The sequence below is a fragment of the Clostridium beijerinckii HUN142 genome (assembly GCF_000621745.1).
Classification (GTDB): Bacteria; Bacillota; Clostridia; order Clostridiales; family Clostridiaceae; genus Clostridium; species Clostridium beijerinckii_A.
This window is the reverse complement of sequence record NZ_JHXK01000011.1, coordinates 115,344-230,686: the sequence shown is the minus strand read 5'-3', so window position 1 is coordinate 230,686 and position 115,343 is coordinate 115,344. Positions and strand designations below refer to the sequence as shown.

The following is a 115,343-nucleotide window of genomic DNA, read 5'->3' as shown; positions in this document are numbered from 1 at the left end:
TAATTACAAATACATAGCTTTTATAAAATCTTTGTTTAAAAACAGTAAATAATGCCTATGAACACGCATATATATTAGGAATAACATTTTTATTATATAGCTTGTTATATTTATACATATACTTAATGCATTGACAGTTTTTGAATTAAACTATATAATAAGTTTCATAATGAAGTAAAAAATCATTGGGAATTTATTGTGTGGAATAGTTTTTCCAGAGTGCAATAAATCAGATTTTTTAATTAAAATTAAATAAATGTTGCAAAGGGGCAAGGAAAAATGAACAAAAGATCATTATTAAGTATTTTATTAGCATCAGTAATGTCTATAGGGCTAATGACTGGATGTGGTGCATCAAAGAATGATACAGGATCAGGTGAAGGAAATAAAAAGTATGCGATTGCATGCGATGCAAAATTTGCGCCATTCTCTTTCGAAGATAATGGGAAATATAAAGGAATAGATGTAGAACTTTTAGATGCAATCTCAAAAGAAGAAAATTTTGAATATGAATTAAAACCAATGGATTTTAATGGAATAATTCCAGGGCTTACAGCTAATCAATTGGATGGAGCTATAGCAGCTATTACTATAACTGATGAAAGAAAACAAACATTGGACTTTTCTGATGGGTACTTTGTGTCAGGGTTATCAATAGTTACAAATAAAGATAACACTTCAATTAATGGAGTTAATGATCTAAATGGAAAAAGTGTTTCGATAAAAAAAGGAACAGCAGGAGCAAAATTTGCTGAGGATAATGAAGCTAAATATGGATTAAATTTAAGCTATTTTGAAGATTCTCCATCAATGTTCCAAGCTGTTGAGAATGGAAATACTGATTTCCTTATGGAAGATTACCCAGTTATTGCATACAAGATTAAAGTAGATAATGGAGCAAAATTAAAGATTGTTGGAGATAAATTAGATGCTGTAAATTATGGATTTGCAGTTAAAAAAGGTGAAAATCAAGAGATATTAAAGAAATTTAATGAAGGATTAAAGAAATTAAAGGATAATGGAAAGTATGACCAAATTGTTGGTCAATATATAGGAAAATAGTAAGGAGAATTAGAAATGGAGATTTTTCAATTACTAAAAGATAGCCTACCTAGTTTATTAAGCGGGCTTTCGGTAACAATAGAAGTTGCAGTAATATCATTAATATTAGCAGTTATATTCGGGATAATTTTAGGAATATTTAGTATAAGTACTTCTAAAATTTTAAAAGGTATATCCACAATATATATCTATATTGTTCGTGGAACACCACTTATGGTTCAAGCTTTATTTTTATATTTTGGTGTAGGACAAGCATTTGGTATAAGATTTGACCCTATAGTTGCAGGTGTAATAACTCTTACTGTAAATGCATCAGCTTATATGGCTGAAATATTTAGAGGCGGAATACAGGCTGTAGATAATGGTCAAATGGAAGCTGCAAGAAGTTTGGGACTTAATTACTCAAAGGCTATGAGAAAGGTTATTTTACCTCAGGCTGTTAAGATTATGATTCCATCTATATTAAATCAATTTATCGTTACATTGAAGGATACATCAATATTGACGGTTATTAGTATAAGAGAACTTACATCGTCAGGACAAATTATTATTGCGAGAAACTTTAAGGCACTTCAGATGTATGCAATTGTAGCTTGTATGTATTTTATAGTAATAACAGTATTGACTTTAATATCAAGTTATATAGAAAGGAAAATCAGCTATGGTAATAAGCGCTAAGAATCTTAAAAAACGTTATGGACAATTAGAAGTTCTTAAAGATATATCAGTAGATGTCACAGAAGGTGAAGTTCTTTGTATTATAGGACCTTCAGGATCAGGAAAGAGTACTTTATTAAGATGTCTTAATGGTTTAGAAGAAATTCAAGCAGGAAGTATTACAATACTAGGTCAGGAGCTTGTAAATAATAAGAATATAAATAAGTTAAGAGAAGAAATAGGAATGGTATTCCAATCTTTTAATTTATTTCCGCATCTAACAGTTCTTCAAAATATGTTATTAGCACCTTTAGAATTGAAGAAGATGAGTAAGCAGGAAGCTACTGAAAAAGCTCTTTCATTATTGGATAAGGTTGGATTAAAAGATAAAAAGGATGTCTATCCAGATACCTTATCTGGTGGACAAAAACAAAGGGTTGCAATCGCCAGAGCACTTGAAATGAATCCTAAGATAATGTTATTTGATGAACCAACTTCTGCACTAGATCCTGAAATGGTTGGTGAAGTGCTTAAGGTTATGAAAGATCTAGCTCAAGAAGGAATGACAATGGTTGTAGTAACTCACGAAATGAATTTTGCTAGAGATGTATCTGATAGAGTTATATTTATGGATCAAGGATATATAGTTGAAGAAGGTCCTCCAGAAGAAATATTCACTGCACCTACTAGCGATAGATGTAAAGAGTTCTTAGATAAAGTAATTAACAATTAAAAATTATTACATGAGAAATAAAGAGCATTGTTTCAATTTCAATATTTAATGATATTGAGAAACAATGTTCTTTTTATATATTTTTCATGGTTTTTTACTTGATTTATTTATTAATATGCTATAATTTATATTTATTAGGTATTATAAGTAGAATGATAAATCTATACACTAACTCGTTAAAATATATAAAGAAATACATATATTTTTGATTTATTGTTTTAGAAAATATGGCACATAGAAATTGGGGAGGATAAAAATGATACAAATTAATCCGAAAAATTCTGAATTAAAAAATATAATAATTTTAGCTACTGGGGGTACTATAGCAGGTACAGGAGAAGAGGGGAAGACTACTAATTATACGGCGGGTAACATAGATATAGAAGTATTAGTTAGTAGTGTCAGAAACCTTGATAAAATAGCTAATATATATGGTGAGCAGATTGCTAATGTTGATAGTAATGATATAACTATGAATCATTGGTTAATTCTTGCTAATAGAATAAATGAACTTTCAAAGCAAGACGATGTCGATGGCTTTGTAATAACCCATGGTACTGATACATTAGAAGAGACAGCATACTTTCTAGATTTAACAGTTAAAACAGATAAACCAGTCGTATTAACAGGAGCAATGAGACCTTCAACTGCAACAAGTGCAGATGGACCTTTAAATTTATATCAGTCAGTAGCATTAGCTGCTAGCGATTTATCAAGAGGGCATGGAGCAATGGTTGTTTTTTCAGATGGAATTTATAGTGGAAGAAATGTCCAAAAAATTAACACCTTTAAAACAAATGCCTTTAACTCAATTGAATTTGGATGTCTTGGTTACATGAGGGATAATATACCATTCTTTTTTAATAAGTCAATAAAACCACATACAATTTATTCACAATTCGATGTTACAGGATTAACTGAGCTGCCTAAGGTTTCTATCGCATATTTCCATATTGATGCTGATCCTTCGATTATTGACTACTTTGCTCAAAGCTCAGAGGGACTTGTAATAGCGGGTGCAGGAAGTGGTACTTTCAGTTCTAATTGGTTGGAAGAAATCAGGAATCTTGAAACAAAGGGGATTCCAGTTGTGAGATCTTCAAGAATAGGAAACGGTATAATATTAACAGATTCAACTATAGATAAATACTCAAATTGCATTCCAAGTTATACATTATCACCTCCAAAATCTAGGATATTACTTACACTAGCACTTACTAAGACTAAAGACTATTCTGAAATAAAGAGAATATTTGCAGAGTATTAATATAAACATTGCATAAAATTTTATGCTAATTAAAAAGTTTACATTTAAGGTAAAGATAATTTATAAAAATATTATCTTTACCTTTTTCTTATACAATAAGATTTTGATTTAGATATTTAATTTTGATGTTAAGAAATATTTTAGTCATCAACTAAAAGCGCATATTCATATAATAAATGAAATCAATATAATGTTATAGGGTTTTTTATATGAAAGAACAATGCACAGAAAGTACTGATTTTTTTAAAAGAATATATAAAACTGGCAAATTAATTGAATTTGATGAAAACTCTAAAATAGTGTTTATAAGTGATGTTCATAGAGGTGACGGCGGATATGCTGATTCTTTAAGACAAAACAGAAACATTTATAAAGCTGCTCTTGGATTTTATTATGAAAATGGATATACTTTAATAGAATTAGGTGATGGTGACGAATTATGGAAAAATAAAGATTGTTTAGATATTGCCTATAATTATAAAGATGTTTTTTCAATGCTTAATGGCTTTTATGATGATAATAGGTTGTGTTTGGTATATGGAAATCATGATATAGTAAAAGCTAATCCAGAATTTATAAAAAGGCAGGAAAGACTTTTTGCAAATGCCGGGAATGGGTTTGGGCGTGAGTTGATAAACTTATATTCTAATATAACATTTTATGAAGGAGTTATACTTAGATATATGCCATTAAAAGAAGATATAATTGCATTTCATGGGCATCAAGTAGATTTTGTAAATTGTGAGATGTGGAAAACTAGCAGGTTTCTAGTAAGGCATGTATGGAGATTTATGGAGGGCGTTGCGGGTTTTAAACCCCCAACTAGTCCAGCAAGTAACTATGATAAAGGAACCAAAATAGATCATATACTTGGACATTTAGCTCGTAAGGAAAAAAAAGTTATAATTTGCGGACATACTCATAATGATATATTCCCTGAGGCAGATGAGGGAATTTATTTCAATGATGGCTGTTGTGTATTTCCATCAGCAGTAACTTGTATTGAATTGACAGGTGGTAATATATCATTAATTAAGTGGGCTATAGAAGTTGACAGTAAAGATGTTTTATATATTAATAAAACTACAATCGGAGGCCCTGAAAAGTTAGAAAAATATTTTTATTATGCAAAACAGTTTTAAAATAGAAGACCGTTTAGAAGGAGATTATGTATGAAGTTTATTGATTTACATTGTGATACGGCAAGTAGAATTTTTTATGAAAAGTTAGATCTTAATAATAAGAAGTGTAAAGTTAATATCGAAAACTTAAAAAGAGGCGAAAATTTAGGGCAAGTTTTTGCATTTTTTATAGAGAAAGAATCAATTGAAGATCCATATGATGAATTTATAAAATTATATAATAGCTTTATTCAAGAAATAAGTAGAAACACAAGAGAGATAGAAATTGTAAGAAATACAGTTGAACTAAAAAATGCTGAAAAATCAGGTAAGATTGGAGCTTTTTTGTCCATAGAAGAGGGAGAAGTTATTAAAGGCGATATAGAAAAACTAAGAACTGTGTATGATATGGGAATCAGAATCATAACAATTACTTGGAATTATAACAATTCATTAGGATATCCTAATGCAGGCTATACTTATAGAGATAAAGGACTAACTAGAAAAGGAATAGAAGTGATTGAAGAATGTGAAACCTTAGGTATAATTCCAGATGCATCTCATTTATCAGATGCTGGGTTCTATGATTTGATTAGAATATGCAAAAAACCTTTTATAGCTTCACATTCTAATGCACGAGCAATCACAGAGCATCCTAGAAATTTAGACGATAATATGATAAAATTATTAGCTGAAAAAGGTGGAGTAATGGGAATAAACTTTTGCTCTGATTTTTTAGGAAATGAAAGTGTATCTTCAATAGAAGAAATGATTTCTCATATAAAGCATATTAGGAACATTGGAGGAATTGATGTTATTGCCCTTGGAAGTGATTTTGATGGAATACACAATGAGGTGGAAATAGAAAACGCTTCAGAGTTTAATAAATTATATTTAGCACTTAAACAAAATCATTTTAAAGAATCAGAGATAGAGAAAATATTTTATAGAAATGTACTAAGAGTTTTTGAAGAAAATTTTAGATAATAAAAATTTATATATATTCTAAAAAGTTTAATTCATCAAAGTTTGTTCTAAGCTATCGGGAAAGGCTAAACAAATAATTTTATAAAGAACACATATATTATTTAGAACTTATATAGTAGAATACAATAAAAGTTTAAAAGGTGGTGAATTTAGCAGATATTTAATAACATAATATCTGACTAAAGTTTGGTATGAATAAATTAATGGGTAAAGTTGCATTAATTACAGGTGCATCAAGAGGCATAGGAAGAGCTATAGCAGTAGAGCTTGCAAAGGAAGGGGCAAGCGTTATAATAAATTACTCTACTGATGACGAAGGTGCAAAGGAAACTTTGGAAGAGATAAAGAGTATAAACGGGTATGGAGTTATAGTACAAGGAGATATATCAACTTTTGATAAATGCCAAATGATAGTTGAAGAAGTATTAAAAGTGATGGGAAAGATTGATATTCTCGTAAACAATGCAGGTATAAGTCATATAGGATTATTTATGGATTCAACAGAAGAAGAAATAAGCAGGATATTGAATACAAATCTTTTAGGAGCAATTTATTTAACAAAGCATGTCCTAAATAGCATGATTTCTAGAAAAAGTGGAGCTGTCATAAATATTTCTTCTATGTGGGGAGAAGTTGGAGCCTCTTGTGAAGTGTTGTATTCAGCTACCAAAGGTGGATTAAATTCATTTACAAAAGCACTTGCGAAAGAAGTAGCGCCTTCTAATGTAAGAGTAAATTGTATAGCTCCAGGAGTAATAGATACAAAAATGAACTCATTTTTGGAAGGAGATGAAAAAAAATCCCTAGAAGAAGAAATTCCTCTAGGAAGATTTGGGCTACCAAGCGAGATTGGTAAAATTGCTGTATTTTTATCTAGTGAAGATTCATCATATATAACAGGACAAATAATAAGAGCAGATGGTGGATATATCTAATGTATATCCACTTACTCGTCTTCACCTTCAGGTGATACTATTTTCTCTAAGTAAAAATAAAATTCTACACCATTATTAATGTTTTGCAAATTAAACTCACTGTTATGAAGGTGTAGTATATTTTTAACTATTGATAACCCAATGCCAGTACTGTTCTTTTGAGTCCGCTCTCTAGATTTATCTATTCTATAGAATTTATCAAAAAGTTTACTTATTTCAGCTTCAGGAATGATTACTCCCATATTTTGAACAGATATTTTAAATTTGTCTAAACCTTCTTTGATATTTATGTTTATGTCATTGCTAGGAGGAGTATACTTAATTGCATTTGTTATAAGGTTAGTTAATACCTGCTCCATTTGAAATGGATCTGCATAAACATAGCTATAAGGTATTGACGAATTAAAATTTACATTAAACTTATTTTCTTCAAAGTCTAGCTTATGTTTCTTTAATATTTTAGTAATCAATCTATTAATATTAAAAGATTCAAAATTTGGTTTTATAATCCCGGATTCAAGTTTTGAAAGTTCTAGCATGTTAGTGACTAATACAGTCATCTTTTTTGACTCATCAATTATAGTTTCCAAATATAAATTGGCATCTTCACCAGATACAATGCCATCTTTAATTCCTTCTGCATATCCCTCTATAATTCCTATTGGAGTTTTAAGTTCATGACTAACGTTTGATATGAAATCTTTTCTCATATCTTCTAATTGTCTTTCTTTTTCAATATCGTCTTTTAATTTTTTGTTTTTTTCCTGTAAATCTACTAGAGCAGCTTGAAGATTTTTAGATAAAAAATTTAGCGACTTGGCAAGGCTTCCTATTTCATCATCTCTATCAGTTTCATAAACTCTTGCAGAGAAATCCATATGAGATATTTTATTTGCTGTATTAGTTAAGTTTACAAGAGGCTTAGATATAAGGTTAGAGTAAATTGAAGAAAGTATTATTGATATAATAATCAATCCAAAAAACAAATATACAAAAAATTCACTCATAACTTCAGAGGCTTCCTTTATTGGCTGAATAGAAGCAACACAAAAAATGAGACTATCATTTTTTGTTGTTATAGACATAGGACTAATTACACCAATTTTATTTAAGCCGCTGCTCTCATTATTAAAAGTTCTATATTTAGTTTGAGAATGAGTAATAACATCGTTAATCAGATCGCTATCATTTATTAATTCTTTACCAAAAGAAGTTAATGTATCAAAACTCTCCTTATCACTATAGATATTGTTAGAAAAATATTTTATATCTCCATTTACTGATGTAATGATAATTTTAGCATTATTATCATTCTCAAATTTTTGCAACGCTTTATACAAGTCAGCATCATTGTCAATATGAAGTGAATATAAATCATGAAATTTATTAACTTCTTTAACTAATGAGATTGTTTTTTTGTAAGAATAAAAACTTTCAAAGAAAAAAGCTTGTGCAAAGTAAGTTATGAACATTAATGCAAGAACAAGGCCTAACGTTATACTAAATAATCTTTTAGATAAACTACGCCTCATTTATTTAACCTCAAATTTATAGCCGCTGCCACGAACTGTGATTATATAACTAGATTTATCTAGTAGTTTTTCACGAAGTCTTTTGACGTTAGTGTCAACTGTACGTATATCTCCATAGTAGTCGATACCCCAAACATTATCCAATATATTATCTCGGCTTAAAGCAATTCCTTCATTAGTAACTAAGTACATTAAAAGTTCGTACTCTTTTGGTGACAATATTATTTCTTTGCCATTAATTTTTACTTCATGTGAAAGTTTATTTATAGTTAAACCGTTAAAATCTTGAAAGCTCGAATCTAAGTCTTCTCTAGTTCTTTTTAGAAGTGCCTTAACTTTAGCAATTAAAACTTTAGGGCTAAAGGGTTTTGTTATATAATCATCAGCGCCATAATCATAACCTTGAAGTTTATCCTCTTCTTCACCTTTTGCGGTGAGTAAAACTACAGGAACGGTGGAGACTTCTCTTAATTTTTCCAGCATAGTTAATCCATCCATAACAGGCATCATAATATCTAAAAGTACCAAATCAATTTTTTGCGTACTAAATACAAATAATCCTTCTTCGCCATTTGAGGCTTCAAAAACATTAAAATCTTCTTTTATTAAATAATCTCTCAGTAAAAATCTAATTCTTAGTTCATCCTCAACAATTAAAATAGACTTTCTCATAACTTTTCATCTCCTTATATGTGAACTTGTGAATTCATACAATGCTTATAATAACATAATACCTTACAAATAAGGCAATTCTATTACAATTATATATCACATTGTACAATTTTTTGTATTCTAAGTGCAATATAAAAATTTTTTGAAACATATATAAGTCATATAAGCTTGAAAAAATTAATATGTATCTCTCAATAGTAAACTTGCATTTGGAATTCTAGTAAACCAGATGTTTAAATAAAACTAAAATGTACAAACTCAATTACAAGTTAGATATTAAATTCATTATAGTATAATAACATAAATATTCTCATATATTATTTTTGATAATAATTATTTATAGATAATTAATTTATACTAATTCTTTAAAATTTAAGAGGAAAAAAATATTTTAGGAGGATTTTAGCTATTTATTTTATGTGGATAATATTGCTAGTTTTGAATTAGAGTATGTATTTGTGTTATTATATAAATGTATAGATTATTTTTGATTATAGAAATTTACTTTTGTTTTGTGATATGATTATGAATGGCATATTTATACTTTAACGCGTTATTAGCACTAATAGTGTTATTTAAAATGAAAAGATCGCAAAGTATCAAGAGATTTGATATGTAAATTAGGAGAATAGTGAATGATAAAATTAAATTTTGATGTGAAGAGACATACACTTGAAAATGGCTTGGAAGTAATAACTATTAAGAAGGATACTCAAATTGCATCTATTAATATAGGGGTTAAGGTCGGTGCTCTATATGAGAATATGAAAGAAAAAGGTATAAGTCATTTTATTGAACATACTTTGTTTAAAGGAACCATTAATAGAACTGGTGAACAACTAAATGATGAATTAGAATCTTTAGGTGGAGAATATAATGCGTATACAGATTATGATGTTACTGTTTATACGATTAGTTGTTTAATGGAAGAATTTAAAAATGCAACAGGACTTTTAGCTGATATGATTGTAAATCCAACATTTGATACGAAGGAAATAGAAAAAGAACGAGGTGTAATTTTATCGGAAATAAAGATGAGCAAAGATGATATAGAGGATTTGAGTTTTAAAAATGTAAATAAACTTGCGTTCAATAAAAGTCCTCTAAAATATGAAGTTACTGGCCTTGAAGAGAATGTTTCTGGATTTACAAGAAAGAAACTACTTTCTTTTTATAAAAAGTATTATACACCGAAAAATGCTATTATAACTATGGTATCGCCTTTAGAACATGACGAAGCGATAAATTTAGTAAAAAACTATTTCAGTCAATGGGATGGACAAAAGCCTGAACCTATAAATATTATAATAGAAAAGAATAAAGAAATAACAGGAGTAAGCTATAAAAAAGACATAGAGCAAAGCACTATAGTTTACTTATATACTTTCAATGATTTAGAAAAATCCAATGAACTTCCGCTAAGAATTTTAAATCATAGGCTTGGAGAAAGTTCCAATTCGCTTCTTTTTAGAGAAGTTAGAGAGAATAGGGGATTGGCTTATGATATTTATACTCATTTAGAAATAACTAATAATATAAAAACCTTATATATATATACAGCAGTCAGTGAGGAAAATATTGATGAAGCTAAAGATGCCATTGATGAAACAATAAAAAGCGTAGTTAATGGAAAAGTTCAAATAGGTGATAGAGATTTAAATATAATGAAGAAGGTCCATAAGACAGCCGTAATATCAACTTTAGAAGATTCATCTGAACTATGCAATTATATGCTTCATCAAGCGTTGGAGGATGAGGATATATTTGAATTTGTCAAAGATATGGATAAACTAAATATGTTAGATATACTAAAGATCAATGAAGTAGGAAAAAAAGTTTTAAAAAATCCAACAATCCACATATTAAAGTCTAACTAGTAAATTAAATAATAAAAAAAGGTGAAAGTTTTAACTATGGCAAAAATAACGAAAATAGAACTTCAAAAGAGAAACAAAGAAAGAGTTAACTTATTTTTAGACGGTGAATATGCTTTTTCTATTTCAGCAGAATTAGTTTATAAAGAAAGTCTTAAAGTAAATAGTGAAATAGATTCTGAGAAATTAAAAATACTAGCAGAAAGTGAAAACTTTATGAGGTGTAAGGAATCTGCCTTGAGAATAATAGAAAGGACATATAAAACTGAAAAAGAGGTTAGAGATAAGTTAAGGCTTAAAGAATATGATGAAATATCTATTAATAAAGCTATTGAATTTCTTGAAGAATATAATTTTATAAATGACAGTAATTATGCAAAGATTTTTATAAGAGACAAATTACGCACAATGGGAAGTCAGAAAATAAAATACACATTACTTCGTAAAGGGGTTTGCAAAGAAATTATTAATGAGGAATTATTAAGTCTAGATACAGACAATGAAAAAAATATTGCATTTGATATAGCACAAAAAAAATATAATCTAATAAAGAAGAAAGAAACAGATACTTATAAGATTTCAGGAAAATTATATAGGCATCTAATGTCAAAGGGATATAATACAGATGTTACTAGTGAAGTAATTAAAAAAGTTATGGCTGTGGACGTGGAGGATTTTTAGCAGAGTAGTTATATTCCGCTTGTAGAAATTCAAAGTATATATTTTAGATGTATTTTTAATATCCTTATGTTCTCATTTTTGATATAATTAGAATATACATTATAATAAGATGAAAATATCATTGGTGGAGGAAAATTTATGAATGAAAACAAAGCTATGTTGGTAGTTAATGGAATCATCTCTGGATGTATTCAAGTAAGTATCATAATTGCACTATTAGTCTTTCCTAGTATAATATTTAATTCCACGTCCATTCATTCATTTACAGAAAATATTCTTAAGCAAGAATATTCACCAAGTGAAAATAGCAAAATTGTTAACAGTGGATTATTTAAGAAGATACAGTCAATTAAAAATACATCGTCAAAAGAAATTATTATTTATAATGGAGTTACTATAGAAGAAGGAATAAAATCAAATGAAGAAATTGATAATAAAGCAACAAAATTAACTCAGGGTGCTAAAAGTGATAGGGAAAAGGCAAAAATATTATATAGTTGGATTGGAAGCAATATAAAATATGATAATGAAAAAGCGCAGGAAGTTTTAAGCGGTGGGGACGCTCAAAAGATGCCGGAAAGCGGTGCAATACCAGCTTTCGGTAGTAAAACAGGTATTTGCTTTGATAAGGCATGCCTTTATGTAGCAATGTCGAGAGCTGTTAATCTTAAAGTAAGACTTTTAGGAGGCCAAGCTTATGATGGGGAACAATATGTTGGCCATGCATGGAATCAAGTTTATTTAGAAGATGAAAATAAATGGATCAATGTGGATACAACCTTCTATGATGGAGGAAATTATTTTGATTCCAATTTATTTAATAAGCATAATGTAGAAGAAATTGCTGGTGAATGGTAACTTAGTTTGCCTTTTTTAATTTTGAAATAATAAGATCTATGGCTTTTTCACAATCTTTGTCATTAGGATCTATTGACCATGCTAAATTAAAGAGACGTAAAGCCGTATTAAAATTTTCTTTCATGACATAGCAATATCCAAGGTTAAAATAGTATTTACTTTCATGTTTAATAGAAATTGCTTTGTTAAGCATAATTATTGCATCATCAAATTTTTTGAGTTTAATTAAACAAACTCCACAATTATAGTATGAACAAGCCGTGTTTAAATTTTCTGATGCAGACTTTTTATAATAATCCATGGCTTTTTCGTAATCCTTCATATTATAAAATTTGTTTCCTTCAGTAAAATAATTCATTTGTGACCTCCAATAGAAAATTGTAAATATTACCTTAAATTCTTTATAATTATAGACAATACTTTATATTAGTATACATATGGAATTATTTATTAAGTTTTAAAATTATATAACCACATATGTACATTGAAAAAACAGAGTAGGTGAAATAAATATGATAAATTATAAAATTGGTTTAGATATAGGATCAACAACAGTAAAATTAGTGGTTCTTAATAATGAGAACATTTTAATATATAGTAAATATAAAAGACACTTTTCAGATATAAGAAGTACAATAATTGACTTAATAAAGGAATGTTATGAGGAATTAGGGAATATTAACTGTAAAATTAATATAACAGGGTCAGGAGGATTGTCAGTATCGAAATGGCTTAATCTTGGTTTTGTACAGGAAGTAATCGCATGTTCAAAAACCGTTGAAACGATTATTCCTGAGACTGATGTTGTAATAGAATTAGGCGGAGAAGATGCCAAAATTACATATTTTAGAGGTGGAATAGAGCAACGAATGAATGGAAGTTGTGCAGGAGGTACTGGAGCTTTCATTGACCAAATGGCTATATTATTGAATACTGATGCAATGGGATTAAACGAATATGCTAAAGAATATAAAGTAATATATCCTATAGCATCAAGATGTGGAGTTTTTGCGAAAACAGATGTGCAGCCATTGATAAATGAAGGTGCTAAAAAAAGCGATATAGCCGCATCAATATTTCAAGCCGTAGTTAACCAGACTATAGGGGGGCTTGCATGTGGTAAGCCTATAAGAGGAAATGTGGCATTTTTAGGAGGTCCTTTATTTTTCCTTTCAGAATTAAGAAACAGATTTATTGAAACATTGAATTTAAAGGATGAAGAGGTGATTGCCCCAGAAAACTCGCAACTTTTTGTTGCAATGGGAGCAGCTCTACTGTCAGTAAAGGAAAAATCAACATCTTTAAAAAACATAGTAGATAAAATTTCTGATATTTCTAATATAAAGGATGACACAGAACCAAGACTTGATCCATTATTTAAAGATAATGAAGATTATAATAAGTTTAAAGAGAGACATGATAAAAGTGTTGTAAAAAAAGGAGAGTTAGGAGAATATAAAGGACAGGCGTTTTTGGGAATAGATGCTGGCTCGACTACTACTAAAGCAGCACTCATAGGTAAAAATTCTGAGCTTTTATATTCATACTATGGAAGTAATGAAGGAAATCCGCTAAACAAAGTTGTAGAAATCATGAAAGATCTGTATGAAAAACTCCCAGAAACAATAGAAATTGTTAACTCTTCTGTTACAGGATATGGAGAAGCTCTTATTAAGGCAGCTCTTCATATAGATATTGGAGAAATCGAAACAATTGCGCATTATAAGGCTGCAGATCATTTCTTGCCGGGTGTAGATTTTATTTTGGATATAGGCGGACAAGATATGAAGTGCATAAAGATAAAAAATGATGCAATTGATGGAATACTTTTAAATGAAGCTTGTTCATCAGGATGCGGATCTTTTATTGAGAGCTTTGCTAAGTCTCTTGATATGAAGGTAGAGGATTTCGCAAAAGAAGCTTTAAAATCTAAAGCTCCAGTGGATTTAGGTTCTAGGTGCACAGTATTTATGAATTCAAGAGTTAAACAGTCCCAAAAAGAAGGGGCTGAGATTTCAGATATATCGGCTGGCCTTTCATATTCGGTTATAAAGAATGCTTTGTTTAAAGTAATAAAGTTAAGAGATGAAAAAGATATAGGTGAAAAAGTTATAGTACAAGGCGGAACATTTTACAATGAAGCTGTACTTAGGAGTTTTGAACTTATATCAGGAAGAGAAGCGGTAAGACCAGACATTTCGGGACTAATGGGGGCATTTGGTTGCGCTCTTATTGCAAAGGAAAGATATATTGAAGGGGAAAAGTCAACTTTATTGCCTAGAGACAGAATAGATGAATTTGAAATGACATCATCATTTAGACGATGTGGAAAGTGCGGAAATAATTGTTTACTTACTGTAAATAAATTCTCTACAGATGAGGAGTTTATTTCTGGAAATAGGTGCGAAAGAGGGCTTGGAATAGAAAAATCTAAAGAAAACAAACTACCAAATTTATTCGATTATAAATATAAGAGAACCTTTGGGTATAAGCCTTTAAAAGAAGAAGAAGCTAAACGTGGGGTTATCGGAATTCCAAGAGTTCTTAATATGTATGAAAATTATCCATTTTGGTTTACACTTTTAACTAACTTGGGCTTTAGTGTTAAATTATCAGCACCTTCAAGTAAGAAGATATATGAACTTGGAATTGAAACAATTCCATCAGAGTCAGCTTGTTATCCAGCAAAATTGGCTCATGGTCATATAATGAATTTAATAAATAGAGGAATTAAAAATATATTTTATCCTTGTATATCTTATGAGAAAAAAGAGTTCATGGATGCTCAAAATCATTATAATTGTCCTATGGTAACTTCTTATCCAGAAGCTATTAAAAACAATATGGATGAATTAAAGGAAAATGATATTAATTTTATGGAACCATTTTTATCTTTGGATAATGAAAAGGAACTTGCAAAGAGAATAGTGGATGAATTCCAGGTATTTAACGTAAGTATGCAAGAAGCTAAAGTAGCAGTAGAAGAAGCAAGTAAAGAGAGGGAGAGTTTTAAAAAGGACATTCAAAGAAAAGGTGAGGAAGTTATTTCATATTTAAGGCAGAATAATAAAAAAGGAATAGTATTAGGTGGAAGACCTTATCATATAGATCCAGAAATAAATCATGGGATTCCTGATATAATAAATTCTTTCGATATGGCAGTATTAACAGAAGATAGTGTATCACATTTAGGTGTATTAAAAGATAAACTTAGAGTTGTAGATCAGTGGATGTACCACTCAAGGCTATACAGAGCTGCTGCTTTTGTTGCTGATGAGCCTTGTATAGATATGATTCAGCTAAATTCTTTCGGCTGTGGACTAGATGCAGTTACTACAGATCAAGTTTCTGAAATTATATCTTCAAAAGGAAAAATATATACAGTTTTAAAAATAGATGAAGGAAATAATTTAGGAGCTGCTAAGATTAGAATTAGATCATTAAAAGCTGCCATGGGTGAAAGAGAACGAAAAAATTATAAACCAGTTGAAGAACAAATTGTATACAAAAACCCAGTATTTACACCTGAAATGAGAAAAAAACATACAATTTTATGCCCTCAAATGTCTCCTATTCATTTTGATTTGATAGAGACAGCAGTAAATGCATCGGGATATAATTTGGAGGTTTTACCATCGATGGATATGAAAGCTGTTGACGAAGGATTAAAATATGTTAACAATGATGCTTGCTATCCATCAATTATAGTAATTGGACAAATAATTGAAGCACTAAAATCGGGAAAATATGATTTAAATAATACTTCAGTTATAATATCTCAAACTGGTGGTGGTTGCAGAGCAACAAATTATATTGGATTTTTAAAGATGGCTTTAAAACATGCTGGCTTTGATCAAGTACCAGTTATATCATTAAATGCAGTAGGACTTGAAAAACAACCAGGTTTTAAGATTACTCCAAAGCTGCTTCATAAAGCAATTATGGCATTAGTATATGGAGACTTATTTATGAGGATATTATATAAAACAAGACCTTATGAAAAAGTTAAAGGATCTGCAAATGATCTTTATAAGAGCTGGAGTGAAAGAGTAAAATCAAATTTAATTAATGGAAGCAAAAGAGAATTTAACAAAAATATAAAAGAGATTATTCAAGATTTTGATACTTTACCATTACTAAGTGTAAAAAAACCAAAGGTTGGTGTTGTTGGAGAAATACTAGTGAAATTTCACCCAACAGCTAACAATGATATCGTAGGGATTTTAGAAAATGAAGGGGCAGAAGCAGTAGTGCCAGATCTTTTAGATTTCTTTTTCTACTCAGCATTTGATGCGGATTTTAAAGCGAAATACTTGGCGGGAAGTAAACTTTCTAAAAATTTATGTAATATGGCGATTTCTTATATTGAAACATATAGAAAAACTATGAAAAAGCAACTAGAAAAAAGTACTAGATTTTCTAAGCCCAAGCATATAAAAGAATTAGCTGGTATGGCATCACCTATACTTTCTCTTGGAAATCAAACAGGAGAAGGATGGTTTTTGACAGCGGAAATGATAGAACTTATTGAATCTGGTACAAGCAATATAGTTTGTCTTCAACCTTTTGCATGTTTACCTAATCATGTTACTGGAAAAGGTATGATAAAAGCACTAAAGGAAAGATACCCAAAATCAAATATAGTGGCTATAGATTATGATCCGGGTGCCTCAAATGTAAACCAGTTGAACAGAATTAAGCTAATGTTATCAGTTGCCTTTAAAAATTTAGGGGATGAAGTTAAATATCATAAAAAACAAAATGAGAGCATTGCAGAGCAACAATTTCATAATGAGGCAGGTTTAACGCTTGAAGACAATATTTAATTAAATTGTGTTAAAATTAATATTTTAGTTATCATAATCATGTATTTATAATGCATAATGTACATAATTTATAATTAACGTACATTGTGCATTAAAGTTTTTGACGCAAATTACATGTAATTGTTTTAATTACAAATATTGTTTTGTATGAGTTTTATTTTATACAATGGTTGTTGTACAATTTTATACAATATTAAGGTAATGTACAGTTTATTAGGAGGTAATCGATGGATACGCAAAGTAATCATCAGGAAAAAGAAGAGATTAAAAATAAAAAATTTAGGCCATTAGTATTTTTTATGGGAATAATATACATAATTATTTTTCTATGCATAAGTACGCCATTAGTATTATTTTTTGGACCATATGAAAATACAAGAAAAGTATTTGTTTCGACATTACTTGGAACAAGACATGCATATATTCTAACCGATTTTATGTCCCAAGAAAAAATAAATGAAATTTTAGGAATTAATAAAAGTACACAAGAAACGAAAGAGGATGATACTCAAAACACAGAAACAGATTTAAATAAAGTAAAGGTTAAATATACTAGTGGAAATGAAATAACTAGATATGATATACATACAGATAGATATAATGGGTATATACTTGAAATAAAAAATCCTTTAGGAGTTAAAGTTGCAATGACAAAGTATTTGGGAAAAATGGGACAGAAAACCAGCGAAATGGCAGAAGAGAATAATGCTGTTGCAGCTATTAATGGTGGGTCCTTTGTAGATAAATCTTCTGATGGAACACTTTATGCTGGAACTGGTGCAGAACCTGGTGGATTTGTTATATCAGGCGGAAAAGTTGTATATCCCAAGACCAACATAAGTAGGAACAACGTTGAAAATGTCATAGCATTTACTAAAGGTGGTCAGCTTATTGTGGGAGATCATACTCTTGATGAGCTTCAAAAATTAGGAGTACAAGAAGCAATGTGTTTTCGAAGACCTAATATTATTATAAATGGTAAACCTCAAGTTAAAGATAAAACATCTGATGGGCTTAATCCTAGAACTGCAGTCGGCCAGAAGGAAGATGGTACAGTTATATTTTTAGTTATTGATGGGCGGAAAATTACAGCGCCTGGAGCAAGTTTGTATGATGTTCAAGAAATAATGTTAGATAGAGGTGCTATTAACGCGGGTGCTCTTGACGGCGGTTATTCTTCTACAATGTACTATAAAGGAGAGGTAATAAATTCTCCAAATGCTTGGGATGGTGAAAGATCTGTTGCAACAGCTTTTTATGTTGAATAAAATAAATTTTATGAAAAATTATTATAATAACATATTACATATAATACAAAAGTAGAAGTAATTTTGAAGTATCTTTGTAGGAGAGGGTAGTTAATGAAAAACCTTATAAGAATAGTAGTGTGGACACTTGTAGCAATAGTAATTCAACAAAGTATATTTTTATACGTAGAAAATATATATTTAGCTTCAGATGTAAAAATACAAGCTGAAAAAGTTGAAGAAAAGGAAACTCCAAAAGATAATAAGCAGAATGAAATTAACATTAAAGATGGGGTTTCTAAAGCGTCAGTATCCTCGGATGGTAGATTTGTTGCGTATATAGAAAATAGTAAACTTAAAGTATTAGATAGCAATGATAATAGTGAAAAAGAATTTCAATGTGAAGATGGCGGAGATGTAGTATTCTATAAATGGTTGACTAATGAAAATAATATAATTGTTATACAAAAAGTGCAAAAAAGAGGAGGAGCTTATTTTGAGCCAGTATCTTTTGATGCAAAGAAAGGAGAAACGCGACAACTTGCAGATTTTAATTTAAATGAGTTGAAAATAGATACAAGGAATGCAAATGATAAAGTAGACAATGTAGTATTTTCTACTGCAACGCATAGTCTTTACATAAAAATTAATAAAGCGAATGGAAAAAATGATCTATATTATGCTAATGTAATGAATCAATTAGAGAAAGTCAGATCAAATAAAGAAATTGGAAATATAGTAGTTCCGACTACAAGTACAAATGCGGTGATGGAAATGGGGAATGGCGCAACCATATTAAATAGTCCAAATAACATAGAAATACCAAATGCAAAAGTTATAAAAATACTAGGTAATGATATTAATGATAATGTATATTTTGGTGAAGAGGTTAGCGGTAATATTACTAAAATATATTATTCAGTATTAAACGAAGGAAAAATAAAATGGAATACGTTGATTTTACCGAAGCCAGTAACTAAAGAAGATATAATTGTGGATTATTCAGGAAAGGTTTATATTAATGATAAATCTGCAGGAAGTGTTTTAGAGCTCATGACCAAGAAGACAATTAAGTATGAAGGCGATCTTTTGCAATCTTATTCTAAAGGTGTTATTTCTATAAATGGAAATAAGTTAACAAAGTATGAGATTGGAGAAAATAGAATTTCAATTAAGCAATAACATGCTTAATAAAAATTACTTTGCTAAATAATTATGATTTTGATAATACAAAAATATAAGAAATTTTGTATTTAATCATTTATCATAATAAGATATAATAGGTGATATAAGTTTTAATCAATAAAATTCATAGCTTAGGAAACTATAATATTTAAATAAGATATTTATAGATAAAAGTATTTGGATTTTATAAAGAATAAAATATAAAAAAAGTCATATAATTAAATTTATGTAAATATATATGTTGCAATAATAAAATTACATTTAAGAAGCCTATAAATCTTAAGTGAATGATTATATATTAATTGTATAAAGCTAATTGAAATATATATAAAATACAATGGTAAAAGGGGTGGAATTTATGGATAAAAGTAAAAAAAATAAGTTAATTGGAACAGGAGTCATTGTTGGATCCATGGCAGCATTAAGTGGTGTTATAGCAATGGGTAAGAGATTTAGAAATAAAAAAATAAAGAAAATTATCGATATTAAGACATATTCTACAGGTATAATTAGAAGTTTTGGTACTTTATATCTAAATGATGAAAAACAAAAAGTACCAGGTGATTTTTTACAGTTCAAAGACATTAATTCATTTGCAGGTCAAAAAATAGAAATTAAGGATACTGATAAAGATGATGATTATAGATTATCTTGGATAGAGATAAACGATGCTGGAAAGAAACTCTTAATTTGTGATAGAAATATTTTAAAAAATATTTCATGGAATGAATTAAATGATCAAAATTTAGTTTTCGGTAAAGTAGTAATAATAGAAGGAGAAAAGTATATTTTAAGGCTTTTAACTGGGTATAGTGAAAAGAAGAATTATAAGAATAATGAATGGGATAGATATATAGTAAATTCTAATAAAATCGATGGTCTTCCATTAAGTGCAGATTATGATATAGATAATAATATAAAGAAATTTGATGATGAGAAGCTTAATGGAAATAATAATGTTTTATGGCATTGGTATAACTTTTCATCATTCACTCAAAGTGAAGGCTCAAGAAGCGAAAAGTTCTGTATAATAAGAGGATACTATTCAACAACATATTCTAAGCAGTCAGTTAAGGATTTAAAATATGACACTGTAGGATATAGGCCGGTTTTAGAATTGATTGAATAAAATATAAGCGTATGAGCACTTATTTATAGTTGCTTATGCGCTTTTATATTAATAACTAAATAATAATAAGGAGGAAAAATGAAATTAACAAATTTAAGTAATAGAAAAAAAGGAATAATATTTATAACTGCCTCTGCTTTTGGATTTGCAATGATGTCAGCATTTGTTAAGATTTCTGGTGATTTACCATCATTTCAAAAAACTTTTTTTAGGAATATAGTATCGCTTATAGTAGCTTTTACACTAATATCAAAACATAGAGGAAATTTTTTGGGGCAAAAAAATAATCAGAAGACATTACTACTTAGATCAATATTCGGAACTTTAGGAATTTTATTAAATTTCTACTCTATAGATAAACTAGTACTATCAGATGCTAATATGTTAAATAAATTAAGCCCTTTCTTTGTAATTATCTTTTCAGGAATATTTTTAAAGGAGAAAGTGAATACAAGGCAAATTATAGCAATCATTATAGCGTTTGTAGGAACTTTATTCATAATAAAGCCATCCTTAAACTTAGAAATAATACCTGCAATAGCTGGAATTTTAGGAGGGGTAACAGCAGCAGTAGCTTATACATGTGTTAGAGCTTTAAGTGGGAAAGAACATCCAGAAACTATTGTATTCTATTTTTCTTTTATCTCTAGCATAATTACATTTCCATTGATGATAGCGTATTATGAAAATATGAATATAATGCAGCTTGTTTACTTACTTTTAGCTGGCATTTTTGCAAGTATTGGACAGTTTGGAATAACTTTAGCATATAAGTATGCACCAGCAAAGGAAATATCAATATTTGATTATACAAATATAATCTTTTCAGCAATAATAAGTTTATGTTTATTTGGAATACTTCCAGATTACTTAAGTTGGATAGGGTATAGTATTATCTTCTGTGCATCTTTATATATGTTTGTATACAATAAAGATTGATTATAAGTAATATAAAAAATATTAGTTAAGGAAAAAAATATAAAATTTATTAATAAAACTTGACAAAAGTGGATAGATATAATATTATCCAATTGAGAATGATTTTCAAAATTATTAAATAAATAGGGAGTGGTACAAGTAATGAAAATAGTATATTGGTCAGGAACTGGAAACACAGAAAAAATGGCAGAATTAATTGCAAAAGGAATCATAGAAAGTGGGAAAGATGTTAATACTATAAATGTCTCAGATGTAAATATAGACGAATTATTAAATGAGGATATACTTATTCTAGGTTGTTCAGCAATGGGAGATGAAGTATTAGAAGAGTCAGAGTTTGAGCCATTTATAGAGGAAATTTCAACTAAGGTATCAGGTAAGAAAGTTGCACTTTTCGGTTCTTATGGTTGGGGCGATGGAAAATGGATGAGAGACTTTGAGGAAAGAATGAATGGATATGGTTGTATTGTAGTAGAAACACCATTAATAGTTCAAAATGAGCCGGATGAAGCTGAACAAGATTGTATAGACTTTGGTAAGAAGATTGCTAATATATAATTAAATTTGGTGGTGATATGATATGAGATATCTAGATTTTTACAAAAGATTAGATTTGATGGACGAGAAGGAATATATAGAAAATTTCTTGGTATATAATTCATCATTAGTAATCGCAGGGGTTAAGCCAGCTGTAACTATAAATTTGAAAAAAAGTAATGAAAAGATGTATATTGGCTGGAATGACTTTGGAAAAAAATTTATAAAGAATATAAATCTAAAATTCATAGAATTAAGAGAAAATAATGATTGTATGATAATAATGATTTATGATGAAAATATATTAGAAAAAGAGTTAAATAAAAAATCACATATAGATTTTTTAGTAAACATAGGGTATCCTTCCCAAATAAAGATAGATAAATATATTGATACATTGAAATTTAGATATAATAAATATCACTGCCCTCATGAGCTTGGATTATTCCTAGGAATACCATTTGAAGATGTTAAAGATTTTATGGAATGTACTACTAAAAAATGTTTATTATGTGGATACTGGAAGGTATATAACGATAGTAAAAAAGCAAAGATGACTTTTAACACATATGACACAGTTAAAGAATATACAATAAACAATATGCTTGAGGGAAGTTTATCGCGTGACCTCGCTTTAAGTATAAAAAACTCCTTTTATAAAAAAGCTTTATACGTTTGATTATAAAAATTTTATAAAGCAAATAGATGATTTAGATTATTAAATTGACTAATATAATTAAAAAGTTTTATCAAAATTTTGAATACAAAATAAAATATTCATGATAATGCACACTATCATGAATGTGAGTAATTAACCACCAAAACTATAGTATTTAGTGACCACACACCACTAAGTATTATGATTACAAGATATTTGTTAATGTCCACACACCATTATAAATATCTTCACAAATAGTACAAACGAATAATTCCTATTTAATATAACAAGTAGATACATTTCATAAAATTCATATATGGCCCACAAGGTTTATAAAGACCTTGTGGGCCTAAAATTTTAGTGATTATTAAGTATGATTAATCATTAAAAGTGATTTGAATATCAGGATTAAAATTATGTTAATAAATTTTTACAATAATGGATAATTAAAGTATAATTTGTTTAAGGATATTTTTCTGTAAAAAAGTAAAAAATATAAAAAACATCGCTAAGAGCTAACTAAATGAACTGTTATCTTAATAATATCTACGCAGAATTAAAAATTATTAGTTAAATTTATGGTATAAGGAATTTTAAAGAATAAGGATGTGAGAAAATGGATATTATATTCAATAAACTTTTTGAAATAGATAAAGTAAGTGATTCAATTGAAAAGATCAATTTTAGGGAAGCAGTAAGAGGAATAATAATAAAGGATAAAAAGATTCTAATGGTACATTCCAAGAATAAGGATTATAAGTTTCCAGGAGGAGGAATGAAAAAGGATGAAGGACATATAGAGGCTCTGACAAGAGAAGTGGAAGAAGAAACAGGATATGTTTGCAACAAAATTGGTGATCAACTTGGAATTATAACAGAAAGAAGCAAAGATAAATATGTTAATAATAGAGTTTTTAAGATGATTTCTTATTATTACTTAGCTGAAGTGTCCAATGTAAGGAAACCTCAAAAATTAGATCCATATGAGGCTAAATTAAAATTTAAACCAGAGTGGATACAGATAGAAGATGCTATTAATAATAATGAAAAAATAATATCATCAGGAGCAGAACCTATTGCGAACTGGATTTTTAGAGAAACTTATGTGCTAAAAGAGCTACGAGATTATTTAAATGGAGTTAATAAGATAATATAATAATTAATGTAAATGTATTGAGGTAATACATTTACATTTAGGTTTTAGTAAGTTTAGTACTTGGATGTGGCTAAAATATAGAGATTTAATTACAACATATATTTAAAAAAGGATAAATAGAAATGTAAGAAATTTTATGAATTAATTTATATTATATAGTATATTGATAAAAACAAGTGTTAGTTAAAAGAATATTAATCTAAATATCTTATTTTAGTAATAAAGTATCCGGATTAAGGTGGTGATTTTTACAAATAAGTGATAAGATTAAATAGCTATAAAAATTTTACATAAAGAAAGAATGATATATAGTTATGAAATACTAATTATATGTCATTCTATTTGTGTGTGTGTTTATAAAAAAGTGTTCTAATTATTGATCTAGGTTCAGTATGAAGTTTGGTATATTATAGAAAACTGGATTTATTTTTAAAGATATAAGTATTAAAATTATTGAATTAATAAGGAGGAGGGAATAAATATAAATATGGAGATATATAGTGTCTATTGAAAATGGACAAGAATAATGGCTATAATTAAATAGCTTTAATTTTTGTTTAACGTTAACAGAAAAAACTAGTAGCGTAATTGTTTTACTAGAATAGGAAGAAGGATATTTTGTGTTCATAAGAAAAGACGTTTTAAAGTTAGCAATACCTATAATGATAGAGCAAACATTTGTTATGTTATTAGGTACGTGTAATACGATGATGGCAGGACATATTGGCGAACAAGCTGTATCAGCAATAGGAATGGTTGATTCCATAAATAATATGTTTATATCATTCTTTGCGGCTTTATCAGTTGGTGCGACAGTGGTAGTTGCTCAACAGATAGGAAGAAATAAACCCAAAAAAGCAAATGAAACAGCTAAACAAGCTATAGTATCAGGTATTTTAGTATCATTAATTATAACATTACTTTTATGGATTTTCAGGATTAAATTAATTAATGTACTTTATGGTTCAGCAGAAGAATTAGTTAAAATTGATGCAAAATTATATTTGGAGTTTACCTTGCTTACATACCCGTTTATAGCAATAGAACAAATTGCTAATGGAATACTTAGAGGATGTGGGGATACAAAAACTCCTATGCAAATAACAATATTTATGAATCTTATAAATATAGCTTTAGGATATACATTGATATTTGGAATTAATGCACTGAGCATACCGTCATTTGGAATAGCTGGTGCAGCAGTAGCAATTGCAATTGCTAGACTTATTGGTACTTTAATTATAATGTTAGTTTTATTTCGAGGAAGTAAAATTATAAAATTGAAAAATATATTTCCATTTAAATTTGATATGGAAATACAGAAAAATATATTTAATATAGGAATTCCAGCAGGTATGGAACAAGTGATATTTAATGCAGGAAAATTAATAGTACAGATGTTTATAGTAACAATGGGAACAGCATCTATTGCTGCCAATGCAATTTCATCATCTATTGCTATAATGATAAATGTTCCAGGAAATTCACTTTGTTTAGCAGCAACAACTTTTGTTGGTCAGTATGTAGGGAGAAATGATATTAAAGGGGCAAAGAGTACTTTAATATACTTGACTAAGTTTGGTACTATTTGTTTGGTATCCTTGGGATTGATTTTTATACCTATATCAAAATGGTTAGCATCTCTTTATACAAATGTTCCGGAGGTAATAAACATATCAGCAACATTAACTAGAAGTAACAGTATAGCATTAATCGCCTGGGGGATATCTTTTATACTTTCATCAGGTCTTAAAGGAGCGGGGGATACTAGATATACTATGTTAACTGCATTTATAGGTATGTGGATATTTAGAATATTTGCAGGTTACATTTTGGGTATTGTTCTAGGAATTGGTGTTTTAGGGATTTGGATTGCTATGTATATTGACTGGGTTGTGCGTGGAATTATGTATTGCTTTAGGCTTAGGGGAAACAACTGGCTAAAGCATAGAATTTCTGATTAAAATAGTTAAAAGAAGTTATCTAAGAATAGGAAAATAATAAGGGATGATTAACATTAATTTTTATTATTTTTAGATAACTTCTTTTTGTATAGTTATAAGAAATTTGCAAAGATATTAAAAAAATAGTTATAATTTAAAAGAAAATGTTTACAATAATAACTGATGAGATTATAATAAGTAATAGAGTGTTTAAAAGTTTAAATTATTAAATATTAATCTAACTTTTAATACAACCTCTAATACTCATTAATCTCTTTACATATAATTGGACTCCACTTTGGAGTTCTTTTATTATGTTCAAGAAATATTAAGTACATAGGAGAAGAATTATGAGAATAAGGTTTGGCTATGTAGCAATTTCAATGAGGTTGGGTAAAAAGATTTCTAGTTCTAGCACAGTTACATTTACAAATTATAATAAAATTATCTCTGAAAGGAACAAATTAGATAAGCTAAAGAGTATAACACTATCTAACTTAAATGATTTAGAGAAAATACTTAATTATAATGTGGAGAATCAAATACACTTTTATAGAATAACATCTGCTTTAATTCCTCTAGTTACTCATCCTGATGTTGGTTATTGGGGGCATAGAGAGATTTTTAAAAAGGATTTTGAATTTATTGGAAGAATAATTAGGCAAAATAATATGAGAGTGGATACACATCCAGATCAGTTTAATGTTTTAAATAGTGCAAGTAATGAGATTGTTAAAAATTCTATCAGCAATTTAATGCGTCAAGTAGAATGGTTTGAAGATCTTGGGTATTTACATGGAAAAATGGTTTTGCATATTGGAGGAGCAACTGGTGGAAAAGAATCAGGAATAAATCGATTCATTAATAATTTTTCTATAATTCCAGAAGAAATAGCATCCAAATTAATTCTTGAAAATGATGATAAAATATATACTGCAAAGGAAGTTCTAGGTATATGCAGAACTTTAAATCTTCCAATGGTATTAGATGTTCATCATCACAATTGTAATAATAATGGTGAAAATATAGAGGACTTACTTGAGGATATTTTTAATACATGGGATAATGAATTTTTCCCACCTAAAATACATTTTTCAACGCCTAAAGACCACGATAAAGATAGAAAGCATGCTGATTATATAAATGCAGAGGATCTTGTTGCATTTTTAGAAAAAGCTAAGGTTCTAGATAGGGATTTTGATATAATGCTAGAATGTAAGCAGAAAGATGAGGCGCTGTATAAATTAGTAAAAGATATAAAAGTCATAAGACCGCAATATAAATGGGTTGATAACAGCACTTTTGAATTATAAAATAGTTTTAACAACTACCTAGAAAATTTAATATTTTAGGTAGTTATTTTTATGAATATATATTTGAATTTGGCATCATTAATAATATTCTGATATAATAGATATATATGTTTTTGGAGGTAAATAATAATCTGGGAAGGAGGAAAGTGTTAAATTGTGCTACTTTATAACATAATATTAACAAAAATTATTCCAATGGGATTCATATGAAGAAAGAAGGGATTTATTGATGAGAAACGTTATTAGAAATCTATTACTTGGATTAATAATAATATCAGCAATAATAGGACAACCTGTTTTTGCAGCAGATAATGATTTAAACTCATATGTATATAACCATTTAGAAAATTGGGACACGGAGTTTCAAATTGATTATTATAAATCTGATGTATTAGAAGTGGTACAAAATATTGCAAAAGATGATGATTACTTGATGAGATCACTAGAGAAAATGGTCTATGAAAGAGTTGGAGATAAAGCAACATTAAAGGTTACTTATAGAACAACTAAAGATCAAGAGTTATATATTAATCAGGAACTAACTAAAATAGTTAATTCTATAACTACCAATGGAATGAGTGATTTTGACAAGGTTAAGGCAATAAATGAATATTTAATAAATAGATTTGAATATGATGATAGTCTTGTATCTAATAATGCCTATTCTGCATTGACAACTGGAAAAACTACATGTCAAGGTTATGCTATGACTGCTTATAAAATGCTTAAATTAGCAGGTGTAGAGAATAAAATTATTATTGGAAATTTAGATGGTGTCCCTCATGGATGGAACTTAGTTAAATTAAATAATAAGTGGTATCATTTAGATGTCACAAATAACGATGCATTAGGAAATAATAAATATTTTCTAAGACAAGATAAGGTTCTAAAAAATGATGGATTTACATGGAAAGAAAGTGATTATCCAGAATGCTCTGAGGATTATAACTATGAGAATAATAAGGCAAGCAGTTATACTGGATCATTATCTGAGCTTAGGTCAAATAAAGATGGTAAGTGGAATTTAGTTGATTCAGCGTGGAGATTCTTAGAAAATACAGGACGTTATGCAACTGGATGGAATATAATAGATAATAATTGGTATTATTTAGGCAATGATGGCGTAATGAAAACAGGATGGATATACTCTAATGGAAAATGGTATTATTGCTATCCTGGAAGTGGGGCTATGGCTCTTAATTCTGTTATTGATGGAAAATATAGAGTTGATTCAAATGGAGCATGGATATCATAGCTGTAGCAATTAAACAATAAAATTTATATTGACAAAAGCTTAAGTTTTTTGTACAATTTAAACAATTTAATATATCGCATAATAAGGAAAGTAATTTATTATATTTCTTTATTCTAGATTTTCAATAAAAGCAATGAAAAGAATAAGTAGAAATTAGTGATGCCATACAGAAAGTTACCGGTTGATGAGAGGTGCATGGAAGCTGGTTTTGAATACATCTTAGAGCTTCAAGCTGAAAAAAGTTTCTTTTGAGTAGGTGATGACGGAACCCTGCACCCGTTATAGTGCTAAAGTATAACCAAAATTTTGGCGTACTTGAAGAGGTTAATCGTGTGAGCGATTAATGAATTAAGGTGGTAACACGGGAGTTATACTCTTGTCCTTTATATTTTAAAGGACAAGAGTTTTTTTGTTGCAAATATTGAATCTTGTAACGCTTACTTATATTAAAAATAAGAAATATTTAGGAGTTAAGAAGATGAAAAAGAATGCTGAAGAACAAATTAAAATTATAAGGAAAGGAGTTGCAGACATAATTAGTATTAAGGATTTGGAAGAAAAAATTATTAAATCGGTAAAAGAAGATAAACCTTTAATAATTAAGTTAGGATTAGATCCGACTGCACCAGATATTCATTTAGGTCATGCGGTTGTATTAAGAAAGATTAAGCAAATGCAAGATTTAGGGCATCGAGCAGTTATAATAATTGGAGATTTTACAGGTAAAATAGGAGATCCAACCGGAAAATCTAAAACTAGGAAAGCTCTAACTAAAGAACAAGTAGTAGAGAATGCATTAACATATCAAACGCAAATTTTCAAAATTCTAGATAAAGATAAAACAGAAATTAAATTTAATAGTGAATGGCTAGCTGGATTGACATTTGAAGAAGTTTTAAAGCTAGCTGCGACTACAACTGTTGCAAGGATGCTGGAAAGAGAAGACTTTAAAAAGAGATATAATTCTAATATTCCTATTGGAATTCATGAATTTTTTTATCCTCTAATGCAAGGTTATGATTCTATCGCATTAAAGGCTGATATAGAATTGGGTGGAACTGATCAGACATTTAATATTCTTATGGGGAGAACATTACAAAAAAATGCTGGAATGGAGCAGCAAATAGCGATATTTATGCCTATATTAGAAGGTCTGGATGGGAAGGAAAAGATGAGTAAGAGCTTAGGAAATTATATCGGGATACAGGAAACAGCAGAAATAATGTTTAAAAAAGTAATGGAGATTCCTGATAATTTAATTATAAAATATTACGAACTTGCTACAGATGAGCATCCAGATAAAATTAGAGAAATTAAAGAAGAGTTGGATAATGGGAAAAATCCAAGAGATGTCAAATTTGAGCTTGCAAAAATTATAACAAGATTATATCATACAGAAGAAGAAAGTAAATTCGCACTTGAGTATTTTGAAAATGTATTTAAAAATAAAAGTATACCTGATGAGGTGCCTGAAATAAATATACCTCCTGAATGTAGCTTATTAGACGATGTTGGAAAAGTTCTTGTTAAAAATAAGTTAATAAAATCGTATAATGAATTTAAAAGGCTTTTAAGTCAAGGTGGAGTATATATAAATATGCAAAAAGTAGCTGATTTTAATAATATAACAATTAAAAATGGAGACATAATAAAGTTAGGTAAGAAGAAGTTTGTTAGAATAGTAAAATAGATAAAAGTGTATTAGAAAGAATTAAGTGAAAGAATATATACTATATTAAAAGAGGCAGTCAATTGAACTGCCTCTTTTAACAAATTAATTCATAAAGAATTATAACTGCTTTTGTTTTTCTATGTAATTTTCGTACCAATTATTAAATAGAACTTTACATGAAGCAGCAACTGGTACAGCAAGGAGCATGCCCAATAACCCGCCTACATTGCCACCAATTAGTATAGCCATCATTGTGAATACTGCATGCAAACCTACGCTGTTTCCAACAATTTTAGGAGCTAGAAGATTATTATCAATTTGTTGTACAACTAGCATAGCAACTATGGCATAAACTATTTTTATAGGGGTACCACTTAAAAGTCCCATAATAGCAGCAAGAATGGTGCCAATAATTGGACCTACATATGGAATCATATTGCTTATTCCTGCAATTATACCAATTACAAAAGCGTAATCTATCCCAACAATTGAAAGTGCTATCGCTGATAAAACTCCAACGAAAAAAGCTTCTAGCAATTGACCGCGTAGGTATTTAGCAAAGACTTCATGAACAACGCTAAAAACGTAAATAATTTTATTGCCTAAAATACTTTTACCAAATACTAAATAATAAAGCTTATTCCATAGTCCTATAAAATATTCAGAATCCTTTAGAAGGTATATACTGATTACAAGTGCAATAAAAAATGTTGCAACGCCACTTCCAATTGACATTATATATGAGGTCATATTTCCTAAGTTGCTTTCAACATATCTTTGTAAATATATAATTCCGCTAATAATATAAGGTTTTATACTATCTATAAAAGAATTATCCAGCCTATCTAAGGTCCCTTTTATGGATTCAGTTGAAAAGGAATTGCTCTTTAAGTATAGGGAAATATGTTGAGTCATATTTATAATAGTAGTATTATTTGATATCTGACCGCCTATCATAAAATAGATTCCTAAGATTAAGCCTGAAAATATACCAATAATTAAGAGATATGTAATCATAATTGCTATAATTCTTCGAGTAGATGCCTTCTCTAATTTATATAGTTTGTTATGCTTTAGAAAAGTTTCAAGCCATCTAGTTATAGGATATAAAAGATATGCTATTATGATCCCGAAAAGCAGTGGCTTAATTAAATTAGTTAAATATCCTAGAAAGTCAAATGCAGATCTAAATAATAATCCCATATTTAAAATAATTAAAAATGCTATATATAGTATAACGGCTGTGATAGCTATATATATTGAATACTTAAGTAGTTTTTTATCAAATTCAATTTTCATATAACGGTATTATCTCCTTGTTTTGGTTTAATTTAAGTTACTATGGTATAAATTATATCATACTTTAAAGTAAATATATTATATAAATAACTAAGCAAAACTTATAATGGGATAATAGATAACTTTTTATTAAAGCATTTTCTAAAACTCTCATCCATTTCTACAGGCAAACTATCTTGCATATATTTAACACTAGTTTTAGGAAGCCTTAACTTAAAAGTATCTTTTTGATTTATAATTGTGACTTCAGACAAACTATTATAAAAGTACTTATCAATTCTATGAGCAAGACACAGTATTGTTGAAATTTTTTTGCATAGTAAAATGTCATCTTTTTTTAGGATATTTTTATATTCATCTGATAATTTATAATCAAATTTACCGCTTAGTGCTATAGAATAGCCAAGCATTAATATTTGTTTATGTGTAAGACCTGAAATTAATGAGTTAATTATAATATATAAACTATGCTTATAGGCATGTTTTATGGAAATACTTACACCCAAATCATGTAACTTAGCTGCAGCTCCAAGCAATTTATATTCTAATTCTAAAAATTGATAATTTGGATTTTCAAGGTATTTTAAAAATACAAGAGATAAATCACGTATTTTCTCAGCATGTGAAATATTTAAATCATTATTTGTTAAAATATTGTTCAATGAATAATCTAAAATATCAATATCACCAAGATCTTTACTCAATATTTTTTCGTATAAAACGCCTTCACGGATTCCATATTGACTAATTTTTAAAGCAGGGCAATTGCAATAGTTCATAAGCATTACAAGTGCTGAAAAAGGTGCAGTAAATATATCAGACCTTTCTCTAGGTAGTCCTTTTAACTTTGATTTGTGGTTGATATTAAGATTGAGAATATATTCATGAATTATTTTAACTTCATCAAAAAGCATAGTATAATTATGAAGCAAATCCAGTGGATATTTAATGAATTTTTTGTGAATTTTCCCAATTGAACGAGCTGTTCCGCCAATTCCTATTAAAGGCAAATTTTGAGCAAGATTTAGCCAAGGTAATTTATCAAATTCGTTAAATATAAATTTCTTAAATGATGATATAGTATTTTTATCGGCTGGTACATCAAAAGGAAATAGCTTAGTTAAAGGTATGGAACCGAGAGGTAAGCTTACTCCGTTAATTATTTTTTTATCTTTTATTAAAGTGATCTCCATGCTTGAACCGCCAATGTCAATAAGTAAAGCATCTTTTATGTCCATTGTGGCTTTGATTGTCGTATACCCATAGGCTGATTCCTCAGCTCCGCTTAAAACTCGGATGTCTAAGTTAATTTTATCTTTTATTAAAGATAAAATATAGTCTTTGTTTTTTGCACGCCTGACTGCTTCAGTGGCTACTACAATTGTTTCAACGACATCATTCTTTTCGCATAAAATCTTGAAGAATTCCAAAGTAATTAATAGTTTATCTATTCCTTCATTTGACAAGTTGTCGTTTTCGTCAATAAATTGACCAAGCCTTGTCATTCTTTTTTCTTCATCAATTATTTTAAATGAATTATTCTCATATATCTCATACACCAAAACTCTCATTGAATTAGAACCTATATCAATAACTGCGATATTTTTCATTGTGCACTTCTCCTTTATAGAAAAATATGATAAAAAGTTAACTTGCATATAATAACATTTTAACTTAAAGTTAACAAAAATATTAGATTATATTAGTATACATTTAAATATATTACATTATTCAATGAGTATTTAAAATACTATAATTACAAATAATTAAATTAAGTTGAAAATGATTAGCTTATAGGATGAGGAGAATAATTATGGATCAAAGTTATACATATGATAATTACGAAAATTTCTTTAATCGTGAACTTAGTTGGCTGGAATTTAATCAAAGAGTTTTAGATGAGGCTAAGGATAATACAAATCCTTTATTAGAACGATTAAAATTCTTATCCATATCAAGCTCCAATTTAGATGAGTTTTTTATGGTGAGAATTGGATCGTTATATAGTCAAATTCAAGCAGGATTTGAGGAAAGGGAGGTTTCGGGCTTAACACCTGGCGAGCAGATTGAAAAGATATTATGTAGAGTTAGAAAAATGGTTAAAGATCAGTATAATACATATGATCACTTATATGATCATTTAGGTTCTAGGAATATAAGAATTTTCACATATGATATGTTAAACAAGGAACAATTAGAATTTGTAGATGATTATTATAAAAATATATTATATCCAGTTTTAACACCTATGGTAATTGATTCAGGACGACCCTTTCCGTTATTGCTGAATAAAACATTAAATATAGGAATTATACTAGGGGTTAATAAGGGCGAACAAGAACTATTTGCTACAATTCAAGTACCATCGGTTTTAGACAGATTAGTTTCTATACCAGGGGGAACGGGTAAAAATTTTGTATTATTGGAAGATGTCATAAAAAATCATTTAAGTGAATTATTTGGTTTCGAGGTATTAACAACTGCTTGTTATAGAATAACTAAGAATGCTGATTTAAGTTTAAATGAAGAAGGCGCAGAGGACTTACTTGAAACGATAGAAGAATCTCTTAAACAGAGAAGGTGGGGGCTTGCTGTAAGATTAGAAATTGAAGAGACTAGCGACAATAGAATCATAAATAAATTAGAGCAAGAATTTGAAATTTCAGATGATCAAATATTTTCTATAAAAGGACCGATTGATTTAACATTTATAAATAAATTATATAGCATTAAGGGATATACTGAACTTAAGTTTGAGCAACCAAAGAGTTTGCAAGTTAAGGAATTAAAAGAAGGCGATATATTTCAAGCAATAAGCAAGAAGGATGTTTTTCTACACCACCCCTATGAAAGTTTTTCATTAGTCGTAAAATTAGTAGAAACTGCTGCTCAGGATGAAAAAGTACTAGCTATAAAGCAAACTCTATATAGGGTAAGTGGAAATTCACCTATAATAGCCGCGCTTTCGAAAGCGGCAGAAAATGGGAAACAGGTGACAGTATTAGTTGAACTTAAAGCTAGATTCGACGAGGAAAATAATATTCATTGGGCAAGGCAGCTTGAAAAAGCAGGATGTCATGTTATATATGGAGTAATTGGATTAAAAACTCATAGCAAAATATTATTAATTGTTAGACAAGAAAAAAAGGGGATAAAAAGATATGTTCACTTAGGAACTGGAAATTATAATGATGTGACAGCTAAATTCTATACAGATATCGGGATAATAACATCAAAGTCTGAATATGGAGAAGACGCATCAGTTATTTTTAATATGCTTTCAGGATATTTTAAACCTGAAAATATGAGTAAAATAACTATTGCACCGTACGGATTACGAAAGAAATTAGAACACTTAGTTGAGAGAGAAACTGAGCATGCTAAAAATGGAAAGAAAGCTAAAATAATTGCAAAAATGAATTCATTAGTTGATAAGAAACTTATGATAGCTTTATATAAGGCTTCACAAGCTGGGGTTAAAGTTGAACTTATAGTTAGAGGTATTTGTTCGTTGAGGCCTGGGGTTAAAGGCTTAAGTGATAATATAACAGTAAGAAGCATTGTAGGAAGATATTTGGAACACAGCAGAATATATTATTTCTATAATGATGGAAGAGAAGACATATATATATCAAGTGCTGACTGGATGTATAGAAACTTAGATAAAAGAGTTGAAACTATGACAGTAATTGAAGATAATCTAATAAAAAAGGAACTTAAAGAAATGCTTGAATTATATATAAAAGATAATGTCAAGAGTAGGATATTACTAGAAGATGGCTCCTATAAGAAAATTAAAAGTGAAGGTAAAATTGTTAATGCACAGAAGGATATGATAGCGATATGTAAAAAGTTTAATCAAAAAAGTTAGCTAAAAATATGAGGTGAATAAATGATTTCTAAATCTAACATGAACAATATATATGAAGTTAAACTTGAGCGAAATTTGCTTTTTAGACACCGCTTGGATAAAAACGGAAGTGATTTTAAGCATTGCTAAATAAAGATAAAAAAGACTAAAGTGTTAATAGGCTTAATCGATAAATAATTATAAGAATATAATTGAGACATAAATATTATATTACATTAAATATTCTAGGAGATGAGCAAAATGAAGAATAATAAATTAAGAATTTTATCTTTAGCCTTATTAGCATTCTTAGCTCAAGGATCTTGTACTTATGCAGCAAGTTCGGATAAGAGTGATTATACTAAAGATGAATTAAACAATTTAACTCCGGGATGGGATGCAAAAGACATAGACAAAAGTAATTATAAAGTTGATTCCTATAAAAACTCATTTTCAAGCACGCAGACCCCAGATACAAAGGATAAGGACACTAGCGATACAAAAAGTAAAGATAATACTTCAAGTACAACAACTGCTTTGGACACAAGTGTAGGAAATGCTATCGTAAGCAGTTCACCGAGCACAGGAAATAGAGGAGATTTTTGGGGAAAGACTTCAGATGGAAAATGGATATTGATTGAGCAAGGTGTTCCAGTAAGTGGTTGGAAAATGGTAAGAGGGCAATGGTATTATATGGATTCCAATGGAGTGATGCAAACTGGATGGATAAATGATGGGAACAATTGGTACTATTTAAATTCAGATGGATCTATGGCATATAATACATATGTAGGCGGTTATTATCTTGATTGGAGCGGTGCTATGCAGTAATCCATTGAAAAATAAATTGCTAAGAGAATAAATAGAGTTTTGAATTTAATAAATTGAATTCTATAAAAAAATTGTTATAAGTAGCTCATAGGCAAAACTTATATTTGATTTACTTAATCAAGTTATGAGTTTTGTCTTTTTTATTTTGAATAGAAAGAAGTTGGATTTTCGCATTTAACAAGCAAAAGTATAATAATTTGTTTTAAATGGAAAAATTAAAGATGATAAAAGATAATAACATTTAAAATTTTAAACATAATAACTATATAAGCTTGACATAAAGTTAACTCTAAGGTGTAAAATTTATATGAAAGATTCGTATTCATGGATTTATTACCACATATTCTTATGTTATGAAATAATAAGAATAATATAGATTGAGGTATGAGGAACAAAATTCACGAATTACTGTTTTTAATAATTATAGATTAAATTATATATTATAAGGAGAGAGTGTTTATGGAAAATTTTAATTATTCAATACCTACTAAAGTTTATTTTGGAAAAGGGCAAATTAAAAATCTTGCTGCCATAATTAAAGAATATGGTAATAAGATGCTTATAGCATATGGCGGAGGAAGTATTAAGAAAATTGGGTTATACGATGAAATGATTAAAATATTAAATGACAATTCAATATCATATGTTGAATTGTCAGGAATAGAGCCAAATCCAAGAATTGAAACCGTAAGAAAAGGGATTAAAATTTGTAGAGAAAACAATGTTGAAGTAGTTCTTGCAGTGGGAGGCGGAAGTACAATAGATTGTGCGAAAGTTATTGCGGCAGGAGTAAAGTATGAAGGAGATCCGTGGGATTTAGTAACTAGTCCACAAAAAATTAATAAAGTATTGCCTATAGTCACAATATTAACATTATCAGCGACTGGTTCTGAGATGGATCCACATGCTGTGATTTCTGATATGACAACTAATCAAAAATTAGGCACAGGTCATGAAAATATGAAACCAAAAGCTTCAATTTTAGATCCTGAGTACACTTATTCAGTTCCTAAAAATCAAACTGCAGCTGGAACTGCTGATATTATGAGTCATATATTTGAAACGTATTTTAATCATACAAAGGGTGTGGATATCCAAGATAGTACAGCCGAAGGATTGCTTAGAGCTTGTATAAAATATGGTAAGATTGCAATAGATAATCCAAAGGATTATGATGCAAGAGCAAATTTAATGTGGGCTTCAAGCTGGGCTATAAATGGCTTGATTTCATATGGAACAAATTCACCTTGGGTAGTGCATCCAATGGAGCATGAATTAAGTGCTTTTTATGATATAACACATGGGGTTGGCTTGGCTATATTAACACCTCATTGGATGAAATATTCTTTAGACGAGACTACTGTTTTTAAATTTGCTCAATATGGAATAAATGTTTGGGGAATAGACAAAAATTTAGATAAATTTGAAATAGCAAATAAAGCAATAGAAAAGACATCAGAATTCTTTAAGGAATTGGGTATACCAAGTACTTTAAGGGAAGTTGGTATTGAAGAAGATAAGTTGGAATTAATGGCGAAAAAGGCTATGAATCCATATTTTAAGTATGCTTTTAAGCCATTAGATGAAAATGATATATTAAATATTTTTAAAGCGGCACTTTAGCAAATTACACAGTGTACATTTATGTAACAAAAGCCTAAATACATTTAGGTGAACAGAGTACAAATTTTATGAAAATTATATATTAAAATATCGACGGCAGTATATTTACTGCCGTTAATACTATAAAAATTTAGGGAGATAATATTTATGAAGTTATTTAATAAAGGTGATAAAGTTGGAATCGTTGCTTGTTCCAATGGCTTAGATAAAAGCAGTGTATTAAAGATGAACGAGTTAAGAGAAACATTAAAAGAATTAGGACTTATATCTGTATTTAGTGATAAACTATATAAAAGCTATTCTGTATTTAATGGTAGTAATAAAGAAAAAGCAGAAACATTAATGGATTTTTTTATGGATAATGATATTAAAGGTATTTTTGATGTATCTGGTGGAGACTTGGCTAATGGGATCTTAGATCATTTGAATTATGAAACAATAAAAAACAATATTAAACCATTTTTTGGGTATAGTGATTTGTCCGTAGTTATTAATGCTATATATTCTCAAACGAATATGCAGACTTATTTATATCAAATAAGGAATTTAATTGATATTGGAAGAGACGTTCAAGTGGAGGAATTTAAAAATACATTTATGGATAATGGAAGTAAACTTTTAACATTTAATTATGAATGGGTGCAAGGATGTGCTATGGAAGGAATTGTGGTAGGAGGAAATCTTCGATGTTTATTAAAACTTGCAGGTACAAAATATATGCCACATTTTAAAGATAAAATTATTTTCTTAGAAAGTTTAGGTGGTGACGTTCCAAAGATGTTCACGTATTTGACACAATATAAACAACTGGGAGTATTTGAACAAGTTAAAGGAATAATTCTTGGTGAATTTACTGAAATGGAAAGAGAAAAACACTTTCCAAATATTTTGGAAATTACTAAAGATATAGTAGGAAATTCTAATATTCCAATTATAAAAACTAGTGAAATTGGTCATAACAAAAATTCAAAATGCATAATAATTGGAGGGAAAATAAAATTATAATATATATGTCGCAATAATAAATTCACATTTAAAATTCTAGTGAGGCAAGTGCTTAGTTAAGGCCAGAGTGTAGAAATTAAATTGCAACATATATATTTTAATTAACAAAAAATAATATAAATATTTCTCTGTTAACCTATTGTTAAGGTTCATATAATATCATTGATTTATAGGAAAAAGCATGATTATTTACTAAATTGATTTTTAAGTGATTTATCTCAAAATATAGCATCAATGACTGAACAGCTTCATGCATCAACAGAGGAAATTTCTGCAGTCATAGAGAATATTGCAGATAATATGCAAAATACCAAAAACAATTCTGAAGAAATTCTAATTAGTATAAGTGAAACTAACAAAGCTGTAGAGCAGGTTGCTATTGTAGCTCAGCATCAGGCAGTGACCGCTGAGAAGCTAACTCAATTAGTTTTAAGTTTCAAAATATAAGGAATTAGATTATAAAATAAAAGGTTATATGAAAAACCATGTGAGAGTTGAAGTGATTCTACTTATATGCATGGCTTTTTATATTATTTTATGGAATTTATATGAATTTTAACCTATAATTATATAGTACATAATGAATATATTATAATGGGAGGGAAAAATGCTAAAAAACTTTAGAGCATTATCTATAACAATAGTTATGTTATTAATAAATTCTATTGTTTTTACCGGATGTAAGATTGATACAAGAGATAATTATGGTCTGGATAAGGACAATCCTGTTGCAGTGGAGGTATGGCATTACTATAATGGGATACAAAAAATAGAGTTTGATAAAATGGTAGAGGAATTTAATAAAAGTGTAGGTAAAGACAAAGGAATAATTGTTGAGGCATTTAATCAGGGGAGCGTAAGCGAACTTACAGATAAGGTTATTGATATCACAAAGAAAAAAGTTGGGGCAGAAAAAATGCCAGATGCTTTTATGGCATATCCAGATACGGCTTATGAGATAGAAAAATTAGGACTTTTATCAGACTTTGGCAAATATATGTCAGAGAATGAAGTAAATAAATATATAGATAGTTACATAGATGAAGGAAAATTGGATACTGAGGATAAGCTAACTATATTTCCAGTAGCTAAATCTACAGAAATTTTAATAGTAAATAAAACAGATTGGGAAACGTTTTCCGAGGAGACAGATGCAGATATAAGTGATTTTAATACCTGGGAAGGGATCGCAAATTTAGCTAAAAAATACTATGATTGGACTGATAGCAAAACAGAAATTAAAGATGACGGGAAAACTTTTTTCGGCAGAGATGCTATGGCAAATTATATGATAATCGGAAGCCGGGAGTTAGGTGAAGAATTATTTAAAGTTACCAATGGCAAACTAGAGGTTAATATTAATGAAAAGGTTATGAGAAAGCTATGGGATAATTTTTATGTACCATATATAAATGGGTATTACGGAGCATATGGCAGATTTCGTTCTGATGATGCAAAGGTAGGAAATATAATCGCATTAGTAGGATCTACGTCTGGAGCAGGATACTTTCCAGATTCAGTTATAACAAATGACGACCAAAACTATAAAATTGAATCAATGATTTTACCGCTTCCTAAATTTAAAGATGCAAAAGTTGCGTATATGCCACAACAAGGTGCCGGTATGGTCATGATTAAATCTGACTCTAGACATGAATATGCGGTTACAGAATTTTTAAAATGGTTTACAGATTCCAATAGAAATACAAAGTTTTCAATAACAGCTGGATACCTACCTGTTAAGAAAGAAGCCAATCATAGTGAATTTATTGAAGGAAAAATTAATAATAACGATGTTTTGGATGCCTCAAAAAAGTCACAAGAAGCTGTTTTAGAAGCTATAGATCAAGAAAAAACATACAACTTTTATGTGAGCAAAGCTTTTAAGGGTGCAGATGAAGCAAGAGATATTCTAGAAAAATCTATGCTGGAAAAAGCAAAAATAGATAGAGAAAAAGTAAAATCTTTATTAAAAGAAGGAATTCCGAAAGAGGATGTTATAAAGGAGTTTGATACAGAGAATAACTTTAAAAATTGGCTTGAAGATTTAAGAAAAAGCATTAATGCAGTTACTTAATTTAATTTGTAATTCTTAGAATTACAAATGTTCAAAGTCACTGCGAGTGGGGTGAAATAATGTTCTTAATAAAAAATAAGAACTCTATAATTAGAAAGTTACTTATTCCAATGGTAATTGTTGTATTAGCACAGGTGGTACTTTTTGTAAGTGTGGTTTTATTGAGTGGAATTGTTGGGATCCTTAAAAATAATTCATTTAATCTGTTGAACCAGAAAATTCAATCAAGAAGTAGTTATATTCAAAACGAGATGATTCAACATTGGAGTAATGTTAGTGAATCTGAAAGCTTGATTAATGCTACTATTTTGCACAAGCTTCATAGTAAGGGGATTACTGTAAAGGATTTGGACAGTAATACACAATTCACTAAGGAGTTATTGGGAGATGTTTCGAGTAATTTGATATTTATGCTTAGAAAGAATTATGTAACTGGAGCATTTTTAATACTTGATAATAATTCTGCAGAAAAAGTAGGATTATATTTTAGAGATTTAGATCCTAATTCAAATCCAAGTGATAACTCAGATTTATTAATGGAAAGAGGTCCTGCTTCAATTGCACAAAATTTAGGGATTCCTTTAGATACATGGTGGAATAATAGATTTATATTTAATCAAAATAAGAATTCATCTCCAGAAGAATTTTTCTCAAATCCTATTAATGCAGCTGTAGAAAATAGAGGATTATCTTACAAAGATTTAGGATATTGGAGCAAACCATTTTCTTTAAATGATAAGGATATAAAAATTGTTACTTATTCTGTTCCATTGTTAGACGAAAATGGTAAACCATATGGAGTTCTTGGAATTGCTATTTCATTAAATTATCTAAATTCACTACTTTCATATGATGAAATAGACTCAAGTGGTAAAGGCGTTTATATGCTAGGAGCTGATGACAATAAGAATATGAACTTTGAAAAGGTTACGACTACAGGACCATTAGCTGGAAAAATACTTGGAGAAGAAAAAAACATTCAGTTTAATAGAAAAGAAATATATGATTCCATATATGAGATAAAAGAACCAGATTCAAAAAATATAGCTTATGCATCAACAAAATATTTTAATTTGTATAATACAAATACACCTTTTGAAAATGACACTTGGGCAATCAGTGGTATAATAGAAAAGGATAAACTTCTATATTATTCAGAGAGATTTGAAAGGCTTCTAGGGGTATCATTAATTATTTCGACTCTAGTTGGAATAGTAGTAATTGTTATTGTGGGTGAAAGGGTCACGAAGCCAATAAGAAATTTAGCTCAGGATGTAAGGGAAAGTAATCCTAGTAAACCAATAGAACTTGGGAAAATAAGTATTTCAGAAATCGATGAGTTATCTTCAGCGATAATGACATTAAGTTCTAATGTGGCAGATTCAGCTTCAAAAATGTCTCAAATTATAAAATTATTTAATATGCCAATAGGTGCTTTTGAATATAAAATAGGACATGAAGCAGTGCTATGCACGGATACATTTTTCGATGTAATAGGAATTGAAAAATCAAAGCGATTTGATTCGTATGTTGATAAAAGATATTTTAGTAAAATAATAAAGAAGATAACAGAGGAGAAAGAAAGTTTTCAAGAAGAAACCTACAGGATTAAAGGAGTGAATAAAGAAACTAAGTGGATTAAATTAAAGATTTTAGAAGAAGAGTCTAGAACTTTAGGAGTAGTAAGTGATATTACACAAGAAATTTTAGAAAAGCAAAAAATAGAATATGAAAGAGATTATGATTTGCTTACTAATATGTTAAATAGAAGGGCATTTAATAATACAGTAGAAGAAATATTTAGAAATAATAATCTTAAAGTCGGAGCATTTGTAATGTGGGATTTAGATAATTTAAAATATGTAAATGATACCTATGGTCATGACTATGGAGATGAGTACATAAGAAAAGCTTCCAAAGTATTGAAAGAAATTGAGAAATATGGAGGAATAGTTGGAAGAAGATCGGGAGATGAGTTCTATACATTTTTATACGGATATGAAGATAAATACGAAATTAGGAAAATTGTAAAAAGCATTCATTCTGGTATTGAAGATTCAGTGCTTAATCTGCCTAATAATAGAGAATTAAAAGTTAGAATATCAACAGGGATAGCATGGTATCCATATGATGCTGTAACTTTTAAGGATTTAGCTAAGTATTCAGATTTTGCAATGTATAAAATTAAAAAAACGGTAAAAGGAAATATAAGTGAGTTTAATAAAGAGGAATATACTGAGGATTCGTTCTTGTTTAGTAGTCAAGAAGATTTAAATAAGTTACTTGATGAAAAACTTATTAAGTATGCATTCCAGCCAATAATAGATGCAAAAACAGGAAAAATATTTGCATATGAAGCTCTTATGCGTTCAAAGCTAGAGTCACTTAAGAATCCACTTCATATAATCAAGCTTGCAACTGCAGATTCACGATTATACGAAATAGAAAAAATTACATTTTTTAAAGCGCTTGAAGGTTTTGTAAGTAATAAAGAGAAATTTAAGGACGCTAAACTTTTTATAAATTCTTTACCAAACCATGTATTATCCTATGAGGATACAGAGAGATTTGAAGAACTGTATGGAGAACATCTTGATAGATTGGTAATAGAACTACTTGAAAATGAACGTTCTAATGGAGATAACATTGCTATAAAGAGAAAAGTAATTGAAAAGTGGAATGCTAAACTTGCCATTGATGACTTTGGTTCAGGATATAATAATGAAGCAGTATTGTTAGCAATTACACCGGATTATGTTAAAATAGATATGGAAATTGTAAGAGGAATTGATAAAGATTTAAATAGGCAGCAAATTTCAAAAAACCTCATCTCTTATGCTAAGCAAAGAAAAATTAAAGTTGTAGCTGAGGGGGTTGAAACAAGGGAGGAATTAAGAAAGCTTGTAGAGTTTGGAGTGGATTATCTCCAAGGATATTATTTTAGCAAGCCAGAATTTATTCCACCTGAGATAGGTAAAGACTTAGTTATGGAAGTTCTGGATATTAATAAAGAATTTAACACAAAATAAAACCACGTCATATTTTGGGGGATAGATACGAATGGAAAAAGAAGTAGGCGCTAAAGTTGTTAATGGGAAAATAATAATAGCTGATGGAATGAATGATGAAATTATAACTATAAAAGCTAAAGAAAATGTGAATCTATTTATCAATGATTTAGAATGTGAAAAGTTTAAACCATATGAAGTAACTTCAAAAGATAAGATTACTTACAATTGTGAGACAACTCCTGCTAAAAGAGAAGTAAATATAATCATATCTGAAGATAAAATGAAAGCTTACATGACAGTAGAATATACACCTAAGACTGAATATAAAATAAAGGATAGGGAATTTTACATAAATTTAGCTATATCTACTGAAGTGCTGTCAAAAGAAGAACCTGAGTACTTTACTGTTCCAGAGTTATATAAAAAATTAAAAGAAAAAGGAATAGTTTTTGGCATCAAGGAAGAATCTTTAGGATCAATATTAAAAGGCTGCTCTAGTGAAGTTTTAGTTGCAGAAGGATTGGAACCAGTTAAGGATACACCAAGTGAGGTGAAGTTATTTTTTACACCAACTCAAATGGTTTTTCCAGAACCTGATTCTAATGAGAAAGTAGACTTTAAAAACTTGTTTAGAATATCTAATGTTAATGCTGGAGATAAAATTGCAGAAATAATTCCTGAGGCTCAAGGTAAGAATGGAATGAATATTTTTGGAAAAGTCATAGAGCGCGAATATGTTCGAAGCTTACCAATTGATGCGTCAAAAGGATGTAAGATTGAAAATAATCATATTATAGCTCTCATTGATGGAAAAGCGCATATTGCTAATAGAAATGTAAGCGTCAATCCTATCTACACTGTAGAATCAGTAAATATGGAAACTTGCAACATTAAATTTTATGGAGATGTAGAAGTTTATGATAGCGTACAAGATAATATGTTCGTTAGTGCTGGAGGTTCATTGGATGTAAGTCAAAACGTTAATATGGCAAATGTTGTGACAGGTGGAGAAATAACAATCTTAGGAAATACAATTAATTCTAAGATATTATCAGGGCAAGTAGATATAAGAAAAAAAGAATATTCAGATGTACTTTCTGAGTTTAAAAATATTTTAATTAGTATGATAGACTATATTAATGGATTGAATTTACAAAACTTTGAAAGAAAAGATTTTGTAAAGACACTGACTGAAAAAGATTTTGGGAGTTTTCAAAAAGTAGCGTTAAATATAATTTCTTTAAATATAAAAAATAAAACAAAACGCAGCAAACTTGTAGATTTTATAAAAGGAAATGTATTAGGTCTTAATATTTTAGAAATAAAATCAATTTATGATCTAAAAACCTTGCTTAACATATTAGATAATGAGATAGATTATTATGATAAGAATATAATAGTCCCACTAGATATTCGAATCGGATATTGTCAAGAATGCGAGATAAAATCAACAGGAAATATTATCATAGGAGGTAAAGGTGAATATACTTCAAAGTTAACTGCAATGAAGGATATAATTTTTACAAGATCTGATTCGGTGGCAAGGGGAGGAATTTTATCCGCAGGACAAAATATAAGCTTAGGAGTAGTAGGAAGCAGAGCATATATACCTACAACGTTAATGGTGCCACAGTATGGAAGAATAACTGCTGCTAAAGCATATGCCAATACAGTATTTTGCTTTGGTAGGACAAAGGTTATCTTAGATGAAGATCTAAAAAATATTAATGTGTATTTTAATAGTGAGAAAAGGGCAATTGAATTTGGTAAAACGGCATTGTAAAACAATCAATTCTGAAAATATGAAAAATATAGAGGATAATGGTTCGAAAGAATATGCTCGTTTTAAAAGAATTTTTAGAGAAAATTAAAGAATTATAAAAATAATAAGTAAGTATTTGTCTAAAAAATATATATGTGATATAATAAGGCAACAGTTCATACAAAAGACTCGTATATTTCCGATATTATGGTTGGAAAGTCTCTACCTGCTATCCGTAAATTAGCAGACTACGAGGTAGTGTTTTAGTGCTAAGTATTATTATATTCGCATATAAATACAACACCTCAGCTTTAAGATGGGGTGTTGTATTTTTTTGAAAACTTTTCTGAATATATGTATAAAGAATTTGCGTGTCTATGTATGATTAAATTTTACATAGGGAGATTGAAAGAAAATGGAATTAAGTAACAAAGAGATTTTAATCGAAGATTTGGACTGTAAAAATGAAGAAATTAGCGAACTTCTTTATGGAGTTGAAGACAAGCCTAATTTATCTACACAAATTTTGCTAGGATTTCAGCATATATTTGCTGCGTTTGGTGGAATTATAGTAGTTCCATTAGTTATTTCGAGTGCATTAGGGTTTGATATAGTTACATCGACAGCACTTATGAGTGCAACTATATTATCGGCTGGAATAGCAACTTTTATTCAATCGAGGGGTATTGGTCCTGTTGGTGCAAGAGTTGCATGTATAATGGGGACAGATTTTACATTTGTAGCACCATCAATTGCAATTGGCAGTATTTACGGACTTCCAGGCATATTAGGTGGAACAATACTTGGATCATTAGTTGGAATAGGTTTAAGCTTTATAATACGACCTATGATGAAATTATTTCCACCACTTGTTACAGGGACAGTAATAACATTGATAGGATTAACTCTATTGCCTGTGTCAATGGATTGGGCTGCTGGTGGTAGTGGTTCGCCTAATTATGGAAACTTAACTAATATTTCGATTGCTATGATTGTAATGATTATAACTTTATTGTTAAACAGGTATGGAAAGGGATTAGTAAGCAGCGCCTCAATACTAATTGGAATGGCAATTGGATACATTATTTGTATTCCTCTTGGAATGGTTGATTTTTCATCAGTAAGTTCAGCAAGTTTTGTATCATTTCCAAAGATATTTGAGCATGGAGTTAACTTTGATCCTAAATTAGTACTTCCATTCATTCCTGCTTATTTTGTTACAACAATTGGAACAGTAGGATGTTTAAAAGCTATCGGAGAAGTTTCAAAGGTTGAAATGGGCGATAAGAGAATTGGAGCAGGAGTATTATCTGATGGACTTGGAAGCATGCTTGCAGGCATTCTTGGAACTTTCCCTAATACATGTTTCAGCCAAAATGTAGGTTTAATTCCGTTAACAAAAGTAGCAAGTAAATATGTTGCTATGATGGCTGGGATAATATTAGTAATACTAGGGTTTTTACCAAAGTTTGCAGCACTAATAAATATAATGCCTCAACCAGTTTTGGGTGGGGTAGGTATTGTAATGTTTGGTACAGTTGCGGCATCTGGAATTAAGACATTGAGCAGAGTCGAATTAAATAACCGTAATTTATTAATAATAGCAACAGCAATTGGACTTGGTGTTGGAATTACATTCCGTCCTGAGTTTATAAGTCAATTACCAGAAGGTCTTAAAATGATTTTCTCATCAGGTATTTCGACTGGAACTATTGCAGCGCTAATATTAAATTTATTATTAAAACAAGAAAAGAGTGGAGTAGAATAAAATGGAAAGCTTACATAAAAGAATTTTAGAAGAAGGACAAGCATTGTCAGAAAATGTACTGAAAGTTGATTCATTTTTAAATCATCAAGTGGATCCGGAATTAATGTACGAAATGGGCACATACTTTAAAAATTACTTCGAGAATCATAAAATAACAAAGGTGTTTACAATTGAAAGTTCTGGTATAGCACCTGCTGTAATGACTGCAATGCAAATGAATTTGCCTATGGTTACTCTAAAAAAGCAAAACTCAAAAATACTGAACGGTGATGTTTATCAAACAACTGTACATTCATTTACCAAAAGTTTAGATTATGAGTTGACATTATCTAAAAAATATATAAATGATGAAGATAATATATTAGTTATAGATGATTTTTTAGCAAATGGAGAAGCGGCACTTGGAGCTGCACGTTTGATAGAAGAAGCTGGAGCAAAAGTTGCAGGAATAGGAATAGTGATAGAAAAATCATTCCAAAAAGGCGCTCAAATGATTAAGGATAAAGGATATGATGTATACTCTTTGGCAAGAATAGCGAAACTATCAAAAGGTATAATAGAATTTGCTAAATAAAGTATTTATATTACAAAGCAAAAATTAAATTATATTTATTAGCATTTTAAAGAGTGTTTAATAAAGGCCTTATAAATTAGAGTTGTTCAATTTTGCGTAATACAAGCAAAGTTGAACAACTTTTAATGTTTTATAGAGTATAATACTTTCTTAAATCAATTATTGATTTATGTCATGCTAATAAGTAAAATAGATATATAATTAATTTCCAATATATGAAATTCTTTATTGGAAAGTTATATAAAATAAAAAGGAGACAAAGATATGAAAGCTTATGAACGTTTATTAAAATACGTTAAGGTATATACTACCTCAGATGAATATTCAGAAACACATCCAACAACTAAAAGGCAATTTGATTTAGCTAATCTATTGGTTGAAGAAATGAGAGAAATTGGACTTAAAGATTGTAAAGTTGATGAGCATTGTTATGTATATGGAGTTATTCCTGCAACAAAAGGATATGAAAATAAAACAAGTATAGGGCTTATAGCTCATATGGATACAGCCCCAGCAGCTAATGGAGAAAATGTAAAACCACAAATTATAGAAAATTATGATGGTGGCGACATTGATTTGAAAGGAAATAACAGTATTTTATCACCTAAGAAATTTCCGCACTTAAAAAATTTAAAAGGTAAGACTATAATCACTACAGATGGAACCTCATTGCTTGGAGCTGATGATAAAGCAGGTATTGCAGAAATACTTACAGCATGTGAAACTATAATAAATGAAAATATTCCTCATGGAAAAATATGTGTCGGATTTACTCCTGATGAAGAAGTTGGACTTGGAGCGCATTTATTTGATGTAAAAAATTTCGGGGCAGATTTTGCATACACAATTGATGGAGGCGAGGAAGGCGAAATTTCATATGAGAATTTCAATGCTGCAGCAGCGGAAGTGAATATTCATGGGGTATCAGTTCATCCAGGGTCTGCGAAGAATACAATGATTAATGCAACAAATGTAGCTATTGAATTTAATTCTATGCTGCCATCATGTGAAAGACCTGAGCATACAGAAGGGTATGAAGGTTTTTATTATTTAGATAGTTTTAATGGAAATACTGAACATGCATCAGTAAAGTATATTTTGAGAGATCATAATAAGGAAAAGTTTGAAAATAGAAAATCAACAATGCAATTAATAGAAAAATTATTGAATGAAAAATATGGTGAAGGAACAGTTAGGGTTACATTAAAAGATCAATATAAAAATATGATTGAACTTATAAAACCTTGTATGCATTTAATAGATAACGCTACAGATGCTATGAAAGGTTTAGGTGTTACTCCAATAATAGAACCTATTCGTGGAGGGACTGATGGTGCTACTTTAAGTTATATGGGACTTCCATGCCCTAACCTTGGAACAGGAGGCCATGCTTTCCACGGTGAATTTGAACATATTGCAGTTGAGAGTATGGACATTTGCACTGAAATTATAATAGAAATTCTAAAGAGATATGCAAATCAATAAATGAGAATATTTAATTTGAAATAAATTTTTTGGATTAAATTACAAGTAAAAAATGAATTATTAAATATAATACCTCAGGTTTTTTATTAGATGAATAGCCTGAGGTATTATTATATTATTTTATAAGATACAAAAACATATAAGTTCTTACCAATAAATACTTTTTTTATTCTTTAGGAAATTATAATGCAATTAAATTTGTAGATAACTTTATAGTAGCATATTTTACTAGGGTTAATTACTATAAAAGAATAAAAAAATAAATCATATTTGCCTGCCAAATTTTTCTCACATGTGTTCGAAAAGGCAGATGCGTGAAAAAAATCTTCAGCTCCACAGTCGCCTGCGATTTTTTTATGGAAGATGTATTTAAATGAAACTTTTTAAAAAGTTAAAAATTAAAGAATTTAAGAATTTAAGAATAAAGGAATATAAGAATTTAAATTTTTAACAATGAAAAACTTAAAAAGTTAACAATTTATAGAGAACATAAGGGTTTGTAGAGTATATAGAAATTACCATATATAATAGATTTAAGTTATTATGCTTAGAATAGTATAAAAATTACTAATATAGCTTGTTCGAGCTATTCTATTTATTTCTATTAGATAGGTAGTTCTTGTGTATAGCATTAAAGAAAAAGTCAGTGATTTCTTCATTAATTTTATCATTGGAATTATTATAAGCTTCATTATTTTTCTTTTTTGAACAAGGAGTATGTTCATTAACTTTTTGTTTCTTAGCTGAATCGAATTTTATTATTTTTGAATTACTCATTATAATATCATCTCCATCCTTAATTATAGAGTGTCTTTCACCATTGATATATTTTACATACATTAATTCCATATGAACGCACCGCCTTATACTTATTAAAATAAAAGTATTAGATAAATTTTATTGATAACTAAGTATATGGCTTCAGTTTGTGAAATATTACATAATAATATTAAAGTAATTTTTTTCACCATTATAAGATTATGGTATAATTTTCATGTGATCTTATGAAGGAATAAATATATTTAATCATAGTTATATTATTAATAGAAAATATTTTTGCAGTTAAAATATTATATTAGTATATGGAGTGGGATAAATGAAAAATAATGCAGCACAAAGAGAATTTAAAAAGTACAAGAGTCAGATAAATCAAATAGAAGAAATAGTTGAGCATTCAAAGCCAGGAGCATTATTAGAGCATGAGAGTTCAATAAGAAAGAAACTTAGACATCTTAAGGAATTAGAAAATCAAAGTCTAAGAGATTTTAATGAAGTTTATGAGAGATATGAGGAATTGCTGGAAACTGTTTCTAAGAAAATGCTTAATTATTATAATAAAAATAATAATACAAATTTTGATTTTTACGAGGTAGTGCGTGGAAATTATAATAGTTTTTTAAATCAAGGATTAATGACAATACTCATAAAACAACATATTCCTAGATTAGTTGCAAAAGAATTTGAAGAAAACTTCCCAACTAACCCTAAAGATGAGTATCGTCAAGCAAGAAGCATGAGAAGAAAGTTTTATATACATTTAGGCGATACAAATACAGGAAAAACATATAATGCTTTAGAACGTCTTAAAAGTGCTAAAAAAGGTGTTTATTTATCACCGCTTAGAATTCTAGCGTTAGAAAATTTTGAAAAGTTAAATAAGGAAGGGGTAATTTGTGATCTTTTAACTGGTGAAGAGGAAATAATAAATGTGGGATCTACTCATACATCATGTACAATAGAGAAAGTTAATTTAAAAGAGCACTATGATATAGCTGTAATTGATGAAATACAAATGATAAGTGATCCTTTCCGAGGAATGGCATGGAGCAAAGCTCTATTAGGTCTTCAGTGTGACGAAATACATATATGCGGAGCTGCAAATGCTAAATATATATTAGAAACAATTATAAGTGATTGCAAAGATGAGTATGAAATAAAGGAATATAAAAGGTCTATACCATTAGAAGTTGAATATAAGAATTTTAGTTATAATGATGTTCAAGAAGGAGATGCTATCGTAGTCTTTTCTAAAAAAAGAGTATTAGAAATAGCAGAGGAATATTCAAGTAGGAACATCAAGCCAAGTATAATATATGGTGATTTGCCACCGGAAGTTAGAAAGATGCAATACGAACAGTTTATTAATAAGGAAACAAAAATCCTTGTAACTACTGATGCAATAGGAATGGGAGTTAATCTGCCTATCCGAAGAATTATATTTATGAGCATAAAAAAATTTGATGGAGAAGAAGTAAGAGAATTAACTTCACAAGAAATAAAGCAAGTTGGAGGACGTGCGGGAAGACTTGGTATTTATGATGAAGGGTATATTGCTAGTGTTGGCGGCAATGCAGATATAATTAAATCTAAATTAGAAATAGAAGATGAAGTTATAAAACAAGCCGTTATAGGACCATCAGAGGCAATACTTAGGATTAGAAGTCTGCCTTTAAATGAGAAACTAGCTCTTTGGAGTACGAGAACAGAAAAATTAGATTATTATACTAAGATGGATGTAAGTGAATATATTTTAATCTTAGACAGATTAAAGAAATACAGGCTTAATGAGGAAGTTCAATGGGATCTACTGAAAGTTCCATTTGATGTGTCTAGAGATGAACTTATGGATGCATTTTTAAATTATGTAGATGAATTATTTGTTAATAAGCAGAAGGAATTATTTAAACCTCAATGTTTTAAAGGGGGTTTAGATGATTTAGAGATATATTATCAAAAGATAAATATGTATTATTCATTTTCTAAAATATTCAATTTAAAGTTAGATGTCCAATGGGTTTATGATGAGAGATTTAAAGTAAGTGAAGAAATAAATGATATATTATTAACACTTTAATAATATTAATAATACAACAAGTAATAATAAATTGAGTGCTAAATTTACTTCGATTTGTTATTACTTATTATTTTATATGAATACGTTTTAAAATAAATATTCTAAAATTAGCAGCCTAAGAAAGTTTCAAAATTAGTAACAAAATATTATAAGGGACAATAATATGAAATTGAAAACATAGATTAATAATTTTAATAGATAAATTTATTATATTTCAATTTTTTATGAAATATAGGAGGTAGCTGATTGGGTAATAGTATTATTGAAATGAATAAAATTACTAAAAGTTTTTTTATAGGCAAAGAAAATCAATTAGATATCCTTAAGAATATTGATATTAATGTTAAGAAAGGTGAATTTATAGCTATTGTTGGTGCATCTGGATCTGGTAAGAGTACATTAATGAATATTATAGGAGTACTTGATAGGCAAACATCAGGTAAGTATATTCTTGATGGAATAGATATTGGTAAAGTAAATGACAATAAGTTAGCAGAGATTAGGAATAAGAAAATTGGATTTGTATTTCAGACTTCTAATTTAATAGCTAGAACAAATTCTATTCAAAATGTAGAACTGCCAATGCTTTATTATGGAATGGATAGAAAAACAAGAATAAATAGGGCAAAAGAATTATTGCGGCTAGTTGGAATGGAAGACAGGCTAACGCACCTGCCTAATGAGTTGTCAGGCGGCCAAAAACAAAGAGTTGCAATTGCTCGTGCATTAGCAAATGATCCAGATATTATACTTGCGGATGAACCAACTGGAGCACTTGATTCTGAAACTGGTAGAACAGTTATGAATTTATTTCACAATATACACGAGAAACAAGGAAGAACTATAGTGTTAATTACTCATGATAATAATTTGGCCAGTGAAACTCAAAGAATATTAACTATAAAAGATGGAGAAATTATTGGGGAAAAGCAGCTTTGTTAAATAATATAGTATCAAACTATTTACTGATATTCGATATAATGAGTATCGTATTATTATAATAGTGTAGCACATATATGTAATGTTGCTTAAATTTATTAACAATATTGTTAAAGGAATCTACGAATTTGAAAAATTATCTCAATGATTATATTAAAATGGAATTTTATCAGGAATTGAAAAGGTTAACTTTAAAATTATCATAAAATTTTCTTGAAAATTGTAATAATATATTTATATATATCCAATTTTGAGGTATACTTTAATTGTTTGAGTTTTTTTCATAATAATAAGCCAATTTACAAAATAATTAAAAAAGGGGAACGCAAATGAGTGAATTAAATCATGAACTTGGAATTATAGCATTAGAAAGCTGTTCAGAATTAGGTAATGCTATAGAAAAGTATATCCAAAAAAACAGAAATTGTACTGAGTCATTCTTAGTGCCACTTGATGAAATACGATTTTCTAATGGGGAAGGAAAAGTAAAAATTTCTGAATCTATTAGAGGAAAGGACATTTATATTTTATGTGATGTTGGAAACTATAGCTGTACATATAAGATGTTTGGGATTGAAAATCACAAGGGTCCTGATGAACATTTTCAAGATATAAAGAGAACTGTTGCAGCAATTAGAGGTAAGGCAGCAAGAATAACTGTAATCATGCCTCTTTTATACGAATCAAGACAACATAGACGTAAAGGTAGAGAATCTTTAGACTGTGCGTTAGCACTTCAAGAACTTGAAAGATTAGGTGTTGATGAAATCATCACTTTTGATGTACATGATCCTAATATTCAAAATGCTATTCCTTTACTATCTTTCGAAAATGTATATCCAACATATGATATTGTAAAAGGAATCTTATCAAATGAGAAATCATTAGAATTAGATAAAGAAAAGCTGCTTGTAATAAGTCCTGATACCGGAGCGATGGATAGGGCTATATATTACTCAAGTGCTTTAGGTGTAGATGTTGGCTTATTCTACAAGAGAAGAGATCATTCTACAATTGTTAATGGAAAAAATCCTATTGTTCAGCACGAATATATGGGAAGAGCTGTTGAAGATAAAGATGTTTTAATAGTTGATGATATGATAGCATCAGGAGAATCTGTTCTTGATATAGCTAAGGAATTAAAGAAAAGAAATGTTAAGAATATATATGTTGCAGCAACCTTTGCTTTCTTTACAGAAGGCGTTGAAAAGTTTAATAAGGCTCATGAGGAAGGTTTATTGACAAGAATATATTCTACTAATTTAACATATATACCAGAAGAATTAAAAGACTCAGCATGGTTTAGGAGCGTTGATATGTCAGAGCTTTGTGCTAGGATTATCAATAGATTAAATTATGGAAGATCAATTGCTAAATACATGGATGCAACAAGAATAATACATAGCTTGTTAAATAAGTAATTATTTTATAAGAAAAAGAGCTACTTAGGTTTTTAAGTGAAATAACAATTCATTTAAGTACATAAGTAGCTCTTTAAACAATTATAGTAGTGAAAGTAATTTTATATAATAAAGCAGTGTACATACTATAACAGTGTTGATTATAAAAATGTTCTTCTTGATGCTATTAATTTAAGTTCAGTAGCATCAGTTATATCGTAATTGTACTCACTACCTCTAGAATGTGCTGTATTTTGGGTATCCATATATTCTAAATTACTGAAAAGTAAATTAAAAACAGACTTACATATTTTAAATGCATAGATTAGAATTTTAGACATACCTTTGGAAACCTTAGTAAGTGAAATGTTTTTATTGGTTGTATAGGTTACCAATTTGAAACTAGATTTGTTAATAGCTTTACCGTTCATAATAATCCCTCCAGTTTAAAAAATAATTTATATTGTTTTGAGGATATTAATTTTTTATTACCTCTATACTAATAATATAAATCATTTATACTAAAACTGCATCTTCATATAAATTCCCATTTGGTAAATTAATAGGCAATTTTCTGAAGATATTTACGAAAATAATTTTAATATTATCTTAATAGTAATAAAGGTTTGATAAATGTTAATAATTAATAAATTTAATACAAATTTCTTCTAAAATGGATCAAAAAATTAATATATTTTAGTAACAATATCAGTAATAAAAGTTATGGTTATTTAATATATATATGTAAAAGAGAATTAAGTAAAATAACTTTTTACATAACTATATAATATAAAGTGAGACTTGATTTAGGTGGGGGGCCAGCTAAATCCTAGTTGAATTTATCTAGGGTTTAGCCACTGTTGTCCTCCACTAAGAAAAGTGAGGGCAACAGTGGTTAGACATCAGATAAATTATGTAGTTATTATTAGTAAAAAACTTTACATATTAAGATTTTGTTTTTAGAATGTTGAAATTTATATTTAGTAGATGCCGGGGGAGGATAAGATGAAAATTAGGTGTAAAATTGCATTGATAGTAACTTTACTATTTTTTATGACAATGATGAGTAATGAATTACCAGCTTTTGCAGAACCTGAACTATCACTCGAACAAGCTATACAAAACATTCAGGAGTGCGATAGTAAAATTGATAATAATATAGACAAGCTAAATAAGCTTAAAGAAGAAATTTTTCAAAAAGAAAATCAAATAAAAGCTAATGAGGAACACCTAAAGATAGCTAAGGAGAGCGTAGAAGAAAAAGATAAGAAATTAGCAGAAAGATTAAGAGGAATACAATTGAGTGGAGGTATTGAATCAACAACACTTCAATACCTAGATGCTCTAGTTTCTTCAGGTAATGTTTTGGAAGCAATGAATAAGGCATCATTAATATATAAAATATGCGAGAATGATAAAAATCTAATTTTAGAAGCAAAAGAATCGGAAAAAAGAATCATAGAAGTAAAGGAAGAGATAGAAAAAGAAAAAGCTGACTTGCAAAAAAATGAAAACGATATTAGAAGTCAAGTTATAGAATTAGAAGATCAAAAAGATAAACTCTTAAAATATATTAAACAAAATAATATATTGCTGAGTAGTAATACAGGAATAACTATTCCGGTGACATTATCATCTGATATTACGGGACAGACAAGGTCGCTAATAGAAGAAGCTGAAAAATATTTGAAAGTTCCTTACTTATGGGGAGGAGAGTCGCCAACAGGATTTGATTGCTCAGGTTTAATTCAATATGTCTTTAAGTCACAAGGAATATACGTACCTAGAATATCACAGGATCAGCAGAGTTTTGCAAAGAAAATTAGCATATCTGAAATTAAACCAGGGGATTTGGTGTTTAATAAACCATCAGAATCTACACACGTAGGCATGTATATAGGAGATGATATGTATATTCAAGCGCCTAGAACTGGAGATGTTGTTAAAATAAGCAGATTAAGCAGGTCTAATATGAAGTATGTAGGAAGAGTATTAAATTAGAGTAAAGCCATATTAAACATTACAGCACACAAGGTGTCTTGGGTACCAATATTTACCTTATGTACTGATATTTAAAACATTTAATCATATATGTCAGAAAACTCTATTTTTATCCTTTGAATATTACTTTCTTTAGCTAAATCCTCATCTGATATAATATTTTCACTTTCTGGCAGGACTTTAAAGGGAAGTTCTATTATAAACTCGCTTCCTTTGCCATATTCACTATTAATCTTAATTGTACCATCGTGAAGTTCAACAAGGGATTTTACAAGAGAAAGTCCTATACCGCTTCCTTCTCTTTTTCTCGAAAGTGATTTATCTACTTGAACAAATCTTTTGAAAATAGATAATTGTTTATCGGGAGGAATTCCAACACCGGTATCTTTTACAGACACTATTATGCTTGATTTTTTATCCATGATATTTACAAATATGCTTCCTCCAGAAGAAGTAAACTTTATGGCATTTGAAAGAAGATTAAGCATTATTCTTTCGATTTTATCTGCATCGCAAGCCATGATTTTTTCTTCAACATTTGTGTCAAAAATAATATCTAAACCTTTATTTTTAGCGTATTCAGTTACAGACAAAGTTATGTCCTCTATAGTAGATATAATATTTTCATTTTTTAAGCTGAGTTTAAAATATTCAGCATCAATTTTAGTAATATCTATTAAATTATTTACTAGCCTCAATAACCTATAGCAGTTTTGCTTCATAATATTATAGTATTTGCTTATTTTGTCTTTGCTATCTGTAGTAGTTTTGTTTGCTCCAATTAAATTTAGAAGCTGCAGTGTGCTAAGCATTACGTTTAGTGGGGTTCTAAATTCATGAGATAAATTTGCAAAGAATTCTGTTTTAAGTTTATCATATTCTGCAGCTTTATCTAACAATTTACTTTGCTCTTGGATTTTTAATCTAAGATTTTCAGATTTTTTGTGTTCCGAAATATCTCGGATAACACTTAATATACATGGGTTGCCTTCATATTCAATAGCTCCAGAGTATATATTTACTGGAATGATATTTCCATCGAATTGAATCATTTTTTCTTCGATTATAGGTACCGATATATTATGCTTAAGCACTTTTTCAAATCTATTAAGTATAATATCGCGATAATCCTTATGAACAATACCGATTTCAAATAAGTCTCTACCCAGAATGTTTTTAAAGTTGTTAATATTTAGTAATTTTTCTACGCCTTTATTCACAAAAAGTATTTTATAATTTGTGTCTAAAATAAAAACTCCCTCATAAATACTGTCTAATATGTATAAGAGTTGCCCCTTTTTCTTTTCAATTAACTTATAAGTGTCTTTTAGTTTTTTATATTTCTCTTCTCTGAGAATTTTTATATTGCTAATTTTTATCTTATTTTTTAATTCGAGTTTCCAATCAAGTATAATCTTTTCAATAAACATATGAAAAAAATCTAAACCGACAAAAAAAGAATCGTAAGGTAAATTTAAGTTGTTAGCTAGTATTTGAATTTCTTTTGTGCTGTCCTCGTAAATTCCTGTATCTAATAGGAGAAGCCTATTGGTTTTTTTTTCTAGAATAAATGAAGTATTATCTTTATCCATGTTTTTAAGCCAGCCTGATGTTATAACATATGAATTTGTATTTAAAAGATTATTAACTACATCTTTATTAATAAATAAGTTAAGGCAGTGTTCCGTTTTATAGAGTGTGCAATTTTCTTTGTTATTAATAAAATCTTCTAAGTTAGAGCTGCAACAATTATTCTCAATAATAATAAAAATTTTATCACATTTTTGCTCACACAACTTAATAGTATCTATTAAGCAGCGATTTTTTTTGCTCATTGTTTTCGAACATGTAGGAGTAAAAGGGACAATCATAACATCTTTTATATTATACGTCTTTACTATAAATTCAATCTCTTCAATAAAATTTTCACAAATTACTATACCCAAATTAGTTTTCATGTTATCCTCCCATTATAGCTAAAAGATTAATTTACCTCATAGCTGATTTTTACTAATAGATAATATATTATTCAATAGCGATTTTGTAAGTAAAAGTGACTATTCCATATGTTTAAATAATTAGCTATGTATATAGGCTTGGCTAAATATATATAAATTTATAATTTATCAGAAATTTGTTTTAATATCAAAAGTTGATTAAACAAATGCATTAATATTATACCCCTTTTTTTTCTAAAATTCTATAAAATCACCCATTTTTACAGTTTATTTGATATTATAAAATGTAGATAGTATGTAGTATTAAGAGCAAGCTAGATTTAAAATTAAGAGATAAAACAATGAAAGATGATGCAAATATAATTTTTAATATTATAAAGTTACTGTTTTGCATATACTATGTTTAACTTAGAAGCAGTATATAAAATAAGCTAATAAAATTGGAGGAAATAATGAATACAAAAGAGAATTTTTTAAGCGATGTAAAAAGCGGTGAACATATAAAAATATCATTAATGGTCATGAAAATATTATTTAGAGATCCTGCAAAAATAGTATGCATATTGGCTGATAAAAGTGGAGAAACAAAGGCAAATTTACCCAACAAAAAAGATGATATTACAGAGGGAATAGTTTTAGAAGCTGAGGGAATTAAAGACGGAATTTTGGATGTAAAAAAATATGAAATTATTACAAACTATAGCATTTCAGATTATCTTCCAACAGTAAATAGGCCTGTTGAGGATATTATGGAAGAAATAGAGCTTTATACAAGTAAATATATAATTTCAAAAGAGGCTAAAGCTTTGAATGATTATTTCTTTAAAGATGAAGAGTTTGTAGATAAATTTAAAAGAGGTATAGGCGGAGTATCGATGCATCATAATTACATAGGAGGACTTGCAGAACATACATTAAATGTTATGCATTTAACTTTAATGCTTTGTGAAAGATATGGTTGTAGAAGGACAGAAATTGCCATACTTGCTGCAAAATTGCATGACATAGGGAAGATTTACGAGCTATTTTATGATGGGCCATTTAAATATACTCTTAGAGGTGAAATGGAAGGACATATCGTCATTGGTGTAGAAATGATAGAGAAAGCAATCATAAAAAATCCGTCATATTATAGCGAGGATTTCATTATGAGGATAAAGGGATGTGTGGTTCAGCATCATGGAAAACTTGAATATGGTTCACCTAGAGAAATGAGAATGGAAGAATCTTTTATAATAAACTATGCAGATTCAATAGATGCAACAATGAATAAAATTTCTCGAATAAAGAACATAACAGAGCCGGGAAATTGGTCAGAATACGATAGAAGAATTGAAACTAAATTATATTTATAATCAACTAAAAGAAACGTGGGTAGCATATGAATATTTTATTTATGAAAGTCATATTAAGGGCATCGTGGGTACATTCGTTAAAAGAGAAACGGATGGTTGTAAAAAGTATAATACAAAAATTAAAAAATAAGTTTAATATATCTGTATCTGAAGTTGGTGACCAAGATATACATAAAACAATAGTTATAGGTATTGCAGGAGTATGTGCAAATTCTGCTCAATCTGATTCTGTTATGGAGAATGTTATAACTTTTATAGAAAATAATACAGATGCAGAAATAATAGATATACAAAGAGAAGATATTAGAGTATAAATGTATGCTTAATTTACTTCTTTATTTCTGTGAATAGAAAGTTGAATTTAAAGATCTATATATAAAAATCCAAATTTAAAGCCGACACTTTTAATTAATTACATATAATTAGCACTAAATAGTGCCAAGTCAGTATAAAAATTTTATCATACTGACTTGGTACTATTTAATTACCATATTGTATTAAACTTGTTCTGCAATATAGTAAAGTAGTTGCTCAGTAGCAGCCCAACCTAAGCAAGGGTCAGTAATTGATTTACCATAAATATGTTCATCAATTTTTTGAGATCCTTCTTCTATGTAACTTTCAATCATAACACCCTTAACTAATTTTTTTAAATCATTATTATATCCTCTGCTATAGAGGATTTCTTTAACTATACGGGGTTGTTCAGCAAATTTCTTCATAGAGTTAGCATGATTTGCATCAACAATTACTGCCGGATATGGAAAGTTACATTCTCCATATAGTTCAGAAACTCTCATTAAATCTTCGTAGTGATAATTAGGAATATTATTCCCATGCTTATTAACTGAACCACGCATAATTGCATGCGCATAAGGATTACCAGTAGTATTTACTTCATTGTGCCTATATAAAAAGTTATGTTTTGCATGAGCCGCTTGGATTGAGTTAAACATTACTGATAAGTCTCCACTTGTTGGATTTTTCATACCAACGGGTACATCAATACCACTGGCTGTAAGTCTATGCTGTTGATTTTCAACGCTTCTTGCTCCAATAGCTACGTAAGTAAGTAAATCATCACAGTACATATAATTCGAAGGATAAAGCATTTCATCTGCTGGAGTTAAACCCGATTCTTCTATAGCGCGAATAAACATCTTTCTGATTGAAATCAATCCTTCAAGAATATTAGGTGATTTTTCAGGATCTGGTTGATGAAACATTCCTTTGTATCCCTCACCAGTAGTTCTAGGCTTATTTGTATAAATTCTAGGAACAATAAAAAGCTTATCTTTAACTTTTTCATTTACTTTTGCAAGTCTGTTAACATAGTCGCAAACAGAATTTTCATCATCTGCTGAGCAAGGTCCTATTATAACTACAAACTTATCACTATTGCCTGAAAATATTTGCTTAATTTCTTCATCTCTTTCTGATTTAATCCTTTTTAGATTATCAGCTAGAGGAGTAATTTCCTTTATTTCCTCTGGAGATGGTATTTTTCTTACATTTACAAAACTCATTGTAAAGCCCCCTTGTATAAAATTATAGATATCTAAAAATGAAAGAAATATATTGTATACTATAAATAATATAATGTTATACTATTTTAAAAAAAGTATACATCACTTGAAAAAAATTCAAATTTAGTATATCTATATTACTATATAATTGCTGAAAAATCTAGTAAAGTTTAGAATATATCAAAAATATTTAATTTTTTTTGTATATATGTTAAGAAAATCTATGAAATATTAAGCAAAGTCATAATATTATTGTACAGTTTGTGAACAAAAAGAATGAAATAACTAAATGGAATATTTTTATTATTTATAGTTTAAGTACTTTTTTAGGAATTTATTTCAAGGAAACGGCATATATTTTATAGGTAAAAATATTTGAGAGGTATTTATGTCTATTTATTTTGATTTAAAAACTATTAATGAACTTACAGGAAGTAATTCGTATAGGCAACCTAAAGAACTTACATTAGATGAGTTGTCACAATATAATGGAAGAGGAGGAAAGCCCGCTTATGTAGCTATAGAAGGTGTAGTTTACGATGTAAGTAACAAATCAAACTGGAACGGAGGGACACACTATGGGCTTGATGCGGGTCAAGATTTAACAGAGCAATTTAATTCTTGTCATGGAATGATGGAAATTCTTAATAATGCACCTAAGGTTGGAATACTAATAGATGATAATATGGGTGCAATGAATTTTGATATCAATGAAAATATGAAGAGGCAAGTGAAGCAGAATACATCGAATTTTAGACCAGATGATTGGATTAGATATATTGAGCCAATAGTGAGTTATTCTTTAAATGATACTAATCAAGGAACAGGATCACAGGGTAGTGGTGCACGACGTTCATATCAAAAAGCTATTTTATTAGGAGTGCTTGTTGGCTTAGGAAAAACTCCTCAGGAAGCAATTACCCAAGTTCAACAGTGGCAAAATACAGGAGCATCTACTTTGTTAGGTGGACCAAGCACTGGAGGAACAACAGGCGGTGGCACAGGAACCGGAGGAACAACAAGCGGTGGCATGGGAACCGGAGGAACAACAGGCGGTGGCATGGGAACCGGAGGAACAACATGCGGCGGCATGGGAACCGGAGGAACAACAGGTGGTGGAGCAGGAACCGGAGGAACAACAAGAGGTGAATCACCAGTAAGAAATAGACTTTTTTTTGACTAAATTAAATACCAGAAACAAAAAGGATGTGATATTATTCATATCCTTTTTGAAAATGAAAAGAAATTAAACGAATTTCTATCAAGTTATAAATTTCAAATGTATTCAATTCATCGAGCTATTCCAGTTATTCTAAAACCAGAAATGGATGTTTATCATATAAACCACTATACATGGACTGTTAAAATTAGAAGTTTGAATCATATTAACATTCTTTCAATTTTACTTATTAATTCTATTGGCAGGTCACCTCTTAATGACCTTTCTAATAAATTAGGATTTCTTATTTCATTTGTTAATAGATATACTTCTATTAGTTTCGCTTTTTCTTTTTTGTTGGGACTTAATTGGTAAATTACATACCAATCTTCCAAGGACATTAGTGGGATATCTATCTCATTAATTTTCGTTAATTCTGGGATTGAGTCAGAATGAAAAATATATTTGAATGTGCCATTGCTATGATTAATCTTTAAACCTGATATTATGTTAACTTCAAAGCCTCCTATAATAGATCTGTGAAAGTATTTTGGTGAATATAATTTACTTTCTTTAGTTAGTGTTTCATTACTAATATCGTTAAGTATTTTATCAACTTTTTCAATGTCATTTATATCAATAAAAATATATATATCATCAGGTTTATCTGTAATTCCAAAATGACTTAATAATACTGATCCCCCAACACCCCAAATGATATTTAAATCATTAAGCTTACTTCCTATATAACTTAAAGCATTAAGCATTTTCTTCACCTCTTGAAATCATATAAATAATATTACTTACTTGTTAATATTATTTATATTTAAAAATCTTTTATTCATTAAATGCAAAATATAAATAATGACCTATTTAGGGGAATAAGTCATTATTTATACCTTTGTTAGCATTTATATAATTATTAATTATGGGGAGAAATAATAATGTTTAAATTATCATCTCAAGTATAATATATATCATTATTGTGTCAATGGTATGTCAAATATGAAATAATGACCAATTTAGAAGACTTTTGTAATAGCTTGAAACACTTAAAATACATGGTATAGTAGTTTATAGATCATATAAAATTAGCGAAAGTGAGGTAAATTATGGAGTGGATTGATTCAGTAAAAGGATACAAACCTTGCAATGAACAGGAAACGAAGGATAAGGAAATTATTTTAAAGTATTCCAGAATATTTGATGATATTTTAACTAGAAATAATGAAATCATACATATGACAAGTTCAGCGTTTGTATTAAATAAAACTAGGGACAAGGTTTTAATGGTTCATCACAATATATATAATTCATGGTCCTGGACAGGTGGGCATGCTGATGGAGAAAAGAATTTACTGTTTGTTGCAATTAAAGAAGCGGAGGAGGAAACTGGTGTAAAAAATTTAGTGCCTATTAATAGTGAAATAGTTTCAATAGATATTTTACCTGTTTTTGGGCATATAAAAAAAGGGGAATTTGTTTCTCCACATTTACATGCTTCTCTAGCATATCTTATTGAAGCTGATGAGAATGAGGAACTTGTTGTTAAGCCAGATGAAAATAGTGATGTTAAATGGATACCTATTGATGAAATAAATTTATTTTCTAATGAAACACATATGAAGAAAGTATATGATAAAATAGTTGCTAAGATAAGGAATTTATAGTTATTGAGGCTTTATCACATAAATTGATAGTATAATAATACTAATAAATATTTACATAATATTTTATTGTAATGAAAAAATAAAATTATAAAGGAGAATTTGATTATAAACTATAAATTTAATTACAGTAAGTTTGATTATGTAAGGAGAAATAGATATGAGATATGTAATGGTCTGTGTAATAAATGGTAAAGCAGGAGAGTTTAATAATAATTTGAGAGAAGAACTTTTTAGAAATTTTAAGGCGAAGTCATCTAAGCTCCCTGCACATTTTACAATTAAAGCACCTTTTGAATATGATGATGAAATCACTGACTTAAATAATGTTCTCGAGGAATTTATCAAAGAGGAAAAAGCAGAACCATTTATAATTGATGGTTACGATCATTTTTATGACAGAGTTATTTTTATGAAAGTAAATATGTCTAAGGAAGCAAAAGAAGTTCATGATAGATTAATAGATAAAATAAATGACATACCATATATTAAATTTGATAGAAAAGATGGTAAAAATAAAACCTTTCATGTAACTTTAGCGTCAAAAAATCTAAATCCTATTTACAACAAAGTTTGGGATTACGTTCATCAATATGATTGCGAGTTTAAGTGCAGCTTTGATAATATAACTATTTACAAATGGGAAGAAGGAACTTGGAAAATATATAAGAAGTTTAGCTTAAGTTAATTGAATTCTAATTTAATACATAGTAAAAAAAACTATTTTATTATCTAATATTCAAGATAGTAGATAACAAAATAGTTTTTTTATTGCTTACAATAAATGAAATGACGTTTATGCAGGTGTATTTTTCTTTGAGTGAATATTTAAAATCAAAAGCCTTGAAGAGATTAATGCAGTAATAGGAATTATAAGAATAATACCTATTCCGCAGCTTAAAACTTGGAATACTTCAGAACAAAAAACTTTTTCGTTTATAATGGTAGAAATAGGGTAATTAAGTTCATTAAAATATATTATTAATGTCATAAATCCGCTTATATATGCAAAAAGCAGAGTATTAGTCATAGTTCCTAAAATATCTTTACCAATATTCATTCCAGATTTAAATAAGCTGCTTTTTGTTGATGCAGGATCATTTTTATAAATTTCATTCATTGATGATGATATTGATATAGAAACGTCTATAATTGCTCCCAATAGCCCAATTAGAATTTCACATATTACAATTTTTGAAAAGTTTAATTGAACATATAGGGAAAGGAATGCAACAGTTTCTGCCTGTTCATTACTGAAGCCTTGTATTTGAGCATTTAGGCTCATATTATATGTTATAAACATGACTAAGAAAATAACTATTATAACAGATAATAAAGAAGAAAATGTTTTTTTGTTAAAACCATTAATAAAAAATAAACTAAAAAAACTAATAAAAATAGCACAAATAAAAGTAACTTTAATAGGATCAATTTTGGCGCCGATTAGAATAAGCATAAAGAAGAACGTAAAAAAATTTAGAATTAAAGTAAAAAATGATTTGATTCCTCTTGTGCCTCCAACAATTGTCATAAGAATAAACAAAATGATTAATAATATTAGTACTATATTCATGATCTTAGGCTTCTCCAATCTTATGGTTTTTAAGAATAACAATAGATGTAAAAATTGTAATAGGAATACTTAAAACTATTCCTATGCTTCCGATAAGTGCTCTCATAAATTCTAGAGAAAGATTTATATTTATAATATAAGTTATAGGTAACCCGTTTCTAAGTAGAAGTAATATAATTGGCATACTGCCGCTTAGATAAGCAAAAACTAATGTGTTTGACATTGTTCCCATAATATCTTGTCCAATTTCTCTTGCAGATTTAATTATTAATTTACTATCAATATTAGGGTTTTTATAATATAGCTCATCTATAGCAGAAGATATAGAAATTGCAATATCCATTATTCCACCTAGTGTACCTATAATAAGTTCGATGAAAAATATCTTTTCTGGAGGATGAGTAAGAAATTCCATTTCTTCAAAGTGAATTCCGCTCCAATTATTTAAATTTATTACAATACTAGCTATTAGCATGGATGTTAAGGTACCAACTAAAGTTCCAATTATAGCAGAAGCTGTTTTTTTATTTTTTCCTGATACTATCAATAAAGAAGAAATTATAAAAAGTATACTTCCTATTATAGAAATTATAGCTAAATCACAGCCTTTGGAAAATAACCCAATTATTGAAAATACAATTAAAATATTAATAATAACACTTACTAAAGATTTAAAACCTTTCATTCCTCCAACAAGCAATATTAAAGCTATGAAAATGTTAATCATATAAATAACATATTTGTCCCTCTTTAGTTCTAGAATTTTCGCAGAAATTATTTCGTGGTTATCATTGCTTTGTAGTGATATAAAAATTTCATCATTTACTTTTAAATCTAAGTCGTTAACTTGAGAAAATGATGTTGTATTATCAAGTTGAACAAAGTTTCCTTTAAACATACCATTCATGATAACCGCTTCAATTTTTTGGTTCTTCATAGGTTCTATTTTTCCAGTAGAATTTTCTTCTTTAGATTCATTTTCAGTTATTGATGTTATTTTAGCTATTGGGTTGCCGTATAAATTTTCATTAGTAGAAATAAAAAGCAAACTAGCTAAAGATATAACAATTAATATCAATAGAATTAAAATATTCTTTTTATTGGGCTGGTTATTTGTATTTGTTTTTAATTTAAATAAGTACTTATTTACTGAATTCTTAGTCATACACATGTATCTCCCTTACAATGCACAATTATGTAATTATAACAAGCTGCAAATTCACATTCTAAAAAATTATACTCTTCTAAAGTGGTATAATCAACCATCTTATATTCAAAAAATATAAGATTCCTAATTGCTTGATTTTACATAATAAAATAAAGAATTATGGAATCTTTTTGTTATTGTAACATTTTTGACTAAATTCTGTGACAAAACTGTAAAAATCCTTTTATATAATTAAGAAAAGATAAATTAATAAATAAGTAATTGAAATGCAAAATAACATATTTGAAAGGAAGTAATTTAAATGAAAAATAAAAGTATTAAGAGTAAAGTTATGACAGGCGTTATTTTAGCAAGCATGGTAGTATCTGCGAGTACAGGAGTATTTGCTGCAGATTCTATAAATGTTGCAAATACTAGATCAGCAGTTCAACATCAAGGTAGAGCAAATGGATTCCAAGCTAAATTAGATTCTTTAGTAACAGCAGGATCTATAACTTCAGATGAAGAAACTGCTATTAAGCAAGCCTTAATGCCACAAGATGGATTTAAAAATGGAGGACATAAAGATTTTCTTAAAACTAAACTATCAGATTTAGTAACATCTGGAACAATAACAGCAAATGAGCAGACAGCAATAGAAACAGCTCTTGAAAATACGAAAGGGAACTTTAAAACAGTTTTGGATAGTTTGGTAACGGCAGGAACACTAACTTCAGACAAAGAGACAGCAATAGAAAATGCATTAAAGTCAGAAGCTAAAAATGGAGGACATAAAGAGTTCTTTAAGACTAAACTATCAGATTTAGTGACATCTGGAACAATAACAGCAGATGAGCAGACAGAAATAGAAACAGCACTTGAAAATGGAAAAGGGAACTTTAAAGCAGTTTTGGATAGTTTGGTAACGGCAGGAACACTAACTTCAGACAAAGAGACAGCAATAGAAAATGCATTAAAGTCAGAAGCTAAAAATGGAGGACATAAAGAGTTCTTTAAGACTAAACTATCAGATTTAGTAGCATCTGGAATAATAACAGCAGATGAGCAGACAGCAATAGAAACAGCACTTGAAAATACAAAAGGGAACTTTAAATCAGTTTTAGATAGTTTGGTGACAGCAGGTACATTAACTTCAGATAAAGAAACAGCAATAGAGAATGCATTGAAACCACAAGAAAAAGCTGTAGGAGAAAAAGAAAAATCCGAAGGAGTTGAAAAACATAAAGATATGGTAAAAACTAAATTAGATGGATTAGTGACAGCAGGAACAATAACAGCTGATCAAGAAGCAACTATAATAGAAACTCTTACACATTCCAAGTAAAATTAAATAAATATTAATATCTTAAGATTCAGAAAATATAACATGAGTTATAGAAAATAAGCTTTAATAATAATAATCAAAGAAGATCAGTTATTGACTGGTCTTTTTTTTGTTATATAAGGAATTATAGAAGCTAAAATAGATTCTAAGACTATATGAAATATAACTTTACTTTATTTTACGTATATGTCGTAATCAGGTTTCTGTATTTTAGTTTTAGTTCAGCACTTAGCTTATTAGAAATTTAAACGTAAAAAAATTACTACAATGCATATATAAATAAATAGTATCAAAACATTGAATAATAATACTGTTTATTGTATAATTATACATGTGGAAATAGTATATGTATTAAATAAAAGATTATTAAATACATATGTATTGTAATAATATATATGATTTAAAATAATAAGGTCATAGTATATACTAAATTTTAATGTATAAGCTTATTTACAATATATATACTAAATACAATAAATTTTTTATTTATAAAAATATTATAGATAGAAGGAGAGTAAGCATGGCAGTAAATTTAAGGGGAAGAAGTTTTTTAAAGTTATTAGATTTTAAACCAGAAGAGATTAGATATTTGTTAGATTTATCTAAGGAGTTAAAAACATTGAAAAGAACTGGAATTTTACATGATAAGTTGAAAGGTAAGAACATAGTACTGTTATTTGAAAAGACATCCACAAGAACAAGATGTTCGTTTGAAGTAGCCGGAAGAGATTTAGGGATGGGAGTTACATACCTAGATTCAGCAGGATCCCAAATGGGGAAGAAAGAAAGTATTGCAGACACTGCAAGGGTTCTTGGAAGAATGTATGATGGAATAGAGTATAGAGGTTTTAGTCAGGAAATAGTCGAAGAATTAGCTAAGTATGCAGGAGTTCCGGTATGGAATGGATTAACAGATGAATTCCATCCGACTCAAATGATTGCAGATCTTCTAACGATAGAAGAAAAACTTGGAAGATTAAAAGGTGTTAATTTTGTTTATATGGGTGATGCAAGAAATAACATGGGGAACTCTCTAATGGTAGCTTGTGCAAAGATGGGACTAAATTTCACTGCTTGTGCACCTAAAGAATTATTTCCTTCAGAAAATTTAGTAGGAAAATGTAAGGAAATAGCTCAGGAAACTGGAGCTACGATAACTTTAACGGAAGATGTTGATAAAGGAACTGAAAATGCAGATGTAATCTATACCGATGTATGGGTATCAATGGGTGAACCAGATGAAGTTTGGGAAAGTAGATTAAAATTGTTGCTCCCATATCAAGTAAACAAGGATGTTATGGATAATGCAAATGAAAACGCAATATTTATGCATTGTTTACCGGCTTACCATGATTTAAAAACTAAAGTGGGAAAAGATGTAGGAGAAAAATTTGGCATTACTGCATTGGAAGTTACGGATGAAGTATTCGAAGGAAAACAATCTGTAGTATTTGACGAAGCAGAAAATAGAATGCATTCTATAAAAGCAATAATGTTAGCAACAATTGGTGCATAAATCCACCAGAGCTAATGGGAAGTAGAAGACCTTTTTCATAAGGAGTATACAAATAATAATGTATTGTTTGTATACTCTTTATGAAGAAGGCTTTTGTTTTTTATAATATTATAAAAGGCAATAATTAAATTTGGTGAAAATCACAAAGAATGATGTAATATCTTTTTTTCATATTAGAGTATGAGATAATAGATAAATGGAATAATTAATGTAATTAATTGACATAAGGGGGAAAGGACAAAATGAGTGGTAAGATAAAAGATATGACGGAAGGAAAACCTTCGAAGCTTATTTTTATTTTCGCATTACCATTAATTTTTGGTAATATATTTCAGCAATTATATACAATCGTGGATACTATAGTTATAGGAAAGTTTATAGGTGTTGAAGCTTTAGCTGCTGTAGGTTCAGGTGCGTGGCTTAATTGGATGGTAATTGATATGATAATTGGCTTTACACAAGGCTTTTCCATACTTATTTCACAATACTTTGGAGAAAATAATATAAAAAAATTGCGTAAGACGGTTACAATGGCCATAATACTTGCAACCATTTTAGGAATTCTTATGACAATAATTTCATTACTTGCTGTAAGGCCTATATTAATAGTATTAAATACTCCAGAAAATATTATTAACGATTCGCTTTCATTTCTAATAGTTGCTTTTTGTGGAATACCTGCAATTTTAGCTTATAATACGTGTTCAGCAATATTAAGAGCTTTAGGAAATAGTCGTACACCACTTATTGCTATGGTTGTAGCTTCTGCAATTAATGTATTATTGGATATTTTGTTTGTAGTTGTATTTAAGTGGGGAATTAAGGGACCCGCTATAGCAACTGTAATAGCACAAATATTTTCGTTTATATATTGTGTAAATAGTGTTAGACAGTTATCAATACTAAAAATTACTGCTAAAGATTTTAAAATCGATATGGTTATGATAAGAAAATTAATTTTTTTAGGGACGCCAATATCCTTTCAAAATGGAATCATAGGATTCGGTGGCCTTGTGGTTCAATATGTTATAAATGGATTTGGATTTGTATTTGTAGCAGGATTTACAGCTACAAATAAACTCTATGGAATATTGGAATTAGTAGCAGTTGCGTTAGGTTATGCAATGTCTACATTCACAGGTCAAAATTTAGGAGCTAAAAAATATGATCGTATACATAAAGGAATGAATTCAGCTTTAAAAATGACTGTTGGAACATCTATTGCTCTTTCTTTAATAATATTTTTCTTTGGACGCTATTTTGTACTGATGTTCATATCGGGAAGTCCAGCAGAAGTTGAGTTAGTAACAGATGTGGCACACAAATATCTAATGGTTATGAGCAGTATGTTATTTATATTGTATATGCTTCATATTTATAGAAATGCATTACAAGGAATGGGAGATACTATTATACCAATGATTTCGGGGATTGTTGAATTATGCATGCGTATTTCAGTAGCGCTCTTTTTGCCTTTATTAATAGGAGAAACAGGAATTTATTTTGCAGAAGTTGCTGCCTGGCTTGGAGCTGAATTGATTCTGATGACTGCATATTATATAAGAGTAAAAAAACTTGGTAGCGAAGAGTTAGAAAAGAACTTAGAATGCTAAATAAATATGAAATTTAACTATACAATAAAGTATCAACTAATTTAGAGAGAGTTAACTATACTAACTCTCTTTAAATAATTTTAATGTATTCTTGAATAAATGAAAATAATCATGAAATGTCTAAATATTATCTGAACCAAACATCTTCATATTCTTTATGTGAAACAAATTCCTCCTCTGCAAACCAACATTGTGGTATTATCTTTTTGTTATTTTCTCTAGCAAAGTCAACAACTCTTTTGACCAGTTGCTGACCAATATTCTTGCCTCTAAGCTCTTGTGATACAAAAGTGTGATCAAGTATAATGTTATTTTCTCCACTATCTATATATGTTACTACAGCTTTTATATTATCTTCGTTATCTCCGATGTAAAATTTATGGTTACCTTCCTTAATCTCAATCAAAATAATTCTCCTTTCTAAGTAAAGTCTAAATTTATTTATTAAAACTTATTATACTTTAATAGTTTATCCAAAAGCTAAAAATAATGTACAAATTTTAAAGCATTAAAGGTTTAGTCTGAAAGTGTTTTTAATTAATTGCAAAACTATGTTAAAAAAATATCAATAATTTACCCAAAACTTAACAAAGAGATTGAAGTGAAATGTGTATTTCTTATTAAGTAAAAATAGTGAATTGCTAATTAATGTTTAAATAATCGACCTATTTAAATTTCAACTGGGAGTTTGAATGTTAAAGAATTAACGTCTTGAAAATGTTAATTTAAAAACTACCCTTTAAATTGAAAAAATAAAGGTTTATAATAAAACAAAATACCAAATAATTCATTAATTAATAAGGTATTACATTTTATGTATTATATTGAATGTTATGAAAACGTATATTTGTGAGGTGATATTTCATGTTATATTTTTTGAGCGGATGAAAATTAATAGAAATATGTTCGTGTAATAAGTTATAAGCAATTTTAAGGAGTTTGATAACGATGAAAACAGAACAAGGCCTAGTAATTGAGGTGGTTGGAAATTCGGCAAGAATTAAAGTTGGCAGACATAGTGATTGCAAAAACTGTGGTGCTTGCCCAGGAAGCGAAAGTTTAATCTTAGAGGCGAATAATAAAATAGGGGCAAAGCCAGGGCAAAGAGTAATTCTTGAAATAAAGGAAACCAATGTTCTGAGGGCCGCCTTTATTGTATTTATCTTGCCGCTAATTGCTTTATTTATTGGTGTGATGTTAGGAGGGATTATAGGTCAGTATATAGGAGTTAATAAATTTATGTTCCAAGTGATTGGTGGAGTAGTTATATTTGCGTTATCTATTGTTGTTGTAAAGTATTTCGATAAGGCAAGTGCTGCAAATGAAAAGTCCAAGCCAGTAATTATTCGCATTTTATGATAAATTTATTTCCCGATATTTAAATAAAAAATTGATGAACTATTAATTATTCAAGTATATATTACTTATATTGTAAATATTATTTACTTGTATTATAAATATTATCTTACGAATTATTGTAGTTATGTAAATTTAATTGTAAATAATTTATTCTTAAGAGGTTTGTGAGGCGATTATTAATGTTAAAAAGTTTTCTTGGAGGAATTCATCCGAAGGACAGTAAAAAGTATACTTCTGACAAAGCCATTGAATTACCACCATTACCTGAAACGGTAATTATTCCTATGAGTCAACATATTGGAGCACCATGTACACCTATAGTTAAAGTCGGTGATATGGTCAAAAAAGGACAAGTTATAGCAAATAGTGAAGCGTTTATGCATAGTCCAATACATGCATCAATTTCAGGAAAAGTTACAAGTATCGCAGAAATGCCACATACATCATTAGTCAAATGCTTGTCAGTTGTTATTAAAAGCGATGGCTTAGATGAGTGGGTTGATGGGATACCATTAGAACGGGATTGGGAAAAGCTTGAGAAGAAAGAAGTTCTTGATATTATAAAGAATTCTGGAATAGTCGGAATGGGTGGCGCTACGTTTCCTACACATGTTAAACTTTCGCCTAATAAGGAAGTTGATACATTTATAGTAAATGCCGCTGAATGTGAGCCATACTTGACAGCAGACTATAGGATGATGATTGAATATTCTGACCGTATAGTAACTGGAGTTAAGATAGCTATGAAAACACTAGGAGTGAGCAAAGGGATTATAGGAATAGAAGATAATAAGCCAGAGGCAGTAAAAGCTATGAAAGAGGCTTTCAAAGGAACATCTGTTGATATTGTAGCACTGCCTACAAAGTATCCTCAAGGTGCAGAAAAGATGCTTATAAAAGTGCTTACAAGTCGAGAAGTTCCATCGGGTGGATTGCCTATGGATGTTGGAGTTGTTGTACAAAATGTTGGTACAGTTATAGCTATTTATGATGCAGTAGTAAAGGGCATTCCAATAATTCAAAGAGTAACTACTGTTTCAGGAGATGCAATTAAGGAACCTAAAAATCTATTACTAAGAATAGGAACAAGTTTTAAAGAAGCCATAAGTTATTGTGGTGGATTTAGCAAAACGCCAGAGAAGCTAATTATGGGAGGGCCTATGATGGGAATGGCTCAATTTTCATTAGATGTTCCTGTAATTAAAGGTGTATCTGGAATTCTAGCATTAAGTAAAGATGCCATAAATTCTGGTGAGGAGTCCCCTTGTATAAGATGTGGAAGATGTGTTGAGGCGTGTCCTATGGGTTTGATCCCAAGTATGCTAAGCATATTAGGTGAACGTCATAAATTTAAAGAGGCCAAAGAGGAATATAATTTGCTAAATTGTATTGAATGTGGAAGTTGTGTTTATACATGTCCTGCAAAACGTAACATAGTTCAGTATATAAAATATTCAAAATCACAAAATTTAGCAATGGCACAAAAAAAGTAAAGGAAGAAGGGGTAAAATGAGTTCCGAAATTGGAGTACAAGAAAGTAAAATGCAAGGAATTAAAGTAAAAGAAGCTGATACCCAGGAAAATAGTTTTACTGTATCAGCATCTCCACATATTCGTTGTGATGAATCAATCTCAAAGATAATGTGGAATGTAAACATAGCATTAGCGCCAGCAGCTATTTTTTCTATATATTATTTTGGTATCCCTGCATTAATTAACTTAGTTGTTGGTGCAGCTTCAGCAGTTGCTTTTGAATATTTGGTTCAAAAATTCCGCAAAAAGAAGATTACAGCATTTGACGGAAGTGCATTTTTAACTGGATTATTGCTAGCTATGTGTGTGTCTCCAACGTTACCTGTTTATATGATAATAGCGGGTTCGTTTGTGGCCATTGTAATAGCCAAGCATTCTATGGGTGGGCTTGGATATAATATTTTTAATCCGGCTCATATTGGAAGAGCAGCATTAATGGTATCTTGGCCAGTTGCAATGACAACATGGACAAAGATGACAACTTCAGTAGATGTTGTTAGCTCTGCTACACCATTGAACATATTAAAACAACAAGGATATTCTAAATTGATTGAAACTTTTGGTGGCAATACAGAATTGTATAAAGCTATGTTTATTGGCACAAGAAATGGAAGTGCAGGAGAAACTTCAACAATACTTCTTATAATTGGGGGCGCGTATCTTATATATAAGGGATATATAAAATGGCAAGTTCCTGTATTCATGATAGGAACAGTAGGAATAATAACATGGGTTTTCGGGCCTTCAGGTTTATTTAGTGGTGATCCTATTTTCCATATGATGGCTGGAGGATTAATTATAGGTGCATTTTTTATGGCAACAGATATGGTTACAGCACCTATAACTTTAAAAGGGCAAATAATTTTTGCTGTAGGAGCTGGAGTAATAACGTCATTAATTAGATTAATAGGTGGGTATCCAGAAGGCGTTTGCTATTCACTTTTACTTATGAATGCTGTAACACCACTAATAGATCGTTTTGTAAAGCCAAAACAATTTGGAGCAAGGGGGTAGTAAAATGTCCAATGAACATGCTATTAATAAGGAGTATTCCATTTTTCAGATAGCAATAAATTTAATAATAACTTGCTTGGCGTCTGGATTAATAATAGGACTAGTATATTATGTTACGGCACCAATTGCAGCTGAAAAGAGAGAGATATCAAAACAAGAATCTATGAAAGCACTAGTTAGTGATGCCGATAACTTTAAGGCAGTTCCAGATAAGGCTGATTGGTTTACAGCCGAAAAAGGTGGTAAAGTAATTGCATATGTAGTTCCTGGAGAAAGCAGAGGATATGGTGGAGAAATTAAAATGCTGGTAGCTATTACACCTACAGGAGAAGTAATAGATTATAAGATACTAGCACATAATGAGACTCCAGGTCTAGGGGATAATGCTTCAAAAGAACCTTTTAGAAGTCAATTTAAAGGGAAAAAAGAAGCAAATTTAACAGTAACAAAAGATGCTTCTGATAAAGATGATATTCAAGCTATGACAGGAGCAACTATTTCATCTAGAGCTGTAACGTTAGCTGTCAAGAATGCTGTACATGAAGTAACAGAGTTTGCAGGAGGTAAATAATATGAAGGAAAAGTGGAAAATTTTTAGCAAGGGTTTGTATGATGAAAATCCAATATTTATGTTATGCTTAAGTCTTTGTCCTGCATTAGCTGTTACATCATCAGTAATCAATGGTTTGACTATGGGCTTATGTGTAACTTTTGTTATTACAAGTAATAATGTAGTTGTATCGCTTACACGAAAATTGGTGAATCCCAAAGTTAGAGTTCCGGTTTATATCACATTTATAGCAACTATAGTTACGGTTGTAGAACTTGCATTACAGGCAATATCACCTGAATTATATAGTGCACTTGGAATTTATTTGGATTTAGTAGTTGTTTTTGCGATAATACTTGCAAGGGCAGAGGTGTTCGCATCAAAAAATAAAGTTTTTCCATCATTCCTAGATGGCTTTGGTATGGGATGTGGTTTTACACTAGCTATGCTTTCAATATCTGTAATAAGAGAGCTTTTAGGAAGCGGATCAATTCTTGGCTTTAAAATACTAGGTTCATGGTACAATGCACCTTTAATTATGATATTACCAGCTGGTGCATTTATACTAATCGGTTATATGATAGGTGCAATCAAGCTCCACAATGCACATAAAGAAGCCAAAAAAATAGAAGGAAGTGAAGCATAATGAGAGAGTATTTTACGTTGTTTATAGGTGCATTACTTGTGAATAATTTTGTTCTAACAAAATTTGTAGGGCTTTGTATATTTTTTGGAGTTTCTAAAAGTCTAGATGCATCAATAGGTATGGGAATGGCGGTTACCTCTGTTATAACTCTGAGTTCAATGTTAGCATGGGTTGTATATACTTTTGTACTTTTGCCATATCATTTAACCTTTTTAACAACAATTGTTTTTGTTATACTTATAGCAAGTTTTGTACAATTATTAGAATTAATTATAAAAAAACAAGCACCTACATTATACAGCATGTGGGGAATATATCTTCTTTTAATAGCCACAAACTGTATTGTATTATCAGTTCCATTATTAAGTGTTGAGTCAAACTACTCGTTTGTAAAAAGTGTAGTGTTCTCAATTGGTTCAGGAATGGGATTTGCACTGGCCTTAGTACTTATGGCAAGTTTGAGGGAGAAGCTAGTTTATGCAGATGTGCCAAAACCACTAGAAGGAACAGGGGTTGCGTTTATATTAGCAGGCATGTTAGCATTGGCATTCCTGGGCTTTTCAGGAATGATATAAAGGAGATGAGTAAAGATTATGTTTACTGTTATAATGGTTTTAGTAGTTCTTGGAGGAATTGGTGCAGTTTTTGGGTTTATCTTAGCGTTTGCAAATAGAAAATTTGCTATGGAAGTGAATCCACTAATTCATGAAGTAGAAGATATTCTTCCTAAGGGACAATGTGGTGCATGCGGTTATGCAGGATGTGCAGCATATGCAGAAGCAGTGGTTATTAATAAAGAGGTTCCTCCAAATTTATGTGTTCCTGGAAAGGATGCTGTAGCAAAACTTGTGGCAGAAATTACAGGTAAAAAAGCAGAAGAAGTAGAACCAAGAATAGCTCATGTTAGATGCAAAGGAACAAGTGAAAAAGCAACATTAAGTTATAATTATAAAGGGATTCACGATTGTAAAGCAGCAAGCTTAATACAAGGAGGTCCAAAAGGATGTAAGCATGGATGTATTGGATTTGGAACTTGTGTAAGTAGTTGTCCTTTTGGGGCTATGACAATGGGTGAAAATGGGCTTCCAGTTGTTAATAGGAAAAAATGTACTGGCTGTGGTAAGTGTGAAGAATCATGTCCTAAAAATGTAATACAAATGATATCAATAAATGCGAGAGTAAAAGTTGATTGTAATTCAAAAGACAAAGGAGCTGTTGCTAGAAAATTATGTAGTGCTGCTTGTATAGGTTGTGGACTTTGTGCAAAGAATTGCAGTTATGGGGCTATTCAAGTTCAGAATAATCTTGCAGTAGTAGATAAAAAAATATGTGCTGAAAAATGTAGTGAAGCAACCTGTTTGGCAAAATGTCCAACAGGAGCAATAAAAGTTGCGAATGAATTAATCGCTAATAAAAATTCAGATACACTAAAAGTGACAATTTAAAATTTATAGTATTTTATATTAAATTAAGGTTTAATACAAAATATTTATTAAATGTATAACCAGTAGAAATGGAAAAATAGGCATCTCTGCTGGTTATAAATTTTATAGTTAGTTAAAGATTGGAGTAAACATATGAAAAAAAATTTATGTCTGCTAATAAGTTTTATTTTTATTATTAGTCTTAATGGGTGTAGTAATGGTAAAAATAAATACTATGAAAAAAGTAATATCGTAATGGACACAGCTGTAACTTTAAGCGCTTATGGAGCAAATTCAAAGGAAGCTGTTGAAGAAAGCTTTAAAAGATTAGATGAGATTAATGATATGGCAAGCACCACCATTGAAACTAGTGACATATACAAAATAAATAGCTTATCAGGAAAAGAATATGTTAAAGTTCATCCTGAAATCATAAAGATGATCCAAACATCCATAAAATATTCTAAATTAAGTAATGGAGCTTTTGATGTTACTTTAGGGCCAATAATAAATTTATGGGGAATAGGTACCGATAATGAGAGATTGCCTTCTGATGAAGAAATAAAATCTAAGCTACCTTTAGTTGATTATGAAAAAATTAGCATTAATGAGAATGATAATAGCGTAATGTTAAAGGATGAAGGCATGGCTATAGATTTAGGCGGAGTTGCAAAAGGATTTGCAGCTGATGAAGTATTAAAGATATATAAGAAATATAATATTGAAAATGGACTCATTAATTTAGGTGCAAGCTCTATTTATGCTCTTGGGAAGAATAAAGATAAACGTGATTGGTCTGTTGGGATTAAGCATCCAAGAAGCGAAGATCCTAATGAATATTTGGGCGTAATTAAATTATCTGATGAATCATTATCTACATCAGGTGATTATGAAAGATATTTCATAAAGGATAATAAAAGATATCATCATATTATAGATCCAAAGACAGGATATCCAGTTGATAATGGGGTTATAAGTGATACAATAGTGGTAGATGGTGACAATCCTGATAATGGAATGTTAGCAGATATTTTAACTACAACAGTTTTCACGCTGGGACAGGAAAAGGGTCTAAAATTAATCAATGGGTTATCAGGAGTATCTTGTGAAATTACTACCGCGAATTACAAGGTATATGCATCAGATGGGTTTAAAGATAGAATTACTGATATAAATAAGGATTTTAAATTTACAGATTAAATAAAATCTGTGTTTGAATGCACAATATTAAAAATTAAGCGCACATATTCATATAAGTGTGCACTTAATTTTTGCGTTAATATAAGATTTAGAAAGATGATAAAGTAACTCATTGACTAATATTTAAATCATTAAAGAAAGGGAGCTTGGACATATGTTTGACTATAAAATTGGAAGTTACACCAATAAACACACCTGTACCAATTCCAGCTATAGATAAGATTGGTAAATAAAGTGTAACTGCAATATTTTGGACTATAACTGAAGCTACAATTAATTGTCCCACGTTATGGAAAAAGGCTCCAGCTGCACTTACACCTATTATACTAATTTTATCTTTTCCAATATTTTTTACGAAAATCATTGCATAATAGCTAAGCAAGGCTCCAACGGCACCGTACATAAGTGTAGAGAGATTTCCACCAAAAATAGTTGAAAGAAAAAGTCTTAATATTATAATTAGAAAAACATCTTTTTTACTATTTAACATATACAAAGCTACGACAGTAATTAAATTAGTTAGCCCAAGTTTCGCACCAGGTGCAATAAATGGAACCGGAATCATACTTTCAATTGTATACAAAGCTAGGGCTTGTGATACCAGAAGGCCTATAAATACTATACGAAAAGTTTTATTCATTTAAACACCTCAAACTGTTTGCCATTATATCACTACTTTTTATTTCAATCATAAATTTATGTGGAAGGCAAACTACAATTTGACCTGGTTCAGATATAAACCCAGACCTGATACATATTTTATCCTTGCAATCTGCATCTATTACTTTAATAGACTTATCTTTAATCTCAACTATATTTTCACCATAGGATGTTTTTATGTCTATTTGTTCATCACCTCTATGCTCAGATAAATTGATTTTCTTATAAAGTTTACCATCTATAGTCAATTCAGCATATGTACCATTATAATGTTTACCCATTATTCCAAAAACAATCTCAGGAATAAATGAAATGCATAGCAGTGTAACTATTATAATTATATCCCATTTTTTAAACATATAATTTCCTTCTTTAACTTATAAATTTATTATAAATTCTTGCCATAAATTCTAAAATATATCATGGTTAATATTGTATATTAAGTTCATTTTTAAATCAAGAATTTAATTATTATATAAATTCTAAATAATATAATTCATTTGTAATAAGAAGAATATTTGATTTACATTATCTTATAGTTTAAGGCAGAATTCTATGAATTAAAATTTTTAGAAGGCATATGATTTGTAAAAAGTAATTAAGAAAAGCACAGTTTAAGAAGAATTACATTTTATATATAATATTAATTAATTAAAACTGCAAAGAATGTTATTGAAAGTATTAGCAAAACTTGTAATTTAATATTTACTGCTATAAAATAATAAACAAGATCGTGAACACGTGTGACTGTTGAATGTAATAGAAATGATCTATAATGTCCTGATTAAATTGATTTACTAAAAGACAGTTTTTACTTGGAGATAAAATTACTATATTTGTTAAGGTTTTGGGAGGATTAATATGGCTACTACGATTAAAGATATAGCAAAAGCATTAGGAATATCACATTCAACTGTATCAAGAGTACTAACAGGATCTAAGTATGTAAATGAGAAGACTAAAGAGGCGGTACTTAATGCAGTTAAGGAACTAAACTACATTCCTAACATGAGTGCAAGGAGTTTAAAAATAGACAAGGCTTATAATATTGGTGTGTTTTTTTCAACAATAAGCAATGGAACGTCACCGTTTGTATTTCAAACTGTTATAAATAGTGTATATAGAAACATAGATAAAAAGTATAATGTCATTGTTAAAGGAATAGATATGTATGAAGAAAATACTATAAACCCAAAAAATTATGATGGTATATTAGTTGTGAGTCAAAAAATAGGTGATGATAATTTTATTAGAGAAATATTAGATAAAGATATACCTATTGTAGTTATAAATAGAAAGGTAAATCATAATGTCATAAATGTATATACTGATGAAAGCGTTGGTGCGTATAAGGGCGTAGAGCAATTGATAAAAAAAGGCCATAAGGATATTGCAATAATAGAGGGATCAAGAAATTTCGATTCAACTAAGATGAGACGAGAAGGATACTTAAAAGCTTTTAATAATTATAATATTAATTTGAATAAAAGTTTGGTGTTAAATGGGGATTTTACTGTTAAGAGTGGATATGAAAAAGCGAATGAATTAATAGAAATAAATGAAAAGTTTTCTGCTATATTTGCTTTCAATGATGAAATGGCAACTGGAGCTATAAAAGCTATTACAGAGCATGGATTAAAGATTCCAGATGATATTTCAATATTGGGATTTGATGGAAACGAAATTGGTAGATTCATTACGCCAAGTATTACAACAGTTAAACGACCTATAGGAGAAATAGCAAAGATTGCGACTGATTTACTTTTAAAATTGCTAAATAATAAACAAGATATAACAACAAAGGAAATATATATAGAATCAGAATTGGAGTTGGGGAATTCCGTTAAAGATTTAAATTAGAATAAATCATTATAAAGCTGAAGTGATATATAAGTTTTTTTTACTGCAGCTTTATAATTTAAGTACATTTCCAATAAATATAAAAAAACTATTGCAAATATTTACATGAACGTATATACTTGTATTAAGAGTTTGGGAACACGTGTGCAGCGCATATTATTTAATGTTAAGTTTAGAAATTTAATTGTGTTATATGTACTTTGGGTAATTCTGAATTAGTGTATAATTGTAATAATATTTTCTTTAGGAAAAGTATATAAATTTAATAAGTTAAGAATAATTTTACTCAATTAGGAACACGTGTGCCCAATATTGTAAGGAGGGAATGCTATGAAAATGGAAATTAGATACTCAAATCATCCAGAAGACTCCAAACATTACGATACAGAAACTTTAAGAAGACATTATTTAGTTGAGAAAGTATTTGTTGATGGAGAAGTAAACTTAGTTTACAGCCATAATGATAGAATCATATTTGGTGGAGTTACACCAGTAAAAGAAGCATTGAAGCTTGGAGCTTCTAAAGAATTGGGAACAGATTACTTTCTGGAAAGAAGAGAGCTTGGAGTTATTAATGTAGGTGGAGAAGGAACAATTATAGCAGATGAAGTAGAATATAATCTAAAATATAGAGATGGATTATATGTTGGACAAGGTACTAAAAATATAGAATTTAAATCAGTTGATGAAAAAAATCCAGCTAAGTTTTATATAAATTCCGCACCAGCGCTTAAATCATATCCAACAGTAAAAATAGATTTAGAAAAGGCTAATAAAATAAAATGTGGCGATGAAATAAATATGAATAAAAGGACAATAAATCAATATATTCATCCCGCAGTATGTGAAAGCTGTCAATTAGTAATGGGGTTAACAATACTAGAGCCAGGAAGTGGATGGAATACAATGCCATGCCATACTCATGAAAGACGTATGGAAGTATATTTATATCTTGATGTACCTGAAGATCAAGCAGTGATGCATTTTATGGGTGAAGGACAAGAAACAAGACATATAGTAATGAAGAATGAGCAAGCAGTAATTTCACCAAGCTGGTCAATACATTCAGGAATTGGAACTCAAAATTATTCATTTATATGGGGAATGTGTGGGGAAAATATAACATTCGATGATATGGATACTATAAGAATTCAGGACTTAAAATAATATAATTAATTCTAAAATAGTTAGAAGAATAAGTTCCTGCATATCAATTTCTTAAATATAGTTTTAACTAATATGGTAATAAGAAAGATACTATAATACATGTATGATTTTCTTATAACTATCTTACATACGATAACATAAAATTTTAAATACAAATGATAGGTTGGTATTCTAATAGTGAATTTAAGGAGGAATGAAGATATAGAGTGATTCATGCACCTGATGAAAACGTTATATCGAATTAAATTCAAATAAAAGCTATTTCTTAGTAGTTTTTTTGTTGAAAGATGCTTATGAAGAATATTGTGTTATGAGAATTTATCGAAACAAATAAAAAAATTTATGAGAGTTAAACTATAGTATTTAAGGAGTTGTTATTATGAAAATTAAACAAAATATTGAGAAGGTTCCTGGCGGTTTGATGATAGTGCCTTTATTTCTTGGAACATTACTTAAAACGCTTTCACCAGATGTTAATAAATTTTTTGGCGGATTTACAGGCAATTTCTTAACTGGAACATCAGTAATTCTATTTATATTCTTTTTCTGCATTGGAACAACTATTGATCTACGTACATCTGGTTATATTGCTAAGAAAGGCATTTCATTATTAATAGGAAAGGTTTTATTTGCTTCATTATTAGGAGTCCTAGTGTCTCATATACTTCCAGCTAATGGAATACAAACAGGAATTCTATCTGGACTTTCGGTTTTAGCAGTTATTGCTGCATTTAATGAAACAAATGGCGGACTTTATTTAGCTTTGATGACGACTCTTGGTAGAAAAGAAGATGCTGCTGGTTTTCCGTTTATAAGTATAGAATCTGGACCATTTATGACAATGGTGGCTATGGGGATTGCAGGAATTGCTTCGTTTCCTTGGCAAACATTAGTTTCAACATTAATTCCTTTTGCATTGGGTATTGCGCTTGGAACTTTAGATCATGATTTTCGTAAAATGTTTGCTCCAGTTGTTCCAGCTTTGATTCCATTTTTTGCATTTACTTTAGGATTTAGCTTAAACTTTGGCATGATTATTCAATCAGGATTTATGGGAATTATAATGGGAGTTGCAGTAGTAGCACTTTCAGGTGGATTATTATCTCTTATTGATAGATATTTAACTGGATCTGATGGTGTTGCCGGATGGGCAGCTTCATCAACTGCTGGTGCTGCTGTTGCGGTCCCTTACGCCATAGCACAAGCAAATGCACAATTTGAACCAGTTGCAGCTTCAGCTACAGCAATTATCGCCACAAGTGTATTAGTCACATCGATATTAACTCCTATTGTAACTATGTGGTTTGAAAAGAGAGCAAGGGCCAAGGGGTTGCCGATTAAGCCGTCTAAATATAATAAAAGGAAAGATGTTGAAAGTAACTTGAATAGAATTTCAATATAAAATATATTAAATAAATTTATTCAAAAGCTGCAGATATGTATTTAGTCTGCAGTTTTTTTATAATGCATTTTACAGCATTTAATGCAGAAAAAATGGTATAAATATACTACAATAATAAATTTACAATTGAAATTCTAATGAGGTGAGTACTCATTTAAGACAAAATGTGGAAGTTCAATTGTAGCATATATATTTTAATTAAGTAATCTAGAAGTTATCAGTGAGAAGATAGGTATCTAAATAATTGAAACGGTGCAGTATAAATGGTAAAATATATATTAATATGAAAAACTAAAATTCATTTTTATATAAAGGAAAAGATTCCGTTAGAAAATATACAAATTGAATAATCAAGGAGCATTGGTATGAAGCTTACTTTTAGATTAAAATTGTTTTTTTATTTTGTAGGAATTATATTATCTACATCTATTCCAATTGCATTAATAACCTATAATCATATGTATAACTCGATTAAAGATGATTTATTTTCATGTGCGGAAGATCAAATGGTACAAGTAGATAACAACTTTTCTAACGTGTTACAGCAAATAAAGTACAATGCTAAGTTTCTGGCAACTTATTCAGATGCCAAAAAAGCAGACCAGTCTATTTCAGCTCTATTTAATATTCCTGATATTGCAATAAATAAAAAATATTCAAAACAAATGCCTGGCATAGAGGGGGTTATATATAATGTGCTCGAAGCTTACGGAACATCACATCCAGAAACAACTTATGTGTATATTGGTACTAAATGGGGTGGTTATATTCAATGGCCTGATGGATTAAGCACAAATACATTTGATCCAAGAACAAGACCTTGGTATTCCTTGGCATTATCAAATCCAGATGAAGTGGTAATTTCAGATCCTTACGTTTCGGCAGTTGATAATTCTCAAAATGTCATTATAAGTGCATCAACAACAGTAAAAAATGAATCTGGAAGCATTGTTGGAGTTATGGGCATAGATTTAAGTTTGGAAAAGTTATCTCAGATAATAAGAAATATTAGAATTGGAGATACAGGGTATGTTTTTCTTTATTTAAAGGATGGGACAATGCTAGCTCACCCAGATATAAATTTGAACTTTAAAAATATTTTACATTTAAATCAGATAGGTTATACATATTCTCAAACAAATGAATCTTCAAAATTTTCATTTGATAATTATGATAAACTTATAGATTTGGATAATGGGAGTTTTGAAACTTATATAAATGGTAATCCTGTGTTAGTTAATGTTTACACGTGTAAAGATACTGGTTGGAAGATGGCTTCAGTTATACAAAAAAGCGAATTAACAAGTAAAGCTAATAAAATGGGATATTTAATAGTTATGGTGACATTAGGCATGCTCCTTCTTGTTATTTTTGTTACTCTCATTGTTACTAAGAAGGTAACAAAACCAATTACAGAATTAACTCCTTTGATGCAAGCAGCTGGCAATGGAGATTTATCAGTAAAAGCTAATATTAATACTAATGATGAATTTGGGAAATTAGGAAGATCCTTTAATTTGATGATTGGTAAGTTAAGTTCAAGCTATGAGGAGTTATCATCAGTTTATGAAGAATTGCTAGCAACAGAAGAAGAATTAAGGGTACAGTACAAAGAATTACAAGAAAATGAGGAAGCACTTAGAGTTAGTGATGAAAAATACAGACTTGCATTAGAATGTGCAAATGATTCGATTTGGGAATGGAATCTAATTACTGGTAAATTCTTTGCTTCTGATAAATTAGTTGATATTATTGGATACAAGTTGAATGAGATAGATAATCTTAGGAACTTTGTATATGAGAAGGTTCATTCAGATGATATTGATAAAGTGAAAAAAGATTTCAAGAATCATATTGATAAGTTTACAGATGTTTATAACTCTGAATTTAGGATAAAAACAAAAAGAGGATCGTACGTTTGGATTTTATCATGCGGTAAAGCATTAAGAGATTCTGAAGGAAGAGCTATAAAGATGACTGGTTCTATTAGGGATATTTCTGAAAGAAAGATTTCAGAGGATAGAATAAAATTCATGGCTTTTTATGATTTCTTGACAAAACTGCCTAATAGGACATTGTTCATGAATAGACTAAATGAACAACTACAATTGTCTAATTATGCTAATAAACAAGGAATTGTATTTTTTATAGATTTAGATAATTTTAAGAATATAAATGATACAATGGGACACGAGTATGGAGATAAATTGTTAATAAGTTTAGCAAAACAGTTTGAAAATTTAATTGAAGAAAAAGATACAATATGTAGACTTGGTGGAGATGAATTTATATTACTTCATCCTGATTCAAAAGAAGATGAAATACAAGATTATGCAAACAAACTATTAGGTTTGTTTGATAAGGTATTTAAAATTGACAACAAGCATATGTATATAACAGCCAGTGTCGGAATAGCTTTATACCCTAAAGATGGAAAGGATAGTAGTACAATTTTAAGAAATGCAGATGCTGCTATGTATAGGGCAAAGGAATTAGGTAAAAATAGATTTTCTCTTTTTGATCCCCAAATGTACCTAAGCCTTGAACGAAAGACTAGCATAGAAAGAATATTAAGAACAGCAGTTGATAATAATGAACTTACTATCAATTATCAACCTCAGTATGATGTAAAAACAAATAAAATCTTTGGTTTTGAGGCATTACTTAGATTAAATAGCAGAGAACTTGGATTCATATCTCCTGCAGAGTTTATTCCAATAGCAGAGGAATGCGGATATATTACACAATTAACTTTATGGGTGATTAAGGAATCTTGTATACAAAGTGCTAAGTGGTTTGAAGCAGGCTATAAATTTAATAGTATAGGAATTAATATCTCATCAGTTGATTTACAGGAGATAGAGTTCTTAGATAATGTTAAAGAAATTATTGAAAGTACATCAGTTAATCCGAATATAATTGAACTTGAGATTACGGAAACTGTTCTTATGAAATCTTTTGATTCTAGTATTGAAATATTAAAAAAATTAATGGACATGGGAATTAGGATTGCACTTGATGACTTTGGCACAGGATATTCATCGTTAAGCTATCTTAGAAGGATTCCAATAACTACATTAAAAATTGATAAATCATTTATAGACAATATTTCTTCAGATAAAAAAGAGGAAGCTATTATTAAAAATATTATTCAAATGGCACATAATATGGACTTAAAGGTTATTGCAGAAGGTGTGGAAACTGAAGATCAGCTTTTAATACTTAAAAGAAGAAATTGTGATTATATTCAAGGGTATTATTTTAGCAAGCCTCTTCCTGCCAATCAACTTGAAGAGTTACTGGAAAAATAGAAAAGTGGAGAAGTATGTTTAAATTTAAGCTATTAAAATATAATGTTCACAGATAAGTATATATTATAATACCTATAAATGAATTAGTGTTATGCATTTGTCACATAATATTAATAAATTTAAGTATACAGAACTAAATAATTTCCAAAGATAATAGGAGGAGACAAATGACTCGAAAGTATGTGAAAAAATCGAATGAAGAATTGAAAAGAGATTTGACAGACGAACAATATAGAATTACACAAGAAAATGGTACAGAAGCTCCATTTTCTAATGAATATGACAACCTGTTTGAAAAAGGAATTTATATAGATATAACTACAGGTGAGCCATTGTTTATATCAACTGATAAATTCAACTCTGGGTGCGGCTGGCCTGCATTTTCAAAGCCGATAGATAGAAAAGTAATAAAAGAAAAAATTGATAAAAGTCATGGCATGGTAAGAACGGAAGTTCGAAGCGGTATTGGTGATGCACATCTAGGGCACGTATTTACTGATGGACCTGAAGGTATGGGAGGATTAAGATACTGTATAAACTCAGCATCACTTAAGTTTATTCCAAAAGATAAGATGAAGGAAGCAGGATATGAAGAATATTTAGATAAAATACTCTAATAGCAACATTATTATCATAATGTTAATTAAAGACAAATTTAAGAAAATAAATAAAACTAATATTTTTTTAACGGCGGTAAAATTATCGCCGTTAAAATTTAATAGAAAAACCCACTTATATTTCTATCTTTTCCGAATCTTCCAGCATAACTAAATCTTCTGGGTAAGGATTAAAATAGGTTTGTTCTAAAAGGTAATCAATATTAAATCTTACTACATATGATTTAACTAAGAGCATAGGAGACATTATTGTAAGTTTTTTCATCTTATATTTTTCCAAAGAGTCCATTAATAATTCTGTTTCTTCCTTAGTTATATATTTAGAGAAATATCCTATGGCATGCATTAGAACATTTATATTATTTGTATACTTAGGAAGTTTTTCAAATGCTAAATTTAAATTTTCCTCATATTCATCTATAATATTTTTTATATCATTACCTTCACCATTTGCTGTAATTCTACCTAATATCTTGGTGTACTTTTGGCTGTTTGCCATAAGTAACAATTTATTTCTACGTTGAAAATGTATTAATTCATTAAGCGAATTAGATTCTTTGACTTTTCTAAAGTCTGCATTCATAAAAATTCTTGTAAGAAAATTATCTCGAATTCTATAATTATGTAATCTACCTTCATCTTCTATTGGTGAATAAGGATATTTCTCTTTAATCTTATTCCCAAATATTCCAGCACCTCTTGTGCTTCCTGTAACCTTTGCTGTACCATTATAAATTTTTACATTTTTATGTCCACAGGAAGGTGAACCACTTTTTAAGAGAAAACCATCTATATCATTTAAAGTGTTCAAATATGACTCTGAAAACTCACTCATTTCTTTTGTGAATTCTTTTCCTTCTTTTGGTTCATATAATTTCAGTTCGTTATTTTCAGAGACAACTCTAATTGTTGGTCTTGGAATTTTAAGTCCTATAGAAGTTTCTGGACAAACATTGATAATGTTAACAAAAGGTTTTAACTGTTCAACAAATGCATCAGTTATCATTTGGCCGTTATAACGACAGGCTTCGAAACCTAAACATTTACTAAAAAAGACATTTGGTTTTAAAAAATTACCCATGAAAACACTCCTTTTTTCAATTTACTTATAATATTATCATTTTATACGTAAGTAATTCATTAAAACAGTCAATAATAAAGAAATTATTAATTGATCATTATTGACAGCATTAGATTTTAAGGGTAGGATAAAAATGAAATATTTTTGGAAACTACATTAAATATTTCCACGCGATATAACGTTTGAATATATAACCAATGTTTACACAGAAAGGATTTTTTATATGACTAAAATAGATATTATTTCAGGGTTTCTTGGTGCTGGAAAGACTACTTTAATTAAAAAATTAATAGAAGAAGCATTTCAGGGTGAAAAGCTTATGATAATTGAAAATGAATTTGGTGAAATAGGAATTGATGGAGGATTTTTGAATAATTCAGGAATTGAAATAACAGAAATGAATTCAGGATGTATTTGTTGTTCGTTAGTTGGGGATTTTGGGGTTGCACTTAAAGAAGCATTAGATAAATATTCACCAGAACGTATAATAATAGAACCCTCAGGAGTTGGGAAATTATCAGATGTAATTAAGGCAGTAGAAAATATAAAAGATGAAGTAGATATTAAACTTAATAGTTTTACAGCAGTTGTTGATGCTGTAAAGTGCAAAATGTATATGGATAACTTTGGAGAATTCTTTAATAACCAAATTGAAAATGCAAATACTATTGTCTTAAGCCGAACTCAAAAGATTTCAGAAGAAAAATTAGAAGTGTGTGTATCCCAAATAAAAGAACACAACAGCTTTGCAACAATAATAACAACAAACTGGGATGAGATTAATGGGAAGCAAATTCTATCTGCAATGGAAAAGGAAGAATCCCTTGAAAAAGAGCTTTTAGTAGAAGTTAAGAATAGTAAGTCTGAAAATCATCAACATAGCGAAGAGTGCTGCTGCAATAATCATAAGAACCATACTAAGGAAGAATGTGATAATCATGAACATCATATAGATTGTAATTGTAACGATCATAACCATAATCATCACACTCATGATCATGAGTGTAGTTGTGGACACGACAATCATTCACATGATCATCATCATGCAGATGAAGTATTTACAAGCTGGGGAATGGAAACACCTAAAAAGTTTTCCAAAGTAGAAATAAATAATATATTAAAAACTTTATCGGAATCTTTTGATTATGGAATTATATTGCGTGCTAAAGGCATAATTCCTTGCTCAGATGGAGGATGGATAAACTTTGATTTGGTTCCAGGTGAGTATGAAGTACGTGAAGGAATAGCAGATTATACTGGAAGATTATGCGTTATAGGTGCAAATTTAAATAAGAATGAGATAGAAGAATTGTTTGATGTATAGATTACAAGCTAAATATTTTGACTTTATTTAAAAAGTTTAGTTTAGGAAGAGGAGTGAAAATACTGACGATAATAGAACTCCTCTTTTTAATGAGTGCAAGTAATTTGAAATTATTTGGTTTTTTTTTGCGATATAATAATATCTTTTTGATACGTATCTGAAGAAGGATTTTCCTCGACTTCAATTCCAGGAATATTTAAGGAGTCTTTCTCACCTAGGGCCTTAATTATCCATAAGATTCTTTTTTGATAGTCTTGTAGTAATTTCCTATTCATGGACATTACCTCTTTTCATAGAATTTAATATGTAATAGCTTATACTAATAAAAATAAAATATACGTTAAACGAAACTTTAATCTAAGGTATTGATAATTATTAGAAAAGACTGCGAAGCACACGGAATTTAACCAAAGTCGCCTACAATTTTGTTCTATTTAATTAAAAATATAAGTGAAAGAAGGAATTGATTTATGACAGATGTACCAGTTTTTCTTATTACTGGTTTTTTAGAGAGTGGTAAGACTACTTTTGTAAAGGAAATATTTAATGACCCAGAGTTTTATGAGGGGGAAAAAATTCTTTTAATTGTTTGTGAGAATGGCATAGAAGAATATGAAGTGGAATTTTTGAAAAATCACAATGTAAATATTGTTAGCGTCAGCAATATAGAAGGATTTACAGAGTTACTTTTAAAAGAATTCAACGAGAAATACAAACCAAGCAAGGTTGTTATAGAATACAATGGCATGTGGCAATTTGACATTTTCGATAATTTGAAGTTTCCTTATAGATGGGAGATTGCTCAAATTATAACAACCATTGATGCATCAACATTTGAAGGTTACATGAATAATATGAAGTCTTTATTAATAGAACAATTTAGAAATTCAGATTTGATTATATTTAACCGTTGCAACGATAATACAAATAAATTGAAATTTAGAAATAGTGTAAAAGCTATTAATTCAAGAGCAAATATGATGTTTGAATTAGAAAATGGTGAGATTGATGACAGCCCCTTAGAATTACCATTTGATATACATGAGAAAGTAATAGAATTTAAGGACTACGATTATGGAGTTTGGTACTTAGATGCAACAGAATATCCAGAAAAGTATGAAGATAAAAATATAAGAGTGAAAGGTCTTGCTTATAGCAATCCTAAGTATCCTAAAGGTGTTTTTGCATTTGGTAGAAATGCAATGACTTGCTGTGAAGATGATATATCATTTTTAGGTATTCTGTGTCAATCAAGTAATGTATTTAATTTTAAAGATAAGGAATGGATCGAGTTAGAAGGTATAATTCATAAAAAATATATACAACAAGAACAAAGGGAGATTCCATATATAGTGGTTAAAGATTACAAAAGAATAGATAAGCTTGAGGAAGAATTAGTTTATTTTTAATAAATTAACAATGGACATAAAGTAAATATATGAAAGCAGGTACATTGAAAAATTTCTTAATATACCTGCTTTTTTATTTGATGAATTTATAAATTTATTAAAAGTTACTAATTAATGTTAGTGTCTCTTTCAATAAACTTTGCAACTCCATCATCATCGAAACTTGAGATAACACTTGTTGCAACTGCCTTTGCTTCAGAAATTCCATTTTCAGGAACATAAGAACGATCTGCAGATTTTAACATTTCAATGTCATTAAAATTATCTCCAAAAGCAATTACTTCATCTGCACCAATCAGTTCCTTTAATTCCTTTATAGCAATAGCCTTAGATGCTTTAGAGCTAAATATATCTAAAAAGTAATTATCTTTATATACATTTTTGTTAGGAACACATTTTAATATAGGGTTATCTAAAATGCAATTTTCAACATTTTTTATACGTTCAAAAGAACCATACAAAACAAAATATAAAATTGTATAACCATCCTTTGGAACTTGTGCAAAATTATAATATTGATGACAACGACCTTTGTATAATAAATGCCTTTCTGCAAAATACTCAAGATCAGATGGGTCGTCAAGATTATTGTATATGAAGTGGATATCTCCATCTTTCAATGCGTACATAAATCCGTAGCTTTTATATTTATCGAATATTTGTATTAGCTGACTTAACTGAGATATTGGAAATTCATTGATTTTTAGATATTGCTCTTTATTTAAATCATAAAATCCTATACCGTTATTCAGTATGATAGGAATATTAATGGGGATTTCACTTATCAATCTTTTTGCAGCCTGAAGGTTTCGTGCAGTTGCAATGCTAAACAATGTACCTTTTTCTATTTGTTCATTCAAAATTTTTAATGATGTTTGTGAAACTGCTCCATTAGAATTTAATAAGGTACCATCTAAATCTGTTACATATAATATTCTTTTATTCATTTATTGCGCCCCTTTATATAAGATAGAAGATTTCTATAAAATAAGTATTAAGATAGAATTTATATTACAAGTAATTTATATATTGTGAGTTTAGCATAAGAAAGCTACCAATTCAAGGAAAAGCATGAATATCTAAGTTTAGGAAAATTAATGAACATTGGCATTCATGAAAAAATTGACAAATGACTATTTTAAAATATAATTTATTATAGTATGTAATTAAAAAGATAGGTAAGGGTGAAAGGACATTTTATGTATCAAGAAGAAAGATTATATGAAATATTAAATATACTTAGAGAAAAGACTGTGTTATCTAATAAAGAAATAATGGAAACATTCAATATATCTAGGGATACTGCTAGAAGAGATATTGTTAGATTAGTAGACGAAGGAGTTGCTATCCGAACTCATGGAGGAATTGCAGTTCCGTCTATAAGAACTGAAATTAAGGATTATAAGAGCCGCTTATCTATAAATTCTGAAGAAAAAATAAAATTGGGTAAATATGCAGCCAAATATATGTCAACTAATCAAGTATGTTTTTTTGATGTATCTACTACTATTGAAGCGTTATGCCAATGTGTTACAGATGACATTTCTATATATACACATTCTTTGGACAATATGGAGATTCTTGCTGAAAAAAGATGCGACGTTCACTTGTTGGGGGGGAAATTGCAACATAAAAATCGTTTTTTATATGGTAGTGGAACAATAAATCAAATTGAAGATATACATTTCGATATAGCATTTTTGGGTGCTGCAGCAGTTAGTGAAGATGGAATTTATGTAGTTGATTTTGAAGATTCATATATAAAGAGAAAGGTAGCAGAAAGAAGCACTTTTGTATGTGTTATAGCTGATGGTGAAAAGTTCCTTAATTCCAGTACATTTAAAGCTATTTCCTTTGATAGAATAGATTTATTAATAACTACAAAAGAGCCACCCCAGAATATAAAAAAAAGAATGAAAGATTCAGGAACCATTATTGAGATAGTGTAAGTTTATAAAAAAGGAGAATAAATTATTAACTTAATTTATTCTCACTAAACTTAATCAAATTTTATTTTGCTGCTTTATTAGTCCTTTTCTATAGGCGTTAAGAAGCATCTTTAAGTCTTCTATTTGCTGCTTTAGAGTTACACCTACATCAGTATCTCCAACTCTTTTCCTATTTACAACTTGTTCTAGTAGAAGAGTTGTGGATAGTATGTCGGTTTCTTCTTTTATAGCAGCGTCTGTAGATTCGAATGGCTGATGAGATACTAGTTGAAGCCCAAAAGAGTTATATATTAATGTATATCCAGCTAGTCCAGTTTTATGTTGGTATGCTTTTGAAAAACCTCCATCTATAACTAGTAGAGTTCCATTTGCTTTTATAGGACTTTCTCCATTTTTTTCTTCAACGGGCATATGTCCATTTATTATATGAGATTCAGATGAACTAAGTCCAAATTCCTTTAGTATTTTTTTGCAGATATCTTCATTATCTCTTAAGCTAAAGTAAGGATCTTTATTTTCATAATGAGTTTCTTTTTCTTCAATAAAATATTGTTCAAATATTGTCATTCTATCCTTACCAAATAATGGTGAAGAAGCACCACACCATAGATACCACATTATATCTTCTTTATTATCTGAATCATCTTTGTCTTTGGAAAAATAGGCCTCTCTTGCTAGCATATCTAATTTATCTAAAAGTTCCTTGCCTTTATATTCTTTATCAGCTATTTTTACTTTTTTAAAGCTTCCATCTTCATTTAATGGTATGAATCCATGATATAATAGATTGGAATTAAATTTTAAATACAAACTACCGTTTGAATATAAGAATCTAACATGCTTATTGTATTTATCACTATTAATAAAAGAGGATTTTAACTTATCAATTAATTCTTTCTCATCAGGAGTAAGTTCATATGGATTCTTAGGATCTATAGTAGGAAAAAATGAATCTTTCAATTTATACGTTTTACCATTTAAGCTAATAGTTCCTTCGTCATAATTAATTTTATTTAATAAAAGCCTGTGATTCATATTAAATTCAGGATGCCTTAAAATCACCTGACCTTCAAGTTTAAATAATATTATAGCTATAGCCTTATGCATTTGAGCTATTAAATTGATTTCATTAATACTATATTTTTTATCACAATCTATCTTGGGTAGGAAGATATCGCATGGATAATCCTTATAAAAGTCCATAGAAAAAGTTGCGAGAGGCAGTAGGTTAATTCCGTATCCATTTTCTAAAGTATCTAAGTTAGCATACTTTAGAGAATTTTTTATAACATTAGCAATACATACATCTGAACCACAGGCAGCACCCATCCATAAAATATCATGATTTCCCCATTGAATGTCAACAGAATGATAGTCAACTAAAGTATCCATAATAATATCGGCACCAGGGCCTCTATCGAATATATCTCCTAAAATATGAAGTCTGTCTATAACAAGCCTTTGTATCAATTTAGAAAGAGCAACTATAAATTCCTTTGACCTATCTGTATCTATAATAGTTCTAATAATTTGTTCATAATATTCATATTTATCTATTCCTTTAGGTTGTTCATGTAAGAGTTCTTCAATTATGTAAGTAAAATCTTTTGGAAGAGCTTTTCTTACTTTTGAACGTGTATACTTAGAAGAAACGTATCTGCATATCTCAATTAACCTGTATAAATTTATTTTGTACCAATCATCTATATTTTCTTCTTGCTTCAATACTATCTCTAGCTTTTGCTCAGGATAATATATAAGGGTTGCTAAGCTTTTTTTCTCACTTTGCATCAAGCTATTGCCAAAAAGATCTTCAATTTTTCTTTTTATGACCCCTGATGCATTTTTTAATACATGGACGAAAGGTTCATATTCTCCGTGGATATCAGTGAGAAAGTGTTCAGTTCCTTTTGGTAAATTTAAAATTGCTTGCAGATTTATTATTTCAGTAGATGCTTCATTAATTGTTGGATATTGTTTAGAAAGCAATTCTAAATAGCGTAAGTTGTCAGATATTTCATCAGTTGATAAACTGTATTTTTGCATCATTACATCTCCTTTGTTATTATTAAAAATTCTATAACTAATTAAATTATAGAAGAAGGTTTGATAATAAACAATAATATTAATAAAATAAGAGCTTAAAGTAAATTAGGCTCTTATTATCTTATAAATTTATATTTTACTTATACCAACAAGGATTATAACAGATCTAGGTTCTATCTCAAATGCCTCTCCAACTTTAAGCATCTGATCAATTGAATCATTAAAGTCTTTTCCAGAAGGCATAGCCGTATTTACAGCAATTCGCCATTCTAGGTATATAGGTAGTTCAGGTAATTTTATATATTGCTTTTCCCAATGCGCATTGATGCAAAGATACACAATGTCATCTTCTTTTTCATTCTTATTCCATCCTGCAAACATTATCCCAACTATTCTAGTATCATCTGATGGATCTAAATACCAAGGTTCTATACCATGTTTGCTGACAGCAGGTAAGCCACATCGTGCTTCCTCAATTCTATCCTTAATTGCAGGATGACGTTTTCGAAAACTTATCATATTTTTGAAGAAAGTAAATAAGTCATGATTTTTATATAGCAGACCCCAGTTTAACCATGAGATTTCATTATCCTGACAATATGGATTGTTATTTCCAAACTGTGTATTTCCAAATTCATCTCCAGATAAAAGCATTGGAGCCCCTTGACTTGAAAGAAGAACAGCACAAGCATTTTTTATTAGCTTTCTTCGTAAATTTATTATATTTTCATTATCAGTTTCTCCTTCGGTGCCACAATTCCAGCTATTATTGTTGTTCTCACCATCTGTATTATTCCAACCATTTTCTTCATTGTGTTTATCATTATAAGAATATAAGTCATATAAAGTGAATCCATCATGGCAAGTAATAAAGTTTACTGAAGCATTTTTGCCTCTTATATCTGGATTATAGAGATCGTAAGATCCAGTAATTCTCTCAGCAACAGTGGCAGCTAATCCTGAATCGCCCTTTAGAAATCTGCGAATATCATCTCTATATTTTCCATTCCATTCACACCATCTTTTCCAAGATGGAAAACTACCAACTTGATATAAACCACCTGCATCCCATGCTTCGGCTATCAATTTTGTATTTGCAAGAATAGGGTCAAATGCTAAGCTTTGCAATAATGGAGGATTATTCATTGGTGATCCATCTTCATTACGCCCAAGGATTGAAGCTAAATCAAACCTGAATCCGTCAACACGATATTCTGTAACCCAGTAACGAAGGCAATCTAAGATCATTCTATGAACAATTGGGTGATTGCAATTTAAGGTATTTCCGCATCCGCTGAAATTATAATATTTTCCCTCTGGTGTAAGCATGTAATAGACATTATTATCAAACCCCTTAAAAGATATATATGGACCATACTCATTGCCTTCAGCAGTATGGTTAAAAACAACGTCTAAAATCACCTCTATTCCATCTTCATGAAATTTCTTTATCAATGACTTTAGTTCATCGCCTTCTTTATTTCGTTCAATTCCAGCAGCATAACTGGTGTTTGGCGCAAAAAAACATACAGGATTATATCCCCAATAATCACAAAGCAAATTGCCCCTAACATATCGTGCATCAAGCATTTCATCAAATTCAAAAATTGGCATAAGTTCTATTGCATTGATTCCAAGCTCTTTTAAATAAGGAATCTTTTCTGCCAATCCGGCAAATGTCCCAGGATAATTAACTTCTGACGATGGATGCTTAGTAAAGCCCCTTACATGCAACTCGTAAATAATCAAATCTTTCATAGGAATTAAAGGTCTTTTACTGTTTCCCCAATCAAAATCATTTGAGACAACTCTTGATTTATATTGATTTCCACATATTGTTTTCGTTCCCCATACGCTTTGTCCAGCAATTGCTTTTGAGTAGGGATCAAGTAAATATTTACTACTATCAAAAACTAGTCCTCTTTCAGGTATATAGGGCCCGTCCACACTATATGCATATTCGAATTCTTCAATATCTAATCCAAGTACTATCATAGAGTATACATTACCTATTCTGTAATATTCAGGAAAAGGAATGACGGCATAAGGTTCACACATAGCGGGCTTGAATAAAAGTAATTTACATGATGTTGCACTTTGAGAGTGGATAGTGAAGTTAACACCTCCTGGTATAACTACTGCACCATTTTCTAGATAAAATCCAGGACGAATTTTAAATCCCTCAAATTCGTCCATCGGGATTAAATTTTTCTGAAGTGTTTTTACAAATTCATCAAAATTTACAGTATTTTTTAAGGTATTTATATCTAGTTCTATATTCTCATTAATTGAAAATTTAGAAGTATCCATAATATATTTTCCTCCTTAATATTATTAGGATCCTCTTAGTTTTATTATATTAGAACGCATATGCTTTTAATCGGTAAATAAAATAATTATTTAATTATTACTTATAAACTATTGAATTAAAATTCTAATTTACATGTTTTCAACCAACTAAGTTAGAAATATGGTATTAAGATATTTAAATTATGGTATAATTTTCACATAAGTTGTTAACTGCACAAAGTTATTTATATAAAAAAATATGGTCCGATAAAGTAAATATATAGATAGATAATAAACAAAGTAGGAAATGTTTTGTTTGAATAAATGGGACAAACTATATAACTGATAAGATTTGTAAATGAGGGGGGAAATAAATGACTAAAAAAATAATTTGCAGTTTACTTATTGTAGCATCCATAGTTTCTGTAATGCCCAAGGGGGCTTCAGCAGAGTGGAAACATAATAATACCGGTTGGTGGTATGACGAAGGGAAATCTTATAGTATTGGCTGGAAACAAATAAATAGATCATGGTACTATTTTGGCAATGATGGTTATATGAAGACTGGATGGATTTTAGATAAGGTTTGGTGGTATTATTTACAGGATAATGGCGCTATGGCATCTGGTAAAACATTAATTAAAGGTAAAGAGTATGAGCTTGATAGTAGTGGGAAATGGATAAATAATGCTCTTCCTAAGAGAAATGTTAATATGAACATTAGTAGGACCCCTTCAGAGGAAAAAATAAGTACAACCCCAGACTTTAGTTTGTTTGAGGAAAATGGAAATACGTATTTTAAAGTTCAAGATAGCTATTATTTAAAAGGTGTATGGAATATAGATGGTAATATATATATTTTTGATGAAAATGGTGTGTTGCAAGAAGATGAATATACGTCAGAAAGTGGCAGAAAATATAGCCTGGGAGATGATGGTAGAGTTATAGAATGTCTTAGTGATAAAAATTATAATTTATGTCCAGAATATGCACTGACTACTAAATCAACTACAGAGAACTATGAAGTTAAATTAGATTATAGTAATATGCTTACTATAATTGATGTCAATTCAGATGAACAAGAAAAGGATGGAGTAAGAATTGAAGATGGAACAGGTTACAAATTAGACAATACCAAACCTAAGGCAACTATTAATGGAAATACTTTATATTGTAGAACTAATCAAGCTGTAGATTTAGGGATGATAAAAGTGAGTAGCGTAGACGATAAAAGTTCATCATTTCCTAATTTAATAGCAATGTCTAAAAGTGAGGATGATAGTGTTGCAGTTTCAGGAATAAATTTAAGCTTAGAAGATGGATTTTTTAAAGATGTTCATCCAACAGTTATTGCATACAAAGCAGGAAAAACTACTATTACAATAAATGTTAATGGGACCAAGACTTCATTTGATGTAGTAGTCACTGAATAATTTTCTACACTAATATGCGTAAGGTTAATATTATTATAATTGTCAAGTTTAGTGTATATATAATATTGCATTAAAATATGAACTCAAATAGAAGAATTGAGGAATTTATATAAGTAGTAATACAAACTTAAATGAAAAAGAATATAGATATGCTATTTTGACTAGTTACATGATTTTAGTAACTAGTCATTTATGGTTTTGAAAAGGAGATTACTTGTCGATTAAATTTTTTTCGTATTCCTCTATCATTTTCTTTGTCATCAATCCTCCAATAGGTCCACCTACACGTCCATTTAACCTGGATGACTTATTTCCTTTATAATTATCATTAAGTTCAACGCCAAGCTCATTTTCAAATTCTATTTTTAACTTATCTAGTTTTGCTTTAGCTTCTGGAACTAAGGGTCTTCTACTCATAATTTAACACCTCCATATCAGTATTAGTTTTATAAATTTATAGTAAAATATACTTAAGAAATTATTGTTGAATTTAACTTAAGGAAACTTATGAAAAACTAATGATATGTGTATATGTTTAAAGAAGTGATTAAATTAGAATTTATTTAGAGTAAACCGAAATAATTCCTGCAGAAATAATATTGAGTATTATAAAAATTCTTATTTATATTATTGTAAATTAATTCAAAAGAAGATCTTAACACCTTTTTTACAAGTATTTTCATAGATTAAAATTTGTGAGAGAGGTTAAGATATTAATGCCAAACAAAATCATAGATTAAGGGAGGTAGATTGATATGGCTTCAAGAAATAAAACTTTAGTTCCAGAGGCAAAGACAGGTTTAAACAGACTAAAAACTGAGGTAGCTTCAGAAATTGGGTTAAATGACTATGAAAACATTGACAAAGGAAACCTTTCTTCAAGACAAAATGGTAGCGTTGGCGGAGAAATGGTTAAGAGAATGATAGAGAGTTACGAACAAAGTCTCTAGAAATAGATACTTAATGTTTTAATTTCGTTATTCAATTACCATCCATCCTAAGATGAAGGCTAGTAGAACATGGCTAAGGCTTATGTGTTCTACTAGCTTTTTTATCGTTTAGGAAAATATAAAATTTTGGATTTTTAAAGCTAGTTATATTAATGATTGAAATGAAGTTGGATTGTAAAAATGTGATCAAGAATGAGCCTGTTGCGGCTACTTTTGTTCTGAAAAAATAAAAGAGAATAAGAGAAATTATAAGCATAGATGAGATTATCAAAAATAATGAAAATAAAAAGAGATAGAGGATAAAAAATTTATATGGAATTACTTTACAATATGGTATAAAATGTAAAAGAGATAAAGATATATACTCAAAGGAGTTGAATAATATGTTATATTTGTATACTATATCAATAAAGCTAAGTTTTTTATCATTAATATTGCTCTTATCTAGGCTTATTGTGAACAAAAATAATATTAATATTTTTGGCAACAAGGAAAAAAGAGGCCTATTTATAACTATACTTGTTATTAGTATTGTACCAATAATTAATATATTTTTTGCAGTTTCAAGCATATATGCATCAATTTTTATGAAAAAGGAAAAGTTTATAAAATTCATGAACGAATAGCTTTAGTAGAATCTAGGGCTATTTTTTATGAATTTATTAATGCTATAAACTATCAATAAAAAAAATATTAAGATTTTCATCGTAAAGTAATTATAAATTTATTGAAGAAAATAATTATAAGATATAAAAGATTATATATGACAACAATATTACGATATTATTATATATTTTATAAGATTTATATAAGCGTATTTCATCTCTCTCAGTTACAGATATAATATTTATAAGAAGTTTAAGATTAACTAAATTATGTGTAGATAAATAATCTGGAGGGATGAGTTTAATGAAAATTAAATATATGCTATCGGAATTATGGATCGCGTTTGGTTTTCCAATTATAGTTGTAGTGATTATAATTTTAGGATACTACTTTTTAAAAATGAGAGCAAGAGAGAATATATTTTTTTATAAGATTTTTAAATATATAAAGATATTATTTTCCATAATATTTATTTGTTTTATAACTATAGAAGTTTTAATAATTAACTATCCAAAGTATAATCAAAATAGTGACGATTATGTTATTGTACTTGGTGCGGGTCTTGATTATGGAAGAATACCTAATTTAATACTTCAAGAAAGACTTGATATTGCAATAAAATGCATGAAAGAAAACCTAGCTCAATATATCGTTTTATCTGGAGGACAAGGTGAAGATGAAAGTACATCAGAGGCACAGGCTATGAGTAAATACCTACAAGATAGAGGTATAGAGGAAAATAAAATAATATTGGAGGATAGATCAAGAGATACTAATGAAAATCTAAAATATTCTAAAGAAAAGATTGAAGCGTTTAGCAATAAACCAATAAGTGATATTAAAGTAAAAATAGTAACGACAGACTTTCATGCTTTTAGAAGCAGCATTTTAGCAAAGAAGAATGGATATAAAAATTTTGATAATTATTCTAGTACTATGCCTTGGTATTTTGTGCCTTCAACATATATTAGGGAAGCTATTGCAGTTATTAAGAGCATATTATTTGATAAATAGATAAGTGATTGCGAAATAAGTTATTACTGTATAATTATAAAGAGTATTTAATATACTGTTCAATACTCTTTATAATTATACTATAGAAAGGCCTATAAATTTATCACAAAACAACAAACGTTTACAGACACAAGATGTACGTGATTAATATATAATAATATAAAGGATTATATATTTAGTTAGAAGGGGATAAATATGTTGGCGGTAGTTATTTTGGTTTGCATAGTATTAATTGTATGTAATGCTTTTTATGACAATGATAAAAGTTAAAAGAATAGAAATCGTCAAACAAAATTAGACTAACTTTATAGAAATAAGGGAAACTTCTTAAAAATAATTAGTTATAATTTAAGGCTATCGATTCATAAAGATAGCCTTTTTGTTTATAATAAAATCCTTATGGAAATCAAAGGTATTAGATAAAATCTAGCAGTGGAATATAAAAATATATATAGTTGCTGGCTTAAATAATGTATTGAATAGATTTTTAATAATATGTTATAAGTGATGTAAAATAATGAAATAGAGATTTATTATAGAGTTTTTATAAATAGTAAGAATTAGCATGGTAACTTAATTACAAAAGTTGATCCCTTTGTATATTCACTATATACCTCTATTTTCCCACCACATAAGTCAATAATTCTTTTTACTAGGGCTAATCCTAAACCATTGCCTTCAGAAGAATGTGATTTGTCGCCCTGATAAAACTTATCAAAAATATGCTTTTGTGTATCTTTGTTCATACCTATGCCATTATCTGAAATGCTTGTTGTAATCCAGTTGTTATTTTGCTTTAATGTACATTTAATAGTACCATTGTCGGGCGTAAACTTTATTGCATTACTAAGTATATTTATCCATACCTGCATTAATAATTCTTCATTTCCATAGAAAGTAATTGATTCTAAATCTATATCTAAGTCAATATTTTTATTTGACCATTTTGATTCTAAAATCAATAAAGTTTGCCTTAGTTGCTCATCTAGTTTGAATTTGCTTTTTTCTGCTATTATTCCTTGGTTTTCTAATCTTGAAATTTGTAGGATATTGCCAACCAGATTGGATAATCTCTTTGTATTATTAAGTATTTTATCTGTGTATTCGGATTTTTCTTCTTTACTTAGATTGTTATCTTGTAGCAAAGTTGTATAACCTTCAATAGATGCAAGGGGAGTTTTGAATTCATGCGACACATTAGCGATAAAATCACTTCGAAAGGTTTCTATGTTATTTAGTTCGTCAACCATAATATTAAAGTTCTGAGACATCTTTTTTAGCTCGTCAACGTAATAATATTTATCTTCATCTAATTTGATGTTAAAGTTACCTTTTCCAACCTCTATAATTGCGTCACTAAATTTCACTAGTGGAGCTAATATTTTTTTTCCTATTATAGCTGAGATAGTTGTTCCAACTATTATACTAATTATAGATAAATCTATAATGGGCCAAAGAAACTTGTTAGCTTCTGAAGAGAAATTTGGATGAAAGAATATAGCTAAAATTGCAGTAAGTACTGATGATACAAACATTATTGAAAAGATAATAAATGAAAAGACTAATCCTAATTTTAAATTTGGTTTATCATTCATACTTTTTAACCACCTTATATCCAAGTCCTCTTACAGTTAAAATATCGAAATCTATGTTGTTTTTAAAGCGATCGCGCAAACGGTTAATATGTACATCTACTGTTCTTATATCAGTTTCAGAATCAAGACCCCAAAATTCATCCATAAGTTCTTGTCTCGTGAATATGCGATTGGGATAAGAAATAAGTTTATATAAAATATAAAATTCCTTTTGCGGAAGAACTGTTACTTCACCATTTTGATATACTGACAGGGAATCATATTCAAGCATGGTATCACCAACACTTTGCTTTCTTTCACTAATAATCTGAGCTCTTCTAAGTAACGCACCTACTCTCAATACCATTTCATTAACATCAATTGGTTTAACCATGTAGTCATCAATTCCTAGAAGAAAACCACGTTGCTTATCCTGAAAGCTTTCCTTAGCAGTGATCATTAATATAGGTAGGCTAAATTGAGCATCACGAATAGATTTTATTAGTTCAAAACCATCCATATTTGGCATCATAATATCAGAAATAATTAAATCAATATATTCTTTATCCAAAACATCAAGCGCTTCGATTCCATCTTTTGCTCCAGTAGTTTTATAACCATTTTTAAGTAAAACAGTTGAAAATAATTCTCTTAATTCTTTGTCGTCTTCTACAATTAAAATATGAAACATTTGGATACCTCCCTTTTCTGTACCAATTATACTATCTTTTGTCTATGTTTAAAAGTATCATGTTTATATATAAGATCTAAGTATTTAATCATAGATAATATATTTATTGTAACAATTAAATTTGAAATAAATAGAAAAGTTTAAATTCAGTTAATAATTCTATGATACACTCCATATTAAAATAACATAAGTAGCAAATGATAGATATAAATAAATAATAATCCAAGCAATCTCAGGGATACAAAAGATAAATATAGCAAACTTATAAGGAAATGGGAAAATATAAATAATAAAATGTTTATAGTATAATAAAAGTAGAAAAATTAAAAGTGTGGTATTATTTTCATGTACATATAAAATATTTCAATGATTTATTTGCATGTGAATCATTGACTGTCTGGTCGGTCATTTAAATAAAATGTGAGTATAATGAGTCAGTAATTTATTGTAATACAGTATTTTTATAAGTGAGGTGGTTTTCTTGGCAAGATTGAAAAATAAGGAAAATGAAATTCTTGCCGCTGCAATAGACATATTTTTCAAAAAAGGTTTTTCTGGAACTAATATGCAGGATATTGCGGACAAGGCACAGATAGGTAAGGGTACAATATATGAATACTTTAGAAGTAAAGATGATTTATTTGTACAAGCTTTAAAGTACGACCATAGAAATTTCACTATGAATGCAAACCAGAAGATATCACAAGAAGAATCATTTCTTAAAAAGCTAGGAAAGCTTATAGAATTAACTGAGCATGCTATTATAGAAAGGGCTGGAAGGATAAGTTATTATATAACAAATGAGATTTCAGAATTAAATCCTGAAGCAAAACGTGATCTTGAAGATTTTATAAAAGATATAAAAAGAAATGGGAGAAGCATTACATACAATATTTTAAAACAAGGAATCGAAGAGGGGGAGGTAATAGATACAGGAATGGACATTGATTTTGCTACAAATGTTATAGGAGGAATGGTGACATTACATTGTCATCGGACTTGTCATGAAAATTATTATTCAGTAGAACAAAGAAAAGAGGAAAATGAAAAGCTGATAAATTTTATTATGGGTGGAATTGGCGCAAAGAAAAATTAATTTTATAATATATAAATTAACAAAATAAACTATATGTTTACAGATTAGGAGTGTGAAACATGAAAAATGTAAAAAAAATAGTTATATATGCTGTAATTGTTATAGCTGTAATAGGTTGTGCCGCAGTAGCTAAAACTAAGTTATTCACAGCAAAAAAACAAGCAACCACAGCTGTTGCAGCTAGTAAAACAGCTGTTGAAGCACTGGTTGTGAAATCAGAAGAGAAAAGTTTGGGGGATTCATATAAAGCAACCTTAGAAGCTTATCAGCAAGGAATTATAACTAGCAAGATAGCAGCAAAGGTTGTTAATGTGTCTGTTGAAAATGGACAATATGTAAATGCTGGTGATACTATAGCTACGCTAGATGACCAAGATATACAAAATAGTATAAAAACTGCACAAGCTCAGGTGCAAGTTAGTGAGCAACAACTAAATTCAACACAGCAGCAGCTAAATTCATCGCAAGTAACGTTACAGAAGTTGCAGATTCTTATGGATGATGCACAGCGTAATTATGATAGGCAAAAGACACTTTTTGATGGAGGTGCTATATCAAAAACAGATTTTGAGTCATCTGAAAAAGCTCTAAACACTTCTAAAGCAGATTATAGTTCAGGATTAGCAAGTATTGAATCAGCAAAAGCAAGCATTGAAAGTTCAAAAGCAAGTTTAGAGGCACAAAAGGTAAATTTGCAAAAGGCACAAAGCGATTTAGCTAACACAGTGATTAAAGCACCTATAAGTGGCGTAATAAGCGATAAAGTTTTAAATGTAGGGCAGATGGCATCTCAGGGAGCAACTCTTGCAAAGGTTAATGATATATCATCTGTATATGCAACAATACAAGTACCGCAAGAAAAAATAGGAGGAGTACAGATAGGTCAAGCTGCAACAATTACAGTAGATGGAAGTGATAAAACTTATAATGGAACTGTACAAACTATAGATTCAGCTGCAGATGCTACAACCAGAGTATTTAATTGCAAAATAAAAATAGATAATAGTGATAAATCATTGCTGCCTGGTATATTTGCAAAGGCTCAGCTTATTAGTGATAAAAAAACACAGGTTTTAACTGTTCCAATTAATGCTTTAGTTGGTAATGAAGGTGATTGTTCTGTTTTCATAAATGATAATGGAACTGCTAAAAAACAAAAAGTAACTATTGGAGAAACAAATCAAAACAGTGTTGAAATAACAGATGGTATTAAAGATGGTGATCAAGTAATTTGCACAAATACAAGTACTATTCAAGATGGTAGTGAAGTAGATGTGGCTATAAAGGAAGATAATAATTCAGATAAAACAGCTTCTGAACAAGATGGCGGTGCAGACGATGCAACAACTAAATAGGAGGGATAATAAATGAATATAGCAAATATTAGCATTAAAAGACCCGTATTTATATCAGTTATAATGATTGTCCTTACTATATTGGGGTTTGTATCTTACAAAAAATTAGCACTTAATGATATGCCAAACGCTGATTTACCATATGTTTCAGTTGTTGTTACAGAAAACGGGGCAACACCGGAAGAAATTGAAAGTAAAATAACAAAAAAAGTTGAAGATTCAGTACAACAAATTTCTGGAGTTCAGAATATAACTTCAAGTGTAAGCTCTGGAATGTCACAAACTGTTATAGAATTTGACTTGAGCAAAGATAGTAAGGTTGCTGCACAGGAAGTTAGAGATAAGATGTCAAGTGCTCGAGGACAGTTACCAACTGATATCAATGATCCAGTTGTCTCAAATTTTGATATGTCAGCAACATCAATCATATCTATAGCTGTTTATGGTTCAAGTGATAATCAAGAAATGGCAGACTTTGTAGATAATACTTTAAAAACAAAGTTATATACAGTATCTGGTGTTGGAGCAATAAATGTATCTGGTGAGGATACAAGAGAAATTCACATAAAGCTAGATAATAATAAATTATTAAAATACGGCCTTACATCAAGTGCTGTGGTAAATAGTATTAGAAATGATAATATTGATCAATCCACCGGAAAAATTACAGATGGGGATAATCAGATATCTATTACAACAACTAGTAAAATAAAAAAAGTTGAAGATTTTAAGAATATTTTAGTATCTAATAAAAATGGCACAGAAATTAGGATAAGGGATATTGCAACAGTTGAAAATGGGATTGAAGAGAGAAAAAGTCAGGCTTATTATCAAGGCAATCCATCAATTGGTATTGATATAGTTAAGCAATCTGGTGCTAATACGGTAGAAGTTGCTAAAGACGCTAAAGCAGCATTAGAACAAGTTAAAGCTTCACTACCTAAGGGTATGCACGCTGATATTGTTAGTGATAATTCAACATCTATACGAGATACAGTAGATGATGTTATGAATACTATCATAGAGGGATGTATATTAGCAGTTGTTATTGTATTCTTGTTCTTAAATGAATGGGAAAGTACACTTATAAGTGCATCATCTCTTCCAATATCTATAATAACTACGTTTGTATGTATGAAAGAGATGAACTTTACACTAAACACCATGTCTCTAATGGCATTATCACTGGCAGTAGGACTTTTAATTGATGACTCTATAGTTGTTATAGAAAACATTGTACGGCATTTGCATATGGGAAAACGTCCAATTGAAGCAGCTAGAGATGCTACGTCAGAAATCGGATTTGCAGTAATTGCAACAACTTTAGCGGTTATCGCTGTATTTTTACCTTTAGCAATGATAGAGGGAATTATTGGAAAATTCTTCATTGAATTCTCACTTACAATTGTTTTTAGTATGGCGGTTTCATTATTTGTATCATTTACCCTTGTACCGATGATGTCTTCTAGAATGCTTAACTCAGAAAGAAGAGAGAGTAAAACATTTGTTGGTAAGTTCTTTAAGGGGTTTAATAGTAAATTTGATACATTAGCTGAAAAATATTCACATTTATTAGCTTATCTTCTTCATAAAAGGTTAATAGTTTTAGCTGTTTGCGCGGTTATGTTTATAGCAAGTCTTGCCCTTATTCCATTATTAGGTTTTACTTTGATACCTATAACTGATAAAGGGCAGATAACTGTTAGTGCTAACTTTGATTCTGGCATAACATTAGATACTGCAAGTCAAGAGACTAAACAGATTGAAGAGATTATTAAGAAGAATCCAGAAGTTCAATATTTATATTCAACAGTTACTAATAGCAAAGCAACAGTTAATATTACATTGGTAGATAAGAAACAGCGTAAGATTAGCTCAAGAGATATGGCACAAAAACTTGGAACCGATCTAAAGGCACTACCTGGAATGGAGGTTACAGCATCAGCCGCATCTATGGGTGGAGGAGGCGGAGGCTCTTCTAAAGATGTAACGTATGACCTTGTTGGTAGTGATAGAGCAAAAGTTCAAGCTTTTGCAGAAAAAATGAAAGCAGAGATTGCTAAGGATCCTCAGGCAAGCGATGTAGGTGTTAATACTAACTCAGGTACACCGGAAGTTAAGATGACTGTTGATCGTGATAAGGCAGCTGATTTAGGCGTTAATAGTTCAGATGTTGCGAGCACTTTGGCTACATTATTTAATGGATCGACTGTAACTAAATATGATGGTGGAAAAGATAGATATGATGTTAAGGTAATGCTACAAGATGGTGAGCGTAAAAATCTTAATGATCTAGATGGAATTTATGTTTCTGGTTCAAATAATAAGCTGGTTCCTATAACAGAAGTAACTAAAAAAGTTGTTGGAACAACTTCTTCAACATTACACAGATACAATAAACAGGCACAAGTTGAACTTTCTTGTAACGTAAAAAGTTTGGCTACAGGTACTTTCAAAGATAAATATTTAGCTCAGATAAAAAGTGAACTGCCACCAGGAGTTTCATTATCTGTTGGAGGATCAATGGGAAGCATGCAGAAGAGTATGGATAGTTTAGTGCAAAATGCAGTTTTATCAGTTCTTCTTCTATATTTGGTTATGGCAGCTCAATTTGAAAGTTTTGTTGATCCTATATCTATAATGTTTGCTTTACCACTTGCAATGATTGGAGCGTTAATAGGATTATTTGTTGGTGGAAGTCAATTAAGTATGATAGCCATGATAGGTATCATAATGCTTATGGGACTCGTTGCTAAAAATGGTATCTTACTGGTTGATGCTGCAAAAGAAAGGATTAAGGAGGGAATGCCTCGAAATGAAGCATTAGTCCAAGCTGGGCTTGTAAGATTACGTCCTATAGTTATGACTACTTTAGCTATGATATTTGGTATGATTCCTACAGCAATAGCTACAGGAGCAGGGACTGAAATGCGTAAGCCAATGGCACAAGCAGTAATTGGAGGATTAATCACTTCAACAATATTAACATTATTCGTAGTTCCAATAGTTTATACACTACTTGACGGATTAAAGAGAAGATTTGCAAAAAAAATTCGTAGAAAAAAATCAACTTCAATTGATAGTGAATCAAATATAAGCATATAGCAAAGAAATCACTAATTTTAATAAGATCATACTAAAATTAAGTTTTAGTATGATCTATATATAAAGTGTATTAGTTTAAATACAAGGTTCAGGAGTAAATCCTAAATTATGACTACATTTACTAAACAATAAAATTGTAGTAAAATAAAGCTACAACAGAAAAATAATCTAGTAAATAAAAAGAAAAGTCGAATTTATATTAAAATAAATATTAATGAAAATGAAGAGGAGATTTATACATGAGAAAAAATATAAATAAGATAATAGCATTTGCAATAGGGATTAGTGTTATGAGTGGTGGTATTGTACCGGCACTTGCGGCAGATTCAACTCAACAAACTGCTGTTAGTACAAGCACTACAACAAATTCACAAATCGTAAACGGAAAGCCATTGATTACTTTAGATGAAGCTATAAAGTCTGCAATTAGCATTAGTAATACATTAGCATTTGATGAGCAAAAAATAAGTTATCAAGATAAAATTAATGATCTTAATGAAAAAATTGATGATAATAATGGTAAAACTAATAGCGATAAAAAAGACTTAGATAGTGATACTGCAGATACTACTTTAAAGCAAGTTAAGCAACAAAGAGATTTTGATGAAGACAAGCTAATACAAAAAACTACTACAGCTTATAATGGAATTGTTACAAGTCAAATGAAAATAGATAAAGCAACAAAAGATTTAGAAGTTAAAACTAAGCAGCTTAATGATGCAAATCTAAAAAAGGGTCTAGGAATTATAACAGCAACAGATTTGACAAATACTCAACTTCAGATTGAAAGTTTACAAAATTCATTGAAAGCAAGTAAAAATGCATTAAATGATTCTATAGCGAGTTTTAAGGTTTTAACTGGTAAAGATGTGTCACAATATAGTCTAGAACAAGATATTAAATATGATACATTTAAAATAGACGGTTCTGTAGATGGATACTTAGATAACGCAATAGATAATTTTGAAAAATATACTGAACAATTAATTAAGCTTAATAAAGATTACCTAAAAGATAATGAAGTAAAGGAACCATCTAAGCAAGCAGAAGTTGATGTGCCGTCAGAACCAAAGTTTACTTCAACTTCAGATGCAGCAGATATAAGTAAGTACTTAACTGATTATCAAAATTATCAAAACGCTTTAGCAGCTAGCCAAGCATATGCAGCGGGGTTATCACAGCGTATAACTTATTTAAATTCAAAACTGGGTGTTTATCAAAATGAAACTAACTTAACTGAAACTAAGAAAAAATTTAAGGACCAATTAAGAACATTCTATACAAATCTTCTTTCTACAGAAGATAGTATTACTACATTAAAGAAAAATATAGAGTTAAATAATAAGCAACTTAGTGATGCTAAGCTTAAATATGATTTAGGAATGATGACTAAATCAGATTATGATGCCTTAGTTGTAAACAGTAAAGATTTAGAGATTCAACTAAGAACTTTAATTGATAGCTATAATACTCTAAAAGAAGAGATTCAAAAACCTTGGATAGCATTTTCTTAAATTGGCAATAACATTCAAGGCTAAAGTATAAATTTAAATTAAAAAGTCTGTATATACTCTAATCTGATAATTTATTAGATGATATTGAAGTGTATACAGGCTTAATTTACATTAAAAATATAACTATTTATTTTGAAGCAAGTTATATTAAATGATAATAATAGGCTTTTTTATAAAATCAATTTAATACAAGAAGTTCATGGGTTCACATATATAGTATGTTGAGCGTGTTTTGTGAATAAATAGATGATTATGAGCATATATATTCATAAAATATTCGGAGACTATGAAGTTTATTAAAATAAGAAAATAATAGAAACAATGTTTTCCAATCAACTTTTCTAAGATATAGCAGATAAGTAAAAAGAAATGATTTAAAAGAAAAAAGAATTATAGTTGAAAGGAGAGTGTCCTTTTAATTATAATTCTTTTTACGTGTAATATAGTTATGGATTTTTTGTTTTTCTCATAAAATCTTCTGAATTTACTATATACCTTATATGAGAACCTTTTCCGATAGTACCTTGATCATCACTAGCCTCTACATCAAAAAATAATTTTTTCCCATCTACTTTTGTAAGGGTAGCTTTACATTTTATATTTGCGCCAATTGGAGATGCTTTAATATGTTTAACACTCATGTCAATGCCTACTGTAGTATAGCCACTTGGAAGTTCCTCTATTACTAAACTTTTTGATACATTTTCCATTAGAGCAATCATAGCTGGGGTTGCATAGACTTCTAGATCCCCTGATCCCATTTTTATAGCCGTTTCATTTTCTGTAACTTTCAACTCTTTAATATATGAAGTACCTTCAGTTAAATTAAATTCCATCGAACACCACTTCTCCTCTTAATAAATATAGATTTATTATTAAATATGTTACATTATAATAATTTTATAGTACTAAATATTTTAATACTTTTCAAGAATAATAAAAATTAGTAAGGATTAAGAAAAAGATTCTGGATTTTTAAAGAAACATTTTAATATTACAATAAACCTTTTTTAAAATTTTTATTGTTCTAAATATAAATTGTTTCAAAGTTAAAAAGGAAAATTTATAACAATTACAGCCAAAATATAATAAAAAAGTGCTTGGAATATTAAATTAATTATATTTTGAAAAATACTAGAAGTTATTAATTAAATAAAAGAAAATAACTAGCAGATTAAATTCTACTAGTTATTTTTTTATATGCACACGTAAATATTTACTATTAACAAGTTGTATATATTAAAATTATAATTTTATCGCCTCAAATTATCTTCGTAAATATCTTTCCTAGAAGATGGAGGAGTTACACGAACATATGCATATTCAGGAGCTTTATACCCTGGACCATATATCAAAAATTCGATGATTTTCTTAGTAAAAGCCTTAACGAGTATTTTTCTCATTTAACATCACTCCTTACCTATATGTTACATTAATTATATTGGAATATTCGGAAAATTGCAACATTTTATTAATGAATAATAATTATTATCCAGTATAATACATTCATTTTTATAGAATAGAAAAGCATAATAGTTTTCTTATTCCACTCTTATTATAAATCTATGATGTATAAGTAAGATTTATTAATTTTTTCATCTAGTAAATTTTATCTATGCTATTAGATAATAAATAGCTAGTATAGTTGCAATTATGATTTACTAAAAGAAGAAATGAGAAAGTTACATAAAAATGTTGCTTCCATTATTATCCTCAATACCCATAGTAAATTAATTGATTGAAAATGACATTAATTGTATAATTTTAGATGAGTTGATTGAACCGGATTAAAGAATAACTAAGTATTTAGTGAAAATTAAAAGGAGACTGATCCATGTGAATATTAGAAAAAAACTTACTTCATTTATACTAGTTTTTTTTATTAGTATAAGTTTTGGACAAGCGTTAAATGCACAAGCTGCAACTGCTGATTCAACAATAGTATCAAGTAACACTCTTAACAAGTCGTCAGAGGAAATTCCTAATCCAGGTATACCTGAAAATAAGCCTAATGAATTAAATGTTATTTCTAAATATAGTACTCAAAGTATTAGTAATAGTGATGATATAAAAGTTAATATAACATCAACTATTGGTTGGAGAAAAGAAAGTGGATACTGGTATTACTATAAATCAGATAACACAAGGGCAACTGGGTGGATTAAGCCAGATAAAAGCTGGTATTACTTGAAATATGATGGAAGAATGGTAACAGGGTGGTTTAATACCAATGGTATATGGTATTACTTAGATCAATCAGGCAGTATGGTTACTGGTTGGAGTAAATTGAACAATGTTTGGTATTTCTTAAACAATTCGGGGGCTATGGTGACAGGACTAAATAAAATAGATGATAAAATTTATATGTTTTATAGTAGTGGTGAAATGGCTAAAGGATGGTATAAATTAGGAGATAATTGGTATTATTATGGTAGCAGTGGAAGTATGGCAAATGGATGGATTAAAGATAATGGAACTTGGTATTATTTATATGATACTGGTGCTATGGCTAAAGGATGGGTTAATATTGATGGAAAGTGGTATTATTTAAAATCTAGTGGAGCAATGTCAACAGGATGGATAAATTCTGGAAATGATACTTATTATTTAGATAAATCATCTGGAGCGTTAGTTACAAATTCCACAATAGATGGTTATAAAATTGGTTCTGATGGCAAAAAAATAGGATCAGGAAATCCAGGCAATAATAATTCAGGTACTGTAACTGATACTTTATTAAAAGGTATAGATATTAGTCATTACAATGGGGATATAGATTTTAAAAAAGTTAAAGCTTCAGGGATCCAATGTGTATACATAAAAGCTACAGAAGGGACAACCTATGTGGATAATTATTTAGGAATTAGTTATAGTGGCGCGAAAAATGCAGGATTAAAGACAGGTTTTTATCACTTTCTAGTTGGGACAAGCTCTCCTGAAACACAAGCACGTAATTTTTATAATAGCATAAAAGATAAACAGAATGACTTAAAACCGGCTTTAGATATAGAACAAGATGGATTTGATGTCATGGGTTATGCATTAAGGTTCATAGATGAATTCAAGAAATTAAGTAATATGGACATTTGTATATATACATATTCAGATTTCATAAAGAATAATTTAGATAGCAGATTATCTAAATATACATTATGGGAAGCCAATTATTATAAGAGCCCATTTAACTTACCAGCAAATAGTGTATGGAATTCTAGAGCAGGACATCAATATACAGATAAAGGTGTTATTGATGGGATCTATGGAGATGTTGACTTAGATGAATTCACAGAAAATATTCTTAATAATTAAATGTTTTATAAAAAAGTAGATAAATCTGTTAAAAGAAAAGCTATCCTTAAAGGATGGCTTTTTTTATTCTTTAGGAAATTATAATGCAATTAAATCTGTGGATAACTTTTATAGTAGTCTATTTTACTAGGGTTAATTACTATAAAAGAATAAAAAAATAAATCATATTCACCTGCCAAATTTTTCTCACATGCGTTCGAAAAGGCAGATGCGTAAAAAAATCTTCAGCTCCAAAGTCGCTTGCGATTTTGTTCTATGCTACAAAACGAAAAAATGCC

The 115,343-nt window shown here is 29.3% G+C and carries 95 protein-coding genes, 1 riboswitch and 1 other annotated feature; of the genes, 70 read left to right on the top strand and 25 right to left on the bottom strand.

Features of this window, described 5'->3' with window-relative positions:
• Nucleotides 1-279: 279 nt before the first annotated feature.
• From T483_RS32070 to ymfI, 7 genes are all read left to right on the top strand, one after another.
• Complete coding sequence (locus tag T483_RS32070) at nucleotides 280-1,062, top strand: transporter substrate-binding domain-containing protein (protein WP_026886138.1); 783 nt, start codon at nucleotides 280-282, stop codon at nucleotides 1,060-1,062.
• Nucleotides 1,063-1,077: 15 nt separating this feature from the next.
• Nucleotides 1,078-1,740 carry an amino acid ABC transporter permease gene (locus T483_RS32065; protein ID WP_026886137.1) on the top strand — a complete coding sequence of 221 codons (663 nt, stop codon included), beginning with the start codon at nucleotides 1,078-1,080 and terminating at the stop codon, nucleotides 1,738-1,740.
• Nucleotides 1,724-2,452: an amino acid ABC transporter ATP-binding protein gene (locus T483_RS0106565; protein ID WP_026886136.1), complete on the top strand. Its 729-nt coding sequence runs from the start codon at nucleotides 1,724-1,726 to the stop codon at nucleotides 2,450-2,452. Before T483_RS32065 ends, T483_RS0106565 begins: the two co-directional genes overlap by 17 nt.
• Nucleotides 2,453-2,708: 256 nt before the next feature.
• Nucleotides 2,709-3,719: an asparaginase gene (locus T483_RS0106560; protein WP_026886135.1), complete on the top strand. Its 1,011-nt coding sequence runs from the start codon at nucleotides 2,709-2,711 to the stop codon at nucleotides 3,717-3,719.
• A 209-nt stretch (nucleotides 3,720-3,928) separates the two neighbouring features.
• Nucleotides 3,929-4,861, top strand: a complete 933-nt coding sequence (locus tag T483_RS0106555) for a metallophosphoesterase (protein ID WP_026886134.1) — start codon at nucleotides 3,929-3,931, stop codon at nucleotides 4,859-4,861.
• Nucleotides 4,862-4,891: 30 nt separating this feature from the next.
• Nucleotides 4,892-5,827, top strand: coding sequence for a dipeptidase (locus T483_RS0106550; RefSeq protein WP_026886133.1), 936 nt, complete (start codon nucleotides 4,892-4,894; stop codon nucleotides 5,825-5,827).
• Nucleotides 5,828-6,018: 191 nt separating this feature from the next.
• Nucleotides 6,019-6,762 (top strand): elongation factor P 5-aminopentanone reductase, encoded by a 744-nt coding sequence (ymfI, locus tag T483_RS0106545; protein ID WP_026886132.1) that lies wholly within the window; start codon nucleotides 6,019-6,021, stop codon nucleotides 6,760-6,762.
• A gap of 11 nt (nucleotides 6,763-6,773) precedes the next feature.
• Here the strand turns inward: ymfI and T483_RS0106540 are convergent, their stop codons facing one another.
• On the bottom strand, nucleotides 6,774-8,294 hold the full coding sequence (locus tag T483_RS0106540; protein WP_026886131.1) for a sensor histidine kinase: 1,521 nt from the start codon (nucleotides 8,292-8,294) through the stop codon (nucleotides 6,774-6,776).
• Nucleotides 8,295-8,966, bottom strand: coding sequence for a response regulator transcription factor (locus tag T483_RS0106535; protein WP_026886130.1), 672 nt, complete (start codon nucleotides 8,964-8,966; stop codon nucleotides 8,295-8,297).
• A 635-nt stretch (nucleotides 8,967-9,601) separates the two neighbouring features.
• Between T483_RS0106535 and T483_RS0106530 the strand changes: the two genes are divergently transcribed.
• The 3 genes from T483_RS0106530 (at nucleotide 9,602) to T483_RS0106520 (ending at nucleotide 12,379) form a co-directional block, all read left to right on the top strand.
• Complete coding sequence (locus T483_RS0106530) at nucleotides 9,602-10,843, top strand: M16 family metallopeptidase (RefSeq protein ID WP_026886129.1); 1,242 nt, start codon at nucleotides 9,602-9,604, stop codon at nucleotides 10,841-10,843.
• A gap of 36 nt (nucleotides 10,844-10,879) precedes the next feature.
• Nucleotides 10,880-11,521, top strand: coding sequence for a recombination regulator RecX (gene recX, locus T483_RS0106525; protein WP_026886128.1), 642 nt, complete (start codon nucleotides 10,880-10,882; stop codon nucleotides 11,519-11,521).
• Between the two features lie 138 nt (nucleotides 11,522-11,659).
• Nucleotides 11,660-12,379 (top strand): transglutaminase-like domain-containing protein, encoded by a 720-nt coding sequence (locus tag T483_RS0106520; RefSeq protein WP_026886127.1) that lies wholly within the window; start codon nucleotides 11,660-11,662, stop codon nucleotides 12,377-12,379.
• Nucleotide 12,380: 1 nt separating this feature from the next.
• Here the strand turns inward: T483_RS0106520 and T483_RS0106515 are convergent, their stop codons facing one another.
• On the bottom strand, nucleotides 12,381-12,737 hold the full coding sequence (locus tag T483_RS0106515; protein ID WP_026886126.1) for a tetratricopeptide repeat protein: 357 nt from the start codon (nucleotides 12,735-12,737) through the stop codon (nucleotides 12,381-12,383).
• Nucleotides 12,738-12,891: 154 nt separating this feature from the next.
• Between T483_RS0106515 and T483_RS0106510 the strand changes: the two genes are divergently transcribed.
• From T483_RS0106510 to tyrS, 12 genes are all read left to right on the top strand, one after another.
• On the top strand, nucleotides 12,892-17,205 hold the full coding sequence (locus T483_RS0106510) for a 2-hydroxyacyl-CoA dehydratase (protein ID WP_026886125.1): 4,314 nt from the start codon (nucleotides 12,892-12,894) through the stop codon (nucleotides 17,203-17,205).
• 227 nt (nucleotides 17,206-17,432) lie between these two features.
• Nucleotides 17,433-18,473: a phosphodiester glycosidase family protein gene (locus tag T483_RS0106505; protein WP_026886124.1), complete on the top strand. Its 1,041-nt coding sequence runs from the start codon at nucleotides 17,433-17,435 to the stop codon at nucleotides 18,471-18,473.
• Nucleotides 18,474-18,566: 93 nt separating this feature from the next.
• Nucleotides 18,567-19,634 (top strand): hypothetical protein, encoded by a 1,068-nt coding sequence (locus tag T483_RS0106500; RefSeq protein WP_026886123.1) that lies wholly within the window; start codon nucleotides 18,567-18,569, stop codon nucleotides 19,632-19,634.
• 361 nt (nucleotides 19,635-19,995) lie between these two features.
• Nucleotides 19,996-20,766 (top strand): hypothetical protein, encoded by a 771-nt coding sequence (locus tag T483_RS0106495; protein ID WP_026886122.1) that lies wholly within the window; start codon nucleotides 19,996-19,998, stop codon nucleotides 20,764-20,766.
• Nucleotides 20,767-20,844: 78 nt separating this feature from the next.
• Nucleotides 20,845-21,705, top strand: coding sequence for a DMT family transporter (locus tag T483_RS0106490; RefSeq protein ID WP_026886121.1), 861 nt, complete (start codon nucleotides 20,845-20,847; stop codon nucleotides 21,703-21,705).
• Nucleotides 21,706-21,846: 141 nt separating this feature from the next.
• Entirely contained in the window at nucleotides 21,847-22,263 is a 417-nt protein-coding gene (locus T483_RS0106485) for a flavodoxin (RefSeq protein WP_026886120.1), read from the top strand.
• Between the two features lie 22 nt (nucleotides 22,264-22,285).
• On the top strand, nucleotides 22,286-22,921 hold the full coding sequence (locus T483_RS0106480) for a DUF3793 family protein (protein ID WP_026886119.1): 636 nt from the start codon (nucleotides 22,286-22,288) through the stop codon (nucleotides 22,919-22,921).
• Between the two features lie 595 nt (nucleotides 22,922-23,516).
• Complete coding sequence (locus T483_RS0106475) at nucleotides 23,517-24,056, top strand: NUDIX domain-containing protein (RefSeq protein ID WP_035790049.1); 540 nt, start codon at nucleotides 23,517-23,519, stop codon at nucleotides 24,054-24,056.
• 620 nt (nucleotides 24,057-24,676) lie between these two features.
• A complete protein-coding gene (locus T483_RS0106470; protein ID WP_026886117.1) occupies nucleotides 24,677-26,020 on the top strand; it encodes an MATE family efflux transporter in 1,344 nt (447 codons plus the stop codon).
• A 329-nt stretch (nucleotides 26,021-26,349) separates the two neighbouring features.
• Nucleotides 26,350-27,312, top strand: coding sequence for a UV DNA damage repair endonuclease UvsE (uvsE, locus tag T483_RS0106465; protein WP_026886116.1), 963 nt, complete (start codon nucleotides 26,350-26,352; stop codon nucleotides 27,310-27,312).
• Nucleotides 27,313-27,541: 229 nt separating this feature from the next.
• Nucleotides 27,542-28,567, top strand: coding sequence for a transglutaminase domain-containing protein (locus tag T483_RS0106460; RefSeq protein ID WP_026886115.1), 1,026 nt, complete (start codon nucleotides 27,542-27,544; stop codon nucleotides 28,565-28,567).
• A 124-nt stretch (nucleotides 28,568-28,691) separates the two neighbouring features.
• Nucleotides 28,692-28,954 (top strand) — a binding site (T-box leader).
• A 91-nt stretch (nucleotides 28,955-29,045) separates the two neighbouring features.
• Nucleotides 29,046-30,257, top strand: a complete 1,212-nt coding sequence (gene tyrS / locus T483_RS0106455) for a tyrosine--tRNA ligase (RefSeq protein WP_026886114.1) — start codon at nucleotides 29,046-29,048, stop codon at nucleotides 30,255-30,257.
• Nucleotides 30,258-30,356: 99 nt separating this feature from the next.
• Here tyrS and T483_RS0106450 read toward each other — a convergent pair whose 3' ends face one another.
• Nucleotides 30,357-31,538, bottom strand: a complete 1,182-nt coding sequence (locus T483_RS0106450; protein ID WP_026886113.1) for an AI-2E family transporter — start codon at nucleotides 31,536-31,538, stop codon at nucleotides 30,357-30,359.
• A 101-nt stretch (nucleotides 31,539-31,639) separates the two neighbouring features.
• The gene (locus T483_RS0106445; RefSeq protein WP_026886112.1) at nucleotides 31,640-33,148 is read right to left on the bottom strand and encodes a Ppx/GppA family phosphatase; all 1,509 of its coding nucleotides are present in this window, start codon (nucleotides 33,146-33,148) and stop codon (nucleotides 31,640-31,642) included.
• Nucleotides 33,149-33,351: 203 nt separating this feature from the next.
• Between T483_RS0106445 and T483_RS0106440 the strand changes: the two genes are divergently transcribed.
• The 11 genes from T483_RS0106440 to pepT all read left to right on the top strand — a co-directional run bounded on the left by T483_RS0106440 (nucleotide 33,352) and on the right by pepT (nucleotide 49,524).
• Entirely contained in the window at nucleotides 33,352-35,409 is a 2,058-nt protein-coding gene (locus T483_RS0106440; RefSeq protein WP_026886111.1) for an RNA degradosome polyphosphate kinase, read from the top strand.
• A gap of 240 nt (nucleotides 35,410-35,649) precedes the next feature.
• Complete coding sequence (locus T483_RS32420) at nucleotides 35,650-36,219, top strand: cell wall-binding protein (RefSeq protein WP_026886110.1); 570 nt, start codon at nucleotides 35,650-35,652, stop codon at nucleotides 36,217-36,219.
• A gap of 459 nt (nucleotides 36,220-36,678) precedes the next feature.
• Nucleotides 36,679-37,842 (top strand): iron-containing alcohol dehydrogenase, encoded by a 1,164-nt coding sequence (locus T483_RS0106430; RefSeq protein ID WP_026886109.1) that lies wholly within the window; start codon nucleotides 36,679-36,681, stop codon nucleotides 37,840-37,842.
• Between the two features lie 147 nt (nucleotides 37,843-37,989).
• The gene (locus T483_RS0106425) at nucleotides 37,990-38,847 is read left to right on the top strand and encodes a S66 family peptidase (RefSeq protein WP_026886108.1); all 858 of its coding nucleotides are present in this window, start codon (nucleotides 37,990-37,992) and stop codon (nucleotides 38,845-38,847) included.
• 234 nt (nucleotides 38,848-39,081) lie between these two features.
• Nucleotides 39,082-39,294 (top strand): hypothetical protein, encoded by a 213-nt coding sequence (locus T483_RS0106420; protein WP_026886107.1) that lies wholly within the window; start codon nucleotides 39,082-39,084, stop codon nucleotides 39,292-39,294.
• Between the two features lie 160 nt (nucleotides 39,295-39,454).
• On the top strand, nucleotides 39,455-40,924 hold the full coding sequence (locus T483_RS0106415) for an extracellular solute-binding protein (protein ID WP_026886106.1): 1,470 nt from the start codon (nucleotides 39,455-39,457) through the stop codon (nucleotides 40,922-40,924).
• Between the two features lie 59 nt (nucleotides 40,925-40,983).
• Nucleotides 40,984-43,953 carry a bifunctional diguanylate cyclase/phosphodiesterase gene (locus T483_RS0106410; RefSeq protein WP_026886105.1) on the top strand — a complete coding sequence of 990 codons (2,970 nt, stop codon included), beginning with the start codon at nucleotides 40,984-40,986 and terminating at the stop codon, nucleotides 43,951-43,953.
• Nucleotides 43,954-43,984: 31 nt separating this feature from the next.
• A complete protein-coding gene (locus tag T483_RS0106405) occupies nucleotides 43,985-45,718 on the top strand; it encodes a DUF342 domain-containing protein (RefSeq protein WP_026886104.1) in 1,734 nt (577 codons plus the stop codon).
• Nucleotides 45,719-45,866: 148 nt separating this feature from the next.
• Nucleotides 45,867-45,968: riboswitch (purine riboswitch) on the top strand.
• Nucleotides 45,969-46,112: 144 nt separating this feature from the next.
• Nucleotides 46,113-47,465: a nucleobase:cation symporter-2 family protein gene (locus T483_RS0106400; RefSeq protein WP_035790047.1), complete on the top strand. Its 1,353-nt coding sequence runs from the start codon at nucleotides 46,113-46,115 to the stop codon at nucleotides 47,463-47,465.
• Between the two features lies 1 nt (nucleotide 47,466).
• A complete protein-coding gene (locus T483_RS0106395; protein WP_026886102.1) occupies nucleotides 47,467-48,039 on the top strand; it encodes a xanthine phosphoribosyltransferase in 573 nt (190 codons plus the stop codon).
• A gap of 264 nt (nucleotides 48,040-48,303) precedes the next feature.
• Nucleotides 48,304-49,524: a peptidase T gene (gene pepT / locus T483_RS0106390; protein WP_026886101.1), complete on the top strand. Its 1,221-nt coding sequence runs from the start codon at nucleotides 48,304-48,306 to the stop codon at nucleotides 49,522-49,524.
• A gap of 591 nt (nucleotides 49,525-50,115) precedes the next feature.
• On the opposite strand, the gene T483_RS0106385 is transcribed toward pepT, so the two are convergent.
• A complete protein-coding gene (locus T483_RS0106385) occupies nucleotides 50,116-50,373 on the bottom strand; it encodes a hypothetical protein (protein WP_026886100.1) in 258 nt (85 codons plus the stop codon).
• A 247-nt stretch (nucleotides 50,374-50,620) separates the two neighbouring features.
• Between T483_RS0106385 and T483_RS0106380 the strand changes: the two genes are divergently transcribed.
• The 3 genes from T483_RS0106380 (at nucleotide 50,621) to T483_RS0106370 (ending at nucleotide 54,738) form a co-directional block, all read left to right on the top strand.
• Nucleotides 50,621-52,378, top strand: a complete 1,758-nt coding sequence (locus T483_RS0106380) for an SUV3 family DEAD/DEAH box RNA helicase (RefSeq protein WP_026886099.1) — start codon at nucleotides 50,621-50,623, stop codon at nucleotides 52,376-52,378.
• Nucleotides 52,379-52,624: 246 nt separating this feature from the next.
• Entirely contained in the window at nucleotides 52,625-53,320 is a 696-nt protein-coding gene (locus T483_RS0106375; RefSeq protein WP_026886098.1) for an ABC transporter ATP-binding protein, read from the top strand.
• A gap of 326 nt (nucleotides 53,321-53,646) precedes the next feature.
• A complete protein-coding gene (locus tag T483_RS0106370; RefSeq protein ID WP_026886097.1) occupies nucleotides 53,647-54,738 on the top strand; it encodes a ribose-phosphate pyrophosphokinase in 1,092 nt (363 codons plus the stop codon).
• A 140-nt stretch (nucleotides 54,739-54,878) separates the two neighbouring features.
• On the opposite strand, the gene T483_RS0106365 is transcribed toward T483_RS0106370, so the two are convergent.
• Nucleotides 54,879-55,148, bottom strand: coding sequence for a hypothetical protein (locus T483_RS0106365; RefSeq protein ID WP_026886096.1), 270 nt, complete (start codon nucleotides 55,146-55,148; stop codon nucleotides 54,879-54,881).
• A gap of 574 nt (nucleotides 55,149-55,722) precedes the next feature.
• Here T483_RS0106365 and T483_RS0106360 point away from each other — a divergent pair.
• Nucleotides 55,723-56,718, top strand: a complete 996-nt coding sequence (locus T483_RS0106360; protein WP_026886095.1) for an NlpC/P60 family protein — start codon at nucleotides 55,723-55,725, stop codon at nucleotides 56,716-56,718.
• An 80-nt stretch (nucleotides 56,719-56,798) separates the two neighbouring features.
• On the opposite strand, the gene T483_RS0106355 is transcribed toward T483_RS0106360, so the two are convergent.
• Nucleotides 56,799-58,676: a sensor histidine kinase gene (locus T483_RS0106355; protein ID WP_026886094.1), complete on the bottom strand. Its 1,878-nt coding sequence runs from the start codon at nucleotides 58,674-58,676 to the stop codon at nucleotides 56,799-56,801.
• Between the two features lie 452 nt (nucleotides 58,677-59,128).
• Here T483_RS0106355 and T483_RS0106350 point away from each other — a divergent pair, with 452 nt between their 5' ends.
• Together T483_RS0106350 and T483_RS0106345 are read left to right on the top strand one after the other, a co-directional pair.
• Nucleotides 59,129-60,031 carry a 3'-5' exoribonuclease YhaM family protein gene (locus T483_RS0106350; RefSeq protein WP_026886093.1) on the top strand — a complete coding sequence of 301 codons (903 nt, stop codon included), beginning with the start codon at nucleotides 59,129-59,131 and terminating at the stop codon, nucleotides 60,029-60,031.
• Nucleotides 60,032-60,057: 26 nt separating this feature from the next.
• On the top strand, nucleotides 60,058-60,345 hold the full coding sequence (locus tag T483_RS0106345) for a DUF503 domain-containing protein (protein WP_026886092.1): 288 nt from the start codon (nucleotides 60,058-60,060) through the stop codon (nucleotides 60,343-60,345).
• Nucleotides 60,346-60,528: 183 nt separating this feature from the next.
• Here the strand turns inward: T483_RS0106345 and T483_RS0106340 are convergent, their stop codons facing one another.
• Nucleotides 60,529-61,557, bottom strand: a complete 1,029-nt coding sequence (locus tag T483_RS0106340) for a 3-deoxy-7-phosphoheptulonate synthase (RefSeq protein ID WP_026886091.1) — start codon at nucleotides 61,555-61,557, stop codon at nucleotides 60,529-60,531.
• Nucleotides 61,558-61,945: 388 nt separating this feature from the next.
• Here T483_RS0106340 and T483_RS0106335 point away from each other — a divergent pair, with 388 nt between their 5' ends.
• Nucleotides 61,946-62,740 carry a cytochrome b5 domain-containing protein gene (locus tag T483_RS0106335; protein WP_026886090.1) on the top strand — a complete coding sequence of 265 codons (795 nt, stop codon included), beginning with the start codon at nucleotides 61,946-61,948 and terminating at the stop codon, nucleotides 62,738-62,740.
• Between the two features lie 197 nt (nucleotides 62,741-62,937).
• On the opposite strand, the gene T483_RS0106330 is transcribed toward T483_RS0106335, so the two are convergent.
• Nucleotides 62,938-63,483: a hypothetical protein gene (locus tag T483_RS0106330; protein ID WP_026886089.1), complete on the bottom strand. Its 546-nt coding sequence runs from the start codon at nucleotides 63,481-63,483 to the stop codon at nucleotides 62,938-62,940.
• A 345-nt stretch (nucleotides 63,484-63,828) separates the two neighbouring features.
• Here T483_RS0106330 and T483_RS0106325 point away from each other — a divergent pair, with 345 nt between their 5' ends.
• On the top strand, nucleotides 63,829-64,386 hold the full coding sequence (locus tag T483_RS0106325; protein WP_026886088.1) for an NUDIX hydrolase: 558 nt from the start codon (nucleotides 63,829-63,831) through the stop codon (nucleotides 64,384-64,386).
• Nucleotides 64,387-64,543: 157 nt separating this feature from the next.
• Nucleotides 64,544-65,071 carry a 2'-5' RNA ligase family protein gene (locus tag T483_RS0106320; RefSeq protein ID WP_026886087.1) on the top strand — a complete coding sequence of 176 codons (528 nt, stop codon included), beginning with the start codon at nucleotides 64,544-64,546 and terminating at the stop codon, nucleotides 65,069-65,071.
• A gap of 108 nt (nucleotides 65,072-65,179) precedes the next feature.
• Here T483_RS0106320 and T483_RS0106315 read toward each other — a convergent pair whose 3' ends face one another.
• Together T483_RS0106315 and T483_RS0106310 are read right to left on the bottom strand one after the other, a co-directional pair.
• Nucleotides 65,180-65,956: a YibE/F family protein gene (locus tag T483_RS0106315; protein ID WP_026886086.1), complete on the bottom strand. Its 777-nt coding sequence runs from the start codon at nucleotides 65,954-65,956 to the stop codon at nucleotides 65,180-65,182.
• A gap of 4 nt (nucleotides 65,957-65,960) precedes the next feature.
• Nucleotides 65,961-67,121, bottom strand: a complete 1,161-nt coding sequence (locus T483_RS0106310; RefSeq protein ID WP_026886085.1) for a YibE/F family protein — start codon at nucleotides 67,119-67,121, stop codon at nucleotides 65,961-65,963.
• Nucleotides 67,122-67,425: 304 nt separating this feature from the next.
• On the opposite strand from T483_RS0106310, the gene T483_RS0106305 reads away from it, so the two are divergent.
• The 3 genes from T483_RS0106305 (at nucleotide 67,426) to T483_RS0106295 (ending at nucleotide 71,577) form a co-directional block, all read left to right on the top strand.
• Nucleotides 67,426-68,448 carry a hypothetical protein gene (locus T483_RS0106305; protein ID WP_026886084.1) on the top strand — a complete coding sequence of 341 codons (1,023 nt, stop codon included), beginning with the start codon at nucleotides 67,426-67,428 and terminating at the stop codon, nucleotides 68,446-68,448.
• 520 nt (nucleotides 68,449-68,968) lie between these two features.
• Nucleotides 68,969-69,964, top strand: a complete 996-nt coding sequence (argF, locus tag T483_RS0106300; protein ID WP_026886083.1) for an ornithine carbamoyltransferase — start codon at nucleotides 68,969-68,971, stop codon at nucleotides 69,962-69,964.
• Nucleotides 69,965-70,206: 242 nt separating this feature from the next.
• Nucleotides 70,207-71,577, top strand: coding sequence for an MATE family efflux transporter (locus T483_RS0106295; RefSeq protein WP_026886082.1), 1,371 nt, complete (start codon nucleotides 70,207-70,209; stop codon nucleotides 71,575-71,577).
• Nucleotides 71,578-71,704: 127 nt separating this feature from the next.
• Here the strand turns inward: T483_RS0106295 and T483_RS0106290 are convergent, their stop codons facing one another.
• A complete protein-coding gene (locus tag T483_RS0106290) occupies nucleotides 71,705-72,022 on the bottom strand; it encodes a GNAT family N-acetyltransferase (RefSeq protein WP_080696933.1) in 318 nt (105 codons plus the stop codon).
• Between the two features lie 503 nt (nucleotides 72,023-72,525).
• On the opposite strand from T483_RS0106290, the gene T483_RS0106285 reads away from it, so the two are divergent.
• The 8 genes from T483_RS0106285 (at nucleotide 72,526) to T483_RS0106250 (ending at nucleotide 79,303) form a co-directional block, all read left to right on the top strand.
• Nucleotides 72,526-72,936 carry a SoxR reducing system RseC family protein gene (locus T483_RS0106285; protein ID WP_026886080.1) on the top strand — a complete coding sequence of 137 codons (411 nt, stop codon included), beginning with the start codon at nucleotides 72,526-72,528 and terminating at the stop codon, nucleotides 72,934-72,936.
• A gap of 179 nt (nucleotides 72,937-73,115) precedes the next feature.
• Nucleotides 73,116-74,429 (top strand): electron transport complex subunit RsxC, encoded by a 1,314-nt coding sequence (gene rsxC, locus T483_RS0106280; protein ID WP_026886079.1) that lies wholly within the window; start codon nucleotides 73,116-73,118, stop codon nucleotides 74,427-74,429.
• A gap of 16 nt (nucleotides 74,430-74,445) precedes the next feature.
• Entirely contained in the window at nucleotides 74,446-75,483 is a 1,038-nt protein-coding gene (locus T483_RS0106275; protein ID WP_035790045.1) for an RnfABCDGE type electron transport complex subunit D, read from the top strand.
• A 4-nt stretch (nucleotides 75,484-75,487) separates the two neighbouring features.
• Nucleotides 75,488-76,054 (top strand): RnfABCDGE type electron transport complex subunit G, encoded by a 567-nt coding sequence (locus tag T483_RS0106270; RefSeq protein ID WP_026886077.1) that lies wholly within the window; start codon nucleotides 75,488-75,490, stop codon nucleotides 76,052-76,054.
• A 1-nt stretch (nucleotide 76,055) separates the two neighbouring features.
• On the top strand, nucleotides 76,056-76,679 hold the full coding sequence (gene rsxE, locus T483_RS0106265; protein WP_026886076.1) for an electron transport complex subunit RsxE: 624 nt from the start codon (nucleotides 76,056-76,058) through the stop codon (nucleotides 76,677-76,679).
• Complete coding sequence (locus T483_RS0106260; RefSeq protein ID WP_026886075.1) at nucleotides 76,679-77,254, top strand: electron transport complex protein RnfA; 576 nt, start codon at nucleotides 76,679-76,681, stop codon at nucleotides 77,252-77,254. The genes rsxE and T483_RS0106260 overlap by 1 nt, the downstream gene beginning before the upstream one ends.
• A gap of 18 nt (nucleotides 77,255-77,272) precedes the next feature.
• On the top strand, nucleotides 77,273-78,124 hold the full coding sequence (rnfB, locus tag T483_RS0106255) for an RnfABCDGE type electron transport complex subunit B (protein ID WP_026886074.1): 852 nt from the start codon (nucleotides 77,273-77,275) through the stop codon (nucleotides 78,122-78,124).
• A gap of 132 nt (nucleotides 78,125-78,256) precedes the next feature.
• On the top strand, nucleotides 78,257-79,303 hold the full coding sequence (locus T483_RS0106250; protein WP_026886073.1) for an FAD:protein FMN transferase: 1,047 nt from the start codon (nucleotides 78,257-78,259) through the stop codon (nucleotides 79,301-79,303).
• Between the two features lie 109 nt (nucleotides 79,304-79,412).
• On the opposite strand, the gene T483_RS0106245 is transcribed toward T483_RS0106250, so the two are convergent.
• Nucleotides 79,413-79,943, bottom strand: coding sequence for a Gx transporter family protein (locus T483_RS0106245; protein WP_026886072.1), 531 nt, complete (start codon nucleotides 79,941-79,943; stop codon nucleotides 79,413-79,415).
• The gene (locus T483_RS0106240) at nucleotides 79,936-80,322 is read right to left on the bottom strand and encodes a NusG domain II-containing protein (protein WP_026886071.1); all 387 of its coding nucleotides are present in this window, start codon (nucleotides 80,320-80,322) and stop codon (nucleotides 79,936-79,938) included. The genes T483_RS0106245 and T483_RS0106240 overlap by 8 nt, the downstream gene beginning before the upstream one ends.
• Before the next feature lie 502 nt (nucleotides 80,323-80,824).
• Here T483_RS0106240 and T483_RS0106235 point away from each other — a divergent pair.
• From T483_RS0106235 to msrB, 5 genes are all read left to right on the top strand, one after another.
• Nucleotides 80,825-81,823, top strand: a complete 999-nt coding sequence (locus T483_RS0106235) for a LacI family DNA-binding transcriptional regulator (protein ID WP_026886070.1) — start codon at nucleotides 80,825-80,827, stop codon at nucleotides 81,821-81,823.
• Between the two features lie 330 nt (nucleotides 81,824-82,153).
• Nucleotides 82,154-82,990, top strand: coding sequence for a 5-dehydro-4-deoxy-D-glucuronate isomerase (gene kduI, locus T483_RS0106230; protein WP_035790044.1), 837 nt, complete (start codon nucleotides 82,154-82,156; stop codon nucleotides 82,988-82,990).
• A 379-nt stretch (nucleotides 82,991-83,369) separates the two neighbouring features.
• Entirely contained in the window at nucleotides 83,370-84,392 is a 1,023-nt protein-coding gene (locus T483_RS0106225) for a 2-keto-3-deoxygluconate permease (RefSeq protein ID WP_026886068.1), read from the top strand.
• Nucleotides 84,393-84,757: 365 nt separating this feature from the next.
• Nucleotides 84,758-87,703, top strand: a complete 2,946-nt coding sequence (locus T483_RS0106220; RefSeq protein WP_026886067.1) for an EAL domain-containing protein — start codon at nucleotides 84,758-84,760, stop codon at nucleotides 87,701-87,703.
• A gap of 167 nt (nucleotides 87,704-87,870) precedes the next feature.
• Complete coding sequence (gene msrB, locus T483_RS0106215; RefSeq protein ID WP_026886066.1) at nucleotides 87,871-88,320, top strand: peptide-methionine (R)-S-oxide reductase MsrB; 450 nt, start codon at nucleotides 87,871-87,873, stop codon at nucleotides 88,318-88,320.
• A gap of 115 nt (nucleotides 88,321-88,435) precedes the next feature.
• On the opposite strand, the gene T483_RS0106210 is transcribed toward msrB, so the two are convergent.
• A complete protein-coding gene (locus tag T483_RS0106210) occupies nucleotides 88,436-89,401 on the bottom strand; it encodes a YbgA family protein (protein WP_026886065.1) in 966 nt (321 codons plus the stop codon).
• A 223-nt stretch (nucleotides 89,402-89,624) separates the two neighbouring features.
• Between T483_RS0106210 and T483_RS0106205 the strand changes: the two genes are divergently transcribed.
• Nucleotides 89,625-90,725: a CobW family GTP-binding protein gene (locus T483_RS0106205; protein ID WP_026886064.1), complete on the top strand. Its 1,101-nt coding sequence runs from the start codon at nucleotides 89,625-89,627 to the stop codon at nucleotides 90,723-90,725.
• Nucleotides 90,726-90,835: 110 nt separating this feature from the next.
• On the opposite strand, the gene T483_RS30920 is transcribed toward T483_RS0106205, so the two are convergent.
• Nucleotides 90,836-91,000 (bottom strand): hypothetical protein, encoded by a 165-nt coding sequence (locus tag T483_RS30920; protein ID WP_155268456.1) that lies wholly within the window; start codon nucleotides 90,998-91,000, stop codon nucleotides 90,836-90,838.
• A gap of 195 nt (nucleotides 91,001-91,195) precedes the next feature.
• On the opposite strand from T483_RS30920, the gene T483_RS0106195 reads away from it, so the two are divergent.
• Complete coding sequence (locus T483_RS0106195; RefSeq protein ID WP_026886063.1) at nucleotides 91,196-92,134, top strand: TIGR03943 family putative permease subunit; 939 nt, start codon at nucleotides 91,196-91,198, stop codon at nucleotides 92,132-92,134.
• A gap of 107 nt (nucleotides 92,135-92,241) precedes the next feature.
• On the opposite strand, the gene T483_RS0106190 is transcribed toward T483_RS0106195, so the two are convergent.
• Nucleotides 92,242-93,081: an HAD hydrolase family protein gene (locus T483_RS0106190; RefSeq protein WP_026886062.1), complete on the bottom strand. Its 840-nt coding sequence runs from the start codon at nucleotides 93,079-93,081 to the stop codon at nucleotides 92,242-92,244.
• 252 nt (nucleotides 93,082-93,333) lie between these two features.
• Between T483_RS0106190 and T483_RS0106185 the strand changes: the two genes are divergently transcribed.
• Nucleotides 93,334-94,083: a DeoR/GlpR family DNA-binding transcription regulator gene (locus T483_RS0106185; protein WP_026886061.1), complete on the top strand. Its 750-nt coding sequence runs from the start codon at nucleotides 93,334-93,336 to the stop codon at nucleotides 94,081-94,083.
• Nucleotides 94,084-94,137: 54 nt separating this feature from the next.
• Here T483_RS0106185 and T483_RS0106180 read toward each other — a convergent pair whose 3' ends face one another.
• Both T483_RS0106180 and glgX read right to left on the bottom strand, forming a co-directional pair.
• On the bottom strand, nucleotides 94,138-96,129 hold the full coding sequence (locus T483_RS0106180; RefSeq protein WP_026886060.1) for a fructose-bisphosphatase class III: 1,992 nt from the start codon (nucleotides 96,127-96,129) through the stop codon (nucleotides 94,138-94,140).
• A gap of 129 nt (nucleotides 96,130-96,258) precedes the next feature.
• On the bottom strand, nucleotides 96,259-98,439 hold the full coding sequence (glgX, locus tag T483_RS0106175; RefSeq protein WP_026886059.1) for a glycogen debranching protein GlgX: 2,181 nt from the start codon (nucleotides 98,437-98,439) through the stop codon (nucleotides 96,259-96,261).
• Nucleotides 98,440-98,792: 353 nt separating this feature from the next.
• On the opposite strand from glgX, the gene T483_RS0106170 reads away from it, so the two are divergent.
• Nucleotides 98,793-99,851, top strand: a complete 1,059-nt coding sequence (locus T483_RS0106170; RefSeq protein ID WP_026886058.1) for a cell wall-binding protein — start codon at nucleotides 98,793-98,795, stop codon at nucleotides 99,849-99,851.
• Nucleotides 99,852-100,061: 210 nt separating this feature from the next.
• On the opposite strand, the gene T483_RS0106165 is transcribed toward T483_RS0106170, so the two are convergent.
• Complete coding sequence (locus T483_RS0106165; protein WP_026886057.1) at nucleotides 100,062-100,268, bottom strand: alpha/beta-type small acid-soluble spore protein; 207 nt, start codon at nucleotides 100,266-100,268, stop codon at nucleotides 100,062-100,064.
• A gap of 338 nt (nucleotides 100,269-100,606) precedes the next feature.
• Here T483_RS0106165 and T483_RS0106160 point away from each other — a divergent pair, with 338 nt between their 5' ends.
• From T483_RS0106160 to T483_RS0106150, 3 genes are all read left to right on the top strand, one after another.
• Complete coding sequence (locus T483_RS0106160) at nucleotides 100,607-100,801, top strand: alpha/beta-type small acid-soluble spore protein (protein ID WP_026886056.1); 195 nt, start codon at nucleotides 100,607-100,609, stop codon at nucleotides 100,799-100,801.
• Between the two features lie 383 nt (nucleotides 100,802-101,184).
• On the top strand, nucleotides 101,185-101,427 hold the full coding sequence (locus T483_RS0106155; RefSeq protein WP_026886055.1) for a hypothetical protein: 243 nt from the start codon (nucleotides 101,185-101,187) through the stop codon (nucleotides 101,425-101,427).
• Between the two features lie 283 nt (nucleotides 101,428-101,710).
• Nucleotides 101,711-102,421 (top strand): YdcF family protein, encoded by a 711-nt coding sequence (locus T483_RS0106150; protein ID WP_051560300.1) that lies wholly within the window; start codon nucleotides 101,711-101,713, stop codon nucleotides 102,419-102,421.
• 560 nt (nucleotides 102,422-102,981) lie between these two features.
• Here T483_RS0106150 and T483_RS0106145 read toward each other — a convergent pair.
• Nucleotides 102,982-104,016, bottom strand: a complete 1,035-nt coding sequence (locus T483_RS0106145; protein ID WP_026886053.1) for a HAMP domain-containing sensor histidine kinase — start codon at nucleotides 104,014-104,016, stop codon at nucleotides 102,982-102,984.
• Nucleotides 104,009-104,686 (bottom strand): response regulator transcription factor, encoded by a 678-nt coding sequence (locus T483_RS0106140; RefSeq protein ID WP_026886052.1) that lies wholly within the window; start codon nucleotides 104,684-104,686, stop codon nucleotides 104,009-104,011. Before T483_RS0106140 ends, T483_RS0106145 begins: the two co-directional genes overlap by 8 nt.
• Nucleotides 104,687-105,167: 481 nt before the next feature.
• Between T483_RS0106140 and T483_RS0106135 the strand changes: the two genes are divergently transcribed.
• The 4 genes from T483_RS0106135 to T483_RS0106120 all read left to right on the top strand — a co-directional run bounded on the left by T483_RS0106135 (nucleotide 105,168) and on the right by T483_RS0106120 (nucleotide 111,756).
• Nucleotides 105,168-105,782 carry a TetR/AcrR family transcriptional regulator gene (locus T483_RS0106135; RefSeq protein WP_026886051.1) on the top strand — a complete coding sequence of 205 codons (615 nt, stop codon included), beginning with the start codon at nucleotides 105,168-105,170 and terminating at the stop codon, nucleotides 105,780-105,782.
• A gap of 59 nt (nucleotides 105,783-105,841) precedes the next feature.
• Nucleotides 105,842-107,137 (top strand): efflux RND transporter periplasmic adaptor subunit, encoded by a 1,296-nt coding sequence (locus tag T483_RS0106130; protein WP_026886050.1) that lies wholly within the window; start codon nucleotides 105,842-105,844, stop codon nucleotides 107,135-107,137.
• A gap of 12 nt (nucleotides 107,138-107,149) precedes the next feature.
• On the top strand, nucleotides 107,150-110,242 hold the full coding sequence (locus tag T483_RS0106125) for an efflux RND transporter permease subunit (protein WP_026886049.1): 3,093 nt from the start codon (nucleotides 107,150-107,152) through the stop codon (nucleotides 110,240-110,242).
• A gap of 239 nt (nucleotides 110,243-110,481) precedes the next feature.
• Nucleotides 110,482-111,756: a TolC family protein gene (locus T483_RS0106120; RefSeq protein WP_026886048.1), complete on the top strand. Its 1,275-nt coding sequence runs from the start codon at nucleotides 110,482-110,484 to the stop codon at nucleotides 111,754-111,756.
• A gap of 446 nt (nucleotides 111,757-112,202) precedes the next feature.
• On the opposite strand, the gene T483_RS0106115 is transcribed toward T483_RS0106120, so the two are convergent.
• The gene (locus T483_RS0106115) at nucleotides 112,203-112,592 is read right to left on the bottom strand and encodes a thioesterase family protein (protein WP_026886047.1); all 390 of its coding nucleotides are present in this window, start codon (nucleotides 112,590-112,592) and stop codon (nucleotides 112,203-112,205) included.
• 417 nt (nucleotides 112,593-113,009) lie between these two features.
• Nucleotides 113,010-113,159: a hypothetical protein gene (locus tag T483_RS31525; RefSeq protein WP_196244852.1), complete on the bottom strand. Its 150-nt coding sequence runs from the start codon at nucleotides 113,157-113,159 to the stop codon at nucleotides 113,010-113,012.
• 433 nt (nucleotides 113,160-113,592) lie between these two features.
• Between T483_RS31525 and T483_RS0106105 the strand changes: the two genes are divergently transcribed.
• On the top strand, nucleotides 113,593-115,065 hold the full coding sequence (locus T483_RS0106105; protein ID WP_026886046.1) for a GH25 family lysozyme: 1,473 nt from the start codon (nucleotides 113,593-113,595) through the stop codon (nucleotides 115,063-115,065).
• Nucleotides 115,066-115,343: the final 278 nt, after the last annotated feature.

Coding starts and splice junctions, on each gene's coding strand:
- ymfI (WP_026886132.1), top strand. CDS start 6,019: ATGAATAAATTAATGGGTAAAGTTGCATTAATTACAGGTGCATCAAGA.
- T483_RS0106515 (WP_026886126.1), bottom strand. CDS start 12,737: ATGAATTATTTTACTGAAGGAAACAAATTTTATAATATGAAGGATTAC.
- T483_RS0106520 (WP_026886127.1), top strand. CDS start 11,660: ATGAATGAAAACAAAGCTATGTTGGTAGTTAATGGAATCATCTCTGGA.
- T483_RS0106340 (WP_026886091.1), bottom strand. CDS start 61,557: ATGAGTTTTGTAAATGTAAGAAAAATACCATCTCCAGAGGAAATAAAG.
- T483_RS0106130 (WP_026886050.1), top strand. CDS start 105,842: ATGAAAAATGTAAAAAAAATAGTTATATATGCTGTAATTGTTATAGCT.
- T483_RS0106125 (WP_026886049.1), top strand. CDS start 107,150: ATGAATATAGCAAATATTAGCATTAAAAGACCCGTATTTATATCAGTT.
- T483_RS0106540 (WP_026886131.1), bottom strand. CDS start 8,294: ATGAGGCGTAGTTTATCTAAAAGATTATTTAGTATAACGTTAGGCCTT.
- T483_RS0106325 (WP_026886088.1), top strand. CDS start 63,829: ATGGAGTGGATTGATTCAGTAAAAGGATACAAACCTTGCAATGAACAG.
- T483_RS32065 (WP_026886137.1), top strand. CDS start 1,078: ATGGAGATTTTTCAATTACTAAAAGATAGCCTACCTAGTTTATTAAGC.
- T483_RS0106220 (WP_026886067.1), top strand. CDS start 84,758: ATGAAGCTTACTTTTAGATTAAAATTGTTTTTTTATTTTGTAGGAATT.
- T483_RS0106225 (WP_026886068.1), top strand. CDS start 83,370: ATGAAAATTAAACAAAATATTGAGAAGGTTCCTGGCGGTTTGATGATA.
- T483_RS0106425 (WP_026886108.1), top strand. CDS start 37,990: ATGAAGTTATTTAATAAAGGTGATAAAGTTGGAATCGTTGCTTGTTCC.
- T483_RS0106420 (WP_026886107.1), top strand. CDS start 39,082: ATGACTGAACAGCTTCATGCATCAACAGAGGAAATTTCTGCAGTCATA.
- T483_RS0106305 (WP_026886084.1), top strand. CDS start 67,426: ATGAAAAATAAAAGTATTAAGAGTAAAGTTATGACAGGCGTTATTTTA.
- T483_RS0106400 (WP_035790047.1), top strand. CDS start 46,113: ATGGAATTAAGTAACAAAGAGATTTTAATCGAAGATTTGGACTGTAAA.
- T483_RS0106190 (WP_026886062.1), bottom strand. CDS start 93,081: ATGAATAAAAGAATATTATATGTAACAGATTTAGATGGTACCTTATTA.
- T483_RS0106355 (WP_026886094.1), bottom strand. CDS start 58,676: ATGAAAACTAATTTGGGTATAGTAATTTGTGAAAATTTTATTGAAGAG.
- T483_RS0106315 (WP_026886086.1), bottom strand. CDS start 65,956: ATGAATATAGTACTAATATTATTAATCATTTTGTTTATTCTTATGACA.
- T483_RS0106240 (WP_026886071.1), bottom strand. CDS start 80,322: ATGTTTAAAAAATGGGATATAATTATAATAGTTACACTGCTATGCATT.
- T483_RS0106295 (WP_026886082.1), top strand. CDS start 70,207: ATGAGTGGTAAGATAAAAGATATGACGGAAGGAAAACCTTCGAAGCTT.
- rsxC (WP_026886079.1), top strand. CDS start 73,116: ATGTTAAAAAGTTTTCTTGGAGGAATTCATCCGAAGGACAGTAAAAAG.
- T483_RS0106205 (WP_026886064.1), top strand. CDS start 89,625: ATGACTAAAATAGATATTATTTCAGGGTTTCTTGGTGCTGGAAAGACT.
- T483_RS0106380 (WP_026886099.1), top strand. CDS start 50,621: ATGAAAAATAATGCAGCACAAAGAGAATTTAAAAAGTACAAGAGTCAG.
- T483_RS0106245 (WP_026886072.1), bottom strand. CDS start 79,943: ATGAATAAAACTTTTCGTATAGTATTTATAGGCCTTCTGGTATCACAA.
- T483_RS0106510 (WP_026886125.1), top strand. CDS start 12,892: ATGATAAATTATAAAATTGGTTTAGATATAGGATCAACAACAGTAAAA.
- glgX (WP_026886059.1), bottom strand. CDS start 98,439: ATGGATACTTCTAAATTTTCAATTAATGAGAATATAGAACTAGATATA.
- T483_RS0106150 (WP_051560300.1), top strand. CDS start 101,711: ATGAAAATTAAATATATGCTATCGGAATTATGGATCGCGTTTGGTTTT.
- T483_RS0106310 (WP_026886085.1), bottom strand. CDS start 67,121: ATGACTAAGAATTCAGTAAATAAGTACTTATTTAAATTAAAAACAAAT.
- T483_RS0106250 (WP_026886073.1), top strand. CDS start 78,257: ATGAAAAAAAATTTATGTCTGCTAATAAGTTTTATTTTTATTATTAGT.
- T483_RS0106405 (WP_026886104.1), top strand. CDS start 43,985: ATGGAAAAAGAAGTAGGCGCTAAAGTTGTTAATGGGAAAATAATAATA.
- T483_RS0106140 (WP_026886052.1), bottom strand. CDS start 104,686: ATGTTTCATATTTTAATTGTAGAAGACGACAAAGAATTAAGAGAATTA.
- rsxE (WP_026886076.1), top strand. CDS start 76,056: ATGAAGGAAAAGTGGAAAATTTTTAGCAAGGGTTTGTATGATGAAAAT.
- T483_RS0106450 (WP_026886113.1), bottom strand. CDS start 31,538: ATGAAAATTGAATTTGATAAAAAACTACTTAAGTATTCAATATATATA.
- rnfB (WP_026886074.1), top strand. CDS start 77,273: ATGTTTACTGTTATAATGGTTTTAGTAGTTCTTGGAGGAATTGGTGCA.
- T483_RS0106480 (WP_026886119.1), top strand. CDS start 22,286: ATGAGATATCTAGATTTTTACAAAAGATTAGATTTGATGGACGAGAAG.
- T483_RS0106505 (WP_026886124.1), top strand. CDS start 17,433: ATGGATACGCAAAGTAATCATCAGGAAAAAGAAGAGATTAAAAATAAA.
- T483_RS0106170 (WP_026886058.1), top strand. CDS start 98,793: ATGACTAAAAAAATAATTTGCAGTTTACTTATTGTAGCATCCATAGTT.
- T483_RS0106440 (WP_026886111.1), top strand. CDS start 33,352: ATGGATCAAAGTTATACATATGATAATTACGAAAATTTCTTTAATCGT.
- T483_RS0106115 (WP_026886047.1), bottom strand. CDS start 112,592: ATGGAATTTAATTTAACTGAAGGTACTTCATATATTAAAGAGTTGAAA.
- T483_RS0106330 (WP_026886089.1), bottom strand. CDS start 63,483: ATGCTTAATGCTTTAAGTTATATAGGAAGTAAGCTTAATGATTTAAAT.
- T483_RS0106370 (WP_026886097.1), top strand. CDS start 53,647: ATGAGTGAATTAAATCATGAACTTGGAATTATAGCATTAGAAAGCTGT.
- T483_RS0106475 (WP_035790049.1), top strand. CDS start 23,517: ATGGATATTATATTCAATAAACTTTTTGAAATAGATAAAGTAAGTGAT.
- argF (WP_026886083.1), top strand. CDS start 68,969: ATGGCAGTAAATTTAAGGGGAAGAAGTTTTTTAAAGTTATTAGATTTT.
- T483_RS0106560 (WP_026886135.1), top strand. CDS start 2,709: ATGATACAAATTAATCCGAAAAATTCTGAATTAAAAAATATAATAATT.
- T483_RS0106335 (WP_026886090.1), top strand. CDS start 61,946: ATGTCTATTTATTTTGATTTAAAAACTATTAATGAACTTACAGGAAGT.
- T483_RS0106535 (WP_026886130.1), bottom strand. CDS start 8,966: ATGAGAAAGTCTATTTTAATTGTTGAGGATGAACTAAGAATTAGATTT.
- uvsE (WP_026886116.1), top strand. CDS start 26,350: ATGAGAATAAGGTTTGGCTATGTAGCAATTTCAATGAGGTTGGGTAAA.
- T483_RS0106350 (WP_026886093.1), top strand. CDS start 59,129: ATGAATACAAAAGAGAATTTTTTAAGCGATGTAAAAAGCGGTGAACAT.
- T483_RS0106160 (WP_026886056.1), top strand. CDS start 100,607: ATGGCTTCAAGAAATAAAACTTTAGTTCCAGAGGCAAAGACAGGTTTA.
- T483_RS0106235 (WP_026886070.1), top strand. CDS start 80,825: ATGGCTACTACGATTAAAGATATAGCAAAAGCATTAGGAATATCACAT.
- T483_RS0106555 (WP_026886134.1), top strand. CDS start 3,929: ATGAAAGAACAATGCACAGAAAGTACTGATTTTTTTAAAAGAATATAT.
- recX (WP_026886128.1), top strand. CDS start 10,880: ATGGCAAAAATAACGAAAATAGAACTTCAAAAGAGAAACAAAGAAAGA.
- T483_RS0106445 (WP_026886112.1), bottom strand. CDS start 33,148: ATGAAAAATATCGCAGTTATTGATATAGGTTCTAATTCAATGAGAGTT.
- T483_RS0106270 (WP_026886077.1), top strand. CDS start 75,488: ATGTCCAATGAACATGCTATTAATAAGGAGTATTCCATTTTTCAGATA.
- T483_RS0106260 (WP_026886075.1), top strand. CDS start 76,679: ATGAGAGAGTATTTTACGTTGTTTATAGGTGCATTACTTGTGAATAAT.
- T483_RS0106385 (WP_026886100.1), bottom strand. CDS start 50,373: ATGGAATTAATGTATGTAAAATATATCAATGGTGAAAGACACTCTATA.
- T483_RS0106365 (WP_026886096.1), bottom strand. CDS start 55,148: ATGAACGGTAAAGCTATTAACAAATCTAGTTTCAAATTGGTAACCTAT.
- T483_RS0106180 (WP_026886060.1), bottom strand. CDS start 96,129: ATGCAAAAATACAGTTTATCAACTGATGAAATATCTGACAACTTACGC.
- T483_RS0106460 (WP_026886115.1), top strand. CDS start 27,542: ATGAGAAACGTTATTAGAAATCTATTACTTGGATTAATAATAATATCA.
- T483_RS0106210 (WP_026886065.1), bottom strand. CDS start 89,401: ATGGGTAATTTTTTAAAACCAAATGTCTTTTTTAGTAAATGTTTAGGT.
- T483_RS32420 (WP_026886110.1), top strand. CDS start 35,650: ATGAAGAATAATAAATTAAGAATTTTATCTTTAGCCTTATTAGCATTC.
- T483_RS0106145 (WP_026886053.1), bottom strand. CDS start 104,016: ATGAATGATAAACCAAATTTAAAATTAGGATTAGTCTTTTCATTTATT.
- T483_RS0106320 (WP_026886087.1), top strand. CDS start 64,544: ATGAGATATGTAATGGTCTGTGTAATAAATGGTAAAGCAGGAGAGTTT.
- T483_RS0106120 (WP_026886048.1), top strand. CDS start 110,482: ATGAGAAAAAATATAAATAAGATAATAGCATTTGCAATAGGGATTAGT.
- T483_RS0106495 (WP_026886122.1), top strand. CDS start 19,996: ATGGATAAAAGTAAAAAAAATAAGTTAATTGGAACAGGAGTCATTGTT.
- pepT (WP_026886101.1), top strand. CDS start 48,304: ATGAAAGCTTATGAACGTTTATTAAAATACGTTAAGGTATATACTACC.
- T483_RS31525 (WP_196244852.1), bottom strand. CDS start 113,159: ATGAGAAAAATACTCGTTAAGGCTTTTACTAAGAAAATCATCGAATTT.
- T483_RS0106360 (WP_026886095.1), top strand. CDS start 55,723: ATGAAAATTAGGTGTAAAATTGCATTGATAGTAACTTTACTATTTTTT.
- T483_RS0106415 (WP_026886106.1), top strand. CDS start 39,455: ATGCTAAAAAACTTTAGAGCATTATCTATAACAATAGTTATGTTATTA.
- T483_RS0106195 (WP_026886063.1), top strand. CDS start 91,196: ATGACAGATGTACCAGTTTTTCTTATTACTGGTTTTTTAGAGAGTGGT.
- T483_RS0106185 (WP_026886061.1), top strand. CDS start 93,334: ATGTATCAAGAAGAAAGATTATATGAAATATTAAATATACTTAGAGAA.
- T483_RS0106490 (WP_026886121.1), top strand. CDS start 20,845: ATGAAATTAACAAATTTAAGTAATAGAAAAAAAGGAATAATATTTATA.
- T483_RS32070 (WP_026886138.1), top strand. CDS start 280: ATGAACAAAAGATCATTATTAAGTATTTTATTAGCATCAGTAATGTCT.
- T483_RS0106550 (WP_026886133.1), top strand. CDS start 4,892: ATGAAGTTTATTGATTTACATTGTGATACGGCAAGTAGAATTTTTTAT.
- T483_RS0106165 (WP_026886057.1), bottom strand. CDS start 100,268: ATGAGTAGAAGACCCTTAGTTCCAGAAGCTAAAGCAAAACTAGATAAG.
- tyrS (WP_026886114.1), top strand. CDS start 29,046: ATGAAAAAGAATGCTGAAGAACAAATTAAAATTATAAGGAAAGGAGTT.
- T483_RS0106430 (WP_026886109.1), top strand. CDS start 36,679: ATGGAAAATTTTAATTATTCAATACCTACTAAAGTTTATTTTGGAAAA.
- kduI (WP_035790044.1), top strand. CDS start 82,154: ATGAAAATGGAAATTAGATACTCAAATCATCCAGAAGACTCCAAACAT.
- T483_RS30920 (WP_155268456.1), bottom strand. CDS start 91,000: ATGAATAGGAAATTACTACAAGACTATCAAAAAAGAATCTTATGGATA.
- T483_RS0106275 (WP_035790045.1), top strand. CDS start 74,446: ATGAGTTCCGAAATTGGAGTACAAGAAAGTAAAATGCAAGGAATTAAA.
- T483_RS0106485 (WP_026886120.1), top strand. CDS start 21,847: ATGAAAATAGTATATTGGTCAGGAACTGGAAACACAGAAAAAATGGCA.
- T483_RS0106500 (WP_026886123.1), top strand. CDS start 18,567: ATGAAAAACCTTATAAGAATAGTAGTGTGGACACTTGTAGCAATAGTA.
- T483_RS0106345 (WP_026886092.1), top strand. CDS start 60,058: ATGAATATTTTATTTATGAAAGTCATATTAAGGGCATCGTGGGTACAT.
- T483_RS0106155 (WP_026886055.1), top strand. CDS start 101,185: ATGTTATATTTGTATACTATATCAATAAAGCTAAGTTTTTTATCATTA.
- T483_RS0106395 (WP_026886102.1), top strand. CDS start 47,467: ATGGAAAGCTTACATAAAAGAATTTTAGAAGAAGGACAAGCATTGTCA.
- T483_RS0106285 (WP_026886080.1), top strand. CDS start 72,526: ATGAAAACAGAACAAGGCCTAGTAATTGAGGTGGTTGGAAATTCGGCA.
- msrB (WP_026886066.1), top strand. CDS start 87,871: ATGACTCGAAAGTATGTGAAAAAATCGAATGAAGAATTGAAAAGAGAT.
- T483_RS0106410 (WP_026886105.1), top strand. CDS start 40,984: ATGTTCTTAATAAAAAATAAGAACTCTATAATTAGAAAGTTACTTATT.
- T483_RS0106530 (WP_026886129.1), top strand. CDS start 9,602: ATGATAAAATTAAATTTTGATGTGAAGAGACATACACTTGAAAATGGC.
- T483_RS0106565 (WP_026886136.1), top strand. CDS start 1,724: ATGGTAATAAGCGCTAAGAATCTTAAAAAACGTTATGGACAATTAGAA.